Raw genomic sequence first — 114410 nt, 5'->3', positions numbered from 1 at the left:
CCGTCGCGCAGCGCGACCGCCGCGCCCTCGACGTCGTTGCGGGCGTCGATCGACACCTGCTTCGGGACGCTGTCGGCGCCACCGGCGTACCGGCCCGCGACGGCGCCGCACCAGCCGAGCACCGCGATCGCGCACAACGCGATGACGGTGAGCGCGGAAAAACCACCCGGACGGCGCCGGCGGGCCCGCTCGTCGAGCGTGCGGGGCGTCCGGCGGGGGCCGTTCGCGATCTCCGCGAGGGCCGCCGAGATGCGGGCCGCCTCGCGCAGCACCGGGAGGGCGACCTTCTCCGGCGTCTCGCCGCAGGCCATCGCCTTCGCCTGGACGAGCACGCGGGTGATGGGCCGGATCAGGACCAGGTAGAGGACGGCCAGGATCAGCAGCGCCACGATGGCCAGCGTCACCGCCGGCTCGAGCCCTCGCCAGCGCTCGCCACCGGTGACTCGCGCCGCATGCGTGACGGACACGATCGCGAGACCGGAGTCGCCGATCGGGGCGGCCGCGGCCACCGGGGCCAACCGACGAGCCTGCCCGGTCTGCGGGTCGGTGAGCGTCAGCACGGAGCCGGTGACGCCCACGGCGCGGTCGTCCGCCTTCTCCAGCGCCCTCTGGACCAGCTTGTTGAGGGGCACGTTCTCCGGCGGGATCGGGGCACCCTGCACCGAGTACATGGTGTTGCCCGGCCCGAAGATGAAGACGCTCTGCTGCACCTCGGAGTTCAGCCGCAGCACCCGCAGGTCGATGCCCGTTGTCGCGACCAGGACGCGGTTGCCGGGTAGTTCGGCGGCGACCACGACCTGCAGCGCGCCGCCGACGGCCAGCGGGACGGCCTGGCCGGGCACCGCCTTCGACGCTGCCTCCGGTGGGAGGGTTTCGCCGCGGAACGCCGTGGCCTGCCGCTTGTCGTCGAGAATCGCGGCGCCCTTCCAGCGGCCACCGGGGACCACGACCGCGGCGAGCAGCTTGTCCGGGTCCTTCTCCGCGGCGGCGCCCAGGCGTTCGGCGTTGGCGGCCAGACTCTGCACGCCGTTGTTCATGACGGTGCGCTGGGTACCGGCGAGCCTGCCTACCAGTTGCTTCTGCGAGTCGACGACAGCCTCGGGCACCGCCCGGTCGCCCGAGCCCCCGAGCACCGCGAGGCACAGTCCGGCGACGAGGAGCAGGCACCAGAACGAGAGCAGCGCGGGAACCTTGACGCCGGCGGGAAACCGGGCGCGCGGAAGTTGCCGGTCCAGGCAGATGCGGCGCCATTCGGCGGCAGCGTCGGCCTCTCGACCGGGTTGACGCCCACGCGGAAGCCTGGGACCGACTGCGGCGGATGTGGTCGGTGCCCCCATATCCGGTCGGTACGTGCCGAAAGCGCCTCGCGCTTTGACCTGTGACGCGGGTCACACTCAGCGCCTCCTCGTGAGTGGGAGGAGAGATACCTTGCGGGTCCCAAGTTGGGTATCAAACCTCCCGTTCGTCGGAGCCGACGCCATCGCGGCCGGTCTGCTCACCAAGCGGCAGCTGACCGGGGAGACCTGGCTGCGGCTGTTCCCCACCGTGTACGCGTGGCGGGAGTCGCCGCTCGATCACCGGACGTGGTGTGTCGGCGCCGGCCTCTTTCTGTGCGGGAGGAGTCGCCGCAGGAGTCGCGCCTGCGGCTGGTGCTGATCGGGGGCGGGCTGCCCTGGCCCGTCACGCAGTACGAGGTCTACGACGGGAAGAGGTTTGTGGCCCGCCTCGACCTCGCCTACCCGGAGAGGAGGGTCGGCATCGAGTACGACGGTGATCATCACCGGTCGGCGGGTGTTATTTTAGGCTGTCCTAACTCGACGCGAGGGGAGGTGCGCGTGACGACGACACAGGTAGTGGCGCCGTGGCGACAGTTCACCGTGGACGTGGCGGGCGTGACCATTCTCAGCCCCTCGTTCATCCGGATCACCTTCACCGGACCGGAGCTACACCGCTTCGCTGACAACGGCTACGACCAGCGGTTCAAGCTCATTTTCCCGGTACCCGAGCACGGCTACGCATACCTGAAAGACGGCCCGGACTGGTACGAGCAGTGGCGCGCCCTGCCGACGGAACAGCGCAACCCCTTCCGTACCTACACGGCGCGCGCGGTCCGGCCGCACCTCGGCGAGGTGGACGTCGACCTCGTGCTGCACGGCGACGCCGGACCGGCATCGCGGTGGGCGGTCGGCGCGACGAAGGGCGACCGGATCGTGCTGCTCGGCCCCGACGCGGGCTTCGACGGCGACCACGGCGGCATCGAGTTCCGCCCACCGGCGAGCGGCGTTTCCAGAAGCGTGCTGCTGGCAGGGGACGAGACGGCCGTCCCCGCGATCTGCTCGATCCTGGAACGGCTCCCCGCGCATACCCGAGGCGAGGCCATCCTGGAGGTGCCGCACGCCGGCGACCGGCTCGCGGTCACGGCGCCGCCGGGCGTGGTCGTCACGTGGGGCGCGCGGGACGGCGACGGTCACGGCAGTCGGTTGATCCCCGCGGTGGTCGAGGCCGCCGGCCGCTTGCTGCCCACGCGGCACAGGCAAATGCGGGATGACGCCGAGCTGTCGGACATCGATATCGACGATTCGATTCTGTGGGAGGTACCCGAGGCGGCACCGGCCGACTCGCTGTACGCATGGTTGGCCGGCGAGGCGGGCGTCATCAAGACCCTGCGCCGGCACCTGGTCGCCGAGCGGGGCATGGACCGCACCGCGGTGGCCTTCATGGGTTACTGGCGGCTCGGGCGCGCCGAAGGCTAGCTTTCCCCACATGACCTTGAGCCTCGCCGTCGCGCAACCACCGTGCGTCGCGTTCGACGTCGCCGCGAACGCCGTTGCGCACGCCGACGCGGTACGCGCGGCCGACGCGCGGGTGGTGGTCTTCCCGGAGCTCTCGCTCACCGGGTACGAACTGACCGCCCCGGTGCTCGACCCGTTCGACGACTGGTTACGACCCCTCGTCGAGGCGTGCGCCGAAACCAACACCGTGGCACTCGTCGGGGCGCCGGTCGAGGGACCCCACATCGCAATGATTTCCGTGGCCGGCGACGCGGTGCGCGTCATCTACAAAAAGCTGTACCCCGGTGGCGCCGAACCGGCGCGATTTCGTGCGGGCGGCGGTCCCGCCGTTCATGAGGTTGACGGATGGCGCCTCGGGTTGGCGATCTGCCGGGACGCCGGCGTGCCCGAGCATGCGGCCGCGACGCTCGCGTTGGGTGCCGATGTGTATGTCGTCGGGTCGGCGAAGCAGCCGGACGAGGCGGCGGTGCAGGACGAGCGGGCCCACCGGGTGGCGACGACGTACGGCGTGTGGGTGGCGGTGGCCAGCTTCGCCGGGCCCACCGGGAGCGGGGAGTACGACCCGGCGGCGGGCCGGTCGGGGATCTGGCGGCCCGACGGCACCGTCGCGGCACAGGCCGGCTCATCGGTCGGGGAGACCGCGAGGGCCGTTCTCGACCGGGCTTGAACCGATCGATCGAGGTCTCCGTGCTTCACATCGATACCGGTGTGAGGAAGGTGGGCCGTCGTGGCAGATCTCAACGTTTCACCGCCGCTGCTCGTGGATCAGGCGCGGAGGTTTTCCGAGCAGGCCAAGGCGATCGCGTTCGACATGAAGGCGGGCGTGCCGCTGCTCGAGGAGTTGCGCACGAAGGGGCTCGGTTGGGACGAGGGCGGGCGGCAGTTCGCGCAGCTGTACTCGGTTCAGCAGGACAAGGTCGTCGAGGTGCTCGCCAACATGGCCCGCGTGCTCGCCGAGGTCGACGAGGGGCTGACCATCCTGGCCCGGCGGCTCCCGCAGGCCGACGAGGACACCGCGGCCCGGTTCAATCGGATGCGCACGCGGCTCGACGGCATCCCGAACCTCACGCCGGGCAACCTGCCGTGATCGGTTCGGAGACCGCGGCGTACATCATGAGCGGCCTCATCGGGCTGCCCTATCCGGAAGGCGATCCCGCCGTCCTCCGCGCCGCCGCCCGGCACTGGCGGTCAGTCAGCGCCGCCACGGCCGAGAGCGAAAAGGTCGCCGAGCGGGCGGCCAAGGCGATGGCGGAGAACGCCCAGTCCGGCAACGCGGTGACGGCGTTCTACGAACTCACCGAAGAGGTGCTGCCGCGCCTGGGCCAGCTCAAGGTGGCGACGGAACGCCTGGCGGTGGGCCTGGAGAAGTTCGCCGAGGAGCTGGAGAAGAAGCGGCACACGTTCAACCACATGGCCTGGCAGGTGGCCGTCGACATCGGGGTGACGGTCGCGTTCGGCTTCCTCACGGTCGGTCTCTACTCGGCGGTCAAGGCGGTGTACCTCGCCCGGGCCGTCGTGGCGTTCTTCCAGGTGTTCGGCGCGTACCGGCGGGCGGCGCTGATGTGCGCGATGTTGGCGACGTACTTCACGCTCGACACGATCGCCTACACCGCGCTCGACGTCGGTGCGATCAAAGCGGTCGACTGGGCCTACGGCGAGAAGGGGAAGGACTGGAAGGACATGACGCTGCAGACCGCCGTGGGGAACCTGGCGTTCGACGGTGCCTTCCAGGGCCAGGAGTATCTCGCCGCCAGGTTCGTCGGTAAGGCGTTCGCGAACAACGTCTGGGTGCGGGCGGCCATGCGGATGACCTCCTCCGGGCTGGTCTACACACCGGTGGCCAACCTGGTCGCCGGCAAGCCGGCCAACGAGTTGTTGCCGACGCAGAACGAGTGGGAGCAGAAGACCGCGATCCACATGTTGGGGCGGGTGTGGCTCCCCGAGCATCACCGGGCGTGGTCGGCGGAGGTGGGGAAGGCTGCGGCGAAGCGGATGCTCGGGCGGTGACGTCAGCGGCGCCCGCCGCTGCCTTCGTCGTCGTCTTCGTCGTGGATGATGCGGTGCAGGTCGGTGTCGGTCTGGGTCAACAGGTCGGTGAGGTCGAACCCACCGGGGACCTGAGTGTCGCGCAGGCCCCGCATGTCCTTCGGCACATCCTCGTCGAGGATCTCGCGGGCGCTCGCCATGGCCTGCTCGGCGGCGGCCCGCGCGGTCGCCAGGATGGTGCGGGCGAGCGCGTCGGTGTTCATCCGGTTGCCCGCGCGCGGATCGATCTCCAGGCCGACGAGCTGGCCCCGGGGCCCGACGACCACCTTGATCAGCCGGTCGTCGGACCAGGCCGTGCCCTCGATCTCGAGGAGCTTGCGCTGGGCGGCGACAGCGCCTTCCATCACGGAGTGGAGCTCGGCGTTGATCCGCTGCATCGCTGCCTCGTCAGGTGGTTCCATGAGCGTCAATGTTAGCCAAAGGAGTTGTCTCGATGCGCCTTCTGCTGGTGGTGCTCGCGCTGTCCGGATCGCTCGCCGTGCCGGGTGTCGCCGCGGCCGCACCGAACACCTGCGGACCCGTGGTGGCCGACCCGCTGGCCGAGGAGCCGTGGGCGCTGAACCGGCTGCGTCCCGACCTGGCCTGGCCGTTGAGCACCGGCGCGGGCGTGACGGTCGCGGTGATCGACTCCGGCGTCTCGGGTGAGCACGCCATGTTGGCGGGCAAGGTCCGCCGCGGCACCGATCTCGTGACCCCGGGCGGCGACGGCAGCTGCGACGAGAACGGCCACGGCACGCTCATCGCCGGCATCATCGCCGGGCGCGAGGCGACCAGCGGCGGGTTCCGGTACTACGGGGTGGCTCCGGGCGCCACGATCGTGCCGATCCGGGTGCTGCGCGACCAGCAGCGCGCGGTCGGCGGTGAACTGTCCACAGTGGTCGCCACGGCGATCCGGTACGCCGTCGACCAGGCCCGTGCCACCGTGGTCAACCTGTCTCTCACAGCTGAGGCGACACCGGACCTCGAAGCGGCCGTGCGGTACGCGGTGGGTCGCGGGGTGGTTCTGGTGGCGGCGGCCGGCAACGGGGGCGGGCAGTCCGGCGCGCAGTATCCCGCGGCGTACCCGGAGGTGATCGCGGTCGGCGGCGTCGACACCGGCGACAAGCACGTCACCAGTTCGTCGACCGGCGAGCACGTCGACGTCGCCGCGCCGGGTGACCGGATCTCCGGGCCGTCGCCGCGCGGCGGCGGCTACCTCTACACCACCGACGGCGGCACCAGTTTCGCCGCCGCGTACGTCACCGGCGTGGCGGCGCTGGTGCGCTCGTACGACCCGAACCTGACCCCCGCCCAGGTGGCCGACCGGATCGAGCGGACCGCGGACCACCCGGCCGGGCAACGCAACGCCGAGGTGGGGTACGGCGTGGTCAACCCGGCCCGGGCGGTGGGTGCGCTGGCGGGCGGCGCTCTCGCCGGCGGTGCCGCTGCCGACGCCCGGCTGCCGAGGGCACCCCGGGCCGCCGCCGATCCGATGCGGGGGGTCACCGGCGCGGCCGTCTGGATCACCGTCGGTGGGGCGCTCGCGGTGGTGCTCCTGCTGATCGCGATCCCGATCGTGCGCAACGGGCGGGCGCGCCGGTGGCGGGCCTGACGGCTACTCCTCGCCGTCTGCCGCCAGTTCGGCCATGATCTCGTCGGCCTCGTCGACCGCGGTCGTCGGCACCCCGGCCAGCCCGGTCCGGAACGCCGCGGCCGCCCGCTCCTGAGCCGCCCGGACCGTGCGGGTGACCACCTCGCCGAGGGCGCCGACCGTGTAGCGGCTGAACACGTCGTCGCTGAGCCGCAGCCCGACGACGTGGCCGCCGCCGGCCGCCCGCACCCGCACCCGGCCGTCGCCGCTGCGGGCCTCGACCGGTTCCCGCGCCAGTCGCTCGGCCGCCTCGCTGTATGCGTCGAGTTGCGCCTGACCGGCCGCGGTCACCGCGGCGTACCGCTCGGCGTCCATCCCGTGGCTCATGCGTTGCCGCCTTCCGAGGGGCCGCCGACGATTCCGTCGCCCACGGGTTTCTCGTCGGGTTCGGACGAGTCCCTGGCGGCCGCAAGTTCCATCAGCGCCTCGACGCCCTGGCGCTGGCCGTCGGCGATCGCGGCCAGCACCGCCGTGGCGACGGCCGGCGGCCGGCGGGTGGCGACGGTTGCCGCGAACGTGATCCGGTCGACCATGCCGTCGCCGGTGACCTCGGCCGTCACCAGGTTGTCCGGGTCGCGGCCGGTGAACGTCTGCGACCGGATCCGGTCGAGCGCGCCGGGCACGCCGACGGCGGGCAGATCGACATCGTCGAACATCGACATTCGCGCACCTCCGTCGCCTCTCTCGGCGACAAATCAGCCGCTTAACAGATTGAACCGCCCGCGGCTCCGGATCCGTGATGTCGAACAGCATAGATGCCTTCGCCGGGAGGATTCCGTGACCGTACCGACGCCAGCAGAGCTGAAGATGACCCCCGCGCAACTGAACAAGGCCGCCACCGAGTGCCGGTCCGTCGCGGACGGCCTGCGCAAACAGGCCGACCTGGTGGCGGTGGCCAACGTGCGCGCGGCCATCGCCAACCCGGCCACGAATCTCGCCCGCGCGGCCACGGTGGTGTGCGGTGGCCACCTTCCCACCGCGATCCGCAAGACGGCCGACCAACTGGACCGGCACGCGAACTCCCTCGACGAGGCGGCCGGGTCGCACGTCGCCGACGACGAGTCGACGGCCGTCGACTTCCGGCAAGCGAGCAGGTGACAGCGATGTTCAACACGTACGCCAGCATCATGGCCTCGAAGCCGACGCTGTTCCAGAACGACACGATGAGCACGCTTTCCGCCGTCATGGGACCCGTCGGCGCCGGCTACCAGCTCTTCAACAGCGCGTCGAACCTCGTGGGCACCTGGACCGGCTCGGGCCAGCAGGCGCAGGGGTCGCAGGCGGGCGGGCTGCTGGGCAAGGGACAGCAGGTGCTCACCGCGTTCACCCAGTCGCAGCAGATCATCAACGCCGGCGCCCAGCAGTTGCAGAACGCCAAGGCGCGGCTGGTCCTGCTGACCAAAACGGCGACGACACAGGGTTTCCAGGTATGGCCGATGGGCAAGGTGGTCCTCGGCAAGCCGCAGATCGAGGCGATCGCGGCGCTGCACGCGAGCCAGCACCACGGCGAGGCGCGGACGCTGCACGCGGACCTGACGGTGAAGGCGGGCGAATACACCGCCCAGATCGACCTGGTCGTTCTGCAGACCAACGCGGCCGACGCCCAGGTGGCACTGACGTTGGCGAACTCGGCGGTGAGCGTCCTCGGTTCGTTGACCCAGAAGGACCCCGCCGCCGCGTCCACGCCGCCGGTGGGTGCGGTTCCGCCGCCGACGAGCGTCGCGCCGGGTCCCCTGACGCCGAACACACCGATCACGCCGGGCGGTGGCCCGACTCTGCCGACCGGGATCGGTACCGGCGCCGGCCCCGGTGTCGGGCTGGCCGGCGTCGGTTCGCTCGACGGCGCCGGGCTGGCGCGCGGGCTCACCGGTGCGGGCGGCGTGCCGCTCGGCACGGCGGGCCTGAACCCGTCGACGCTCGGCGGCACCGCCGGTCTCGGGCCCGGCGCGATCGCCGCCCGGGGCGGGGCGGTCGGCGAGATGGTCGCCGGCGGCGGCGCGGCCGGCGGGCCCGGGATGATGTACGGCGGCGCCGGCATGGCCGGTGGCCACCTGGGCGACAAGGAACATCACGAGGGCAGCGAGTGGCTGGAAGAGGAAGGCGCGTCGTGGGAGACCGCTGACGCGGCCACCGAGGCGGGCGGGGTGTTGTCGTGACGGATGGCGACAGCCCGGTTCCGGCGCCGGCCCGGCGACCCTGGCTCGCCACGCTCGAACCGCTGGGGGCCTCGGAGCAGCTCGAGAGCGCCGGCCGGTTGCAGGTCGACGGGCAGGATCTCAAGGTGATCGGCCAGTATCTCAACGAACTCGCCGCCTCAACCAGGGCGATCCGGAGAGAGGCCGCGGCGGGCGACGTGGCCGCGACCGCGAGCCGGGAGCGCTACCGCAGCCTGGGCAGCGACGACATCGGGCCCGTCATGGACATGCGCGCGGCGTTCGCCGGCGCCGCCCAGCAACTCGACACCGACCTCGACAACCTGACCAAGGCCATCGCCCATACCGCGGCCGCGATGGAGAAGCTCGCCAAGCAGTACCGGGACGCCGACGAACGCAACAAGCTCGACGCGGCGACCGTCCGCCGGTACCTCGGGTAGTGAGGAGCGCACACCATGGCCGACGGCCCGACCTGGGACCAGATCGTCGATCGGGTCTGCGTCGCGAGCAATTACCTGTGTCTGCAACGGGCCGCCGGCCACTGGCAGAACGTGTTCGGGCTGCCGCAGGTCGAGGGCGGGCCGGAGCAGCGGCCCGGCCAGCTGAACCAGCTCCGGCGGGCACTTCAGAAGCTGCAGATCCAGTCGGGAACGAACTGGCACGGCACCGGTGCGGCCGCCTTCCAGCAGCACGTCAAGGAGCTGATCGGTGCGGTCGGTGCGATCCAGAACCAGTACCAGGGCCTGCAGCGGGCGGCGTCGGAAAGCGCCACCCACCTCAAGACCGCGGTCGAGAACATCCACGTCCCCCTGAACAGGTACGAGGAGGTCGTGGCCGCGCAGGAGGCGTTCCACGCCGGCGTGCCGTGGTTCGTGCGTCCGTTCGCGCTGGACCTGGCGTTGTATCGGCGTTGGCCCGAGACGTACAACGCGTTCCAGCGCTGGTTCAGCCTCGGCGAGCAGCACGCGCAGGAGGTGTACCGGCAACTGGTCAGCGACTACGGGGCCGACCGGAAGTTGATTCCGCCCGGTGAGCCGGTGCCGGTTCCGGGCGTCCGGTCCGGACCCGACGGTGCGAACGGGCCCGGCGCAACCGCGGGTCCCGGCGCGGGCCGGACCGCCGGCCCCGACGCGAGGGGCCTGGACGGCCTGGGCGGCCCCGGGTTGTCGCCGGGCGGCCTGCAGACCCCGGTGTCCACCGCCGGCCTGAACGCCCCGACGGCGCCGAGCAGCACGCCGTTGCCGGACCTGTCGACGACGACCCCGCCCGAGCTGCCCGGGACGTCCGGAGAGCTGCCCGGATTCGGAGACCCCGACACGTCGGGTCTCGCCGGAATCGGCGGCCTGGGTGCCGGTGGTGGCCTGGGTGGCGGCGTGGGTGGCGTCGGCGGCGGCGCGGGTCTCGGGCCGGTCGGGGCGGTTCCCGGCTCGGCGACGTCGGGGTTCGGCGCACCCGGGTCGGCCGCGCGCGGGCTCGGGGCGCCCGGTGCGGGTGGCGGCTCCGCCGCGCTCGGCGGGATGGGAATGTACCCACCGATGATGCCGATGGGCGGGCACGGCGCCGGCGGCGCGCAGGGAAACAACACCGACGGCTTCCTCCAGGAGGACGAGGTCAAGGCGATGTTCGGCTTCGACAGCGCGGACGTCGTCGGCGGTGGCGTTCTCGACGCATAGAAATCCGGGGCCGTCCGACACATCGCGTCGGACGACCCCGGTTGCCGTTTGTTCAGAACAGTTTCGTCGCCCGCTTGTCCGCGACCTGCAGCCTCTGGCTGGCGGAGAGGAGGGCCGCGCCCAGGCGGTTGAGCTCGTTGTGCAGCTCCGCCATGTGGACGTTGTACTTCGCCAGGATCTGCCGGAAGTTGGCGTTGGACTCGCTGACCCACACCGCCTTCTTCAGCTGGGTGTGCAGATCGGCCGTGAGCTGGTTGAGAACCTTGTGCTCCTTCTGGAGCGTCTGGCTCACCTGTTGGTTCAGCGCGTAGTTGACCCGAATCTGGTGCACGTCAGCCTCCGGAGTGGGCGTTGAAGTCGGCGATGGTTTCGTGGTCACCCGCGAGGTGTGTCTTGCCGGCCACGCGCACCTGGCCGGCCAGTTCGAAGATGGCCCGGCGGATGTTGAGCGCCGTGGCGTCCCAGCCCGACATCGACTTCTGGAACGCGGCCGCGCCCAGACCCTCGTACTTTCCGCTGAGCCCCTGCACCTCGGCTTTGATCGCCTTGAGGCGGGCGGTCATCTGGTTCGCGAACGCATCCAGATTGTCGCCAGCAATCTTGACATCGTGGAGGTTGATTTCTTGCCCGTGTGCCATCCGGCCACCTCTCGTAATGCAACGCCGTCTGATCTCACATCACGGCGGTCGCATCCGAACGGTTCAACCGGTTTCGATGAATGCGGTCTGGATGAGACCCACCCCGTCGCTGCGCCGCACCAGCACCCCCCGGCCGGGCGGCTGCGGGCCCGGCGTCACCGAGCCGAGGAGCGCGCCCTCGTCGGGGTTGCCGGCCATCTGGAGACCGGGTGCGTCGAGTTCCTTGAGCCGCTGCAGCACCGGTTCGTACAGGGCCCGGCTCGCGCCGCCCGTGCGGCGGGCGAGGATCAGGTGCAGGCCGATGTCGCGGGCCTGCGGCAACAGGTCGGCCAGTTCACCCAGTGGATTGCCGCTGGAGCTGGACACCAGGTCGTAGTCGTCGACGAGCAGGTACAGGTCGGGACCGGCCCACCAGCTCCGGGTGCGCAGCTGGTCGATGGTGACGTCGGGGCCGGGCAGCCGCTTGTTCAGGGCCGCCACGATGCCGGCGGCCATGCTCTCGGCCTGCTGCGCGCCGGGGACGTAGTCGAGCAGGTGCTCGCCCTCGACCGCACCGAGCAGGCTGCGCCGGTAGTCGACGATGATGAGTTTCGCCTCGGCCGGTGTGCGGTTGTCGACGATCCACCGCGCGATCAGCCGCAGCAGGTTGGTCTTTCCGCACTGCGCGTCGCCGAAGATGACCAGGTGCTGGTCCTCGACCGGGTCGAGATACACCGGTGCGAGCCGGGCCTCGTTGTACCCCAGCGGGATCCGCTTTCCGGCGTTGGCGGCCGCGGCCTGCCAGAGCTCCGCCGCCGGCAGTTGACGCGGCAGCAGCCGCACGCGCGGCGCCGGCGGATGCGGCCAGGCCGCCCGGACCCGGGCCACCAGGGCGGCCGTCGCCTCCGGCAGGCCCTCGTCGCCCGTACCGCCGTCGATCCGTGGCACAGCGGACATGAAGTGCAACTGGTTCCGGCTCAGGCCGCGACCGGGAGCGGCGTCCGGCACGTTCGCCGCCGCCCGGCGGTTGATCTCGGAGTCGGACGGGTCGCCCAGGCGCAGTTCCAGGCGGGTGGTGAAGTAGTCCCGGATGTTGTACCGGATCTCGCCCCACCGGCTGGCGGTCAGCACCAGGTGCACCCCGAACCCGAGGCACCGGCTCGCCATCACCGACAGCGCGGAGTCGAGCTCCTCCTGTTCCTCGCGGAGCAGGCCGTACCCGTCGACCACCAGGAACAGGTCGCCGAACGGGTCGTCGGCGAACTCGCCGCGGGCCCGGCGCTCCCGGTAGGAGTCGATCGACTCGACGCCGGCCTCGGCGAACCGCACCTCGCGGTCCTCGATCAGCGCCCACACCTCGGCCACGCTGCGCCGCACCGACTCCAGGTCGCGGCGGACCGCCACGCCGGAGACGTGCGGCAGGCCGGCCAGCGCCCGCAGCGCGCCGCCGCCGAAGTCGATGCACATGAACTGGACCTCGCGCGGGCTGTGCGTGAGCGCCAGTGACGCGATGATGGTGCGCAGCAGCGTGCTCTTGCCCGAGCGCGGCCCGCCCACCACGACCACGTTGCCGTTCGCGCCCGCCAGCTCCACCGGCAGCGGTTCGCGGCTCTGCTCGTACGGCCGGTCCTCGATGCCGACCGGGACGACCAGCGGGCCGGGCTTGCGCCAGGCGGTCGCCACCAGCCCGTGCCGCTCGTCGGTGTCGAGGTCGCCCAGCAGCGCGTCGAGCCCGGGCGCCTCGGCCAGCGGCGGCAACCAGACCTGGTGGGCCGGCACGCCCCGGTCGCGCAGCCGGGCGACGATCACGTCGAGCATCGTGGTCTGCCGCGCGCTCTCGGTCTCCGGTGCCTGTTCCGGCTCGACCGTCGGCTGCTCCGGGATCGGCACGGCGTCGACGCCGAACGGCACGATGCGGGTGCTCACCAGCGCCGTCGACCGTTGCGTGCGGCCACCGGCACCGCGGTACGGCCCCGAGACGTAGGCCGCCCGGAACCGCTGCATCGGTGACGTGCCGACCTTGAGGTACCCGTGCCCGGGCGCGTTGGGCAGCTCGTAGGCGTCGGGCACGCCGAGCACCACCCGGCTCTCCATCGCGGAGAACGTGCGCAGCCCGACCCGGTACGACAGGTGCGTGTCCAGGCCGCGCAGCCGGCCCTCCTCCAGCCGCTGACTGGCCAGCAGCAGGTGGACGCCGAGCGAGCGGCCCAGCCGGCCGATCATCACGAACATGTCGATGAAGTCGGGCTTGACCGCGAGCATCTCGGAGAACTCGTCGCAGATCACCAGCAGGCTGGGCAGCGGCGCCAACGGTTCACCGGCCAGCCGGTCGCGCTCGTACTCGTGCCGCGAGACGTAGTTCCCGGCCGCCCGCAACAGTTCCTGGCGGCGGATCATCTCGCCGCTCAGCGCGTCTTCCATGCGGTCGACCATCGCCAGCTCCTCGGCCAGGTTGGTGATGACCGCGCTGGTGTGCGGCAGGACGTCGAGCGAGGCGAACGTGGCGCCGCCCTTGAAGTCGATGAGGACGAAGTTGAGGTCCTCGCTGGAGTGGGTGATGGCGAGCGACAGCACCATCGTGCGCAGCAGCTCGCTCTTGCCCGAACCGGTGGCGCCGATCAGCAGCCCGTGCGGGCCCATGCCGTCGAGCGCCGCCTCCTTGAAGTCCAGGTCCACCGCCGATCCGTCCGGGCTGACGCCCAGCGGGATGCGCAGCCGGTCGCGGTCGGCCCGCCGCCGCCAGGTCCGGGCCGGGTCGACCGCGGTGGCGTCGGCCAGGCCGAGCAGTTCGGGCAGCTCGGTGATCCGGGCGGTGGCCTCCTGCACCTCGGTGTGGCGGGAGAGCCGGTACGGCGCCAGCGCCCGCGCCAGCCCGAGCGCCTGCTGGGCGGTGAGCCGATCCGGTCGCCCGAGGCGGGTGCGCCGGGCACCGCGGTCGGCGGTGACCGAGTCGGCGTCGACGTCGAGGCACAGCAGCCAGCGGCCGGCGTCGCGGGGAACCATCCCGGACAGGTCGAGCACGGTGACGCCGAGCAGGCCGGGACCGGCCAGTTGACCCGCCGGCGCGTCCTCGCCGCCGTCGAGCACCACCATGAGGTGCGCCGCGCCGGCCTGCGGCTTGGCCTCCGGCGAGTGCCGCGTCCGGGCCTCCAGGTCCTCCCGGGCCGCCTCCTCGAACGCGGCCATCGAGTCGTAGACGCGGCGCCGGGCACCGGCACCGTCGGCGCGGCGGTCGTCCTGCGCGTGCGGCAGCCACTTCACCCAGTCCCAGTCCGCCCGTCGTCCCGCCGACGCCACCACAACCAGTTGGGCGTCGTCGGGGGAGTGGAACGTGCACAGCTGCGCCACCGTCGCCCGGGCCAGCGCCAGCACGTCGGCCCGCTCACCGCGCAGCACCACCCGGCTGAACGCCCGCAACTGCACCGCCAGGGGCAGGTCGGGCACGGCCGAGTGGGCCCGGACGAAGCGGCGCAGCGCCACCGCGCTCAACGGTTCGAGATCCTCCACGGGACGCGTCTGCGGCGGCACGATCGCGATACCGAGCTTCTGTGCCCCGGCCGCGACCCGGATCTCGCCGAAGTCCTCGTCGCCGGTGCGCCGCTCCCACATCCGTTTCGAGGCGACCAGCGACCACAGGGTGGCCGGCTCGGGATGCCGCCACAGCAGCGCCCGGCGTTGCTGCGCGGCGGCGCGGCGCACCTGCCGGCGGCTCTGTCCGAGGTACCGCATGTACTCGCGGCGACGGGCGTCGGTCTCGGCCCGGCTGTGACCGGTGTTGTGACCGATCGACGTCGCGCCCATGCCCAGCATGGACACCGCGAACAGGCCGCCGACGAGGTAGGTCAGCACGCCGCCGCGGCCGCCGCCCGCGTACATCAGCGCCATCGCGCCGCCGCCGGCCATCATCGGCAGCAGCATCAGGAGCTGGGCCAGGCTGCGGGGCAGCGGTTCGGCCAGGTCGGGCGGCGACTCCAGGACCAGTTCGCCGCGCGGCATCCGGGGCGGGGTCTGCCGGGGCGGCCGGCGGAACAGGACCGTACTCACGACGTACCGCCTTGGAGGTCGAAGATCCCGCTAATATATCGAGCGCAGTCACCGGCCGATGAACGCGCGCAGAGGAGGTCTCGCGTGGTTGGCGGGATCAGCCGAGTCACCATCGTCGCGCCGCGCAGCCGGGTCGACCTCGCGTTGCCCGCCGACGTGCCGGTGGCCGAGATGCTGCCCGTCCTGCTGCGCTACGCCGGCACCGACCTGGGCGACGACCCGGCCGCCCAGCACGGCTGGACCCTGGCCCGCCTCGACGGTCTGGTGCTCGACGGCTCGCACACGCCGGCCCAGCTGGAGGTCCGCGACGGCGACGTGCTGTACCTGCGCCCGCGCGGCGACGAGGCACCGGTGCTGGTGTACGACGACGTCATCGACGCGGTCGCCACCGCCACCCGCGACCAGCCGAGCCGCTGGACCGCGTCGCGGACCCGGCGGTACGGGCTCGTGGTGGCGGTGCTGGCGCTGCTCGGCGGCGCGGCCGTCACCCTGCTGGCCGGTCCGCCGCAACTGGCCGGCGGCGTGGTCGGCCTGGCCGGCGCCGCGATCCTGATCGGGATCGCCACGATCCTGTCCCGGGCGCTGGGAGACCAGGACGCGGCCCGCGCGGTGGGTCTGGTCGCGATCGTGTACGCCGCGGTCGGTGGCCTGCTCGTGCTGGCCGGTGACCGCACCGTCGGCGAGCTGGCCGGTCCGCACCTGCTCGTCGCCGTCACCGCGGCCCTGCTCGCCGCGGCCCTGGCGTCGATCGGCATCGGCCACGCGGCCACGCCGATGTTCCTGTCGGCCGGTGCCGTCGCCGGGGCGGCCGTGCTGGGCACGGCCACCGCGGTCGCGCTCGAGGTGGGTCCGGTGCCCGCCGCGGCGGTCACGCTGCTGGTCGTGCTGGCCACGCTGCCGGCGCAGCCGATGATCGCGTACCGGCTGGCCGGCCTGCCCGTTCCGTCGCTGCCGGCCGAGCGGGAGGAGCTGCGCCAGGACACCGAGACCGTCGACGGCGAGCGGGTGCTGGCGCGGAGCCGGCGCGCCGACGAGCTGCTCGCCGGGATGGTCACGGCGTTGGCCGTCATCGTCGCGGCCGGCGCCGCCGTGGTCGCCACCGCCGACTGGCGCGGGCTGGTGCTGGGCGCGGCGCTGGGGATCCTGCTGACGTCGCGGGCGCGCTGGTACCTGGGCGCCCGGCTGCGGTTGCCGCTGCTGGCCGGCGGCGCCGTCGCGCTGGCCGCCGTGCTGGTGACGCTCTACCTCTCGGTCGGTCCGGTCGCGCGGTTGACCGGTGTCCTGCTCGCCGTGATCGCGGTGGCCGGCATCCACTTCGGCTTCGCGATGGCGGGCGGGAAGCGGCCCAACTCGCCGTGGTGGGGCCGCGCGCTCGACGTCCTGGAGATCGTGCTCATTCTCGGGATCGTGCCGATGGCGATCTGGGTCAGCGGGCTGTACGCCTGGATCCGCGGGATCCGGGGGTAGCCGCATGCAGAGCCGGCGCGAACAGCTTCAGGCATACCGGTTCCTGACGCGCCGGATCGTCGGCGGGCTGGTGCTGGGCGAGCCGGAGACCAACGAGCGGCCGATGCGGCGGTTCGCGCTGGCCGTGTTCGGTGGCCTGCTCATCGCCGCGCTGGTCTTCGCCGCCGTCGGCATCTACGGCCTGGTGCGTCCCGGCGGGCGCACGCCGGCCGAGAACTCGCTGATCCTGGTGCGCGAGAACGGGGCGAAGTTCCTGTACCTGCAGGGGCGGTTGCATCCGGTGCTGAACTGGACCTCCGCCCGGCTCATCGCGGGCACCGACGACCTGACCGTGCGGACCATGTCGCAGAACTCGTTGCGCGAGATCCCGCGCGGCCGGGCGGTGGGCATCGAGGGCCTGCCCGACGAACTGCCCGCGGCCGCCGCGCTGGTGAAACTTCCGTGGACGGTGTGCAGCGCGCCCCGTTCGCCGTCCTCCGAGGTGCCGGCGACGTTCCTGTTCGTCGGCTCGGAGCCGGCCGGTGGAACCGCGGTGGACCCGAAGGCCGGGCTGCTCGTCGCGACCGACGGCGGTGACCGGTACCTGATCTACCGGGACCGCCGGCTGCGGATCCGCGACAACGCCACCGTCGCCGCGCTCGGGTGGGCCGGGGTACCGGTGGCGCCGGTCGCCGACGGCCTGCTCAACGCGGTGCCGGCCGGTCCGGACCTGGCCGCGCCGGCGGTACCCGGCACCGGCGACCGCACCTCGATCACCGTCGGCGGCGCGCAGACCACGGTCGGGCAGCTGTTCCGGGCCGGCGAGCAGTACTACGTGATGACGCCCAACGGGTTGAGCCCGGTGGGCGCGGTGACGGCCCGGTTGATGACGGCCGCGGGGGCGGCGGCCACCGAGACGACGGCGGCCGAGGCCGGTCGCGTCTTGTCCAGTGATCAGGCAGAGCCACCCGGGTTCCCCGCCGAGGTGCCGACCGTGCCGCGCGACGGCCCGCGGTACCCGATGCTGTGCGCGCTGTACCGGGGCGCGCCGGCCGCCGACCAACCGGTGGTCGTCCAGACGTACACCGCCGTCAGCGGCGAGGCCCGGCTGGCGCCCGAGGCCGCGCCGCCGGCGCAGGTCGGCGCCGACGGCGTACGCACCGCCGACCGGGTGGTCCTGCCCGGCGGGCGGGCCACGCTGGTGCGGCTGCTGCCGCCGCCGGGCGCGGCCACCGGCACCACGTACCTGATCACCGATCAGGGCCTCAAGTACCCGATGCCGATCGACGCCGCCGACAAGGTCCGGCAGTCGCTCGGGTACGGGAAGGTGACCCCGGTGTCGATCCCGGCCGCCCTGCTCGCGCTGGTGCCCACCGGTCCCTCGTTGGACCCGCAGGCGGCGACGCTGTTCATCGCGCCGCCGGCGGCACCGACCGGTCCATCGACATCGGCCGGTTCATGAGGTCGCCTCCCTCGGCGACAAACTAGCTGCTGCCAGTGAACCGGAACGCCGTGGCGTCCGTGGCTTGTCATGTCGGACCGCTACTCGTCACCGGGGATGGCCGCATGGCTGGGAACTCGCTCTTCGTCGATCCGTACTCGATCGACGACTTCCGTACCTACCTGCAAGCCCGGCTCGACGAGTCGTACTCGGCGCGCCTGGCGTTGACGACCGCGCCGGCCGCGGACCTGCCCGCGCTGGGCCGTTTCGACGACGCCGCCCGCACGGCGACCCGGCTCGACGGCCTCCGCCGCGAGTACGTCACCCGGCTCGACCGGCTGATCAGCGCGCTGACCGCCGCGGAGAACGCGGCCATGACGATCGCGCAGCGGTACCGCTCGGCCGACGACCTGGCCGGCGCCGATCCGGCGGAGATCCGCGACGCGGTGCGGCCGGTGAACGACGCTCTCGACCCGGGGACGGCGCGCCATGCCTGACGAGTACTACCAGCGCTACAACCGCTACAGCCACGACGAGTTGTACCGGCAGCTGCTCCACGGCTCGCCGGCCGTGCTCTCCCGCCAGGCCGACGCGTGGCGCCGGGCCGGCGCCACCGCCGCCACCCTGTCCACCAGGCTGCGCCGGGACCTGACCGGGCTCGCCGCCCGCTGGACCGGGGAGGGCAGCGACGAGTTCGCGAGCCGGATCGGGCTGATCGCGACGTACGCACAGGAACTCGCCGACGAGGCGGCCAGCATCGGCGTCGGCGCGGAGGCGATGTCCCGGGCGCTGGCCGAGGCGCAGCGGCAGGCCCAGCCGAATCCGGTCGGGCCCAACCCGGCCGTGCCCGTGGCGGCCGGCGCCGATTCCGTGGCGGTCCGGGCCGCGTTGCTCAGCGCGGCGACCGGGTGGTCGACGCCGGAGGCGGTGCTCGGCTCCTCGCTCGGACACGTGCCCACGGCGGAGGAGCGGTCCGCCGCGCACGAGCGGATGGTGACCCTGGTGGCCGAACTGGCCGCCCTCTACGGCGTGGTCGACCAGGCCAACTGGCCCGCCGCGATCCCGGACGCGCCGGCCGGCATGCCGGGTGCCGTCGTGAACGTTCCCGAGGAGCCCGGCCGGGTCGCGGACGGAGCGGCGACCGGCGGGCTGGCCGGCGTCTCCGATCTGGGGATGCGCGGCCCGGCCGGTCAGGTTCCCGGCGTCGCCGGCCTCGCCTTCGCGGCCGGTGCGGTTCCGGGCGGGCCGATCGGTGGTCCGGTTCCGGCGGCGATGCTGTCCGGTGCGGCACCGGGTCTGGCCGGGGCGGCGAAGGGTTCGGTGGGCACCGTGCCGCCCGGCGGCGCCGCGGCCGGTGCCGCGTCGGCCGCGGCGGCCGGCGGCGCCATGCCGATGATGATGGCCGGCGCCGGGGTGATCGGCCACCAGCCGGGCGGCGGCGCCGGGACCGGCGCCGGCGTCGAGGAGGGCGCCGACTGGTGGACCGGCAACGGCGCGGCCTGGGTGACCGCCGGCGAGGGCGGCGCCGAACCGCCGGAAGCCGTCGTGAACGGCTCGGACCCGCCTTCGGGATCGCCCTCGGGATCGTCGTCCGGGTGACACCTCGAAATTGCTTCGAAAGTTTTCCGAAAGTAATTGACGGCTCCGGATCCCGCCTGCGATCCTCCATCTACTGAGGTCGATGCTCCGCCCTCCTCCCACGGTGCCCGCCGCCGCTGGCGAGCCGCCTCGTCCCGCCCGCGTCACCGGGCCGGGCCGGAGCGCACGTCATTCCGGGCCGGCCGCCACCCCGGAATGGAGCCAGGAATGCAGGGGATCCCCCTCAGTTTCCGCCGCAGAACCGTCCTCGCCATCGCCGCCGCCGGCGCACTCGCCGTCACCGGCACCGTGTTCCTGCCCGGATCGGCCAGCGCCGCCACCACCCTGGGCGCGTCGGCCGCAGAGCGCGGCGGCCGCTACTTCGGCACGGCCGTCGCCGCGTACAAGCTCAGCGATTCGGTGTACACGACGATCCTGAACCGCGAGTTCAACAGCGTCACGCCGGAGAACGAGATGAAGTGGGACGCCACCGAGCCGTCCCAGAACTCCTTCAACTACAGCAGTTCCGACCAGATCGTCAACCAGGCGCGGTCGCGCGGCGCGAAGGTCCGGGGACACGCGCTGGCCTGGCACTCGCAGCAGCCCGGTTGGGCGGCGGGCATGGAGGGCACGGCGCTGCGCAACGCGATGATCAACCACGTCACGCAGGTGGCCACCCACTTCCGCGGCCAGATCGACTCGTGGGACGTCGTCAACGAGGCGTTCGCCGACGGCAGCGGCGGCGGCCGGCGCGACTCCAACCTGCAGCGCACCGGCAACGACTGGATCGAGGTGGCGTTCCGCACGGCGCGGGCCGCCGACCCGGGCGCGAAGCTCTGCTACAACGACTACAACACCGACGACTGGACCCACGCCAAGACCAAGGCCGTGTACCGCATGGTGCAGGACTTCAAGCAGCGCGGCGTCCCGATCGACTGCGTCGGTTTCCAGTCGCACATGAACCAGCAGTCGCCGTACCCGTCGAACTACCGCACCACGCTGTCGAGCTTCGCGGCGCTCGGCGTCGACGTGCAGATCACCGAGCTCGACATCCAGAACGCGACACCGGCCTGGTACTCGGGCGTCGTCACCGACTGCCTCGCCGTCGCGCGCTGCAACGGCATCACGGTGTGGGGCATCCGCGACAGCGACTCGTGGCGCGCCTCGCAGACCCCGCTGCTGTTCGACGGCAGCGGCAACAAGAAGGCGGCGTACAACTCGGTGCTCACCGCGCTGAACAACGGCCAGCCGCAGAACCCCAGCAGCAGCACCCCGGGGAACCCGGGCCCGTCGAGTTCCAGCCCGTCGAACCCGGGCACGCCCGGCGGATGCTCGGCGTCGATCTCGTTGAACCAGTGGAACGGCGGGTACGTCGCCACGGTGACGGTCACCGCCGGGTCGTCGACCATCAACGGCTGGACGGTGTCGATCCCGTCGGCGGCCAATGTCACCAATGCCTGGAGCACCACCCGCAACGGCACCTCGTTCTCGAACGTCAGCTACAACGGCCGGGTGAACGCCGGGCAGTCGACGCAGTTCGGCTTCCAGGGCACCGGCACCGGCCCGAGCAGCGCGTCGGGCTGTTCCGCGACCTGATCGCCACCCCCACCGTGGCCCGGGCGGTCGTTCACCGCCCGGGCCACGGGCTGCTCTCACCCGAACAGTTGACGCTCCACCGGCGTCGGCGTGAGCCACGTGTACCGCACGACCCCGCCGCCGAACGCCGCGACCATCTCGTTCTCCATCGCGCCGAGCAGCGGCGTGTACTCCGGCCCGAGTTCCAGCGCCAGCCGCACCAGGTCGGCGTCGGCGTGCGCGAGCCGTTGCACCAGCACGACGTCGGCGGTGGCGATCGCGCGACCCGTGGCGGGCCCGACGGTCGACAGCACGGTGAGCTCGGTGTGCCACGGCCGGCGCGGGTCGGATGCCGGGCCACCCGGTCCGACGTCACGCAGCCGCAGCACCGGTTGCGCCGCGGTGGCCGGCCACTCGTCGATGTTCGGCGGGATCGGCCGGATCCGTCCGTTGGCTCCGGTGGCGAACCGGCCCAGCGCCAGCCACTGGGCACCGATGGCGACGGCGTCGGTCGAATCGGCGACGCTGTGGGCGTCGACCGCGACCATCGCACCGACGGCGAGACACCGCGACACCAGGATCTGCGCCGCCCACCAGCCGCCGATGAAGACCACCCGCCGCGGCACGGCGTCGAACAACCGCAGCGTCACCGGGCGCCCGGTGCTGTCGCGGCCCAGAATGACGCCGTCGGCGTCGACCGGGAACACGGTGGGAGCGAGCGCGTCGGCGCGCAGTTCGGGAACGGTGGTGCGGGCGCCGCCGGTCAGCAAGGGAACCCTCCATGGCTCACCATGGCGCGAGGCCGATGGTCGTTCCGGTCGGTGCGGTGGCGTAGACGGCGGCACCCTGCTCGCCGTTGAGCCGCACCAGTTTCACGTCGAGCCTCGTGGCCGTCGCCTGCAACGCGTCGACGCACGACGTCACCCGGTCCGGGGCGGCGGCCACCCGCACCAGCACCCGCACCGGAACGGGTGCCGGGGGTGGTGCCGGCGCGTCGGGCGAGGGCGGCACCGTGCGGGGACCGAAGACCACCGCGGTGCTGACCGCCGACGCGTCAGGTAGCCGGAGCAGTTCGGAGAGGGCGTCGGCGGGCTGCGCCGTCGACCAGGAGCGGACCGCGAAACACACGTGGACCGCGCCGCCGGCCTCGACCCGCGACCAGCGCTCCCGCGGCGGGCTGACGGTCGCCGCCGGCAGTCCACACGCGACGGTGACCGCCGCCCACAGCGCGGCCTCGTCGAGGATCCGGTAGGTCAGGCCGGCCTCGGCGAGACCGGTGGCGAGCCGCTTGAGCGTGGTCGCCAACGCCTTGTGGACGCCGGCCTCGCCGCCGCCCCGGCCCGCCGCGGCGAGCGCGCCGTCGCGTGGCGCCAGCCGGGCGACCAGCCAGATCTGGCGGCTCGGCGGCAGGCCCAGGGCCTTGCGCAGCAATCGGTACGACGCCGCCGACGGCGAACCCGGATCGACGCCGGGCGCCGGCCCGTCGACCTGCCGCACGACCGCCTGCAGCGTGCTCGCCGGCACCGACGGTTCGGCGGCCAACCGGGCGAGCCAGTCGAGCCGCAGCGCGGCCGCCGGATCGCGGGACAGCCCGTCGGGCGGCACCACCGCGATCGCGGCGAACCACCCGAACTCGTCCATGCCCACACCGATCTCGGTGCCCCGGTCGGTGGCCGTCCGGGTGGAAAGATCGGGCGCGAAGGCGGCCAGCACCGCGCGCTGCGCCGGTGCCGCGTCGGCGGCCCGCAAACCCGCCCGGCGCCGCCGGCTCAGCCGCCGCTGCGCGCCCACGACCTCGTACATCCACCGCCCGCCCGACCGGCCGAGCGTCATGGTGAGCACCAGCGCCGTGACGCCCCCGCTGACGGCCGCGGCCACCGGCGGCAGCCCGTAGACGGATGCCGCCACGGCGACCACGGCAAGCTCGACCGACACGAGCTGCGCCACACCGAACCGGCCGGCAGCCCGGCTCGCCCCCATGATGTCGGGCATGCGCACACCTTACGTCGAGAATCTTCCGCAACGGTGAGCCGATCGCGCCGGATCTGCGTGAGACAGGTCAATAGGTACCCGCGTCGATGTCTTCCCACCTCGGAGCCTCGGAAAGGTTGCCATGGCCGTGGACGAGATGAGAGCCGCCGTCGTGCACTGGCCGTCCGACCCCGTGCCGACCGGACCGAACGCCCCCGCGGGCAGCCTGCCGACGGTGGCGCCCCCCGCTCCCGCACCGAGGCGGCCGCCGGCGCTGCCCGCGCCGGTGGCCCGGCCGCCCGTACCGCGGGCACCGTTGATGTATCCGCCGGTGGACCGGTCGGCGTCCACTCCACCGGAACCCATTCGGACGGAGCAGTTCCGGCCGCGCCAGCACGACGAATGGCCGGTGGCACCGCAGGCGGTTGTTCCGCAGGCGGTCGTTCCGCCCGCGCCGGTCTCGCCCGCGAGGTTGCCGGAGCCGGTCACGGCCATTCCGGTGACGGCCGTCCCGGTCATGGCTCCGGTCGCGGCTCCCGCGCCGGCGCCGGTCACCGCTCCGGTCATGGCTCCCGTGACGGCGCCGGTCATGGCTCCGGTCACCGCACCGGTGACGGCCCCGGCCGCTCCCGTGACGGCGATCCCGGTCACCGCGATCACGTCACCGGCGCCGGCACCGGCGCCGCTGGTGACCCCGACCTCGATCATGCCCGCGTCGCCCGCGTACGCCGCGAATCCGGCGGCGGCCTGGCGATCGCCGGTCTGGCCGGCGCAGCCGCAGCCGCCGGCCCATGGGCACACCGGTGGGTATCCGATCGTTCCGGCGGGCCACGACCGCGCATCCGAGGCGACGCCGCGTTCGCGGCCAGCCGTCGGGGTGCTGCTGCTCGGGTTGCTCATCGGGCTGCTGGTGTTCGGGTCCACCGGGTATCTCATCGGGTCGACGGCGAACGGGTCCACTGTGGACGGTGCACCCGCCGGGGACACGGGCCAGGAGGCGGCGAACCGGAGCCGACTCAATCCGGTGTTCGTGCCGCTCGCCGACGCGTGGATGTCGTGGCTGGGCGGGTGCGTGTCGAGTTCGGAGGCGGGCGGGCCGGCTCCCCAACCGGGGGAGCAGTTGCGGGTGAGATGCTCGGTGAACGCCGTCATCAACGTCTACTTCATCCAGTTCCGTTCGGCGGCCGACCGGGACAAGGTCCGGGCCGCCCGGGCCACCCAGAACACCACCTCGGCGCCGATCGCCGCCGGTGCGGCGCCGGTGGCCGCGCAGCGGGCCGGCACGTCCGGACGCACCACCGGACACTACGTCGAGTTCGCCTACCAGACCGGCGGACGCACGTACGGCGGCATCTACTGGGACGACGACAACACCACCACCGGCGCCTACATCGAAAAGCTGTGGACCGACGGCGACGGCGGATGGCTCCCCCTCCGCGACACCTGGCAGCGCTACACGTGAGTTCAGACCCGGACCGAGGACGTGCTGAACGCCAGCACCGTCGCCGCCAGTAACGCCGGCAGCGTCAGGCCGCCGATCACGGTGGCCCAGTCGGCCCGGTCGGCGAAGAAGCCGACCAGGATCGAGCCCAGCGCGCTCGCCGCGTAGATGGCGGTGTTCTCGAAGCCGAGGAACGAGCCGGCCCGGCCGGGCGGGGCCAGTTCGGCGGCGACGACGAACGCCAACCCGTTCCAGCTCAGCGCCAGCGCACCCACCAGAACGACGAAGACGTGCAGCATCGGCCCATCGAGCGCGATATATGCCGCAAGCGCGTCGAACGCGGCGACCATGCACACCGCGACGAACAGGAACGGCCGTAACCGCACGCCGGTCCAGTCGGCCCACCAGCCGACGAGCAGGCGGAGGCCGGCGCCGGACAGGTTCACCGCCACCAGGGCGACGGCCGCCTGCGTCACCGTCAGCGCGGTGGTGGCCAACAGGAGTTCGATGCCGAACGCGGTGATGGCCACCTGCGGGAGCATCAGGAGCACCGCCGCCGCGCAGAGGTTCAGCAGCGGGCCGTGCCGTAGGACGTCCCAGAACCGCCCGTCCGAAGCAGGGCCGGAGCCGCGCGATCGAATCACCATGGCCACCGCGAACGCGTTCGCCGTCATGAACCAGGCCAGTCCCCAGAAGGCCAACCGGGTGCCGGCGATGTCGACGAGCACCGGGAGAACGGCGGCGGCCAGTGCGGCGCCGAACGGCAGTCCGCATTGGCGGATGGCCATCGCGAACGCGCGTCCCCGGGCCGGAAACCACGCCATCACCGCGCGGCCGCTCGCGGCGTTGAGCCCCGATGCGGCCGCGCCCGCGAGGAAGAGCACCAGCAGCACCGGCCAGAAACCCGGCAGGAACGGGACGAGAAAAAGCATCGTGGACGCGAGGAGCAGCCCCGTCGTCATCACCCGGCGCTCGCCGAACCGGTCGGCCGCGTGTCCCCAGGCGAGCAGCGTCACCACCATTCCCAGCGTCGGTGCGCCAAGCATCAGGCCGAGGCCGGTGAGGTCGAGGTCGTACTCGGCGCGCAGCGCGGGGGCGATCGCGGCAATGCCGACGAGGAACGCCGCGGCCGAGGACTGCGCGGCCGTTCCGACGGCGAGCACCAGCCATCGATAGGACGACACGTGCCTATTCTTATGCGACCCGGTTGCGTCCCGCGTTCTTGGCTTCGTACAAGGCCTGATCGGCCCGCGACAGCAGGGTGATGAGGTCGGTGTCGCCGGGTTGCCGTGACGCCGTGCCGATGCTCACCGTCACGTCGAGCGGGCCGGTCCGCGTGGCCACCGGCTCGTCGGCGATCGCCGACCGCAGCCGCTCGGCGAGGTCCTGGCAGGTGAGCAGGCCGGTTTCGGGGAGCACCAACGAGAACTCCTCGCCGCCGTAGCGGCCGACCAGGTCGGTGCGCCGGGCGTGCGCGGCGAGCCGGGCCGCCACCTCGCGGATCACGTCGTCGCCCGTCGGGTGCCCGTACGTGTCGTTGATGCGCTTGAAGTGGTCGATGTCGATCATCATCGCCGACAGGGGACGGCTGTGCCGGCCGGCCGCCACCAGGTCGCGCTCGGCCATCTCCATGAACCGGCGGCGGTTGGCGATGCCGGTCAGCTCGTCGACCACCGCGAGGTTCTGCACCCGGGCGAACAGGCTCGCGTTGTCGAACGCGGTGAGGCCCTGCGCCACCAGCGCGGAGGCCACGCCCACCTGGTGCACCAGGCCGATCGGATCGGTCGAGCCGAGCACCAGCACGCCGACGTCGCTGGTGCGCGACCGCAGCGGCAGCGCCAGCCACGAGCGCGCGTCGGGCAGCCGTTCCGTGATCGCGGCCGGCACACCGGGGTCGGCACCGACCACCGGCTCCTCGTGGGCCAGCAGGGAGAGCGTGGTGCGGTCGGCGGCGACCTCGCGCGTCGTCTCGCCGTAGAAGCCCGACTCGGTGACCGAACACCGCCCGTCGTCCTCGCGGCTGAGCAGCCAGGCCCGGTCGACCTGCAGCAGCGAGCGGGCCGACCGCATCAGCCGGGCCAGGATCTTCTCCGGCTCCAGCGTGTCGCTCATGGCCTCGAACGCGGTGCGCAACTGCTCGGCGAGATCGCGCTGGCGGTGCGCGGTCTGCACCGAGATCTCCAGCTGGGCGGCCCGCGCGGTCTCCAGCGACGTCGCGACGTGGTTGGTCAGCGCGATGAGGATGCCCGCGTCGTCGGCGGTGAAGATGCCCTTGGCGATCTGGCTGTCCAGGTAGACCACACCGAGGAGCCGGTCCTCCAGCCGCAACGGCGCCACCATGATCGACCGCAGGCCGTGCTGGATCGCGCTCTGCGCGCCCAGCGCCGCGCTCTCGTCGGTGCCGGTCACCACCAGGGGTTCGCGCCGCTCGCGGACCCGTTCGACGAGGCTGGCGCTGTACGCCGTCAGCTCGCCGAGGTCGTTGCCGGCGGCGTCGCGGCCGAGGTGCGGCACCAGCCGCTCGTCGTCACCGGTCGTGAGGAACAGGAACGCGCGGTCGGCGCGCAGGATGCGGATGGTCTCGTCGAGCGCGATCCGGGCCAGTTCCTGCGGATCCAGGACCCGCGACGCGGCCCGGCCGACCTCCTCCAGCGCCCGCAACCGCTGCCGGTCGATGTCGTCGTCGCCGTCTCCGTCGGTGAGGGCGTCACCGGCCGCCGACCGGCGCCGCCGCCGGGTGCCGGGGAACTCGGCGGTGACCCAGCCGACGCGGTGCGGCCAGCCCTCCTGCTCGGCGATCGCGATGGCGAGCAGGGCCTGCCGCACCGACTCGCCGTTGGCGCCGAGCTCGCGCAGGGCCCGGGCCCGGATCCGGGCCGCCTCGTAGGCCAGGTTGGGCGCGTCCGGGCCGACGATCGGCTTGACCGCGTTCAACACGTGCAGGGCCCGGTCGGGTTCACCGTCGAGGACCAATAGGGCGGCGCGGGCCACCTGCTCGCGGATGACCTGCAACGGGTGCCGCCGCGCCACCCGCAACGCCCGCACGGCGACCCGCGCCTGCTCCAGCCGCGCCGCCCGGTGCTCCGGCGCGGCCGTCCGCGCCTGGGCCAGCCGGCCCATCGCGATGGTGTAGGCGATCGCCCGCTGCGACCGGATCAGCTCGCGCTGCCGGTGCCCGAGCGCCTCGAACGTGGCGACCGCCCGGTCGAACGGCGGCCCGGTCTCGTCCTGCTCGGTGAGCACGAACAGGTCGATCAGCGACCGGCGCAGCGCCGTGCCGGGGTTGTCGTTCTGCCGCTGGTCGGCCGCGATCCGCTGCTGTTCCTGCGCGGCGTCGGCCGGCCGGCCGGTGGCCGCGGCGACCATCGCCGGCACCACGAACAGCGACGTCGCCTCGCCCGAGCTCAGGGTGAGCCGGCGGCGGCCCACCTCCCACCAGCGGATCGCCTCCCGCGTGCGTCCGCAGACGAGCGCGTCGACCGCGAACACCGCCACCGCGTCGGTGTAGGCGGTCAGGTCGAGCCAGCGGCCGTGCTGGTCGATCGCGTGCGTCCAGCTCTCGCCGTCGTCGTGGTAGGTGAGGTAGCAGGCGGCGCCGCGGTAGTGCGCGTTGACCGCGCACACCGCCGGGTCGGCCGCGCCGGGGTCGGTCGCGGCCCGCTGGAACAGCATGTCGGCCCGCTTCTGCAGGCCGAGGTTCGCGCACACGAACGCGACCGTGCTCAGGCTGCGGGAGTACTGGGCGCCGTGGCCGAGCCGGTTGAGCCAGTAGTAGACGCGCAGGTTGTGCAGCACGATGTCGGAGCGGCGCATGGCGAGGACCGCGATGTACGTCCCCTCCTCGTGCAGCGCGGCGATCGTCTCGCACCGGCGTCGCCGGTCGCCCCGCGCGGTGCCGCGGCCGATCCGCAGCACGCCCGCGAGGAACAGCAGCAGACTCGTCAGCACCAGCGCGAACCGGTTGCGGGGCGGGGCGGCCTTCATCTCGGCGAGGCCGGCCCGTACGGCCGCCCGGGCCGCGTCGATGTTCCACACCGACCGGTGGACGCAGGCCAGCACCGTGAGGATGTCGGCCCGTGCGAACTTGTCCCGTTCGACGGCGAGCGCCCGCTCCAGCGTCGCCGTGGCCCGGGTGAACTGCCCGGTCTGGCGCAGCGCCGTTCCGAACGCCACCAGCACCGCGGCGTCGGGCCCGGTGTCGAGCTCAGCGGTGAGGTCGAGGACGTGCTCGAACAGCGCGACAGCCTTCGCCGGCGCGAACGTGCGCAGCGCGAGGTGCCCGGCCGCGACGCAGGCCGCGATCGCCGCACCGGTGGGCGCCGCCGGACCGGCCGCGATGTAGTGGTGGGCCACCTCGAACACGTGCTCGGCGTCGTTCCCGCCGGTGTTGTGCAGCACGGTGGCGATCCGCGCGTGCAGGTGGGCGGTGTCCTGTTCGAGCAGGGCCTCCCGGATCCGGTCGTGCAGGAACGCGAACTCGCCGTCCGGCCGTGCCTCCACCAGCCCGCGCCCGGCCACCTCCTGCAGCCCGGCCAGCACCTCCGACACGTCGACGCCGTGCACCGTCGCCACCAGGTCGGGCCGGAACCGGCAGCCCACGACGGCCGCGGTGGTGAGCAGCGTCCGAACCCCCGGTCCGAGGCCGTCCACCCGGGCGAGCACCAGCCCGATCGCGTCGTCGGGCAGTTCCAGGGCGTCCAGGCCGTCCTCGTCGAGCAGCCAGGTGCCCCAGCTCGGCCGCAGCAGGCCCGCGTCGACGATCGCGCTCAGGTACTCCTGGACGACGAAGGGGCTGCCCTTGCCGCGCGCGTTGAGCAGGCGCACCAGGCGGGCGTCCACCTCGACGCCGGGCAGCAGGGTGCCGACGAGCTCGGCCACACCGGCCTCGGTCAGCGGCCCGAGCGTGATGTCGGCGGCCACCCGGCGCCCCAGCCGGGCCACGACGGCGTCCGTCCGTGCGATGCTCTCGGCGTCGTCGCGGCCGGTCGCGAGCACAAGCAAGGGGACGGTCGGCAGGTCCTCGGCGAGCCGGGTGAGCACCCGGACGGTGCCCTGGTCGAGCCACTGCACCTCGTCGAGCGCCAGGAGCAGGCCGCCGAACTCGCGGGCGAGCGCCGTGATGAACCCGACGACGGCGAGCGTGAACTGGTCCTGCCCGTCCGCTTCCGACGCCGAGGTCGGAGCCGGCTCGGCTCGGCGCCGCCGGCCGATGGCCGGCGCGGCCGGTGGCCCGGTTGGGGGCCAGGCCGGCGGCTTTGCCGGCGCGAGGCCGGCCAGCAGCGGGAAGGCGTCGCCGGCCAGCAGCGGGAACGCGTCGCCGGCGCAGCGCTGGATGCGGGCGTGCACGTCGCTGCGCTCGGCTGCCGGCAGCCGGTCGGCCTCGCGCAGGCACGCGGCGAGCGCCTGCCGCAGCGGCGCCAGCGGCACGGCGTCGTCGGCCGATCCGCGTCCGCGCAGGACCAGCGCGCCGCTCGCGGCGGCCAGCGCCACCACCTCGGTCGCCAACCGGTTCTTGCCGGCGCCGGGACCGCCGCGTAGCACGCACACGGTCCCCTCGCCGGCCCGGGCCGACACCCACGCCCGCGACAGGCGCGACAACTCGGCGGCCCTGCCCACCAGGGGTTTCAGCTGCTCGGCCGGCGCGGCGCCGCCGCCGGTCCGGATTCCGATGGGACGGTGTGGCGCGTCCGCCAGTTGGTGCAGGTCGGTCAGGAGTTCCTCGCCGCTCTGGTAGCGGTCGTCGGGGTCCTTGGCGAGCAGGGTGGCCACCACGTCGGCGAGACCCGGCGGGGTGCCCGGCACCATCCGGCGCAGGTCCGGAACCGGCGCGACGGCGTGCAGCCGGAGCAGTTCGCCGACGTCGTCGGCGGGGAACGGCGGCCGGCCGGCGATGCACTCGAACAACATGGCGCCCAGCGAGTACAGGTCCGACCGGCGGCTGACCGGGCGGCGCAGCGTGCCCGCCTGCTCCGGGGCGCAGTAGGCCAGCGTGCCCACGGCGGCGTCGGTGTGCCCGGTGGTGGTGCGGGCGGCCAGGCCGAAGTCGATCAGCTGGGCGGTGCCGTCGCGGTGGACCATGATGTTGTCGGGTTTGATGTCGCGGTGGACGACGCCGGTGCGGTGCACCGCGGTCAACGGGTCGACGATGTCGAGGGCGAGCGCGATCGTCCGCTCGGGGCTGAGCCGGCCGCGGGCCAGCACGTCGGTGAGCCGTTCCCCCTCGACCAGGTCCATGATCAGGTAGGTCAGGTCATCGACCGCGCCGACCTCGTGGATGCGCGGCAGCCCGGGGTGGTTGATGGTGGCCATGAGGGCGGCCTCGCGCCGGAACGCCGTCACCACCGACGGGTCGCCCATCGAGTCCAGGATCTTCAGGGCGTACACGGCACCGGTCCGGGGCCGCCGCACCCGGTACACGACGGCGGCCGCGCCCCGCCCGATCTCGGCCAGGATGTCGTACCCGGCGAACGTCGGGCCGGTGAGCGCGGCGTCCGGTGCCGGCGAGGTGACCCTGGCTTCGCGGCCCACGTGTGCCTGTCGGCGGGGAAGCGGCGGAGTTGAGCAGTTCACCAGGTGGTGAGCAGGAGGTGGTTGATCACCAGCGCGGTCGTCGCCTGCGCGGCCAGCCACCACCGGTGCGTCGGCGCGGGCAGGAGCGCGGCGCCGGCCGGCAGCCACACCGCGAACGGGAGCCAGATCCGCTCCACCTCCGCCTTGCTCAGCCCGGACAGGTCGGCCGCGGCGATCGCGGCGAAGGCCGCCAGCGGCAGCAGCACGACCGGTGTCTGCCGGGCCCGGTCGCGCAGCGCGGCGGGGACCGCGCGGCGGAGGACTGCTGCGGCGACGGGACCCGCGGAGAGGACGAGCAGCGCCAGGTTCGCCCACACCCAGTAGGCGTACGGACGGGCGCTGGCGAGCCCCTGGTAGTACCGCCGGACGGTCAGGTGGTACCCGTCCAGCCACCAGAACCCGGCCAACGTGAACGCGGCCACCACCGCGGCCCCACCGGCCACCGCCCACCCCAGCGGCCGCACCCGTCTCGTGACGACCACCAGCGCCAGCACCACGGGCAGCATGAGCACCAGCCCGTAGGAGAGGTAGCAGCAGAACGCGAGCACGGCACCGCCGGCGACCGTCGCCGCGATGCGCCGGCCGGCCGGCCCGGTCGCTGCGCCGATCGCCGGCCCGGTCGCTGCGCCGATCGCCGGCCCGGTCGCTGCGCCCGCGATGCGCCGGGCCGTCGGCCCGGTTGCTGCGCCGATCGCCGGGCCGGTCACTGGGCCGGTGGCCAGGCCCGTTGCCAGCAGCGCGACCCCGGCGGCGGCCGCACCGGCGAACAGCGCGTCGGCGGAGACGCCCAGCCACACCGCGCCGGGCAGCAACACCGCGAACGGAACCGCCGCCCGCGCGCCCGCGTCGTCGCCCAGGATCCGCACCGTCCATGGCACGCTCGCCGCGACCGACGCGCCGGCCAGGACGCACGCCGTCGCCGCCCAGCCGCCGCCGCCCAGGCCGATCCGGTCCAGGCCGGCGAACACCAGCAGCGCACCGGGCGGATGCCCGGCGACGTGGGTGGCCCACGAGTCGGGCTGGAAGTCCAGGATCCGGTCGGTGAACCCGCGCAGGAACCCGGGGCGCACGGCGTCGACCTCGCTCAGGTACTCGTGCCGCGTGGTGAGCCGCCCCGCGACCCCGCGCCGCCACCCGTCGACGAGCGCCAGCGAGAGAATCCACGCACCGGCCGCCGCGACGGCGGCGGGGAGCAGCCGCGACCACGGCAGGCGCGCGGCGAGCCCCGGCCCGTACCGGACCACCCCCACCGCGACCACCACGGCCAGCGGCGTACCCGGGCCGACGTGCGGCAGCCAGTGCGCGTACACGGGTGCCGCGCTGGCGCCCGGTGGGCGTCCACTCAGATGCAGTGCCGCGCCGACCCCGGCCGCCGCCGCGACCAGCCCGACCGCGACGCCCGCCGCCGCGACATCGGTGAGTGGGAGGTTAGGCACCTTGAAACGCCCGACCAAGGTATCCAACCTCCCACCCGTCGTTCACCGTCGGATCAGATACCGGCGAATTCGGCGACTCCGGCCGGGAGCGGCACGGCGGCGAGGAAGCCGAGTTCCGCCGCGGCGCGGTCGGCGGACGCCACGACGTGCCGCACGTCGCCGAGGCGGTAATCGCCCGTCACCACCGGCGCCGGGCCGCGCACCGCCCGCGCCAGCTCCGTGGCCAGGTCGCCGACGGTCGCCGGCCGGCCGGACGCGATGTTGTAGGCCCGCCACCGGCCGGGCGGCCCGTCGACGGTCGCAGCGGTGGCCCGGACCACGGCGGCGGCCACGTCGCGGACGTGGACGAAGTCGCGCCGCTGGGCGCCGTCCTCGAACACAGTGGGCGCGCGCCCGCCGGCCAGCGCAGAGCGGAACAGCGCCGCCACCCCGCTGTACGGGCTGTCCGACGGCATCCCCGGCCCGTAGACGTTGTGGAACCGCAGCGCCGACACGGTGCCGCCGGCCTGCCGGGCCCAGGCCGACGTCAGGTGCTCCTGGGCGGCCTTGGTCGCGGCGTAGACGCTGCGCGGGTCGACCGGCGCCGACTCGTCGACCTGGCCCGGCGCGAGGTCGCGCCCGCAGTGCGGGCAGGGTGGCTCGAACCGGCCCGCGACCAGGTCGGCCTCGGCCCGGGGCGCCGGCCGCACCGGTCCGTGCGCCGGGCACGAGTACGCGCCCTCGCCGTAGACCACCATCGAGCTCGCCAGCACCAGCGGCCGCACCCCGGCCCGCGCCATGCCGGCCAGCAGCACGGCCGTCGCCAGGTCGTTGCAGCCCACGTACTCGGGCAGGTCGTCGAGGTCGACGCCGAGCCCGACGAGCGCCGCCAGGTGGACGACCGCGTCGACCCCGCGCAGCGCGTCGGTGACGGCCGCCGGGTCGCGCAGGTCGGCCCGCTGAACCGGGACGCCGCCGAGCTCCGCCGGCGGCGGTGACCTGTGGGTCGCCGGGTGTCCGGCGTCCACAATGGACACTTCATGCCCGCCGGCCACGAGGGCGGCGGCGACGTGCGTCCCGATGAAGCCGGCCCCGCCGGTCAGGAGAACTCTGCTCACGACGCCGACGGTAGGCGCGCGCCGGCCGTCACGGCGATCGGCGTAAGGGGACGGTAATACCTTGTCCTTGTTCTGTAAGGCTTTGCCGGCGCGGCCGTCACTAGCGTCAAATGACATGACCGCTGTGGTGTTGCCCTGCCGGAACGAGGCGCCGGCGCTGCCGGACCTGCTGCCCCGGATACCCGCCGGCTACCGGGTGATCGTGGCCGACAACGGATCGACCGACGGATCCGCCGACGTGGCCCGCGCCCTCGGCGCCGAGGTGGTGACCGTGCCGCAGCCCGGGTACGGCGCGGCCGTGCACGCCGGTCTGCTCGCCACCGAACCCGCCGACGGCGTGGTGTGCGTGATGGACGCCGACGGCTCGTTCGACCCGGCCGACCTGCGCCGCGTCGCCGCACCGGTGCTCGCCGGCGACGCCCGGCTGGTGGTGGGCCGGCGGCGGCCGACGGTCCGGTCGGCGTGGCCCCTGCACGCGCGGCTGGGCAACGCGGTGCTGGCCAGGCGGGTGCGTGCCAGCACCGGCCTCGCGGTCCACGACATCGGCCCGATCCGGGCGGCGACCCGGGCTGACCTGCTCGCGCTCGACGTCCTCGACCGGCGCTTCGGCTACCCCCTCGAACTGCTGCTGCGCGCCGGCCGGGCCGGCTGGTCCGTGGTGGAGATCGACGTCGCGTACCACCCGCGCGCGGCCGGTACCCGGTCGAAGGTGACCGGTTCGGTGCTGGGCACCGCCCGCGCGATCCGCGACATGAGCCGGGTGGCGACGTCGTGAACGTCCTGCTGATGGCCAAGACGCCGGTGCCGGGCCGCGTGAAGACCCGGCTCTGCCCGCCGTGCACACCCGGACAGGCCGCCGCGGTGGCCGCGGCCGCGCTGGCCGACACGGTCGACGCGGTGACGGCCGCCGCGGCCGCTTTGGCCGACACGGTGACGGCCGCTTTGGCCGACACCGTCGATGCGGTGACGGCCGCCGACCTGGCCGACACGGTCGATGCGGTGACGGCCGCGCCGGTGTGCCGCCGCGTGCTGGTCGTCGACGGTGACCTCGCTGCGCCGGCCGGCTGGGACCGGGTCGCGCAGCGGGGCGCCGGCCTCGGCGCGCGGCTCGCGAACGCGTTCTCCGACACCGGTGGCGGCCTGCTGGTCGGCATGGACACCCCGCAACTGCGGGCCCCGCTGCTGCGCCGGGCCGTGGCGCTGCTCGACCGCGCCGACGCGGTGCTGGGCCCCGCCGAGGACGGCGGCTGGTGGGCGCTCGGCCTGCGGGATCCGGCGCACGCCGAGGTGCTGCGCGACATCGCGACCTCGACGCCGACCACCGGGCGGGAGACGCTCGACGCCCTGCGCCGGCGCGGCCTCCGGGTGGCGACGCTGCCCCGGCTCCGCGACGTGGACACCGCCGCCGACGCGCACGCGGTGGCGGCACTCTGCGACCCGGCGAGCCGCTTCGCGGTCGCCGTCGCAGCACACGTGCCGGCGCCGGCGACCGCGCGGCCGCCGGCCGTGCCGCTATCCGCACACGTGCCAGCGGCGATCGCGCGGCCGCCGGCCGTGCCGGCATCCGCACACGTGCCGGCATCCGCACACGTGCCGGCCGCGTCCGCGCAAACGCCAGAAGGGCCGGCGTCCGCGCACGGCTCGGCGCAGGCGGCCGAGCCCGCGCACGGCCCGGCGGGGGTGGCGGCGTGAACGCGCTCACCGTCTACGACGCGGCACTGCGCCGGGCCGGTGCCGGTCACCGGATCCGCCTGACGCTCGCCGACGCCCGTGGCGCCGAACACCCGCTCGACGCGGCCGCCTGGTGCCGCGACGACGTGCCGGGCGACGCCGCCCTCGTCGGCCGCTGCACCGGCCCGACGATCGACGTCGGCTGCGGACCGGGTCGGCTCACCGGCGCCCTTCTCGCCGCCGGCCGCCGCCCCGCGCTGGGCATCGACATCAGCGCCGCGGCCGTCCGGTTGGCCCGGCGGCGCGGCGTGCCGGCGCTGCGTTGCGACGTGTTCGGGCCGGTGCCCGGCGCCGGTCGCTGGCGGCACCTGCTGCTCGCCGACGGCAACGTCGGCATCGGTGGCGCGCCGCGCCGGCTGCTGCGCCGGTGCCGCGACCTGCTCGCACCGGGCGGCTCGGCGCACGTGGAGGTGACCGCGCCCGGCACCCGGTCGTGGACCGGCCCGGTGCGGCTCCGGTACCGGGACGGCGCGTCGAGCGACCCGTTCAACTGGGCGTCGGTGGCCGTCGACGACATCGGGCGGATCGCGGCGGCGGCGGGGCTCCGCGTCGACGACACGTGGACGGAGGCGGGCCGATGGTTCGCAACGGTAAGAGACTGACCTTCCCGTCGACACTGCGTTCGACGCGGCTCACCGGTCACCTGGGGATCGCGCTCGCGGTGAGTTTCGGGATCTGCTTCCTGACCGGGCTGCTGAGCCACCTCATCCAGCATCCGCCCGGCTGGTTCTGGTGGCCGTCGCGGCCGGCCGGGCTGTACCGCGTCACCCAGGGTTTGCACGTGGCCACCGGCCTGGCCACCGTTCCGCTCCTCGGCGTGAAGTTGTGGTCGGTGTACCCGACGCTGTTCGAGTGGCCGCCGGCGCGCACGATCGCCCGGGCCGCCGAGCGGACCGGCGTCGCGGTGCTCGTCGCCGCCGGGCTGTTCCAGGTGGTCAGCGGCGTCCTCAACGTCGCGCGGTGGTACACGCCGATGCCGTTCTTCTTCACCACGGGCCACTACTGGGTGGCGTGGCTCGCGATCGGCGCGCTGCTGGTGCACGTCGGCGTGAAGTTGCCCCTGCTCCGGAAACCGCCGCCCGAGCCGTCGCGCGACGGCGGGCGCGACAAGGGCCTGACCCGGCGCGGCCTGCTCGCCGGCACCGCGGCCGCCGCCGGCGTGGTCACCCTGGCCACCGTCGGGCAGACGCTCGCGCCGCTGTCGCGCCTGTCGGTGCTCGCACCCCGCGACCCGAAGGCCGGCCCGCAGGGGCTGGCGGTGAACCGGACGGCGGCCGCCGCCGGCGTGACCGAACTCGTGCGGGACCCCGCCTACCGGCTCGTCGTCGGATCGAGGAGCCTGAGCCTCGCCGACCTGGAGGCGATGCCCCAGTACACCGTCGACCTGCCGATCGCCTGCGTCGAGGGATGGAGCGCCACCGCGTCCTGGACCGGTGTCCGCGTCCGCGATCTCGTTCCGATCGGAGCGGTGACCGTCGAGTCGCTGCAGCCGCGGGGTCGCTACCGCGTCTCGACGCTGCCGCCGGAGTTCGTCGCCGATCCGCGCACGCTGCTCGCCCTGCGCCTCAACGGCGAGGTCCTGCACCCCGACCACGGCTATCCGGTGCGGTTGATCGCCCCCAACCGGCCCGGTGTCCTGCAGACCAAGTGGGTCGGCCGGCTCACCGTGCGGGAGATCCGATGAGACGCGTGCTCGTCGCCGTCGGCGTCGCCGTGATGGGCTTCGCCGTGGTCGGCGCGCTCACCGACGTCGACTTCGACCCGATCGGCGTGGTCGTGTTCCTCGGCGCCGTCGTGATCGCCCACGATCTGGTGCTGATGCCGCTGGTGCTCGCGGCCGGCGCGCTGATCGCGCGGTTCGTCCCCGGCGCGGCCCGGCCGGCGGTCGCGGTGGTCGCGCTGTGCGGCCTGGCGCTGTCGGTGGTCGCGGTTTCGCTGTGGGCCGCCGGGCCATGAGCAGATCTATCGGGGACGCACGTGAGCGCGGCCGGTAGCGTCGGATCCGTGGGACACCGGGTGCTGGTCGTCGACGACGATCCGATCGTCGCCGACGTGGTGTGCCGTTACCTGGAGCAGGACGGCTGCCAGGTGCGGCTGGCCGGCACGGGGGAGCAGGCGCTGGCGGCGGCCGCCGCGGAGCCGCCCGACCTCGTCGTCCTCGACCTCATGCTGCCCGGCATCGACGGGCTGGAGGTGCTGCGACGGCTCCGCGGGCGCGATCCGGCGCTGCCGGTGGTGCTGCTGACCGCGCTCGGCGACGAGCCCGACCGGGTGCTCGGGCTGGAGCGCGGCGCCGACGACTACGTCGCCAAGCCGTTCTCGCCGCGCGAACTGGTGCTGCGGATCCGGTCGGTGCTCCGGCGGTCGGGTGCCGTGCCGGCCGCAGCCACGGCCGACGTGCTTTCCGACGGCGGGCTGGTGGTGGACCCGCGGCGGCGGATCGCCCGGCTCGACGACCAGCCGCTGGCGCTGACCGTGCGGGAGTTCGACCTGCTGGTGTTCCTGCTGACCAACCCGGGCCGGGCGTGGTCGCGGGCCGACCTGCTCGACAAGGTGTGGGGCTGGCAGTTCGGCGACCAGTCCACGGTGACCGTCCACGTGCGCCGGTTGCGCGAGAAGGTCGAGGCGGATCCGGCCGCGCCGGAGCGGATCCGCACCGTGTGGGGCGTCGGCTACCGCTACGAGTACGCCGGCGGCCCGGGATGATCGGCGACACCGTCCTGATCGCGGTGTACGCGCTGGCGGCCGGCTCGGTGGTCGCGCTGCTCGGCGCGCTGGCGCTGCGACCGCTGCGGGGCAGGTCGGTGACCGTGCACGTCGGCCTGCTGCTGGTGGTGACGGTGACGGCGGTGGTGGCCGGCGTCGTCACAGTCGCCCGGGCGATGTTCCTCAACGGGCACGACCTGCGGGTGGTCCTGATCACCGTGGTCGCCTCGGCCGCCGTGAGCCTGCTGGTCGGGTTGCTGTTCGGGCGGCGGCTGGCCACCGCGGCGGTGTGGGCGGCGCAGGCCCGCGAACGCGAGCGGCAGGCGGAGGCCGGCCGCCGCGAGCTGGTCGCGTGGGTGTCGCACGACCTGCGGACCCCGCTCAGCGGGATGCGCGCGATGGCCGAGGCACTGGAGGACGGCGTGGTCCGCGACCCCGCGACGGTCGCCCGGTACCACGGCCAGATCCGCGTCGAGGCCGACCGGATGAGCCGGCTGGTCGACGACCTGTTCGAGCTGTCGCGGATCAACGCCGGCGCGCTGCGGCTGGCCATGACGCGGGTGCCGCTCGGCGACGTGGTGTCCGACGCGATCGCCGCGACGGCACCGGTCGCCGCCGGCCGCCGGATCCGGATCGTCGCCGCCGAGACCGGCTGGCCGACCGTGACGGCCAGCGAGCCGGAGCTCGCGCGCGTGGTGGCGAACCTGCTGATGAACTCGGTGCGCTACACCCCGCCCGACGGCACCGTGCGGGTCGACGCCGGTCACGATCCGGACGGGGCGTGGCTCGCGGTGTCCGACTCGTGCGGCGGCATCCCGGAGGGCGACCTGGCCCGGGTCTTCGACGTGGCGTTCCGCGGCGAGCGGGCCCGCACGCCCGACGCCCAACCCGGTGGTGGCGGGGGCGGGCTGGGCCTGGCCATCGTGCGGGGCCTGGTCGAGGCGCACGGCGGCCGGGTGCTGGCCAGCAACGTCGGCCCGGGGTGCCGCTTCGTCGTCCACCTTCCGGTGGCTTGATCCCAAGGTTCAGTCGCGGGCCACCCACAGATCGTCGAGCGTCCCCTGGAACTGGTCGTTGTCGGCGTAGGCGCCCTTTCCGCCGACGCTCAGCGGAGCCGCGTTCGACACCGACAGGTTCGCCGGGATCGCCGCCGTGCCGCGGACCGTGCCGTCGACCGTCACGGTCAGCACGGCGCCGGACCGGTGGCACTCGATGCTGTGCCAGGACCCGTCAGCGACGCTCGTCGCGCTGCGCGCCTGGTGGATGACGTGCCGGCCGGTTCCCACGAGCACGCAGCTCGGGCGCCCGGCCTTGCCGTCGACCTGCAGTTTGTACTGGCCGCCGGCGTGCGAGTAACCCTTCTGGAGGATGTTCTGGCCCTTGGTCGTCTGCTTCTTCGGCAGCAGCACGGTCGCGCCGTAGCGGAACGGACCGGTGCCCGGGTTCAGCTCGTCGGTGCTGGCGGTCTGCAGCACGACCCGCGGGCACTTCTGCCCCGAGCAGTGCTTGGGGAAGCGCAGCGCCTGCCCGGTGCCGTGCGCGACGGCAAGGGTGGAGCCGCCGCGCACGGCGCGCGTGGTCAACGCGTGGCCGTGCCCCGACTCGTCGGACGGCGTCGCCTGGTCGAAGGAGTACCGCAGTACGGGCGTCCCCGGAGCGGCCTGCGCGGCCGGAGCCGATGCCACGGCCGCGACCGCGACGGCGGCCACGGCCGTGGCGACAGAGAAGATTAAGGTGGTTAGTCCCCGCATGTCCTAATAATTACCCATTGGGGGTGCCGTGAACCATTCACGACTCACGACACCACCCGTTGGGTCGACCGCTACGGGTCGAACTGGACCCAGTTGAGGTTGATCAGCCCGGTGGTGGCCCCGCCGGACACGGGCGTGAACACCAGGTAGAGCCGGTGCGTGCCGGCCGCCTGGCTGACCGGGACCGCCTGGCTCGCCCAGACGTTGTTGGCGCCGGTGCCGTTGACCGTCGCCGTCGCGACGACCGGCCCGGTCGGCGAGTCGAGCCGCAGCTCGACGGTCGCCCGCGGGGTGCCGGCCGTGCCACCCGCGTACCGCAGCGTCACCGTGCTCACACCGCCCAGGTTCACCGGGTCGAACGCGATGGCGTCACCGGCGTCGATGCCGCTGACGTGCGAACCGCCGCCGGTGTCGGTGGTGGCCGCGATCGTCACGCCGGTCTGCACCTGCGCGAACTCGGCCTGCTGCTGCCGGGTCTGCAGGACCGACTGGTCCACCGTGGTCAGCGGCGCCTGGCCGCCGCCACCGAGGTCGGTGTACGACGCGCTGATCCCGCCGTACAGGTAGCCGCCGGCGTGGTCGGCACCGTCGGCCGGCGCGGTGAGCGTGCCGGTGCATCCGGTGGTCGAGCCCTGCGGGTGGCCGTGCGTGTCGTGGCCGAGCACGAACGTTACCGTGACGCGCGAGCAGTCGATCGTGCCGTCCTCCGGATCGGTCACCGTGACCGAGTACGGGATCGCGTCGCCCCAGTTGAAGAACGTGCCGTCGATCGGCGTCGTCACCGTCACCGTCGGCGCGGTGTTGCCGACGACGATGACCCGGGTGAGCACCGCCGTCTTCCCGCTGGAGTCGGTGACCGTCAGCTTCGCCGTGTAGGTGCCGTTCGTGGTGTACGTGAACGACGGGTTCGGGTCGGCCGAGTCGACCGTGCCGTCACTGGTGAAGTCCCACGCGAACGAGATGGACTCACCGGGGTCGGGATCGTACGAACCGGCCGAGGAGAACTGCACCGTCAGCGGCGCCTGTCCGCTCGTCGGTGTCGCGGTCAGCACCGCGACGGGCGACCGGGTGCCCTTCACGTACCGGATCACGGCCAGTTGGGCGTCCGGGTTGGCCCGGAAGAACCCGTCGCCGTACTCCAGGAAGTAGAGGCTCCCGTCGGGACCGAACTCCATCTCCATCGGGTTGTCGAACACGAACCCGGGCAGGAACTGCTCGACGCCGAGGAAGTTGCCCTTGCCGTCGGTCCGCATCATGAACATCTTGTCGCGGGTGAACTCACCGAAGGCGACGAAGTTGTTGTAGTACTCCGGCAACTTCGTCGGTGACGCGTTGGCCGCGTCGTACTTGTAGACCGGGCCGCCGTGCGGACCCACGCCACCGGTACCGAGCACCGGCCACTTGAAGTCGCAGGCGGTCGGCGGGTTCTGCAGGTACGCGCCGGGACACGGGGTGCGCGCCTCGTACGTGTACCAGAAGTCCGGGTCCTGCACCGCAGGCAGCACCGTGCGACCGGTGTTGCGCGGCGAGTCGTTCACCGGTGCGCCGCAGTTGAACGGCTGCTTCGACGTGCGCGTGGCGAAGTCGAAGTCGATGTACGGCAGCGCCGGCGAGTAGCAGTACGGCCAACCGTAGTTGCCGGCCTTGTTCGCCGTGAACCAGCGACCGGTGCCCTCCGGTCCGCGGGCCGGGTTCGACACCCGCGAGTCGGGCGAGTAGTCGCCGATGTAGACCATGCCCGACGGGTCGACGTCGAACCGGAACGGGTTGCGCAGCCCCATCAGGAAGATCTCCGGACGGGTCCTGTTGTCGTAGTCCTCGTACTCGGGGAACAGGTTCCCGGCCGGGACCGTGTACGTCCCGTTCGGCTTCACCTTGATCCGGAGCAGCTTGCCGCGCAGGTCGTTGGTGTTGCCGGCGGAGCGCTGCGCGTCGTAGGCCGGTCCCTGCGTCGGCGACTCGTTGATCGGGGTGAAGTTGTCGCTCCCGCTGGCGTTGGTGTCGTCGCCGGTCGTCATGTACAGCAGGCCCTTGGCGTCGAACTGCACCTTGCCGGCGACGTGGCAGCACGCGCCGCGGTCGGTGTCGACGCGCAGGATCTGCTGCTCGGTCGACAGGTCGAGGTGCGGCGTCGGCGTCTCCACGAACTTCACCCGCGACAGTTGGTTGTAGCCCTTGAAGGCGTCCCACACCGTGGGGTCGGCGCTCGTGGCGGGCGCGTCACCCTCGTTGACGCCCGGCGTGGCCGGGTTGTCGACCGGGGTGTTCAGCCTCGGCGCGTAGTAGATGTAGACCCACTTGTTCGTCGCGAAGTCGGGGTCGATCGAGACCGTCTGCAGCCCGTCCTCGTCGTGGGTGTACACGGGAACGGTGGTGATGACGGGGCTGGCGCCGGTGTTCGGGTCGTACAGCCGCACCTCGCCGCCGCGGGTGTTGTGCAGCACCCGGCCGTCGGGCAGTACGGCCAGCGACATCGGCTCGCCGGGCTCGTCGTTGAGCGTCACCTTCTCGTAGTTGCCGAGAACCGTGGCGCCGCAGTCGCCCTCGACCACGCCGGCGGCCCACTGGATGCCGCCGAGCAGGTGCTTCTTGAAGTTGTTGTTGCGGTACGACTCGATCGAGTGGCCGAGCCCGGTGTACCAGGACCGGCCGCCCTGGTAGTCCTTGCACCAGGCGGCCGGCTGGTCGGTGTTGGCCTGGTTCTTCAGCGTGGCCAGCACGTGCGAGAAGCCGCGCACGTTGGCGGAGTAGGTGTACCACTCCTCGGTCAGCGTGAGCGTGCGCGGCACCGTCTCCGTCGACGGGTGCGCGCGGTCGGCGACGTCGAGCGTCCCGCTTTGTACCGGGCTGGCGCCGGTCGCTCGCGCGCCGACCAGCTGCTGGTAGAACGGCCAGTCGGTCTCGGTCTCGGCCGCGGCGTGCACGCCGGTGTAGCCGCCGCCGGCCTTCACGTACCCTTCGAACGCCGCCTCCTGGGCCGCGTTGAGCACGTTGCCGGTGGTGTTGAGGAAGACGACCGCGCGGAACTTCGCGAGGTTGTCGGCGGTGAACGCGCCGGCGTCCTGGGTGACGGTGACGGTGAAACCGTTGGCCTGTCCCAGCGCCCTGATCGTGTTGACACCGTCCTGAATGGACGGTCGGCGGGTGCCCGCGGTCTTGGTGAAGACGAGCACCTTGTAGCTCTTCGGCGCGCGCACGTCGGAGCGCAGCGCGCGGGGTCCGTTCTCGTGGGGGGTCAGGTCGTCGCCCGGTGCGGCGGTGGCGGCGCCACCGTCGGGTGTCGGAGCGGCGGTCGCGGGGGAGGCGATGGCGGGGACGGGGAGGAGGAGAAGGGCGGCGGCGAAGATCAGCCGCTTTCTGGCAGGTTTCATCGAGCCCTCCGGGCAGGAAAACTCAGGGCTTGCGGGTCGTGCGGGTACTACGTGTAGATCGTGAGCTCGGACATGTTGTCGTAGCTCAGGTCGGCGAACGCCAGCGACTGGCCGGGGTTCGCGGCGCCGCCGGGCGCGGTGTCCTGCTCCCAGTTGGCGTGGTGGAAGTCGCGCTCGCCGATGGTCTGGAAGAACTGCTGCATCTGGATGTCGCCCTCGCCGAACGGAACCATGTCGTATCCGTTGGGAACGGCGGTGTTCTTGTTGCCGTCCTTGGCGTGGAACAGCGGGAACCGCTTGGGCGCCGCCGCCACCGTGAGGATCGGGTCGAAGAGGTCGGTGCGCGGGTTACCGTTGCGGTCGGTGAAGGTGTGGTGCTTGTACCGGGCCACGTACGACCAGAACACGTCCATCTCGAAGAACACGTACCTCGGGTCGGCCTTGCCGAAGAAGTACTCCAGCCGCCGGACGCCCGACGAGCGGGTCGGCTTGCCGTTCGCGTCGAGCGGACCCGCGTCGAGCAGGAACGAGTACGCCGCGTCGTGGTTGTGCGTGTACAGCCGCAGCCCCCGCTTGCGCGCCTTGCGGCCGAGTTCGTTCCACACGTCGGCGGCGGCGTCCCAGTCCGACTTGTAGTTGCTGTTCGACGGGTCGTTGCCGGTGCCGATGTTGGCCATGCCCAGCGTCTGGGCGATGTCCATCTGCGCCTCGAACGTGTCGGGGTTGATCTGGGTGTGCGTCCCGTTGGCCTTCAGGCCGTTGTCGTCGAGAATCTTGCGGATCTCGGCCGGCGTGATCTGGCGGCCGAGAATCGAGGTGTGCTGGTTGTAACCGGCGAACTCGATCTCCTTGTAGCCGATCTCGGCGAGCCGGGCGAGCACCCGCTCGAATCCGTACGGCACCCCGCTGTCGTCGGGCGCGGCCGCGATGCGGTCGCGCACGCTGTACAGGATGATCCCGCGGTTCCGCTCGGGGATCAGGGGCTCGACGCGCAGCCGGTCGCCGTGCGCGATCGCGGGCGCGCCGGTCTGCAGGAACGACGCACCGGCCGCGCCGAGCGCCGCCGTGGCGGTCGCGGTGGCGGCGAGGACGGTGCGGCGGCTTAACCGCGGACGGGGCTGAGGTTCTGCGGGCATGACGGATCCACCTCTCCTACGGTCGCCCGTTTCCGGGCATGGTGAACACACCGGCGGGAGTGCAGGGATTGAGGGCTGACGTGTACCGGTGCGCTGCGGGGGTTTGTGTCGTCGGTGTTACGCCTAGCGCTAGACAGTATCGGCAGCCATCGACAAAAGAAAGTTCCTTGCCCAGGAAACTTCCGTCGAGATCGTCAAAAGTGCGCGCGGGGCCCCGGCGGACGCCGGTTACGTGGGGCGGAGGAGGAAGACTTTCGGGGCGACGCGCTCCATGGCGCCGCCCCGGCCGACGATCAGGCCGGCGGCGAAGTCGACGAAGGCCTGGGCGTCGGGGTTGGGCAGGGCGGTCAGGTCCATGACGACGGGCAGGCCCTCGCGGAAGTAGTGGCCGATGTAGATCACGTCGTCGTACGTGTGCGGACGGACCGTCTTGACCATGGCGAGAGTCTGACACGCCGGAACTACGGCAGCGGCGACCTCGGCCACGTGTTGACGTCGGGGTCGGTGATCGGCTGGAACGCCGTGACCAGCAACGCGAGGAACGGGTCGTCGACGGAGCTGTAGAAGGGGAAGAAGAAGCCGACCCCGCCGTCGTACGGGTACTCGACGTGGGCCGTCGCACCGACGACGCCGGTCTGCGCCGGGAACACGGCCACCGCCCGCCCGCCCATCGACTCCGTCGGCGGCTTCGTCGGCTCGGCCCGCCCGATCCCGACGTAGTACTCGGTGTAGTCGACGCTCGTGGAGCCGTTGTTCAACCAGACCCCGCCCAGCGCCTCGCCACCGGAGAACCAGGTCTCGCACTTGACCACCCGCACCTGGGCGTCCAGCCCGGTCAGGTGGAACGGCACCGCGCACCGGTACGTCCGGTCGAGCCGCACCCGCTCGGCGATCCGCATCGCCACGTCCGGGCCGCCCGACACCACGACCTGCACCCAGAGGTCCGGCACCGCCTCCCAGCGCACGGCGTCGGTGCCCTGCGGCGCGGCCTGGTTGAAGGCCCCGTCCGGTCTCGTGATCCGGACCGCCTCGGCCGGCAGGCCGTTCACCTCCGTCGGCGAGATCTCGCCGCCCTGGCCCGAGAGCTTGTCGCGGACCTGGCTCGCCTCGACGAAGAACTCACCGCCGGCGTCGGCGGAGAAGCCGCGCAGGTCCTCGTACCCGGTCCGGGCCGACCACCGCAGCGTGCCCCAGCCGTCGAGGCCGGTGAGGTCGAGGTGGAACAGCGTCGGGTCGGACCCGAGCGACGACGGGGTGAACGCCGCCACCGGTGCCCCGTCGACCCGTGGCGGACGGGCGATATCGCCCACGGAAGCCGGCCGGACAGGTGCTCCGCGCGTCCCCGAAAAAACCAGGCCGCCGCCCGCCGCCAGCGCTCCCACCGCAACCACCGCGCAGGCCGTGCCGAGCAGCCGGCGCCGCCGGCGGCGCCGCACGCCCGTGTGGACGGCCGACAGCAGCCGCTCGACGTGGATGTCGCCCTCGGCCCGGTCCCGCAATGCCGCGGAGATGATCTCGGTCATGCCGGCTCCCCACTCCGTGGTGAGCCGCCCTGACCGGGTGGGCTCTGCTTAATGATTCCCTCGCACAAGTGCTCGGTCATTGGAGGGTCTCCTTGGCGGGGTCGGGGTGCAGCACCCGGAGCGTGGTGAGCGCGCGCATCGTGTGGGTGCGCACGGTCGCGGGGGAGCAGTCGAGGATCTCCGCGATCGAGGCGTCGTCGAGATCCTCGTAGAAGCGCAGGACGATCGTGATCCGCTGCTTCGGGGGCAACCGGTTGATCAGCCGCCACATCGCGTCGCGCTCGGCGGCCCGCGCCTGGAGATCGGTGTCGCCGGCGCTCTCGACGCGATCGCCGCCGTCGGCCACCTCGGTGGACGAGCGTTTGCGCCGCCAGGAGACGTGCGAGTTGACCAGCATGCGGCGCAGGTACATGTCCGGGCTGCCGCCCGCGACGATCCGCTTCCAGCGCGGGTACGCCCGGGCGAGCACCTCCTGCACGAGATCCTCGCCGAGGTGGCGGTCGCCGGCGATCAGCCACGCGAGGCGCACCAGGGCGGGCCCGCGGGTGCGGACGTACTCGTCGAACGTCACGGCGGCGACCTTCATGGGTAGTGCACGCGCTCAGCGCCGGATTCTGTTGACACCATTCTCGCGCCGGCGCCGCCATCCCGACGGGCTCACGCCGTGCGCGCGCTTGAACGCGACGCTGAACGCGAACGCGTCCTGGTACCCGACCGCGCGGGCGATCACGCCGACGGTGTCGTCGGTGTCGTCGAGCCGGTCCGCCGCGAGCGTCATCCGCCACGCGGTGAGGTAGGTGAGCGGCGGCTCGCCGACCAGCGCGGTGAAGCGCGCGGCGAACGCGGCGCGCGACATGCCGGCCGTGGCGGCGAGGTCGGCGACCGTCCACTTCTGCTCGGGCGACGTGTGCAGGCGGCCCAGCAGGGCGCTGATGGTCGGATCCAGCAGCGCCCGGTACCAGGCGGGTGCCGCCGGCGACGCCATGACGAACGCCCGCAACGCCATGACGAGCACGAGGTCGAGCAGCCGACCGATCACGGCGTCCTGCCCGGGTTCGTCGCGGGTGGTCTCGGCGGTGAGCAGGTCGAGCGCCGCACCGGTGCGCGGACCGGCCGGAACGACGGCGAGCGGGGGCAGCATCTCCAGCAGCCGGTCGCCGACGGCCCCGCGCAGGTGGTAGGTGCCCCGGATCATCGTGATGGCGTCGGGCCCGCCGCCGCCGTAGGTGCGCGGCCCGTGGCTCGGCCGGTCCGGCACCTCCTCGCCGGTGTCGGCGCGGTACTTCCGGCCCCGCCGCACCACCGACTGCGGCGGCGTCGCCGGCGAATCGCCGATGGTGTGGCCACCCAGGTCGCGGACGAGGGCGATGTCGCCGGCGGACAGCATTGTCGGTGACGCGTCGTCGAGGCGGATGCACGCGTGCCCGCCCAGCGTGGCCACCACCGTGAGCGGCGGCGGGTCGGCGAACGCGATCGCCCACGGCGGCGGCGCGATCATCTGGCGGACCAGCGGCTCGCCGGCGCGCGCCCGGTACAGGAGATCGCTGAGGACGTCCACGCAGCCACCGTAGACGATCGCAAAGGATCCTCGGACGTTCTCCCATGGATCATCCAGGTCGGCCGTAGTTGCCTTGGACCTTGTGGAGATGAACCTGATTCTGGGCGGCACCGGCAAGACCGGGCGCCGCATCGTCGAAAGGCTCCGGGACGCCGGCCGGCCGGTCCGCGCGGTGGCGCGCCCGCTGTTCGACCTGGGTGACCCGGGCACCTGGGCGCCCGCGCTCGCCGGTGCCACCGCCGCGTACCTGGTCGAACCCGACGTGCAGGCGGCGGGCGCACACGGCCCGGACCGCCTGCCGCGCCTGGTGACCGAGGCGGTGGATGCCGGCGTGCGGCGGCTGGTGCTGCTGACCGCCGGCGGCGCGGGTCACGACGGTCACCCGCTCAAGCCCGTCGAGGAGGCGGTGCGGCGGAGCGGCGTCGGCTGGACGATCCTGCGGCCGACCTGGTTCGCGCAGAACTTCAGCGAGTCGATGTGGCGGCCCGGTGTGCTCAGCGGAACGCTGGCCCTGCCGACCGGCGACGGCCGCACCCCGTTCGTCGATGCCGACGACATCGCGTCCGTCGCCGTCGCGGCCCTCACCGACGACCGGCACCACGAACAGGTCTACGTCCTCACCGGGCCGCGGGCGCTCACGTTCGGCGAGGCCGCCGCGCTCATCTCCGGTGCCACCGGCCGGGTTGTCCGCCACGTCGACGTCGAACCTGCGGCGTACACGGCTTCGCAGGTCGCGAGCGGTGTGCCGCCGGTGGTGGCGGAGATCCTCACGGGCGTCTACCGCGACATCCGGGCCGGGCACGGCGCCGACCTCGCCGACGGCGTGGAGCGGGCGCTCGGCCGGCCGGCCGGGTCGTTCGAGGACTACGTCACCCGCGCCGCTTCTGCAAAGGCGTGGGGACCGACTCCCAGAGGAAGTCGGTGAGCGTGCGGGCCGGGCGGTAGCCCTCTTCGGTCGCCCGGGTCAGGTCCAGCACCAGGCCGTTGGCGAGCTGGTCGACGGCGTAGCGGGTGAGGGTCGGCGTCTTCCGCACCTGTGCCGCGAGCGCGGCGGCCGCGTGCACCAGCGGCACGGGCAGGTGCAGCGGTCGGGCCCTGAGCACGGCCCGGATCGCGGCGTCGCGGGGGTACGGGTGGGCGTCGGCGATGTTGTACGGCCCGCCCTTCCAGTCCAGGGCGGCGACGCAGGCGTCGGCGAGGTTCTCGACGGCGGTGAGGCTCATCCGGGTGTCGGGGCCGGGGAGCAGCGCGCGGCCGGCCCGCACCGCCCGGCGCAGCCGGGGCAGCAGGTGCGGGTCGCCGGGGCCGTAGACCGCGCGCGGGCGCAGCACCACGGCGCCGTAGCCGACGGCGAGGCGGTCGCCGATCGCCTTGGTGCGCCCGTACGCGGTGTGCTGATCCCCGATCGGGCCGTCCTCGCTCACCGGTCCACTGTGGACACCCGGCGCGTAGACGCTGGCGCTGCTCACGTGCACCACCGGCCGGCCGGCCGCGGCGTCGAGGAGGCGGGCGGTGGCGTCGACGTTGACGCGGTGGAACCGGCGCTCGACCGCCGGCTCCCGGCCGGGATCGCCGACGGCGGCGGCGAGGTGGATCACCGCGTCGGCGCCGGCGAGGTGCGGGTGGTCGCCGCTCTCGGCGTCCCAGTGCAGGTGGACGCCGACCGGGCCGGGCCGGCGGCCGACGCTGACCACCTCGTGCCCGGCAGCGGCAGCGGCGCGCGCGACGGCGGCGCCGCAGAACCCGCTGGCGCCGGTGACGACGATCCTCATCCGGCCCGAACCTCCATTGTGGACCATCCGGGCAGCGCCGCCGTCCGGTCGACCTTCGCCCTCACGACAACGGGGCGGTACGCGGCGAAGGCGGTGAGTGCGTCGGCGAGTTGGGCTTTCGCGAGGCGGGCGCCGGGGCAGGCGTGCGGGCCGGCGCCGAACACCAGTTGGGCGACGCTCTTCGGCGCCGGGTCCACGATGGACGGTCGCCTGTGATGCGCCTGCGCGGCGTGCCGCGCGACGAGGATCAGCCGGTCGCCGCCGCGAACGCCTCTGCCCGCCACCTGTCCGTCGCCGGCGGCCACGCGGGGGAGCAGCGGGCTGGGCGCGAGCACGCGCAGGAGTTCGTCGACGAGCGCCGGGCGGGTCTCGTCGTCCTCGGCGGCGGCCCAGAGGTGGTCATCGGCGCACCACGCGACGGCCCGGGGCAGCGCGGCGACCATCGTGTTGACGGCCGCCACGGCGAGCATCGCCCCGCGGTCCGAACCGGCCAACGCGACGAGTTCGCGCGCTGCTTGTGAGTCCCGTTTCCGGCGCGAGAAATGGTCGCGGGCGGCCTCGGCTGCCGCCCGCCGCGCCGACTCGGCCAGGTGGACGGGGTCGGCGTCGACCCCGAGCAACGCCCGCGCGGTGACGCCGGTCAGCTCCACCGCCACCGCGACCACGTCGACGGTTCCGCCCGTCGCCAGCGGCCGGAGCCGTTGCCGCAGCACGTCTCGCCACACCGGGGGCACGGCCAGCGTCCGGCCGACCGCACGTCTGGTGGCGCGGTGCTCCGGTCCGCTCTCGTCGAACATCACGTCGGTGCCGCCGGCGGCCCGGGCGATGCCGCCGGTGCTACCGGGCGCGGTGCGGTCGAGCCGGACCCGGGTGAGGCCGTCGACGTAGCCGTCGGTGCCGTGCACCAGCACGGTGCGCCCGATCCTCATTGCCGGTGCGAAGCGGGTGGCGGACAGCAGCGCGAACAGGAACGGATGGGACCCCAGGTACACCAGGCGATCGCGGCGCCTCGCCCGGCTCATGCCGTTACCCGCACGTGTGTTGCCGCGTCGTTTTCCGGGCGGTAGCGGCGGTCCCAGTACCACAGCAGGGTCCGGCGCGGCCCCCAGGACCGCAACCGGCGCAGGCTGTTGTACACCACCAGATTCTCGGCCCGGACCACGCGGTCGCTGTGCCTCCGCGCGCGGTTCAGGAGTTCCACGTCCTCGGAACCATCGAGCAACGTGGTGTCGGTGGCGCCGCCGCACCGCTGGTACAGGTCGGCGGTGATCGCGATGTTGTGCCCGTGGCACAGGACGTAGGGCGTCCGGTACTGGCGACCGCGCTGGGCGAACCGGCCGTAGACCGCGGCCAGCCGCACCGCCGCCGGGAACAGCCGGCGCTCCGCCCACGACGGCGACTCGTCGGGCCGGGGAACGCTGCGGCCGCAGGCCATCTCGGCGCCGCCGGCGAGCACACTCCGCGCGGTGGCCACCCAGTCGGGGGCCGGGACGCAGTCGGCGTCGGTGCGGACGAGGTAGGTGGCGCCGTTCGCGATCGCGTGCCGGAACCCGGTGTCGGCGGCCGTGCCCGGCCCGGGACGCGGCTCGGTCAACAGCTGTACTCCCGCGGCTTTGACGATCTCCGGTGTGCCGTCGGTGGAACCGTTGTCGACGACGACCAGCGTGAAGTTCCTGTCGGTCTGCGCGTCGAGGGCCGTGAGCGTGGCGCCGATCGACGCGGCCTCGTTCAACGCCGGCACCACCACCCAGAGGTCGCCGGGCCGGTCCGCAACCGCTGCCGTCGGTGCGGTCGTCGGTGCGGCCGCCTGTTCGGCCGGCTGTGCCGCCGGCGGTTCGGCCGGTTGTTCGGCCGGCGGTTCGGCCGTGGAGGCCCACGCCGCCGCGCGGAAGACGATGCGGGCGGCCAGGTTGCACCACACCAGCACACCGATGATCGCGCCGGCCGACCGGTACACCACGGCGTGCAGGTCGGCGGTCGCCGCGAAGTACGGCCCGGCGGCGACCGTGAGCACGTGCAGGAGGACGGCCGCGGCGGTGGCGGCGCGCAGCGCGGCCGGCCACGTCGGGCGTCCGGTGCCCCGCCACGCGCACCGCACGGTGGCCCACGCGATGAGCAGCGCCACCACCGGCAGGCTGACCAGGGGACCCCACCAGCTACCGGACGCGGCGAACGCCGTGACGGCGGCGGCGACCGCCATCGCGGCGAGCAGGGCGACGCCGAGGACCGCGTCGCGGGCCGCGTCGCGGAAGACGTTGCCGCTGCCGGCCGGCTGGCCGCAGGTGGCCCGGATCCCGGTGCGCAGCGCGCGGATCAGCCGCATCGAGCCCCAGAACATGGCCCCGATCAACGCGATCCGCAGCCCCGGACCGGGCTGCACGCTGTCGACGGCGGCGGCCACGTTCTCCGGCAGCACCACGCCGGCCGCCCGGTGCGCCACCGACCCGATCTGCCCGCTGCTGACCCCGAGCCCACCCAACGCCAAGGTCGCCAACGCCACGAACGGTGCCGCACTGATCAGCAACGCATAGGTCAGCGCGCCGGCAAGCGCATCCCCGTTCGCCTCGGTGTACCGCGCATGCGCCCGCTTCACCCGCGCCCACACCCGCGCCCACACCCCCGCGTCCCCCTTGCGTTGATCTTGCAGTTGTGGTGCCAGGGTTCGCCCCACCTTGGCCGGTTTTATGCGCCACCACAACTGCAAGATCGACGCGGGACGGGGGGCGGTCATGGCGCGACCTGCGCTAGGTAACGCGTGGCGAATGCGGCCGCGGCGGCGCGGTCGGGTTTGCGGGAGCGGCCGGTCAGGGGGACGTCGGCGAGGAGCACGGCGTCGGGGCGGGCCGAACCCATCCGGCGCAGCGGGGTGTCGAGTGCGGCCCGCACGGCCCGGGCGGACGCGCCGGCGCGCGGCTGCACCACGGCCACCAACCGCTCGTCGCCGTCGCCGGCCGGCACGCCGACGAGCAGCGCCAGGTCGACGCCGGGCACGTGCAGCGCCGGTTCGTACAGCCCCGGGTAGATGTTCTCGGCCCCGCGCAGGATCATGTCCTTCGCCCGGCCGCCGAGCACGACCCGGCCGTCGATGACGTGCCCGACGTCGCCGGTGTCCACAGTGGAGAGAGACGGCTCGCCCAGGTACCGGTCGGCGGCCTGCGGGGCCGAGAGCCGGAGCACACCGGCCCGGTCGACGCTCGCCCGCACACCCGGCAGCGGCGCGCCGACGAGGTCACCCGTCCCGGTGTACGCGGTCTTCTCCGCCGCCGACACGACCGCGGCGGGGAAGATCTCGGTGAGCGCGTAGACGCCGTACGCGTCGTCGGCGCCCGCCGCCACCACCCGGCCCAGCAGCGTCGCGCTCACCGGCGCCGATCCACTGTAGACACTGCCGGTGAACCGGGCGCCGGCCGACAGCGCCGCGCGCAACTGGGGCGGCGTCAGGTACGTGGCCTGCGGCCTGATCGCCGCCAGTTGCCGGGCCAGCCGGCGCGGCGACCGGGCCGGCTGCGCCACCGGCGCCCCGCACGCCAGGGCGGGCACGAGCACGAACAGCGTGCCGCCGACCACCGGCACGCCCGGGGCCGGACGCACGAGGTCGGCCACCGCCCGCGTACCGGCGGCGACGCTCGCCCGCGTGTGCACCACGGCCCGGGGGCGGCTGGTCGTCCCCGAGGTGAAGATGACGAGCGCGTCGCCGTCGCCGTCGAAGGCCGGCGGCGGCGCTCCGTCGCGTCCCGCCAGAGCCGGCGCACAACCCGGCAGCCGCCGGCCAACGGTGACCACCGGGGCGATCGCGCGCAGGCTGGGCAGGGCCAGGCCGGCGCGGCGGGCGACCGGTGCGGCCCACCCGGCGGCGGCCTGCGCGGCGGCGTCGGCCACCACGAGTCTCGGCGCCGCCAGCCGGAGCCGGCCGACGAGGACGTCGGGTCCGGCGGTCGGGTCGAGCACGGCCACCCGCAGCCCCAGCCGGTGCGCGGCCAGCATCACCGCGAGCGCCCGCGGGCCGGGCCGCACCGCGATGCCGAGAGTGTCCCCTGTGGACAGTCCACTGTGGTGCAACGCCACGGCGTACCGGTCGGCGAGGTCGGCCAGCTCGCCGCGGGTGAGCTTGCCGATCACGGCCGGCCGGTCGGAATCTTGGCGGCGCAGGGCCGCTGCCAGTTCGTCGAGCATCAGCGTGGGTCCGGGGTGAGGCCGTTGCTGCCGCCGTCGAGGTACCAGCGGGCCGCGCCGCGCAGGCCGTACGCGCGCAGCCGGCGGGTCGAGTTCTCCACCACCATCGCCGGGCACCGCGTCACTGCGGCCGTGGTGCGGCGGACCCGGTTGAGGAAGGCGCGGTCGGTCGGTGACGGGCGACGCGGCATCCCGCCGCACGCCTCGTACAGCGCGGCGGTGATGGCCATGTTGTTGCCGGCGTGCATCCGGTACGGGACAAGGTAACGGGTGCCGCGGTTCGCCGGACGCACCCGCCCGAACCCGGCCGCGACCGCCACCACGACGCGGAACACTGCGCGTCCGACGAGACCGTGCTCGTCGCGCCGGGCCACGATCCGCCCGGCGACGAGCCCGGGGTTCGCGTGCAGGGCTTTGCGAGCGGCCGCGACCCAGCCGGGCCGGGGCAGGCAGTCGGCGTCGGTGCGGGCGAGCAGCGTGGCGCCGTGCGCGATCGCGTGCCGGAACCCGGTGTCGACCGCGCAGCCCACGCCCTTGTGCGGCTCGACGATCAGCTCCGCCCTCACCTTGGTGAACGCGCGGACCACGTCGGTGGTGCGGTCGAGCGAGTTGTTGTCGACCACCAGCAGCGTGAAGTCCCGGTCGGTCTGCGCCGCGAGCGCGTCGAGCGTCGCGGTGATCCGGGCCGCCTCGTTGTAGGCGGGCACCACCACCCAGAGACTCATTTCTCCCACGCCATCGTCATCGCGCTGACGCCGCCGCCGAGGCCGATGAACAGCACCCGGTCACCGCTGTCCAGCGACTCCCACACGCGAGCGAGCTGCACGCCCAGCGTGGCGCTGGCGAGATTGCCGTGATCGCCGACGGTGACGTCGAGCTTGTCCGCCGGCACGCCGGTGACCTCGACGAACCGGTCCAGGTACGGCTTGGTCACCTGGTGCACGAGCACCCTCGCGTAGCCGGACCAGTCGAGCCCGGTGCGGTACCGCACCCGGTCCAGGATCGCGGTGCCGACCTTCTCGAAAACGCCGCGCAGCGCGTGCCCGTCACCGGTGAAGTAGGTGTACTCGTCGCCGCGCGGGTGCCGCGAACCGCCACCGGGGATGCCGCCGACCGTCCAGTGCTGCGACAGCGTCTCCTGGTCGACGTCGAAGATCCCCCGGCCCGCGACGGCCTCGACCACGACGGCGGCCCCGGCGTCGCCGAACGTGTACCCCGCGAACGCCTCCCGCGCCTGGGCGAGGCTGTCGACGCGCGGCCGCATCACCCGCGTCGGCGTCTCGCCGGTGACCACCAGCACCCGCCCGGCCCGGCCGGCGAGCACCATCGAGCGGGCCACGTCGATGCCGTTGAGGAAGCTGTTGCAGGCGTTGGAGACGTCGAGCGCGTGCGCCCTCGACCCCAGCTCCGCCTGCACGATGTGCGCGGTGGCCGGCTCGACCAGGTCGCGGCTCGCCGAGGCGAAGAGCAGCACGTCGATGTCGAGCGGGTCGAGGTCCGCGCTGCGGAGCGCCCGGTCGGCCGCGGCGACCGCGAGCGTGGACGCGTACTCGCCCGGCCCGGCGACGCGCCGCTCCGCGATCCCGCTCATCCGCTCGAACAGCCCACGGGGCAGCCGGATGCCACTGGCCCGCTGCACGCGCTGCTGCAGCGCGTCGGTCGGCAGTACCCGCTCCGGCAGATACGCGCCGACCGCGGTGATGCCCACCCCGGTGGATCTGTTGCTCATGCGGTTCAGCATCTCCGGGTGGGCATCGGTCGGTCGTGAGTACAGAAGCTCAATGGTGCGGGCCGCGGTACCCGGTGGCTGCCCCCCGAAAGGCCAAGATCCCGTCGATCTTGCAGTTGTGCTCGCCCTTTTGTGGCGGTTACGCCCGGTTCGGAGCGTGCACAACTGCAAGATCAACGCGGGGGTGGGGGTGACGCGTAACAGGCGTGTAACCGGAGACATGACTGGTGGAGTGCTCCGCTGGGTACGGTCATCCGGGTGAGCGACGGGGTGACGGTCGGGGTCGAGGAAGAGTTTCACGTCGTCGACCTGGCTACGAGGGAGCTGGTGCCGCGCGGCGGGGAGATCCTGCGGCGGCTGCCGGCCGAGACGTATGCCGCGGAACTGCAGACGTCGGTCGTGGAGAGCAACAGCCGGGTACACACCTCGCTGGACGACCTGCGCGCCGATCTCATCGGGCTGCGGAGAAGGGCCACCACGGTGGCCGAGGCCGCCGGGCTCGGGCTGGTTTCGGCCGGTTCGGTGCCGCTTGTCGACCTGGACGCGCTGCAGATCACGCCCACCTCCCGCTACCGCCGGATGCTCGACGACTACCAGATCCTCGCCCGTGAGCAGCTGATCTGCGGCATGCACACGCACGTCGGGGTCGCCGACCGGGACGCCGCCGTGGCGGTGGCGCACCGGGTGGTGCCGTGGATGCACCTGCTGCTCGCGCTGTCGACCAGCTCGCCGTACTGGATGGGGGAGGACAGCGGCTACGCCAGCGTGCGGGCGCTGGTCTGGCAACGCTGGCCCACGGCGGGCGCCACCAGCGGCGCCGCCACGGCCGCCGAGCACGACGCGCTGGTGGCCGACCTCATCGCGTCCGGGATCATTTCCGACCAGGCGATGATCTACTTCGACATCCGGCCGAGCGCGGACAAACCGACCGTGGAGCTGCGGGTCGCCGACGCGTGCACCGAGGTCGACGACGCCGTGCTGATCGCCGGCCTGTTCCGGGCGATGGTCCGGCACGCGCTCGCTAACCTCGACAAACCCGAGAAAGAGGTCAAACCGCCCATCCTTCGTGCGGCCATGTGGCGCGCCGCCCGCTCCGGCCTCGACGGCGACCTCCTCGACCTGCCCCACTCGCCCAAGCCGCTGCCGGCCCACCAGGCCCTGAACAACCTGGTCGCCGAGCTCCGCCCGCACCTGGAGGAGACCGGCGACCGGTCGACGATCAGCGACCTGCTCGCCGCCGCCCTGGCCCGGACGAGCTCGGCGCACCGCCAGCGCCGCGAGTTCGACCGCCGGGGCCGGCTCACCGACGTCGTCGACCTGCTCCTGGAGCGCACGCGGGGGAGCGACACGCTGCCGAGCGGACCGGCCCGCTACGCCACCATGTCGGGCTACCGGCTCGACGGCGACGAGGTGTTCGGCGCGCCGCGCGAGGACTACCGTCCGCTGATCGAGGTCTTCGAGCGGATCGGCGCCGCCGGGCTGCGCAAGCGCGAGCAGGACCGCGACGAGGAGCAGCGGGCCCACGGCGTGACGTTCACCGTCGGCGCCGACCCGGCCAGCCGCCTGTTCCCGTTCGACCTCGTACCGCGCCTGATCGACGCCGGCGACTGGGCCGAGCTGACGCGCGGCCTCACCCAGCGGGCCCGCGCGCTCGACGCGCTGCTCCGCGACGTCTACGGCGACCGGCAGGCGGTCGCCGACGGCATCCTGCCGGCGTGGGTGGTCGACAGCGCGCCCGGGCTCAGCCCGACCGGCGCGCTGGTGCCGCGCGGCGCTGTCCGCGCCCATCTGTCCGGCATGGACCTCGTCCGGGACGAGGCCGGCTGGTACGTGCTGGAGGACAACCTGCGGGTGCCGTCCGGGATGGGCTACGCCGTGCAGAACCGCCGGCTCACGAACGCCGTGCTGCCGGAACTCCCGAAGCCCGACGGCCTCCTCGACGTCGAGGCGGCGCCGGCGATGCTCCGCGAGACGCTCACCGCCGCCGCCCCGCCGGCCGCCGGCAACACCCCCGGCATCGCGCTGCTCAGCGGCGGGCCCAGCGACTCGGCCTGGTTCGAGCACCGCCTGCTGGCCGAGGAGATGGGCGTGCCGCTGGTGCGCACCGGCGACCTGCTCGTCGACGACCGCAGCGTGTTCGTCGTGCGGGACGGCACCCGTCGCAAGGTCGACGTCCTGTACCTGCGCGTCGACGAGGACCACCTGCTGCACTCGGCCGGCGCCGACGGGCGTCCCCTCGGACCGTCGCTCCTGGCGGCCGTCTACGCCGGAACCGTGACGCTCGCGAACGCCCTCGGCAACGGAATCGGTGACGACAAGGCGATCTACGCGTACGTGCCCGAGCTGATCGGCTACTACCTCGGCGAAAGGCCTTTGCTGGCACAGGTTCCCACGTACCTGTGCGGCGTGGCGGAGCAGCGGGAGGAGGTCCTCAAGCGGCTGGAGACACTGGTCTGCAAGCCCGTCGACGGCTACGGCGGCGACCGCGTGCTGATCGGCCCGCGCGCCAGCGAGGAGGAACTGGCCGCCGTCCGGCGCCAGATCGAGTCGGCGCCGCACCGGTGGATCGCGCAGGAACCCGTTGCGCTGTCGACCCATCCGGTGTTCGACGGCACCGCGTTCGCGCCCCGCCACGTCGACCTGCGCGCGTTCGTCTACCTCACGGCGTCGTTCGCGCGGACCGCGCCGGCGGCACTGACCCGCGTGGCGCCCGCCGGCAGCCTGATCGTGAACTCGTCCCGGGGCGGCGGCTCGAAGGACACCTGGCTCATGGAGGCCTGACGTATGTGCGGTTTCGGCGGCGAGATCCGGTTCGACGGGCGCGGGCCCGACGAAGAGGCGGTGCGGAGGATGAGCCCGTGCCTGGACCCGCGCGGGCCCGACGGGCACGGGTTCTGGTCGAACGAACGCGCGGCGTTCGTCCATCACCGGCTGAAGATCATCGATCTATCGGACGCGGGGACGCAGCCGATGACCGACACCGGGCTCGGCCTGACGCTGGTGTTCAACGGCTGCATCTACAACTACAAGCAGCTGCGCGCATCGTTGATCGACGAAGGCTACCGCTTCGTGTCCACATCGGACACCGAGGTCATCATCAAGGCGTTCCACCGGTGGGGGCCGCGCTGCGTCGAGCGGTTCTACGGCATGTGGGCGTTCGCGATGATCGACCACCGGACCGGAACCGTGGTCCTGAGCCGCGACCGGCTCGGCATCAAGCCGATGTACATCGCGGAATCCCCGCAACGGCTGCGGTTCGCGTCCAATCTGCAGTCGCTGCTCGCGGCCGGCGGCGTCGACACGGGCATCGACCCGATCGCCCTGCACCACTACATGTCGTTCCACTCGGTGGTGCCGGCGCCGCGCACGATCCTGAAAGGGATCCGCAAGCTGCCGCCGGCGACGATCCGCACGATCACCCGCGACGGCGCGGTGAAAGACGAAATCTACTGGCGTTCCACCCACACGCGCGACGCACTGTCCATTGAGGACTGGCCGGCGGCCGTCCTCGAACGGCTGAAGATCGCGGTGGACCGGCGAACCGTCGCCGACGTTCCCGTGGGCGTCCTGCTGTCGGGCGGCCTCGACTCCAGCCTGATCGTCGCACTGCTCGCCGAGGCCGGGCAGAGCGGGCTCACCACGTTCTCGATCGGGTTCGAGGCCAAGGCCGGCGAGGAGGGCGACGAGTTCCGCTACTCCGACCTGATCGCCGACCGGTTCGGCACCGACCACCACCAGATCCGCATCAGCGCCGACCGGTTCATCCCCGCCGTCCACCGCGCGATCGACGCGATGAGCGAGCCGATGGTCAGCCACGACTGCGTCGCGTTCTACCTCCTGTCCGAGGAGGTGTCCAAGCACGTGAAGGTCGTTCAGTCGGGGCAGGGCGCCGACGAGGTGTTCGCCGGGTACTCCTGGTACCCGCCGCTCGCGAACGTGGACCGCGACGGGGCGCTGAACACCTACCGGCGGGAGTTCTTCGACCGTCCCCATGAAGACCTGGTCGCCCAGCTCGCGCCCGCGTGGTTGCCCGACCACGACGCCAGCCGGGAGTTCGTCGCCGCGCACTTCGCGGCGCCCGGAGCGGAGGAGGCGCTCGACGCGGCGCTGCGGCTCGACAGCAACGTCATGCTCGTCGACGATCCGGTGAAGCGGGTCGACAACATGACGATGGCGTTCGGCCTGGAGGCCCGGGTGCCGTTCCTGGACCACGAGGTGGTGGAGCTGGCGGCCGCCTGCCCGCCGGGGTTGAAGCTGGCCGAGGGCGGCAAGGGCGTGCTGAAGGCCGCCTCCCGCGGCGTCGTGCCCGACGAGGTGATCGACCGGCCCAAGGGCTACTTCCCGGTGCCCGCGATCCGTCACCTCAGCGGCCAGCTGCTCGACGACGTCCGCGATGCCTTGTACACCAGCGATCGCGGCCTCTTCCGGCGCGAGTACGTCGACGAACTGCTGAGCGACCCCAACAAGCACCGCACCACGCTCGACGCGAACGCATTGTGGCAACTGGGGTTGCTGGAGCTGTGGCTGCAGCGCCGTGGTATCTGATTGACCGTGCAGTTCGACGAGTTGAGCGACGGGTCCTGGGGCCCGTCCCCGTCCCCCGACGGGTCCCGCATCGCCTACATCTCCGACCTGAGCGGTTCGCCGCAGGCGTACGTCAGCGGCACGATGCTTCCCACCGGGAAGGATCCGGTGACCGCGGTGCACTACTCGCCGGACGGCGAGTGGGTGGCCGTCGAGATCGCGCCCGGCGGCGCGCCGCGCACCGAGCTGTGGATGATCCGCCCCGACGGAACCGGGCTGCGCCAGGCCGCGGGCTTCGGCGCCACCACGATCCTGTCGGCCGGCTGGGTCGAGGTCCGCGACGCGGTGGTGTTCGCGGTCACCGAGATCGGTGAACTGTGGCGCGGCCTGCTGATCAACCCCCGGTCGATGGCCCGCCAGCGGCTCACCCGCGGCGAACTGGTCGCCGTGCTCGACGTCAGCAGGGACGGTCGCTTCGTCGCGGTCCGCGAAGGGCCACGCGGGCGCCGGCGGGTGCGCGTCGTCGATCTGGACAGCGGCGTCGCGGGTCCGCTTTTCGAGGGGACGTTCGACAGCAGCACCGAGCAGGGCGTGTTCTCGCCCGACGGGTCCCTCATCTACGCCCGCACCGACTACGACAGCGAAATGGCCCGGCTGATCGCGGTGCCGGTCACCGGTGACCACCCGGTGCCGGGCGGCGAGCCGGTGGTGGTCGCCGCCCGGCCCGACGCCGAGCTGGAGGACGTCGCCGTGTCCCGGGAGACGGGGCTGCTGGCGTTGCTGTGGAACGCGTCCGGCCGAAGCGATCTCACGTTGTTCGACCCGGTGACGCGCATCGAGCGCTGGGTCACCCCGCCGGCCGGCGACGTGCTGTCGCATCCCCGGTTCTCCCGCGACGGCAGCACGCTCGTGGTGTGCGCGGAGGGGCCGGGCGCGCGGCGCTCGCTGTTCCGCGTGAAGGTGGCGTCGGCGCACTCCGCGCCGGTGTTCCCGCGCCCGACCTGGTCGATGGTCGGCGCGCCGGAGCTGCACCACGTCGTGTCGGAGGACGGCCTGGCGCTCACCGGCTGGTTCTACCGCCCGGCCGGCGAGCCGCCCTACCCGACGATGATCTTCCTGCACGGTGGCCCCGAGTCGCAGGAACGCCCCGGGCACAACCCGATCTACCAGCAACTCGCGGCGCGCGGGATCGCCGTGTTCGCGCCGAACGTGCGCGGGTCCTCGGGTTACGGGCGCACGTTCGTCAACCTCGACAACCTGGCCGGCCGCCACGGCGCGATCGCGGACGTCGCCGCGTGCGCTTCCTATCTTGTGGACGGCGGCCTGGCCGCCAACGGCGGCCTCGGCGTGATGGGCCGCTCCTACGGCGGCTACCTGACGCTCGCGGCCCTGGTGACGTACCCGTCGCTCTTCTCGGTGGGGGTCGAGGTGTGCGGGATGGCCGACCTGCTCACGTTCTACGAGCACACCGAGCCGTGGATCGCCGCCGGTGCGGTGAGCAAATACGGCGACCCGGTGCGCGACCGCGGCCTGCTGATGGACCTGTCACCGCTGCGCCGCATCGAGAACCTGGAAGCGCCGCTGTTGATCGTGCACGGCGCCAGCGACACCAACGTGCCCGTGCAGGAGGCCCACCAACTGGTGGCGGCGCTGGTGCGGCACGGCAAACCCCACCGCTACACCATCCTCGACGGCGAAGGCCACGACTTCGTGCGGCTGGAGAGCCGCCGCCGTTACCTGGACGAGGCGGTCGCCTGGATCACCGAACACCTCACCTGACGCGCCGGGCGAGGCGGCGGAGGACGCGGGTGGCGACCGGCCCGAGTTCGTCGGCGACCTCGATGAGGACGGCGGCCGCGGTACAGCGGCACGGAGTTGAGCGATCGCTCAAGAGCCGTGGTGGCACACTGACACCCGTGACCGAATCCGCTGTCTCCGGAGAGTTGGCGAGCGCCAGCCTGGTGGAGCTCGCCGTCGAGCGGTTGAGCCGGGAGATTCTCAGCGGCGGCAGCGACCCGGGGGAGCGGCTGATCGAGGAACAGCTCACCCGCCGGTTCGGGATCAGCCGGGCGCCGTTGCGGGAGGCGCTGCGGCTCCTGGCCCAGCAGGGGCTGGTCGAGCACGTGCCGCGGCGCGGGGTCCGGGTGGCGACGTTGTCCGACCGCGACGTGCACGAGCTGTACGAGGTGCGCGACGTCCTCGAACAACACGCGATCCGCACGGCCTTCAAGGACGACGCGCGGCCCGACCTCAGCGGCGTGGTCGCCGCCCTCGATGCCATGCGGGCCGCCGCGGAGCGGGGTGACCGGCTCGACATCGCCGACGCGCACCGGCGGTTCCACGGGGCGATCGTGGTGCTGGCCGGGAACGGGCAACTGACGGCCACGCACGAGTCCGTCCTCTTGAAGATCCAGCTGTACATGGCGCTGAACCTGCGCCGCGAGGCCGACTCGCACGGTGGTGGATCAGGGGTGCACCGGCACGAGCACGTGATGGCGGCCCTCACGGCCGGCGACCCCGGGGAGATCATCGCGGCGCTGGCGAGCCACGGAGCGCAGACCTACATCTCGTGAGGGGTACGTCATCCCGGCGTTACATTCGGCGGCTTGACTCGAAACCATTCTGTCGACAATCGACAGAATGAACGCTCGCATCGGCCCGGTGAAGGCCAACCCCTACGACTGGCCGTTCGACGGCAGCGTGCCGGTCGAGCGCGCCGCCCTCATCTGTATCGACTGGCAGATCGACTTCTGCGGTCCCGGCGGCTACGTCGACGCGATGGGCTACGACATCGGCCTCACCCGCGCCGGGCTGCCGGCGACCCAGCGGATCCTCGCCCATGCGAGACAGACCGGGATGCCCGTGATCCACACCCGCGAGGGGCACCGGCCCGACCTCGCCGACCTGCCGGCCAACAAGCGGTGGCGCTCGGCGAAGATCGGCGCCGAGATCGGCGGACCCGGCCCGTGCGGTCGCATCCTCGTCAAGGGCGAACCGGGCTGGGAGATCGTGCCGGAGGTCGCACCGGTCGACGGCGAGGTCGTCATCGACAAGCCGGGCAAGGGCGCCTTCTACGCGACCGACCTCGATCTCGTGCTCCGCACGAAGAGCATCACCCACCTGATCCTCACCGGCATCACCACCGACGTCTGCGTGCACACCACGATGCGCGAGGCGAACGACCGGGGCTACGAATGCCTCATCCTGTCGGACTGCACGGGGGCGACCGACAAGTCCAACCACGACGCGGCCCTGCACATGGTCACCATGCAGGGCGGCGTGTTCGGCTGCGTCGCCACCTCGGGCGACGTCATCGCGGCAACAACCTAGGCGGTGAAGCATGCCAACAGTCGCAAGCGCACGACCGTCACCTTTCGCCTTTGAACCGACCACCACCGCGCTGCTCGTGATCGACATGCAGCGCGACTTCCTCGAACCCGGCGGGTTCGGGGAGAGCCTCGGCAACGACGTCTCGCAACTGCGCCGCACGATCGAGCCGACGGCCGCGCTGCTGCGCGCGTGCCGGGCCGCCGGGCTCGCGGTCATCCACACCCGGGAAGGGCACCGGGCCGATCTCAGCGACTGTCCGCCGGCCAAGCTCGCGCGCGGCCGGCCGAGCCAGAAGATCGGGGACCCGGGACCGATGGGCCGCATCCTCATCCGCGGCGAGTACGGCCACGACATCATCGACGAGTTGGCGCCCGCTCCCGGTGAACCGGTCGTCGACAAACCCGGCAAGGGCGCCTTCTACGCCACCGAACTCGGCACGATGCTCACCGGGATGGGCATCCGCAGCCTCGTCGTCGCCGGCGTGACCACCGAGGTGTGCGTGCACACGACCGTGCGGGAGGCCAACGACCGCGGGTACGAGTGCCTGGTGCTGGCCGACTGCGTCGGCTCGTACTTCCCGGAGTTCCACCGGGTCGCGCTGGAGATGGTCGCCGCACAGGGCGGCATCTTCGGCTGGGTCGCCACGTCGACCGACTTCACGGAGATGCTCGTTCTGGAGGGAGCGGCATGAAACTCAAGACCGACCTGCCCTACTGGGTACGCGGCGACACCAACGCGTTCTTCGGGTTCGGCGTCAACGTGCTCGTCAACGTCCTGACGCTCACCTCGCTCTGCCTGTTCGTGGTGCACCTGCCGGAGCGCAGCGTGTTCGGGACGATCCTGCCGGCGCTGGGGATCGCGCTCGTGTTCGGCAACATCTACTACACGTTCCTGGCCCGGCGGCTGGCCCGCCGGGAGAACCGCTCCGACGTGACGGCACTGCCGTACGGGCCGAGCGTGCCGCACATGTTCATCGTGATCTTCGTGATCATGCTGCCGATCTACCTGAAGACCCAGGACGCCGTCGCCGCCTGGAAGGCCGGGCTCGCGTGGGCGTTCATCATCGGCGTCATCGTGCTCATCGGCGCGTTCGTGGGACCGTACATCCGGAAGTACGCGCCGCGGGCGGCGTTGCTGGGCACCCTCGCCGGCATCTCCATCACGTTCATCTCGATGCTCCCGGCCGCGCGCATGTGGACGATGGCGTGGGTGGCGCTGCCGGTGTTCGCACTGCTGCTCGTCGGGCTGCTCACCGACATCAAGTTGCCGGGCAACTTCCCGATCGGCCTCGCGGCCCTCCTGGTGGGCACCGCGATCGGCTGGATCGGCGGCGCGATGTCGGTTCCCGACGTGACGGCCGCGGCGAAGGACATCGCGATCGCCGTGCCGAACTTCGAACTCGACCTGCTGATCTCCGGCCTGCGCGACGTCGCGCCGCTGCTCGCCACCGCGATCCCGCTCGGCGTCTACAACTTCACCGAGGGAATGACCAATGTGGAGAGTGCCGCGGCGGCCGGCGACAACTACAACCTCCGCAGCGTGCTGCTGGCCGACGGCGCCGGCGCGGTGATCGGTGCGGCGCTCGGGTCGCCGTTCCCGCCGGCCGTCTACGTCGGGCATCCGGGCTGGAAGGCGGCCGGCGGCCGCACCGGCTACTCGATGGCCACCGGCGTGGTGATCGCGCTGCTGTGCTTCCTGGGCATGTTCGGGTTGCTGGGCGCCATCTTCCCGTTGCCGGCGATCGTGCCGATCCTGCTCTACATCGGGCTGCTGATCGGCGCGCAGGCGTTCCAGCACACGCCGCGCGCGCACGCGGCGGCCGTGGTGGCGGCGTTCATCCCGAACCTCGCGGCGTGGGGTACCGGGCTGATCGACAACGCGTTGGCGGCGGCCGGCAGTTCCGCCGCGACGGTCGGGAACGCGGCCCTGGAGAACGCGGGCGTCGTGTACCAGGGGCTTGTGTCGCTCGGCCACGGAGCGATCCTCGCCGGCCTGATACTGGGCGGGCTCGTCGCGTTCATCATCGACAAGCGGTTCGTGAACGCGGCGGCGTTCGCGGTGGTCGGGTCGGCGTTGTCGTTCATCGGGCTGATCCACGGCGAGAAGGTGCAGTGGAACGCGAACTGGGAGGTCAGTCTCGGCTACCTGTTCGTGGCCGTGGTGTGCGGGTTGTTCGCGCTGACGAGGCCGGAACCGCGCGTCCCCGAGCCGGGCGAGCCGGCGGCGATGGAGGGCGCCGAGGTGCACGAGGCAATCGCGGAACCGGAACCGGAGCCGGCCGACGGGACACCGGAGCCGGCGGTCCACAGTGGACGTTGACCGTCCCGACGTGGTGGCGGAGGTCGCGCTGGCCTTCGCCACCTACGAGAAGGCCCTCGTCGACGGCGATGTCGAGGCGATGACCGAGGCGTTCTGGGCCGACGAGCGGGTCGTGCGGTTCGGGCTCGACGACCGCCAGTACGGCGCCGTCGCACTGCGGGAGTGGCGCGCCGTCCAGCCGCCGCTCCCGCCCGGCCGGCACCTCCACGACACCAGGATCACCACCTTCGGCCCGGACTTCGCGGTCGTCACCACGCTGTTCACGTACCCGGACAACCGGGTCGAAGGTCGCCAGTCGCAGACCTGGGCCCGCATCGACGGGTCGTGGTACATCGTCGGCGCGCACGTGTCGGGACCGGCCCGATGAGCATCGCGGCGCTCCGGGCCGCCTACGCCACCGGCGTCACCCCGCGCAGCGTCCTCGACGGGATCGACACCTCCGACGACACGGTCTGGATCACCCGCGCCGACGCCCTCGCCGCCGCCGACGACCTCCCGCGCCGCTGGCCCGACCCGGCGAACCGGCCGCCGCTCTACGGGATCCCGTTCTCCGTCAAGGACAACATCGACGTCGCCGGCCTTCCGACCACGGCCGCGTGCCCCGACTTCGCCTACACGCCGACGCGTTCCGCCCCGCTGGTCGACCGGCTGCTGCACGCCGGTGCGATCCTCGTCGGCAAGAACAACCTCGACCAGTTCGCCACCGGCCTCACCGGCGCCCGGTCGCCGTACGGCACGCCGCGGAACCCGTTCGACACCCGCTACATCACCGGCGGTTCGAGCTCCGGCTCGGCGGTCGCGGTCGCCACCGGCGCGGTGTCGTTCAGCATCGGCACCGACACCGCGGGCTCCGGCCGGGTACCGGCGGCGCTGTGCGACGTGGTCGGGCTCAAACCGTCGCGGGGACTCGTGAGCACGCTGGGCATCGTGCCGGCGTGCCCGTCGCTGGACTGCCCGAGCGTGTTCGCTCCCTCGGTCGCCGACGCCACCACCGTGCTCGACGTGATCGCGGGGTACGAACCGGCCGACCCGTGGTCGCGCCGCCTCACGGCGACGACGACAACGCCGGCTGCGGTGGGCGTCCCCGAAAATGCCGAGTTCGGCGGCGACCGCGCCGCCGAACGCCTCTTCGCCGACGCGATCGCGCGCCTCGAACGCACCGGTGTGACGCTGGTGCCGGTCGACCTGGAGCCGTTCCTCGCCGCCGGGCGCCTGCTGTACCAGGCCTGGGTGGCCGAACGCTGGACGCACCTCGGCGCGTTCGTCACCGCGCACCCGGACAGCGTGCACCCGGTGACCCGCCGGGTCCTCACGACGGCCACCACGTACTCGGCCGCCGACGCGTTCGCCGCGATGCACCGGCTGCGGGCGTTGCGGGCGGAGACCGCGCCGGTGTGGGCGACCGTCGACGCGCTCATGATCCCGACCGTGCCGACGACGTACACGATCGACGAGATCGAGGCGGATCCGTTCGGCCGCAACGCGTTCCTCGGCCACTACACTCAGTTCGCCAATCTGCTCGACCTCGCCGGCATCGCCGTGCCCGCCGGGTTCACACCGGCGGGGCTGCCGTTCGGCGTGCAGTTCCTCGCGCCGGCGGGGCACGACACCGCCCTCGCCGCGTTGGCGTCACGCTTCGAGGCTCACGCCGAGGTCCTGCTCGCCGTGGTCGGCGCCCACCGCACCGGGCAGCCGCTGCATCACGAGCTCGCGGTGTGCGGCGCGGTGCCCGTCGGTCCGATGTGGACGGCCAAGCACTACCGCCTGTTCGCCCTGGACCGGGAGCGCCCGGGCCTCGTCCGGGTCGAGTCGGGCGGCGCACCGGTCGAGGTCGAGGTGCACCGCATCTCCACCGCCGGCCTGGGCCGGCTGCTCGCCGGGGTACCCGCCCCGCTCGGTCTCGGACGCGTCGAACTGGCCGACGGGTCCACCGTGGTCGGTTTCCTCGCCGAGTCGTACGCGGTGGCCGGTGCGCCCGACATCACCGAGTACGGAAGTTGGCCGGCCTACATCGACGCGCGGATATCCCGACCGTCGACATAGTCTGATGGACGATATATAGTCGCCGGCATGATGCGGCGGCTCATCTGGCTTCTTCCGCTCGCCCTGCTGGTGGTTGCTCTGTTCACCGTCGAGGAGAAGCAGGGGAAGGTCGCGGGCTGCCATCCGCCACCCAACGAGGGGAAGCTGCTCGACCGGTACGAGGACGACCGGGCGATCCAGGTCCGGCCGGCCGGTGCGCGGGGTCGCGACCCGATCCGCACGGAGGCCTGCGTGGAGCTGAACCGCGAAGACACCTCCGCCGCGTCGGTGCTGCGGCGCTGGTTCGGCAAGCGGCCCTACAGCGAGGCCGAACTCCGCGGCCTGTACGACGGGCACGGCTGGGAACCGGTGCCCGTCGCATACCCGACCGGCGACAAGCTCGTGCACCTGTGGTACTGCCGGGTCATCGAGACCGTCGTCAGCTACCTCAGCGTGCTCCAGCTCTACAACACCGGCGACGACACCCCGTACGAGGTGAACGTCAGTATCACCGCGTGGGCGGGGGAACGGTCGTGTCCGCCACCGGCACGCACGTGAACTTCGGCTCGGCCCGGTAGTTCCAGCTGAACCGCTCCCGCTTCAGCTCCACGCCGTTCTGCTTGAAGACCCGCCACGCGTCCTGGCGGAAGCCGGGGATGCCGTCGGTCTTGTTGCAGTCGGTTTCGGCGAGCGTGATCGACCGCGGCGCGGTGATGCCGGACTTCGGCCCGTACTCGGTGGTGATGTCGAACCGCTTGGTGCCGAACAGGCTGACCGTCACCGACGTCTCCGTCCACTGTGTATCCATCAGGATCGCGTGCGGGGAATCGTTGCGCCAGGCCATGTCCAGCTCGGGGTAGATGGTGGTCGCCTCGATGACGGCCGGGTAGCGGTCGAAGTGGTACGAGTGCGGCCGGTGCTCGACGTCGACCATTCCGGCGTAGTAGCCGGCGTTGAACGCGGTGGTGGCGAACTGCGAGATCCCGCCGCCGGGCGCGTTCTTGATTTTCCCGCCGTCGATCACCGGCGCCATCACGTAGCCCTTGGCGAGCGTGCGGTCGCCGGTCAACCGGTTGAGGCTGAACGTCCCGCCGGCCGGTACCACCGTGCCGCGGGCGAGGTCGGCGACCAGCTTGATGTTCTTGTTGCGGTTCTGCCCGGGCAGGAACTTCGTGGTGAACGTCGACACCAGTTCGACGACGCCCAGGTCCCTCAACGCCTGCGCGGTCCGCGCCGCCGGCACCGGCACCGTGCCCGCGGTGATGCGTCGCGGTGCGGGCCGCGGGAGGACGTCGAGCAGCGCCCTGGCGGCCGCGTCGACGTCGACCGCGCGGCCCGGCGCGTCCGGCACCGGCGTCGGCTGTCCATTGTGGAGGGTGAAGCTCGCGTCGGTGGCCGGGGTCTGCACGGCGGCGAACGCCTTTGCCAGCACGGTCTTCAGCTTCGTCGGGTCGACCCGCGGCACCACCCGGCCGTCCGCGTCGGACTCGATCGTGAGGCTCGCCGCGATCGCCTCGGGCGTGATCTCGACGTCGCGGCCGTCGACGGTCAGCGTCACCGGATGCGCGACCGCCGGCTCGGCCAGGCCGGTCTTCAGCTTGTCGAGGTCGGCGGCGGTGGTCGCCGGGGTCACGTCGGCGATCGGCAGGTCGATGCGCGCCCGGCGCAGCCAGCCGGCGCGAACCGTCGCGGCCGCCGCGTGGCGGTCCAGGCCACGGCCCGCCTGCGGCGCCACGGTGACCGGGGTGCGCCCGTCGAACCGGATCGCCGGCCACACCGGCGGGGTGCCCTGTGCGCCGACGTGCGGTTGGAGGACGCGGGTCAGCTTCTCCAGGTCGAGCGACACCACGGGTTCCACGGTTCGTGAGCCGAAGACCGCCGTCCAGGGCGCCGGACGGGTGCGGGCCGCCCGCCTGGCCGTCGCCTCGGCGTCCAACGTGAGCCCGGCATCGGCCGCCGCGAACGTCACCACCGAATCGCCCACCCGGGCCTGGACCGGCGCCGCGAGCCTCGCGGCGAGCCGGTTCCGCAACAGGGCGGCCGCCTCGGCCGTCGACCGGCCGCCGACGTCGACGCCGAGCACCCGCACGCCGTGCGCGATGTCGGCGGCGTAGGCGATCCCGGTCGGAATGCCGGCCGCGACGACGCCGACGGTCACCGCGAGCGCGATCACCCGGCCGCGCCGCCAGCGGATCGGGCGCGGCTGGTCCGGGGCCTCCGACGGTGCGGCGACGTGGTCGATCTGGGACACCATTGCTCCACTTTGCGCCATTCGTCCGCATTTCGCTCCTGAAACGGCAGTCATCCGATCAGCGGGTTCGGGCCGGATCCCGGGTGGGTACACGGACAGACACCCTCGGGGAGGAGCCGCCATGGCCGGGCAGGACGTTCACGAACGCACCGACCTGCGGCGGGTGATCACCCGCCCGATGCTGACGTTCTTCATCCTCGGCGACATCCTGGGCGCCGGGATCTACTCGCTCACCGGCGAGGTCGGCGCCGACACCGGCGGGGCGATCTGGGCCGGCTTCCTCGTGGCGTTCGTGCTCGCGTTCCTCACCGCGTTCGCGTACCTGGAACTCGTCACCAAGTACCCGCAGGCGGCCGGCGCCGCGCTGTACGTCGACCGCGCGTTCGGCGTCCAGTTCCTCAGCTTCCTGGTGACGTTCGCGGTGATGGCCTCCGGCGTCACGTCGGCCTCGTTCGCGGCCAGCCGCGTCGGCGGGCGGTACTTCGAGGGGCTGTTCGGGGTCTCCGATCCGCCGATGGCGCTGATCGGCGGCGTGGCCATCCTGCTGGTGGCGGCCGTGAACCTGTGGGGCGTCGCCGAGTCGATCAAGGTGAACATCGCGATCACCTGTGTCGAGGTCGCCGGGCTCCTGTTCGTGATCGGCGTGGGCGCGTGGGTGCTGGCCTCCGGCGACGGCAACCCGGGGCAGGCGTTCGAGTTCGCCGGTTCCGGCTTCGGCGTGGTCACCGGCCTGCTCGCCGGCGCCGCGACCGCGTTCTACGCGTTCCTCGGTTTCGAGGACGCCGTGAACATGGCCGAGGAGACGCGGGACCCCCACCGCACGTTCCCGCCGGCCCTGGTGACCGGCGTGGTCGGCGCCGCGATCATCTACCTCCTGGTCGCCTTCACCGCGGCGATGACCGTGCCGCTCGACGTGCTCACCGAGTCGAGCGGCCCGCTGCTGGAGGTGGTGAAGGCGGGCGCGCCGAACCTGGACACCGAGGAGATCTTCTCCGCCGTCTCGATCATCGCCGTCAGCAACACGATGCTCATCAACATGCTGATGGCGTCGCGGCTGTTGTACGGCATGTCGAAGCGCGACGTGCTCCCCTCGGCCCTGAGCCGCCTGACGTCACGCCAGACGCCGTGGGTCGCGATCGCCGTCACCACCGGCCTGTCGCTGCTGCTCCTGTTCACGGTCGACGACCTCACCGACCTGTCCGACACCACGGTGCTGCTACTGGTGGCGGTGTTCCTGCTGGTGAACGTGTCGGCCCTGGTCCTGCGCCGGGACCGGGTCGACCACCCGCACTTCCGCGCCCCGGCGCCGGCGCTCGTGGCGGGTGCGGTGATCTCCCTGATCTTCCTGCTCCCGATCGGCCGCGAGGCCGGCATCTACCTGCTGGCCCTGTTGCTCCTCCTGGGCGGCGCGGCCGTGTGGCTCGTGACCAGGGCCGTATCCCACACCCGCCGAACCTGACCGCCCGCGCGGATCGCCGGGCTACTCGACCGGTTCGACGGGGAGGCCGGCGGCGGACCAGGCGCGGTAGCCGCCGACCAGGTCGGTCGCGCGCCAGAGGCCCAGGTCCTGGAGTGCGGCGGCGGCCAGCGACGACGTGTAGCCCTCCGAGCACACGACCACCACCGGCAGGTCGTAGCGGTCGGCGATCGGTAGCCGGGCGTCGCTGCGGGGGTCGAAGCGCCACTCCAGGTGGTTGCGTTCGATCACCAGCGTGCCCGGGATGCCGCCCTCGGCCTTGCGCTGCCAGTGCGGCCGGATGTCGACCAGCACGCCGCCGTTGCGCTGCAACGCGTGCGCGTCCGCCGGGCCGATGCGGTGCAGGCGGACGCGGGCGGCCGCCAGGATCTCGTCGATGCCGCGGGAGCCGGGCGGCGCGATGCTGACAGTCACCAGTCCGCCCCCGCCCGCTCGACGGCCAGGCGTACCAGCGATCCGCCCACCATTTCGTAGCGGGTCATCGACGTGAGCGCCGGCGAGTACACGTGCAAGCTGATCGCCGGCAGCGCGCCGTCGTTCACGACGCGGTGGATGTGCTGGGCACCGAAGCGCCGGCCGGTGCCGGTGGTGAGGCTCCGGGTGCCGCCGATGGTGTCCTCGCGCAGCTGGCCGGCCACCACCAGGAACGCACCGGCGGAACCGCCGTGGTCGTGCCAGCCGGTTCCCTGGCCGGGAAGCCAGGTGAGCAGCCAGGCCTCGTGGCCGCCGGCGTCGGTGAGTCGGGTGTACCAGCGGTCGGCGGTGTCGAAATGCAGCGTCGACGGCCAGTGCGCCGGGTCGGCGGCGAGGCGCCGCGCGGTGGCGAGAAGGTCCGTCGGGGTTCCGGCCCGCGGGCCGGTCACGGTCGCGGTCATGTCACTTCCAAAGATTGTGGACGGACGGGGAGCAGGCGCATCAGCCGGCGCAACACAGGGCGCTGGCGCACCGGACCAGGTCGACGGCGCGCCGCACGGTCAGCAGCGTGCTCTGCGGCACCCGCACGGTATCCACGGGACCAGTGTGGGAACCTGCGGCGCTCCCGACAATGATCTGTCCAGATAATGGGACAGAAAACCGGGAACGCGAAGGTCGGTACACCGTTGTCGAGCCGGGTCGGAACGCGATAAACCTTGTTGTCATTGGGTTTGCGGTTCCTCTACGAGTCGAGCGTCGGTTGCGTCACAATGCCTATCAACAAGATAGGTTATATGGGAGCGAAATCGTGGGAAATACGACCTTCGTCATCGGTGGCGGGTGCAGCGGCACGCTCGCGGCGATCCACCTGCTCCGCTCCACGGGCGATCGGGTGGTGCTCGCCGAGGCGGGCCCGCTGCTCGGCGGCGGGGTGGCCTACGGCACCACGGATCAGCGGCACCTGCTCAACTCGCGGGCCGGCACGATGAGCGTCGCGCACGACGAACCGGCCGACTTCGTCGACTGGTGCCGCCGGCGCGACCCGGCCGTCGACGGCGACTCGTTCGCACCGCGCGCCTGGTACGGCGACTACCTGCGCGACCGGCTGGCGGCGGCGGCGAACCGGAACCCGGGCCGGTTGGAGGTCCACTGTGGACGGATCACGGGGCTGCGGCTCGCGCGCGGTGGGCGTCCAATGGTTCTTGCCGCGGATGGCCGGGAGTTTGCCGCGGACGCCGCGGTGCTCGCGGTCGGCCACGCCGCGCCGACCGACCCGGCGTGGGCGCGCGGCCTGCGCGGCAGCCCGCGGTACGTGAGCGACCCGTGGGGCCGCGCGGAGGTGCCCACCGACGGGCCGGTGCTGCTGATCGGCACCGGGCTCACCGCGATCGACGTGGCGTTGAGCCTGGCGGGGCGGGCCGAGGTGGTGGCCGTGTCGCGGCGCGGGCTATTGCCACAGTCCCATGTGGACGGTGTGTGCGCGCCGGCCCCGCCGCCCGCCCTCGCGGGGGAGCGGATCGCGCCGCTCATGCGCCGGATGCGGGTGGCGGCCGCGGCGGGAGGCGACTGGCGCGCGGCGGTCGACGCGGTCCGTCCGGAGGCCGATGCCATCTGGCGGTCACTGCCGCCCGCGAGCCGCGAGCGGTTCCTCCGTCACGCGGCGCGGTGGTGGGACGTGCACCGGCACCGGATGGCGCCGCCGATCGCGGCGAAGGTCGACCGGCTCACGGAATCGGGCCGGCTGCGGGTGTCGGCGGCCCGGGTCGATCGCGCCACTGCCGGGCCGCACGGGGTTTCGGTGACGGTGGACGGGCGCAGCTGCCGCTTCGCGGCGGTCGTCAACTGCACCGGCCCGGGCAACCCGTTGCGGCATCCGCTGGTGGCGGGCCTGATCGCCGACGGTGTCGCCCGCAGCGGTCCGCACGGGCTGGGCCTCGACACCGACGAGGCCGGCCGGCTCACCGACCGCGCCGGCCGGCCCTGGCCGGGGATCCACGTGCTGGGACCCGCCCGCCGCGGTCGCCTCTGGGAGACGACCGCCGTACCGGAGATCCGGGCCCAGGCCGAGCAGATCGCTCGCATCCCTGTCTCAGCCTTCGCTGTGTCAGCGTGACCGCAGGGTGTTGGCCACCTTCATGGCGTCCTGGATCGGGATCGCGAAGCCCACGCCGATGTTGCCGCCCTGCTCGCTGGTGGTGGCGATCGCCGTGTCGATGCCGACCACCTGACCGGCGGAGTTCACCAGCGGACCACCCGAGTTGCCCGGGTTGATCGCGGCGTCGGTCTGGATCATGCCGTCGAGGTTCGACGAGCGGCCCTCGACCTGGCGGTCGAGCGCGGAGACGATGCCGGCGCTGACGCTGCCCTCGAGGCCGAGCGGGCTGCCGAACGCGAGCACCGTGTCGCCGACGCGGATGCTGCCCTCGTCGGCGATGGTCGCCGCGGTGAGCGTGCCCGCGTCAACCTGGATCACGGCGATGTCGGCGTTGGTGTCGGCACCGACCAACGTCGCCTCGACGGTCTTGCCGGTCGACAGCAGCACCTGGATGCGGCTGGCACCGGAGACCACGTGCGCGTTGGTGAGGATGGTGCCGCTGGAGTCGATGATCACGCCCGACCCGGTGCCGGATCCGGCGCGGGCGGTCACGTTGATCTGGACCACGCTGGGCGAGACCGCGGCCACGATGTCGGCGAGCGAACCGGTCTGCGCCGTGGCGACCGCCGGTGCGCGGTTGGCGGCCGCGCCGGTGGTGTTGTCATTGTCGAACTGCGTGGCGACGGCGCCGCCGACCGCGCCACTGCCGAGCATGAGCGCGAGCAGACCGGCGGCGATCGCCGCCCGCTTGCCGCCCCGCTGGTGCGGCGCGGTCCCGGCCGGGGCCTGGGTCGGCAGCCCCAGCGGGCTGGTGCTCTGCTGGTACGCCTGGTACCCGTAGCCGGTGGCGGAGGCCGGGTAGCCACCGGCGCCGTAGCCGGGCCGGGCGAACTGGCTGGTCTGGCCGTACTGACCGGTGTGGCCGTACTGGCCCTGCTGGCCGCCCGGGCCGGTCTGTCCGTACTGGCCGTGCTGGCCGTGCTGGCCCGGCTGAGCGTGGCCGGCGGGCTGGCCCGGCTGGGCGTGGCCGGCGGGCTGGCCCTGCTGGGCGTGGCCGGCGGTCTGGGCGTAGCCGTAGGCCGGGGTCGCGGGAGCGGCCGGCTGGCCCGGCGCCTGCCCGGCGTGCTGAGCCGGCATGGCCTGCGGCGCCTGCGGGGGCCGTGGGGCCTGCACCGGCGGGGCGGGCGGGAACGGCGGCGCGGCGAAGTCGGGGCCTGTCGGTGCGGCGCCCGCTTGTGCGGCGCTCGCCGGTGCGGCACCCGCTTGTGCGGCCGGTGCGGCGTGGGGCTGGTCGGTGACCGGGCGGTCGTCCCGCTCCGGGCGCCGCTGGGTCTCGTCGGCCAGGGGCCAGGAGGGCTGCTGGCGATCCGGCGGCTGAGGGTGCTCGCGGTCTGTCATGCCGTAAAAGGTGAACCCTCAGCTTGGGAGGGCGCTTTGCGTTACCTGAGAGTCCGCTGTGGAGAGATCGTCCGATTTCCTTCACAGCCAATTCCCAGGTTGCTGCCAGGGAGAAGGCAATATGTGTTGGGATGGTGGTAGCCGATGACTAACGAAACCGCCGCTGCCCAGCGGCTCGACGGCACCGGGAGCGGCCGGCGCCTGCTCGTCGTCGACGACGAGCCTGACATCGTCGAGCTGCTTTCGGCGAGCCTGCGCTACGCCGGCTTCGACGTGGCCGGCGCGACCAGTGGCCGTCAGGCGTTGGCCGAGGTGCGCAGGTTCAGTCCCGAGCTGATTCTGCTCGACGTCATGATGCCCGACCTCGACGGGTTCGAGGTCGTCAAGAAGCTGCGCGGCGAGAACACCCGCACGCCGGTGCTGTTCCTCACCGCCCGCGACACCACCGAAGACAAGATCCACGGTCTCACGCTGGGCGGCGACGACTACGTCACCAAGCCGTTCAGCCTCGCCGAGGTGATCGCGCGCATCCAGGCGGTGCTCCGCCGGGTCGACGAGCGGGCCAGCGGCGAGGCGCGCGGGGCCCGGATCACGTTCGCCGACATCGAGCTCGACGCCGACACGCACGAGGTGTGGAAGGCCGGCCGGGCGGTCTCGCTGTCGCCCACCGAGTTCAAGTTGCTGCGCTACCTCATGGAGAACGCGAACCGGGTGCTGTCGAAGGCCCAGATTCTCGACCACGTGTGGCGCTACGACTTCGGCGGCGACGGCGGCGTGGTCGAGTCCTACGTTTCCTATCTCCGCAAGAAGGTCGACACCACCGAGCCCCGGCTCATTCACACGCTCCGCGGAGTCGGCTACACCATGCGGCAGCCCCGGCGATGATCACCTCGCTGCGCGCCCTGCCCGACCGGGTGCCGCTGCGGGTCACTCTCGTCACATCGGTGCTGGTGCTGGTGACCATGGCGCTGGGTGCGAGCGGCGCGGCCGGCACCTACGCGCTGCGCGGGTTCCTCGTGCAGCGGGTCGATGTCCAGCTGGGCCAGGCCACGCAGATGATGCTGGAACTGCACCAGAGCCAGGACATGCTGCGGAACTACCTGAGCCTGCCGGTGGGCTGGTCGGCTCTCGCCGTGGCCGAGGTCAACCGGCAGGGCGGCGGCAGCGGCTTCCTCTTCACCGACGACACCCAGCAGAGCGAACCGCGCCTGCCCCAGGTCACCATCGAGTACGCGCACAAGGTGGCCGGGAAACCGTTCAGCACCTCGTCGGTGAGCCGGCGCGGCCCGCAGTGGCGGGTGCTGGTCACCCCGTTGCCCGACGATTCCGGCTCGGTGATCGTCGCCATCCTGCTCGACGAGGTCTCCAGCACGGTCGGCAAGCTCGCCACGGTGCACGTCGTCGTCGGTGCGATGGTCCTGGCGGTGCTGGCCATCGTGGGGTACGCGATGGTGCGGGCGAGCCTGCGGCGGCTGCTCCAGGTGGAGCGCACCGCGCGCGAGATCGCCGCCGGCGACCTGAGCCGCCGCGTGCCGACCAGTCATCCCGACACGGAGGTCGGGCGGCTGGCGGCCGCCTTCAACGCGATGCTCGGCGAGATCGAGTACGCCTTCCGGGCCCGGGAACGGTCCGAGGCCGAGGCCCGCGCGTCGGAGGCCCGGATGCGCCGGTTCGCCGCCGACGCCAGCCACGAGCTGCGCACCCCGCTCACCGCGATCCGCGGCTTCGCCGAGCTGTACCGCCAGGGCGGCGGCGAGCCCGCGCACGTCATCAGCCGCATCGAGCACCACGCCACCCGGATGAGCGCGCTGGTGGAGGACCTGCTCCTGCTGGCCCGTCTCGACCAGCACCGCCCCATCCAGGCGGTTCCGGTCGACCTGCTGTCGCTGGCCGCCGACGCCGTCCACGACACCACCGCCACGCAGGACGACCACCCGATCCGGCTGGTGCCGGCCGCCGACCGGCCACCGGTTGTCGTCGGCGACGAGCTGCAGCTGCGGCAGGTGATCGGGAACCTGCTCAACAACGCCGTCCAGCACACGCCGGCGGGCACGCCGGTCACCGTCACCGTGGAGACCGTCACCGGACGGGGCGTGCAGGGTGAGGTCATCCTGTCGGTGGCCGACTCCGGCCCCGGCCTCGCACCCGACGACGCCGTCCGCGTGTTCGAGCGGTTCTTCCGGCCCGACCAGTCGCGCACCCGCGCCGCCATCCCGCAGGGCGGGGCGCACAAGGGCAGCGGCCTCGGCCTGTCGATCGTCCACGCGCTGGTGGCCGCGCACGGCGGCACGATCCGGTTGGAGACGGCGCTGGGCGCCGGCGCGCGGTTCGTCGTACGGTTGCCGCTGTTCGTTCCGGTGGGCGAGGTCGAGCCCGAGAAGGTCGCGCACGCGATCTCCACACAACCGGAAGCGAGCTGACAGAGCGCTCCCAGCCCTGTCACAGGTTCAACTGCGAAAAATAGTCCATGAGCGAGCGCAGCGAGCGAATCATTAACAGAGCCCCGCGGGAATGCATCGCGGAGCGAAGCGGAGCGATCGCATGACCAGGATCGTTACGGTGGACGGTAATCCAGAAGTGGCCGCGGAGCTGGCGGGCGTGCTGCCCCGGCAGTGGCGGATGCGTACCGACGACCGCTGGGTCGACGCGATCGTTCTCGTCCGGCCCGACCGGGGGCGCGTGCGCCGCACCCGCGCCGAGTACCCCGACACGCCGATCCTGGCGCTCGTCGACCACGACGCGCCGGTGGCCGAGATCGTCGGCCTCCTCGAAGCCGGCGCCGACGCGTTCGTGCGGGAGAACTGTCCCGACCTGGTGGGCGACCAGCTGCGTGCCTACAGCGGAAACGCGCCCCGCCGATTCAGCGCCGCCTGAGCGACGCCGCACCGGCGCGGCGGGCGGTTCTAGCGCAGGCTCACCACGGAGGTGACCGGCGCGAAGTCGTCATCGTCATCGTCGTCATCGTCGCCGCCACCGATGCTGCACGCGAGTACGAGTGCGAGCAGCGCGGTGACCCCGGCCAGGCCAGCCAACTTCTTCAACATGGCCTGATGCTACGGGCTGTAGCACGTCGGCGCGGTCTTCACGGCAGCCAACATGGTTGTCGCCGGGCCCTCGTTCGGATACTGGTCGTCCTCGGCCGCGTAGACGATCAGCAGGTGGGCGTCGGCGGGGATGACCGACGTCCGGATGCGCAACGCGTACTTCCCGGTGCCGAACCCCGCGATCAGGGGCTCCGGGGTGACGATCGGCTCCGGCTTGGGCTCCGTGCAGTCGGCGGAGCTGATCAGCACCACCGCGCGGATGCCCAGCTCGTTGAGCCTGCGCTCCAGCGCCTTTGCGCCCGCGGGGTCCACCAGGGTGATCTCGACGATGCCGTCGGGCTTGAGCTCGATGCTGTAGCCGACCTCGTTGATCACCATGGGGGTCGGCACGGTCCGCTCCGGCCGCGGCGGCCCGACGGCGAGCGCCGCGACCACCGCGGCCGCCGTCACGCCGGCCGGCACAGCCAGCCATCGCGCCCGGTGCCGGCGCGGCGTCCGCTCGGGCCGGCGCTCCTCGACGAACTCGACGAGCTCGGTGCGCAGCCGTTCCTTGAAATCGATCATGGCCGGGACTCCAATGCGAGAACGGGGGAGGGGTTGTCGCGGACCTGCTTCCGGGCCCGGTGCAAGCGGACGCGCGCGGTCGCCGCCCGGATGCCGAGCGCCTGCGCCGCCGCCTCGACGGTCAGCCCGTCGACCGCGACCAGTTCGAGCACCGCGCGCAGCCGGTCCGGCAGCTCGGCCATCCGGGCGAGGACCTCGCGGGCCGCGCGTTCGGCGTCGATCCGGGCCTCGAACGCGGCGATGTCGGCGTCGTCGAGCAGACGCCGGCCGCCGACCCGGCGCGACATCAGCGACTCCCGGGCCGTACGGCGCCGGTGCCCGGCGACGACGTTCGCCGCGATCCCGTACAGCCACGCGATCGGCGCGCCCCGCTCGGGACGGTAGGTGTGCGCGGCCTCGATCGCCGCCACGAACACGTCGGCGGTCAGGTCGGCCGCCGTGTAGGGATCGGTGCACCGGCGCGTGACGTACCGCAGCACGGTGTCGAAATGCGCCTCGTAGAAGCGCTCGAACAGGGCCGGATCGCGGCCCATGCGGGGAACCGTCGAAGGATCGATGTCCGCCTCCCAAGTAGATTTACCGTACTTGGAAGGCGGACGGGCCCGCGTTACACGGCCAGCGCCGCGGGCTCCAGTTCGTAGACGCTGTACGCCTGCTTGATCACCGGGTGCGCCACGTTGCGCACCTTCACGCCGCCGGGCGTGGTGCCGCGTTCGCTGCCCGCGTGGGCGTGCCCGTGCAGGGCGAGCGCCGTCGGCGCCGAGTCGATCGCCTGCGCCAGCAGGTACGAGCCGAGGAACGGGTAGATCTCCAGCGGCTCGCCGACGAGCGTCTCCGGAACGGGCGAGTAGTGGGTCAGGGCCACCCGCAGGTCGCAGTCGAGCTCCTGTAGCACCCGCGCCAGCGCGTCGGCGGCGTCGCGGCCGTGCCGGGCGTACGCCTTGTTCTCGGGCTCGCCGAACTCGCTGGTGCACCGGCCGGCGAAGCCGCCGCCGAAGCCCTTCACCCCGGCGACGCCGAGCCGCACCCCGCGCACGTCGAGCACGGTCGACGACTTCTCCAGCACTGTGATGCCGGCATCCTCGAGCACCTTCGTGACGGCGTCCTGCTCGTCGGAGTTGTAGTCGTGGTTGCCGAGCACGGCGATGACGGGCACCGCCAGTCCACCGAACTCCGCCGCCACGCAGCGCGCCTCGTCGGCCGTCCCGTGGCGGGTGAGGTCGCCGGCGAGCAGCAGCACGTCGGCCTTCTCGCCGAGTTGCTCCAGCGCCGGCCGGTACCGGCCGAGCACGTCCTCGTCCAGGTGCACGTCTCCCACGGCGGCGATGCGGACGCCCGTCATATTGCTTCGACCTCCTGCGGTGCGTTGACCCGGGTGACGGCCAGGTCGCACCGCACCGTCAGGTCGGGGAACGTCTCGTGCAGCACGGCCTCGATCTGGGCGCACCGGTCGGGGCTCTCCACGTCGCCGACCAGCACCACCCCGTCGTCGACGCGGACGGCGCGGATGCCCTGCTCGGCGATGCGCGGGTCTTCGGCCAGCACGTGCTGGATGTCGCCCTCGGTGTACTCGTTCATGACGCCACCCTTTCCAACGGCGCGGCCAGGTCGGCCAGGGAGATGACGTCGAGCCCGTCCAGCAGCACGAGGAACGCGCGCGCGAACGGGGAGTGCGCCGTCTCGCGCCGCACGCGGGCCCAGTCGATCTGCTCGCGCAGCGACCGGGCCACCGGCAGCCCCCGGGCGAAGTCACAGTAGTGCGTCGACCAGGTCAGCATCTTGTGAATCATCAACTCGGTCGCGGAGAGCACCGGCATGTGTACGGCGTTCACCGAGAGGACGTCGACGTCGGCGAGCGTCTCCTCGGTCACCGGGCGCTGCACGGGCGTGTAGATCAGGTCGACCAGCCGGTCGTCCTCGTACACCTTGACCAGCCAGCCCTCCGGCGGCACCTCGGCGCGGAACCCGGCCTCGACCAGCCCGGTGAGGATCTTCTCGGCGTCCTCGGCCCGGATGATGAAGTCGACGTCGTGGTCGCACGGCTGGCCGCCGCGGGCGTACACGGCGAAACTCCCGGCCAGGGCGAAGGGCACCCCCAGCTGCTTGAGCTGGTACGCCACCCGTTTCAGGGTGGCGATCAACGGTTGCTTGTCCTCCGGCAGCGGCATCGCGGTCAGGCCCTCTCGTCGGTGAGGCGGCGGATCTGAGGGTGATACCCCGTCGCCGCCCCGAAAACACGGCCCGAATACCGTTCAGAGCCGGAACCGGCCGACCTGCCCGCACAGGTCCGCGGCCAGCGTCGACAGCGTGCCGACGGTGTCCTGTGAGGTCGCGGCGTCGCCGGAGCTGGCCCGGGCGGAACCGGCGATGGCCGAGATCGTCTCGGAGATCTCGCCGCTGCGGGTGACGGCCTCGTGGATGTTGCGGTTCATCTCCGAGGTGGTGGCGCTCTGCTGCTCGACGGCGGCGGCGATCAGCGTCTGGAACTCGTTGATCCGTTCGATCACCGTGGTCATCTCGCCGATCGCGGTCACCGCGCCGCTGGTGCCGTCCTGGATGGCGGTGACCCGGCGGGCGATCTCGTCGGTGGCCCGGGCGGTCTCCTGGGCCAGGTCCTTGACCTCGGACGCGACCACGGCGAACCCCTTGCCGGCGTCGCCGGCCCGGGCGGCCTCGATGGTCGCGTTGAGCGCGAGCAGGTTGGTCTGCTCGGCGATCGTCGTGATGAGCTTGACCACCGTGCTGATCTCGCCCGACGACGCGCCCAGCTCCGTCATGATCCCGTTGGCCCGGGTGGCCATCGTGACCGCCTCGTTGACCACCCGCACGGCCTCGGCGGCGTTGCGGGCGATCTCCTCGATCGAGGTGCCCATCTCGGTGCCGCCGGCGGCGGTGGTGCTGATGTTGCGGGCGATCGCGTCGGCCGCGTCGGCCGCGGCGGCGGCGCGTTCGCTGACGTCGTGGGCCGAGGCGGCGATGTTCCCGGTGGAGCGGGCCATGTCGCCCGCCGAGGTGGCCACCGTGTCGGCCGATCCGGTGACCGCGTTGAGCGTCCCGCGGACGCTGGCGATCGCCGCGTTCAGGGCCTGGGCCATCACGCCCATCTCGTCGCGGCCGGTGGCGTCGGCGGTGCGGGTCAGGTCGCCGGCGGCGAGGCCGTCGAGCACGCCGGAGACCTGGCGCAGCGTCCGCACCACGCTGCGCGCGATCAGCCAGCCGGTGACGGCGAACAGCCCACCGGCGAGCACGGCGGTGAGCAGCAGCAGCCGTTCCGTGCTGCGGCGCTGCTCGCCCACGGCGCCGGCCAGGTCGGCGGCGTGCGCCTCCAGCGCGTCACCCACGGCCGGCAGGTTGTCCTCGACCTCGGTGAACGACGTCGAGAAGTCGGCGTACCCGGCCGTGCCGGCGCCGCTGATCGCGGACTTCACCACGGCGGTGGCCCGCTCGATGTACCGGTCGACGAGCGGGCGCACGGTCGCGGTCGCCGCCCGTACCGACGCGGGCGCCGGCGGGTTGGCCAGGTCGGTCAGCTTGTCGCGCATGGTGGCGGAGTGGTCGGCGAGGTCCTGGTTGATCTCCGTGATCTCGGCCGGGTCCGGGGTGGCCGACCGGACCGCGAGCAGGGCCCGCAGCACGTCGCCGCGGATCGCGTCGTGCCCCATGTCGGCTTCGAGCGCCTCGCGGGTGAGGGTGGCCGCGACGGCGAGCTGGTCGGCACCCTCCTCGCTGCGCGACTGCGCCACCACGCCGACCACCGCGCTGATCCCGATCCCGGCGAGGGCGATCGCGCTCAATAGCAGGATCTTCGTGCCGAACCCGCGGTTACGGAGCCAGGACTCGACCATGACCGCAACCTACGCGGGGGAACGTTCGGTCGACGCCGGTCGGCACGCCGCGCAACGAATCGTCGCCATCGCCCGCCGGCACGCAACGAATCACTTCGTCGGCGTGCGGGCCGGCAATGGATGATGGGTCGATCGAGACCGGTACGGAGAGGAGACCCGTTGTGACGGCGGTGCACCACGATCTGACCACGCCCCTGGTTCAGGAGGCCGAGCGGTACACCGCGCACAATTACCACCCGCTGCCGGTGGTCGCCGCCGCCGCCGAGGGCGCCTGGGTCACCGACGTCGACGGCCGGCGCTACCTCGACTGTCTCGCCGGTTACTCGGCCCTGAACTTCGGGCACCGCCACCCGGCGGTGGTCGCGGCCGCCCGCGACCAGCTCGACCGGGTGACGCTCACCAGCCGGGCGTTCCTGCACGACCAGTTCGGCCCGTTCTGCCGCGAGCTGGCCGAGCTCTGCCGCACCGACCTCACCCTGCCGATGAACAGCGGCGCCGAGGCGGTCGAGACCGCGATCAAGGTGGCCCGCAAGTGGGGCTACAAGGTCAAGGGCGTACCCGACGGGCGCGCGACGATCGTGGTCGCCGAGAACAACTTCCACGGCCGCACCACCACCATCATCAGCTTCTCCACCGACCCCGAGGCGCGCGCCGACTACGGCCCCTACACGCCCGGGTTCCGCACCGTTCCGTACGGCGACCTGTCGGCGCTGCGCGACGCGATCGACGAGACCACGGTCGCCGTGCTGCTCGAGCCGATCCAGGGCGAGGCCGGGGTGCTCGTCCCCCCGCCGGGCTACCTCCCGGGGGTGCGCGCCCTCTGCACCGAGCGCGACGTGCTGTTCGTGGCCGACGAGATCCAGTCCGGCCTGGGCCGCACCGGCGACACGTTCGCCTGCGACCACGAGGGCGTCGTGCCCGACCTGTACGTGCTGGGCAAGGCGCTCGGCGGCGGCGTGGTGCCGGTCTCGGCCGTGGTCGGCCGGCGCGAGGTGCTGGGCGTGCTCCGGCCGGGCGAGCACGGGTCGACGTTCGGCGGCAACCCGATGGCGTGCGCGGTCGGCCGCGCGGTCGTCGACCTGCTGGCCACCGGCGAGTTCCAGCGCCGGGCGACGGAGCTCGGCGTCGTGCTGCACGAGCGGCTCGGCGCGCTGGTGGGTCACGGACTCACCGCGGTGCGTGGCCGCGGCCTGTGGGCCGGCATCGACATCGACCCGACCCTGATGACCGGCCGGGAGGCCTGCGACCGGCTCGCCGCCCGCGGCGTCCTGGCCAAGGACACCCACGGCTCGACGCTCCGGCTGGCGCCGCCGCTCGTGGTCACCGAAGAGGAGATCCACATGGTGGTCGACCGGCTCGCCGAGGTGCTGCGCGGCTAATAGGGTGTGCGGCGTGCCCGCACCTCACCGCACCGCCGTCACGCTCGCCGACGGTCGGGAACTGATCTACTTCGACGATCTGCCTGGTTCCGATCGCACCGCGGCGGACACGCGCGACCTGCCCCCGCCGCCGCCCGCCTCGGAACTGCGGTACGACCCGCTGCTCGACGAGTGGGTGGCGGTCGCCGCGCACCGGCAGACGCGCACGTACAAGCCGCCGACCACCGAGTGTCCACTGTGTCCGTCCACACCGGACTTCGCCTCGGAGATCCCGGCGGCCGACTACGACGTGGCGGTGTTCGAGAACCGGTTCCCGTCGTTCAGCGCGCGGGTGGCCGGCGTCGGCGGCACGTCGATCACCCCGGTGACGCCGACCCGGGCGGGCGCGGGCCGGTGCGAGGTGGTCTGCTTCACCAGCGACCACAACGGTTCGTTCGCCGGGCTCACGCCGGCGCGGGTGCGCACGGTCGTCGACGCCTGGGCCGACCGCACCGAGGCCCTGACCGCGCTGCCCGAGGTGGAGCAGGTGTTCTGCTTCGAGAACCGGGGCGAGGAGATCGGCGTCACGCTGCACCACCCGCACGGCCAGATCTACGCCTACCCGTACATCCCGCAGCGCACCCGCCAGCATCTGGCCTCTGTCGCGCGTCACCCCGATCTTTTCGCCGATGTGGTGGCCGCCGAAAGCGGCGGGCCACGCGTGGTTGCGGCAAATGATCATTGGACGGCGTTCGTGCCGGCCTTCGCGCGCTGGCCCTACGAGATCCACGTGTATCCGCTGGCGCCCGTGCCCGACATCCCGTCGTTGAGCGACGATTTCCGCGACGCGTTCGGGCCGGTGTACCTGGAGGTGCTGCGCCGCCTCGACGGGCTCTTCGGCGTGTCGATGCCGTACATCGCGGCCTGGTACCAGGCGCCCGCCCGCACCGGCCGCGACGCCTACCGGCTGCACCTCCAGGTGACGAGCAACCGCCGGGCGCCCGGAAAGCTGAAGTTCATGGCCGGTTCGGAGGCGGCGATGGGCGCGTGGGTCAACGACGTTCCGCCGGAGCAGGCCGCGGCGCAGTTGCGGGAGGTGGCGCTGTGACGGCAGCTTCGGGAGTGTGGAGCGCGCCCGGCCGGGTCAACCTGATCGGCGAGCACACCGACTACAACGACGGGTTCGTGCTGCCGTTCGCGATCCCGATGCGCACCACGGTGGCCGCCCGGCCGGCCGACGGTCCACAATGGACGGTCCGGTCGCGGGAGACCGGCGAGACCATCGTGATCGGCGAGAGCGACCTCGCACCGGGCGCGGTGACCGGCTGGGCGGCCTACGTGGCCGGCATTCCGTGGGCGCTGCGCGACGCCGGCCACCGGCCGCCCTTCCTCGACCTGTCGATCGCGTCCGACGTGCCGCTCGGCGCCGGCCTGTCGTCGTCGGCGGCGCTCACGTGCGCGGTGCTGGCCGCGCTGGTCGACCTCGGCGGGCTCGACCTCCCGCGCGACGAGTGGCCCGCGCTGGCGCAACGGGCCGAGAACACATACGTCGGCGCGCCGACCGGCATCATGGACCAGTCCGCGTCGACGCTGTGCCGGCCGGGCCATGCGATGTTCCTCGACTGCCGCAGCGGCGACCGGGAACACGTCCCGTTCGCGCTGGCCGAGCACGACCTAGCGATGCTCGTCGTCGACAGCCGGGCCCCGCACTCCCACGCCGACGGCGAGTACGCCGCGCGGCGGGCGTCCTGCGAGTCGGCGGCGGCCACGCTGGGCGTCGCGGCGCTGCGCGACCTGGCCGAGGCCGACCTGCCGGCGGCGTGCGCCAAACTCGACGAGGTCACCGCCCGTCGGGTGCGGCACGTGGTCACCGAGAACGGGCGGGTGCTGGCGACGGTCGAGAAACTGCGCGGTGGCTCGGTGACGGGCATCGGGCCGCTGCTCACGGCGTCACACGCGTCGATGCGCGATGACTACGAGATCACCGTGCCCGAGGTCGACACGGCGGTGGAGACGGCGCTCGCCGCCGGCGCCTACGGCGCCCGCATGACCGGCGGCGGCTTCGGCGGGTGCGTCCTCGCCCTGGTCGACGCCGACGCGGTCGAGCGGGTCGCCGACACGGTGACGGCCGCGTTCGCGGAACGCGCCTTCAACCAGCCGACCTGGTTCAAGGCCGTGGCGGCCGGCGGCGCAGCGCGCGACGAATGACCCGCTAGGCGGCGGGGAGCCAGTTGCCGTTCGTCGCCACCGTGGTGAGGCGTTGGGTGGCCCGCGAGAGGGCGACGTACAGCGTCCGGACGCCGTTGGCGCCCTCCGCCGCCAGCGCACCCGGCTCCACCACCACGACGCCGTCGTACTCCATGCCCTTGGCGTCGAGCCCGGTCACCACCTGGAGGCGGGGCTCGGCGAGCCCGGTGAGCCAGCCGGCCACCTCGTCGCGGGTGACCGACGTGGCGATCACGCCGACCGTGCCCTCCACCTCGGCGAGCACCTCGCGCACCGCGGCTTCCACCGCGGGGCGCAGCTCGGGCACCGTCTCGTGCTTCGGCGGCACACCGGCCCGGCGCACCGCCGTCGGCAGCGAGATCCCGGGCTCGGCCCGCCGGATCACGCGGGCGGCCACCTCGAAGATCTCGGCGGCGTTGCGGTAGTTGGTGGTCAGCTCGAAGTCGCGGCGGCGCTTGCCCACCGCCTCGGTCATCGCCCGGTTGGCCTCGGCCGGGTCGGGCCAGGCGGCCTGGGCCGGGTCGCCGACGACCGTCCAGGACGCGTACTCGCCCCGCCGGGCGACCATGCGCCACTGCATCGGCGACACGTCCTGCGCCTCGTCGACGACGATGTGGGCGTACTCGCGGTAGTCGGCCGGCCGTTCGGTCGCCAGGCGACGGGCCGCCGCCTCGCGCTCGAAGCGGGTCGACAGCTCGTGGACGCCGTCGGCCACCTGGTACGGGTCGCGCTTCGGCCGGTTGCGGGCCGGCGGCTCGCCGAGCAGCTCGTTCAGCTCGTCGAGCAGGGCGATGTCCTCCACCCGCGGGTCGGCCGGGTCGAACCGGGCGAAGCCGCGGGTGAGCACGCCGATCTGCTGGTTCGAGTAGATGCCCTCGCAGTACCGGCGCAGCCGGTTGCCGTCGCGGAACCAGCCGAGCACGTCGACCGGGCGCAGCCGGGGCCACCATTTGCTCATGAACTCGCGGAACTCGGGCCGCTCGGCGATCTCCTGCGCGAACTCCTCGCGCTTGGGCCGGGCCGCCTTGCTGAAGAGCTCCTCGGTCTGGCGCCACAGCGTGTCGAGCACCAGGCCGGCGGCCTTCGGTCGGACGGCGTTGCGCTTGGCCCCGTTGTTCAGGATGTCGCGCCGCGCGTCGCTGAGCGCACGCCCGTCCAATTGCAGCAGTTGACCCTTGAACAGGATCCGGATCCGGCCCGGTGTTTCGGGCGCGTTGTCGCGGGCGGCCCGGGCCAGCACGCGGGCCATGCGCACGGACCCCTTCGCGACGGCGAGTTCCGGCGGGTCGTGCCGGTCGGCGGTGTAGCCGGGCAGCAACTGGCCGAGCGACCGCAGCGTCACCGCGTCCTCGCCCAGCGACGGCAGGACCCGGGCGACGTACCCGACGAACACGTCCGACGGCCCGACCACGAGCACACCGCCGGACTCGAACCGGTTGCGGTCGTTGTAGAGGAGGTAGGCGGCGCGGTGCAGGGCGACGGCCGTCTTGCCGGTGCCCGGTCCGCCCCGCACGACCGTCACACCGGACGCGGGGGAGCGGATCGCGTCGTCCTGCTCGCGCTGGATCGTGGCGACGATGTCGCGCATGCCGACGCCGGTGGCCCGGGTGAGCGCGGCCAGCAGCGCCCCGTCGCCGATGACCGCCATCTCGGCGGGCGCCGCCTCGGGGTCGAGCAGGTCGTCCTCGACGCCCACGACCTTCTCGCCGCTGCTGCGGATGGTGCGCCGGCGCACCACGTCCATGCGGTCGGTGGGGGTGGCCCGGTAGAACGGCGCCGCGGCGGGCGCGCGCCAGTCGACAACGAGCGGCTCGTACCGCTCGTCGCGCAGGCCGAGCCGCCCGATGTAGCGGACCTCGCCGCCGGGCACGGCCGGCTCGACCGGCGCGGAGGCCGGACCGTCGTCGGGCGGGCGGGCGTTGGGACCCATGTCGAGGCGGCCGAAGACCAGCCCCTCGTACTCGGCGTCGAGGGCCAGCCGCCGCCGCGCGGCGTGGTAGACCATCGCGTCGCGCTCGACGAGCGCGCCGAAGGTGCCGACCTTGGCGATGTTGAAGCCGGCCTTCTCCGACTCGGCCGCCGATACCCGCAGGACGGCCAGCCGGCGGTAGACCCGGTCGATGTACTGCTGCTCGGCGGCGAGTTCGGCGGCGGCCGTCTCGTCGCGGCCGGCAGCCGTGATGCGCTCGGTTGACAAAGGAACTCCGGGTTACGCGGACTGTTCGTCGTCACGGTGGTGGGTGAGGCGCTCGGCGGCGACCGTCGTCGCCGCGCTGGCCACCGCGGCGGCCACGGTGCCCGCCTCCACGGTTCCCTCGCCCACGGTGTCGATCTCCGCCTCGTCGGCCGCCAGTTCGGCCTCGGTCTGCTGGGCGTGCTGGGTGGCCCGCCGCTTGAAGTACCAGGTGCTGCCGAGGCCCGCGACGACCGCGATGATCAGCGCGATGTAGGAGAAGCCCTTCAGGTACTTTTCGACGGTCTCACCGATCGCCTTGATCGCGAACACGGTGCCGAACGCCCACACGAGGCCGCCGGCGGCGTTGGCGATGAGGAACTTCCAGTACGGCACCTTCAACGCACCGGCGAGCGGACCGGCCAGGATGCGCAGCAGCGCGATGAACCGGCCGAAGAACACCGCCCACACGCCCCACTTGGCGAACGTGCGCTCGGCCCGGGCCAGGTGCGGCGGACCGAGGTGCTTGGGGAACCGGCGACCGAGGCGCTCCAGCAGCGTCCGGCCGCCCCGGCGGCCGATCGCGTAGCCGATGGAGTCGCCGACGATGGCACCGGCGGCGGCCGCGCTGGCCACCCACCAGGGGCTGATCGCGCCGGTCGCGGCCATCAACGAGGCGGTGATCAGCGTGAGCTCACCGGGCAGTGGGATGCCCATGCTCTCGAGGCCGATGATGAGGAACACCACACCACCCACGGCCAGCGGGGGCAGCGAGTGGAGCCAGGTCTCGATCCATCCCATGGTGTGGACATCACCTCCAAGGCACAGACCGTACCCGCACGGGGCCACCCCGCCGGCCCGTCGATCTAGACGCGACTAACCAGACTAGTCCACCCGACGGGCAGCGGCTCTAGGAGCGGGTCCGTCCGCTCTTTCTGCCCTTGGGGGCAGCCTCGGAGATCAGCTCGGCGAGCGCGTCGGTGACGGCATCCGGACACTCCAGCGGCAGCATGTGACCACAGCTGTCGAACACCTGCAGGCGGGCGTGGGGGAGGGCGGCGACGATCGCCTCGGTGCACTTGACCGGCGTAAGGCGGTCGCGGTTGCCGACCAGCACGCGCACCGGGACCGTGGCGAGCAGGCTCAGCGCGTCCAATCGGTTCATCCTGCCCACCGATGGCCGGAACCCTCCGATCGACCGCAACGACGCCGACCCGATCATGGCGATCGTCAGGCGCAGCGCCTCCACCTCGACGCGGTCGCCGAACACGAGCCAGCGCACCGCGGGCAGCAGCGCCGGCATCACGGCCTTGTGCACCCGCAGCGGGCCGCCGAGGGCGAGCAGCGCGGCACCGCGGGTCTCGACCTCGCGCACGAACCTCCCGAGCCAGGGCGCGAGGCCGTAGCTGGTGTGGGTGTGGCCCTCGGCGGTGGTCGAGACCAGCGCGACGCCCGTGACCTGCCGCTGGAACTCGGCCGGGTAGCGGTGGGCGAACTCCAGCATGGCCATGCCGCCGAGCGAATGGCCGACGAGCACGACCGGACCGTCGGGGGCGCACTGCGTGAGCACCGCGTGCACGTCGTCGGCGAGCCGGAACAGGTTGGTGTCGCTGAGCTCGGACGAGCCCGACCGGCCGTGCCCGCGCAGGTCGACGGCGAGGATGCGGGCCCGCCGGCCGAACCGCGCGGCGAGGTCGGCGGTCTGCTTGCGCCAGAGGCGGTGATCGAGCGTCCAGCCGTGCAGGAGGACGACGGTGAGCGGGCCGCTGCCGTACTCGGCGACATAAAGTTCGACCCCGTCGGACGTGCGGACCCGGAGACCCGGGTGCACTGGTGCCGACATGACGTAACGATACCCGCGGGTAGCTTGTCGGAAACAGCCCTGAAACCGGACAGACTGAAGCCCTCCCCGGGTCTGACCAGGAAGGGCTTCGGTGTTGTCGGGTTCTTAGCCGAAAACTCCCGCGTCGGCGAGACGCTTCTCGGTGGCGTCCCACCCGTCGCCCGGGTGGGCGGTGTCGAGCGACTGCAGCTCGGCGCGGATCTTGGCGGCGTGGCCGGCACCCGCGAGCACCCGGATCTCCTCGACGAACGCCTCGGAGTCGGTCTTGTGGTGCACGGTGCGCCCGTTGGTGAGGTTACGCACGTAGGCGTGCTTGCCCTTGTTGAGCGGGATCAGGTACTTGAATTCGCCGAGCACGCTCAGCGCGCCACCCGCGGCGCCGGCTTGGCCGGCGCGAACGGACGCGCGCGCGGTCTTGGAGGTGTTGGTGGCCACCGCGGGACTCCTTGGATCGGGTGAAAATACCGTCGGAAATAGTAGCCGATGGACCCTGGCGACCACCAAACGGTGGGGCGGTAACCGACCGGGCGTACCGCGCGTTGTGCCGGGTGGAGGCTGGGAAACTACCAGTTCATGAACAACTGTGCAGGATATCGGCGCAACCGCTAGCGTACCGACCAACGCGACGGCATCATGGTCCACGTCAGACAAATGAATACTCGTGTCGGCTGTTCACTCATGTCGAGGTCGTAGGGGAAGACGCACCTCGGTCATCGGGAGGTCCAGTCGTGCGCACCCGTGGCGTTGTCTACGTCCACTCGACCCCGCTCGCCGTGTGTCCACACGTCGAGTGGGCGCTGGCGCGCGTGCTCGGCACGCCCGTCCGGCTCGACTGGGCTTCCCAACCCATCGAACCCGGCGCCCGCCGGGCCGATTACGTCTGGACCGGGCGCCCCGGCACCGGCGGTGATCTGGCCGGCGCCCTGCGGCAGTGGCCGATGCTCCGGTTCGAGGTCACCGAGGAGCCGAGCCCCGGCGTCGACGGGGAACGCATCATGCACGTGCCCGGCCGCGGGTTGTTCCGCGCCACCGCGAGCGCCAACGGCGACATCATGATCGCCGAGGACCGGCTCCGGTTCCTGGTCGCGAGCGCCCAGGGCTACGAGGCCCTCGCGCACACCCTCGAACGCGAACTCGGCAGCGCCTGGGACGCCGAGCTCGAGCCCTACCGCCTGGCCGCCGACGGCGAGCCGGTGAGCCTGCTGACCCGGGTGGGGTAACGGGCGCCGGTCTGGTTGAGTGGGCGGATGCGTCCTGCCGCCGTCGTGCTCGTCCTGGCTCTCGCCGTGTCCACCGGCGGCACGCTGTCCGCCTGCGGTACCGACGACAAGGGCGGTGCGGCGGCGGCGCCCGCGTCGTCGGGTCCGGTGGCCCCACCGAGCGGTGACCCCGCCGAACGCGCCGCCGCCACGGTCGCGAGGTTCTCCGACGAGGAACTGGTCGGCCAGGTCCTCATGCCGTACGCCTACGGCAACGACGCCACCACCGTCACCGGCGCCTCGTCGCGGGAGAACAATGCCTACGCGGGCGTGCCGACGCCGGCGGAGATGATCACCAGGTACAAGCTCGGCGGGCTGATCCTGGTCGGCTGGTCGGCCGACGACCCGACCGCCGGCACCAACAAGACGTCGAACGTCGACTCGCCGGAGCAGATCCGCAAGCTCACCGGCGGTCTCAACAAGGTCGCCGGCGCGGGCGCGCCGTTGCTCATCGGCACCGACCAGGAGTACGGCGCGGTCAACCGGATCCGTACCGGGGTCGTGCAACTGCCCAGCGCCATGGCGTTCGGCGCGGCCCGGAACCCGGCCGCCACCGAGGCGGCGTGGCAGGCGGCCGGCGGCGACCTGGCCGCGATCGGCATCAACGTCGACTTCGCACCGGTCGCCGACGTGCTGGGTCCGCGCGGCAGCGGCGTCATCGGGTCGCGGTCGTTCGGTGGGACGCCGGCCGACGTCGCCGCGCAGGTGGTCGCCGCCACCAAGGGCCTCACCGCGGCCGGGGTGGCGCCGGCCCTGAAACACTTCCCGGGGCACGGGCACACCACCGCCGACAGCCACGAGGAACTGCCCGCGCTCACCCAGGACCGGGCCGCGCTCGACCGCGACGACCTGCCGCCGTTCATCGCGGGCATCCAGGCCGGCGCCGGCATGGTGATGAGCGGCCACCTCGACGTCAAGGCGATCGACCCGGGCACGCCGGCCACGTTCTCGTCGAAGGTCCTCGTCGACCTGCTGCGCGGCACGATGGGCTTCAAGGGCGTGGTGGTCTCCGACGCGATGAACATGGCACCGGCCAAGAAATGGCCGCCGGGCGAGGCCGCGAAGCGGGCGCTGCTCGCCGGCAACGACCTGCTGCTGATGCCGCCGAACCTCAAGCAGGCCCAGAAGGGTCTCCTCGACGGACTGAAGGACGGCTCGCTGCCGAAGCAACGCCTGGTCGAGTCGGCCACCCGCGTGCTGACGCTGCGGTACCGGCTCGCGGCCACCGCCCAGCCCGACGCGTCCACCCTCGACACCGAGACCGACCGCGCCGCCGCGCAGGCCGCGTCCGCCGCCGCGGTGACAATCTTCCGGGGACGCTGCAGCGGCGCGCTGGTGACCGGCGGCGTCACGATCACGGCCGACGGAAAGTGGGGCCAGCAGCGCGAGTGGCTCACCGCCGCCCTGGCCGAGCACGGCGTCCAGGTGAAATCGGGCGGCACCACGGTGCGCCTGATCGGCTACAACGACGGCGCCGTCACGGCTTCCTCGAAGGACGTGACGGTCGCGATGGACACCCCGTACGCCCTGAAGACGATCCAGGGCACCCTGATCGCCACGTACTCGTCGAGCCAGGCGTCGATGAAAGCCCTGGCCGCGGTGCTGGCCGGCAAAGCCAAAGCCCCCGGCAAAAGCCCGGTCAAGGTGGACGGCCTCCCGGCATCCGCCTGCTGAGAATCCCGCGATCTTGGACTCCCTGCGGTGCTCCAGGCCCGTGCGGAGTCCAAGATCCAGGAGGTTATCCACAGGGCGCGACCACGGGGTGGCGGAGTTCCCGCGCGGGGCGAGATTGTGGCGGGCATGGGTTCGGAGGCGTTCGGGTTACTGCTTGCCGACCAGGAGGGGGTTGTCACGCGTGGGCAGGTTCTGCGGCACCTGAGTCTCGATCGGCTTCGGCACCTCGTGGAGTCGGGACGGTGGCAGGCGCCGCACGTCGGCGTCTTCGTCGACCACAGTGGGCCGATCACCGAACGCCAACGGCGGTGGATCGCCGTCCTCTCCTGTCGTGGCCACCTCGCCGGCACCACCGCCCTGACGATGTTCGGCCTCCGTGGCTTCGACCAGGGCCCGCTGCACATGCTCATCCCGGCCCGACGGCGCGATCACGATCCACCGGCGAACGTGGTGGTGCACCGCACGACGAGCCTCCCGGTCATGCAACGCACCGAGGTCGACGATCTGCCGTGCACAAGCGCCGCGCGGGCGGCTGTCGACGCCGCTCAATGGGCGGGAACCGACGCACGGGCGGCGGCAGTGGTGGCCGCGAGCGTTCAGCAACGGCTGGTCGGGCCGGAGGAGGTCGCCGCGGTGCTGGGCGGAATGCCCCGCGCCCGCCGCCGGGGATTCGTGTTGGCGCTGGTCACCGATCTTGCCGGCGGTGCAACCTCCCTTCCGGAAGCGGAGTTCCTGCGCATCTGCCGGAAGGCCCGGTTCCCGGAGCCCAAGGTGCAGGTCAGCCGGCGCGACGCGCGAGGCAGGCGGCGCTACCTCGACGCGTACTTCGACGCCCCGCGGTGCCCCAGGCGCACGCAGTCCAAGATCGCGGGAGGTTACAGGGGGATGTTGCCGTGGGCGCCTCTTGCCGTGGGGGCACTGGCCAACGCTTCGGCGAGGTGTTTGCGGGTTTCTTTCGGCTCGACGACGGCGTCGATCACGCCGATCTCCAGGGCCTTGGGGACGCCGCCGGCGTTGTGGAGCTGGTCCTCGACCAGGTCGGCGCGGAGCGCCTCGCGGTCCTCGGGAGCGGCGGCGGCCAGCCGCTTGCGGTGCAGGATGTTCACGGCGGCGCTGGCGCCCATCACCGCGATCTCCGCGTTCGGCCACGCGAACACCGCCGTGGCGCCCAGGGCGCGGGAGTTCATCGCGATGTACGCGCCGCCGTAGCCCTTGCGGGTCACCAGCGTGACGCGGGGGACCACCGCCTCGGCGAACGCGTGCAGCAGCTTGGCGCCGCGCCGGACCACGCCGTCCCACTCCTGGCCGAGGCCGGGCAGGTAGCCGGGCACGTCGACGAGCACGATCAGCGGGACGCCGAGCGCGTCGCACATCCGCACGAAGCGGGCCGCCTTCTCGGCCGAGGCGGCGTCGAGGCAGCCGCCCAGGCGCAGCGGGTTGTTGGCGATCACGCCCACGGTGCGGCCCGCGAACCGGCCCAGGGTCGTGAGGATGTTCGGCGCCCACTTCTCGTGCAGGTCGACGCCCGGCCCGTCCAACAATGCCCGTACCAGGGGCCGCACGTCGTAGGCCCGGTTGGCCCGCGACGGCAGGAACGCGCCGAGGTCGACGTCGTGCGCCGCGTCGTCGGGCGACACCCGGCCCGGCCGGCCGAGCAGCGCGGCCACCTGGCGGGCCGTCGCGAGCGCCGACGCCTCGTCGGGCGTGGTGACGTGTGCGACGCCCGACCGTCGGCCGTGCGGTTCGGGACCGCCGAGCCGGGCCATGTCGACCTGCTCGCCGGTGACCGAGCGCACCACCTCCGGCCCGGTGACGAAGATCCGGCCGGCGTCACTCATGATCACGATGTCGGTGAGCGCCGGCCCGTACGCCGCCCCGCCGGCGGCCGGCCCGAGCACCACCGAGATCTGCGGTACGCGTCCCGAAGCCCTGACCGTCGCGGCGAACACCTGCCCGACGGCGTCGAGCGCGACGACGCCCTCGGCCAGGCGGGCGCCGCCGCAGTGCCAGAGCCCGAGCACCGGCACCCGTTCGCGCACCGCCGTGTCGATCGCGTCGACGATGTGCCGGCATCCGTCGGCACCCATCGCCCCACCCATGCGGGTGGCGTCGGTGGCGAACGCGATCACCGGCGTGCCGTCGATCCGACCCCGGGCCGGCACCACGCCGGAGCTGTCGAGGGGCGCGAGCAGCTTCAGCGTGTCCGGGTCCAGCAGGGCCCGGAGCCGGACCTCGGGGTCGCGGGAATCCACCAGGTCAGACCCGGGTGAAGATCAACGCGGCGTTGTGGCCGCCGAACCCGAACGAGTTGTTCAGGGCGGCACCGATCTCGATGTGGCGGGCCTTGTGCGCGGCGACGTCCAGGTCGAGGGCGTCGTCGGGGTCGTCGAGGTTGATCGTCGGGGGGACGATCCCGTGGTGCACGGCCAGCACCGTCGCGATCGCCTCCACGGCGCCGGCCGCGCCGAGCAGGTGACCGGTCATCGACTTGGTCGAGGTCAGCACCGGGTGCTCCCCGACCGCCTTGTGCAGCGCCACGATCTCGGCGATGTCGCCGACCGGCGTCGACGTGGCGTGCGCGTTGACGTGCCCGATGTCGGTCCGCGCGATCCCGGCGTTGCGGATCGCGAACTCGATCGCCCGGATCGCACCCGCGCCCTCGGGGTGCGGCTGCACGATGTCGTAGCCGTCGCTGGTCATCCCGGCGCCGGCCAGCAGCGCGAAGATCTTCGCGCCGCGCGCCCGGGCGTGGTCGGCACGTTCCAGGACGACGATGCCCGCGCCCTCGCCCAGCACGAACCCGTCGCGGCCCTTGTCCCACGGCCGGGACGCCTTCTCCGGGTCGTCGTTGCGGGTCGACATCGCCCGCATCGCCGCGAACCCGGCGATGGGCAGCGGGTGGATGATCGCCTCGGTGCCGCCGGCCACCACGACGTCGGCGCGACCGGCCCGGATGAAGTCCAGGCCCCACGCGATCGCCTCGGCGCCGGTGGCGCAGGCGCTGGTGGGCGCGTGGACCCCGGCCTGCGCGCCGAGTTCCAGGCCGACCCAGGCCGCCGGGCCGTTGGGCATGAGCATCGGGACGGTGTGCGGCGACACCCGGCGCGGCCCGCTGGCCTCGAGGATGTCGTCCTGCGCCAGCAGGGTCTGCGCGCCGCCGATGCCGCTGCCGACCACCACGGCCAGCCGGTCCTTGGGCACGTCGGGCTCGCCGGCCTGCCGCCATGCCTCCCAGGCGGCGACCAGCGCGGTCTGCTCGGAGCGGTCCAACCGGCGGGCCTTGACCCGGTCGATCTTCTCGAGGGGTGAGACGGCCAGCTGCGCGGCGATCCGTACCGGCAGCTGTTCCGCCCAGTCGTCCGTGAGCGGTCCGACGCCGGACCGGCCGGCGATCAGACCTTCCCAGGTCGACGCGACATCCCCGCCGAGCGGGGTCGTCGCGCCGAGCCCGGTGACGGCGACCTCTACGGTCATGCGTTCTCCTTGAGGATGTAGGTGACGGCGTCACCCACGGTCTTCAGGTTCTGGACCTCGTCGTCCGGGATCTTGACGTCGAACTTCTCCTCGGCCGCCACGACGACCTCGACCATCGACAGCGAGTCCACGTCGAGGTCCTCGGTGAACGACTTCTCCTCGGCGACGTCGTCGGGGTTGACGCCGGCGACCTCTTCGAGGATCTCGGCGAGGCCCTCGACGACCTGGGTGCGCTCCATGTGTTTCTCCTTCTCAGGTGGTGAACAAAACTAGGGACAACGGACGACCTGGCCGGCGTAGGTGAGCCCGCCACCGAAGCCGAACAGCAGAACAGGCGAGCCGGACGGCACCGCCCGGGTCTCGACGAGTTTCGACAGCGCCAGCGGGATGCTGGCCGCCGAGGTGTTGCCGGACCCGGTGATGTCCTTGGCGACCACGGTGTCGGGGCCGAGATCCAGCCGCTTGGCGATGCCGTCGATGATGCGGGCGTTGGCCTGGTGGGCGACGAACGCGGCCAGGTCGGTGGTGGCGACGCCGGCCTTCTCGCAGGCGAGCTTCGCGTGGTGGGCGAGCGCCGTGGTCGCCCAGCGGAAGACCGCCTGGCCCTCCTGCTGGATGACCGGCAGCCAGCCCTCGATGAGGATCGAGTCGCCCTTCTCCGGCGCCGAGCCCCACACCACCGGGCCGACGCCGCCGGGCTCGTCGGACGCGCTGACCACCGCGGCACCCGCGCCGTCGGCGAAGATGATCGCCGTGCGCCGGTCGGTCCAGTCGGTGATGTCGCTGAGCTTCTCGGACCCGATCACCAGCGCGTTGCGCGCGGCACCGGCCCGGATCGCGTGGTCGGCCATGGCCAGGCCGTAGCAGAAGCCGGAGCAGGCGGTGTTGAGGTCGACGGCGCCGGGCGCCTGGATCCCGAGCCGGGCCGAGACGCGCGAGGCGACGTTCGGGCAACGGTCGGCCGAACTGCAGGTGGCCACGAACACCGAGTCGATGTCGGCGGCGGTCAGGCCGGCGTTGGCCAGCGCCTTCTCGGCCGCGAACGTGGCCATGTCGGCGACGCTCTCGGTCTCCGCGATCCGCCGTTCGGCGATGCCGACCCGGTCGCGGATCCACTCGTCGTTGGTCTCGATGATCCCGGCCAGGTCGTTGTTGGTGACGACCCGGCTGGGCTGGTAGTGCCCCAACGAAACGATGCGCGAGCCAGCGGTCATGAGTGTTCTCCGATCCGGGCCAGCGGCTGGCCGGGCGTAACAGGGTCGTCGTCGTGGGCCAGCCATTCGGCCAGGACGCCCGCACCGTGCGCGGACACCTCGACAGCGCCCTGCCGGGTGTTGATCGTGCCGATGATCTGCCCGTCGGCGACCTCGTCGCCCTCGGCGAGGTCGGCGGCCGGTACGAACGTACCCCCGGTGCCGGCCACGACCACCCGGAACCCCGGGTGCGGCTCGTGGGTGGGGTGCGCGCCGTGGCGCACCGCCAGGTCGCGGGCCTTGGCCAGGTCGTCGGGGGTGTTGACGGTGACGATCTCGACGCCCTTCAACGTCCGCTTGATCAGCCCGGCGAGCGTGCCGGCCGGGGGCAGTTCGATCACGGCGGTGACGCCGAGGTCGGCCAGCGTCTGCATGCACAGGTCCCACCGCACCGGCGCGGTGACCTGCCGGACCAGCCGGGTGAGCAGCGTCGGCCCGTGGTCGACGGCGGTGCCGTCGAGGTTCGACAGCAGGATCTTCGCCGGGTTGGCCGGCGAGATGCCGGCCGCGGCGGCGGCGAGCGCGGCCTCGGCCGGCGCCATGTACGGGGTGTGGAACGCGCCGGCCACCTTCAGGGCGATCACCCGGGCCTTCGCCGGCGGGGCCGCCGCGAACTTGTCCAGGGCGTCCTGCGCGCCGGCGGCGACGATCTGACCGGCACCGTTGCGGTTGGCCGGGTAGAGGCCGTGCGCCTCGATCGCGGCGAGCACGTCGGGTTCGGCGCCGCCGAGAACGGCGGCCATCCCGGTCGGCTCGACCGCACAGGCGGCGGCCATCTCGCGGCCGCGCACGCCGGCCAGGGTCACCGCGGCGTCCGGGGTGAGCGCGCCGGCGAGCGCGGCCGCCCCCAGTTCACCGACGCTGTGACCGGCGACGACGGCAACGTCGTCCATCGGAAGTTGCTCGGCGGCGAGCAGGGTGGCGGCGACCAGGAGTGGCTGGGTCTTGGCCGTGTCCTTGATCTCGTCGGCGTCGGCGGCGGTGCCGAGATGGGTCAGGTCGACCCCGGACAGGGACGACCACCAGCGAAGACGCGCGTCAGCACCCGGAAGGCCGAGCCATGGTTCGAGGAATCCGGGTTTCTGCGCGCCCTGGCCGGGAGCGAGTACAGCGAGCACGTCTCTAGCCTGAGCGATCCTCAGAAGCACCGCGCGTACCGGCAGGCACGAAAGCCCACGGGGATCTTTGTAGGGTATCTACAACGGGGTGGCGGGCGTCACTGTCGGATCGAGTCGTCCGATGGTCAACGCGATCCGGAGGGCGAACGCGTCGCGCGGGGTCAGCGGGGCGAGACCGGTGATCTCACCCACGCGGCGCAGCCGGTAACGCACCGTGTTCGGGTGGACGAACAGCGCCCGGGCCGCCCCTTCGAGGACCCCGCCGGCGGCGAAGAACGCGTCGAGCGTGTCGAGCAGTTCACCACCGGCCTTGACCAGCGCGCCGTACACATCCTGACGCAGCATGCGGCGGGCCTCCGCGTCGCCGGCCAGGGCCCGCTCGGGCAGCAGGTCGGCGGCCGAGACGGGCCGGGGTGCCGCGGGCCAGGCCGCCGCCGCGCGGAAGCCGGCCAGCGCGGCCCGGGCCGACTCGGTGGCCTCGTCGAGGCTGGCCACGCTGGGGCCTACCACCACCGGCCCGTCGCCGAACCCGGAGAGCAGCTTCTCCGTCGCGTTCAGCGGGTCGGACGCGGCGCCGAGCACCACGACCAGGCGGTCGCCGTGCACCCCGCCGAGGATCTCGACGCCGATCCGCCGGGCCGCCCGGTACACGACGTGCACGACCATCGACGCCTCGCCGCCGGTCGACCGGCCCACCGCGACCGCGACCGGCGACGGGTCGGCCCAGCCCAGGGCGGCGGCCCGGCTGGCCAGCACGTCGGAGGAGTCGCCGCGCAGCAGGGCGTCGACCAGCATCGTCTGCAGGCGGGCGTCCCACGCGCCGCGCGTCTCGGCGGCCCGCGCGTACACCCGGGCGGCCGCGAACGCGACCTCCCGGCTGAAGATCAGCACCGCCTCGCGGACCTGGGCCTCCTCGCCCTTCGCCGCGAGCCGGCCGATCTGCTCCTCGGCCACCTCGATCGTCGTCTTGATCAGCTGGACGGTCTGCTGCAGGTTGATCGACCGGGCCAGGGCCCGGGGCGCCGCGTCGAAGACCTCGTCGGAGACCTCCTGGGTGGCGACGCCGGCCTTGCGCCCGCGCAGCCACTCGACCAGCGACCGCACGCCGGCCTGTGCCACCAGCATCACCCAGGCGCGCTGGTCGGCGGGCAGGTCCCGGAACCAGACGAGCTCGTCGTCCATCCGCGCCACGCTCGCGGTCGCGAGCGCGCCGGCGGCCCGCTCGATCGAGCGGATGCTGGCTTCCAGTTCGGGTTCATCTCCGGTTCGGGTCATCGCGTCGCAAGCTTTTCACGGCGGACGCCGGACGCGGTAGCGAGCGGCCCCTGTCGTGCGGTAGTTTTCGAACATGCGTTCGAGTGGTCCACTGCCGATGCTGGCGGCGGCGGCCGAACTGCTCGACGGGGAAGATCTCGACTCGGCCACCGACGCCGCGCTCGCCACCCAGTTGCGCGGCCTGTGGGTGGCGATCTGCCGGCTGCAGGCTCAGTTGAGCCGCCGGGTCGCGGTGTTCGATGAACGGGGGGCCGCGGCGCGCGACGGCGCCCGCGGCATCCGCGGCTGGCTCCGGCACCGCCTGCGGCTCGACGCGGTCGAGGCCGGCCGGCAGGCGACCGTCGCCGCGGCGCTCGTCACCCGGCCGGCCGCCGCGGCGGCGTACCTGCGCGGCGAGATCTCGGCCGAGCACCTGGCCGCGATCGACGAGGCGGGTTGGCTGCTCGGCGACGACGCGATGGACCGCGGGGTCGAGCGCATCCTGCTCCAGCACGCGCGGCGCGAGCCGCCCGGCCGGCTGCGCCGGCTGTCCCGCCGGTTCCGGGAGCGGGGCGGCCCGCAGGAGGCCGTCGACGCGTTCCGCCGGGTCCGCGCGCACCGGTTCCTCGACGTGGTGCGGGCCGGCACCGGCGCGGTGAACATCCGTGGCCAGCTCGACGTGAGCGACGGGGAACTGTTATTGGCGGCGCTGCGCGCGGTCCGGTCGATCCCGCCGGCGCGCGGCCCCGATGCGGCCCCCGGCTCGTTGCCGCCACCCGAGACCGGTACGCCCGAGCTGAGCGTGCCCGACGGCGCGGAGGCGCCCGAGCGGGCCCGGGCCGACGCGCTGGTGGCGTTGTGCCGCGCCGTCCTGCGCACCAATCCGGCCGAGGCGGGTCGCGGGCTGGGGGACCGGGCGCGGGTCGTGGTCACCGTCCCGCTGGAAACGCTGCGGGCGTCGCCCACGGGCGACGCCTTGCTGGGATCGGGTGAACCGGTGCCGGCGGCGGTGGCGCGGCGGCTGGCCTGTGACGCGCGGGTGCTGCCGGCCGTGCTCGGCGGTGCCGGTGAGGTGCTCGACATCGGCGCCGAGACGGAGACCGTCACGCAGGGCCTGCGCCGGGCGGTGGAACTGCGCGACCGCGGCTGCCGCTTTCCCGGCTGCGACCTGGTGGCGGCCGAGTGCGAGGCGCACCATCTCGTCCACTGGGCGCAGGGTGGACAGTCCATTGTGGACAACGTGGCGTTGCTGTGCCCGTACCACCACGGGCTCGTGCACGAGGGCGGCTGGCAGATCACCCGCGACCCGTACACCGGCACGGTGCGCGCCCGCCGTCCCGACGGAACCCGCCTCGACACGGTCTCCCCACCGCCCGAATAGGAAGCGGCCGTGGCTCCCGAAGGGAGGCCACGGCCGCAACGGATCTGTCTACTTGGCGCAGATGCCGTACGTGTGCACCGACCACATCCGGTCGGTGCCGTCGGCGTCCTCGGCCGCGCGGGCCACCGCCGTGCTGTCCGGGGTGGCGTCGAGCTGGCGCAGCCGCACCTCGCCGTTGCCGCCGGTCACCTCGCCGGCCACGCCGTGCAGCCGGCTGCCCTCGGGGCAGGTGAGCGTCGCCGACGCGATCGACACGTCGCTGCTCTGGATGCTGCCGGCCTGCACGACCTCCAGGCCGGGCGTCGGCTTGACGCAGGTGGCCAGCGCCGTGACGCTCCAGTTGTCGGTGGTGCCCGCCTCGTCCTCGTAGGCGGTGGCGGTGATCGTGCGCCCGTCCTCCGAGGGCGTCACGCCGGTCAGGATCGCCCGGCCGTTCGCGCCGCTGACCCGGCCGCCGGCACCGAGGATCTTCTTGCCCTTCGGGCACGTGACCGACGACCAGCGGCTCTTCGTCGAGCCGGCGGCGAACGTGTGCTGGGCGTACTGCAGGCCGTCCGGCGGCGCGCTGCAGAACGCGATCGCGGTGATCGTCCAGTTCGCGGTGGTGCCGTTGGCGTCCTCGGCCGCGCTCACCGTGAACCCGGCGCCGCCGTTGACCGGGCTGGCGAACGTGAGCCCGACCTCGCCGTTCGGTGCGCCGTCGATGCGGCCAGCGCCGCCGAGCACCTTCTTGCCCTTCGGGCAGTTGACGGTCTGCGACATCTCCGTCCGGCTGCCGGGCGCGCCGGTGGCGGTCTGGCGCACCAGACCCGGCAGGGCCGACGCGGCCGACTGCGTCACGATCTGCACCCCGCCGAGCAGCAGCGCGCCGGCGCCCAGGCCGGCCAGGCCGCGCCGCACGGCTGTACGCATGTTTGAGTTGTCCCCCATGTAGACCTCCTTTGCGAGGGAGTCTTCACGAAGCATGCCTGATTTGTGGTTGTTTAGGGTCTTTCAACCCGATCGGCCGACCCCGATGCAACCGGGCGGGCGCGTCGGGAGTCCACCGCTGTGGGAGGTCTCGTGATGCTGCCGTGGACGCGCGCGCCCTTGCTCCTGCTCCGCCAGCCCGGGTTGCTGATCGCTGTTGCCGCCGGCGCGTTCGTGGCCGTGCTCCCCGCGGCCGCCGCCCCGCTCTTCCTCTCCTCGGCCCGCACCGCGACCTTGCACCACCAGCTCGACAACACGTGCGCGGCCCGGGTCGGCTTCCACCTGCAGTCCCGGCTGACGTTCCGCGACCGCCTCGCGGACAACCAGATCAAGCCGATGGACCCCGCCACGGCGACGGCGGACTACGAGCGGCGGCGGGCCACCGTCACCGCCGAGGCCACCGCGACACCGGGCATGGCCGCGCCGACGACCACCGTCTTCGCCGCCACCGCGGTGATCGGCGCCCGGCACGGCGACCGCGACGTCGGCGGCCTCGACGGCGCCCAGGTGTGGATCGCCGGCCGCGACGGCGTCACCGCGAAACTGACCCCGCTGCGCGGCCCGGACGGCGCGGGCGTGTGGATCCCGCGGTCGCTGGCCGAGGCGTATGGGCTGGGCGTCGGCGACGAACTGGACTTCGCGACGTTCCGGCTGGCCCCGAGCGACAACGGCCCGCCGGTCGACCCGACCGCCCCGCCGGCGCCGGTGCGGATCGCCGCCGTCTACGCCGACCTGGCCAACCCCGGCGCCGACGAGTACTGGTGCACCCTGCAGCGGATCTACGGCTACCTGTCCGGCAAGGAACTGTTCGCGCAGACGATCCTGCCGGTGATCTACACCGACGTCGCGACGGTGCTGCGGGTCGGCGTCACCAGCACGATGAACATCGCCAACGAGTACGTCGACGTGCCGTTGGCCGACCAGCGCCCGACCGTGCCCGCCGCGCACGTGGCCGCCGGCCGGGTCGACGACCTGCGCCGGCGGGTGCTGCGCGAGTACCCGACCGACGGCGTCTTCCGCCCGACCGCGATCACGTCGGTGGGCGGCAGCGCCGACCGGGCCGAACTCGTCTACGACACGCTGCGCGACACCACCGCACCGGCCACGGCCGCCGGCGTCCTGATCGGGTTGATCGTGGTGGCCGCGGCCGCCGTCTACTGGGTCCAGCGGCGGGAGCGGGAGGTGCGGGCGCTGGCCGCGCACGGCGTCGGCCCGCCGGCGCTCGCCGGAAAGGCCGTGCTGGAGGCGGCTCCCGCGCTGGTGACCGGAGCTGCGCTCGCGGTCGTCGCGGCCGGCGGGCTGGTGCGGGCGTTCGGGCCGAGCCCGGTGCTGTCGGCCGAGGCGTGGCCGTTCGCGCTGGTGTTCGCGGCCCTCGGCCTGGTCGCGGTGCTCGCGGTCACCGCGGTCGGCACCGGCCTGCGGATCCGCCGGATGGCCGACGTGGTGCCGGCCCGGCGCCGGCTGCGGCTGCGCTGGCTGCCGTGGGAACTGCTGCCCGCCGCCGTCGCCGCGCTGACCTGGGTGCTGCTCGGCGGCGACACCGCCCGTTCCGGTGTGGTCGGCTCGGTCGCGCACGTGCCGCTGCGCCTGGTGGTGGTCCCGGTGCTCGGCTTCCTCGCGCTGGTCGGGCTGGCGGCCCGGCTGGGCGCCTGGTGGATCTCCCGCGCCGGCGTGAAGGACCCGGTCCGCCGGCCGGGGCTCTTCCTGGCGCTGCGGCGGATCGCCCGCCCGGTCGCGGCGTCCGTGCTGCTCGGCGCGGTGACCGCGGTGCCGGTCGCGATGACCGGGTTCGGCGCGACGGTCACCGACTCGATCCGCCTCACCATGGACGCGAAGGCCGCGGTGATCCTGGGCAGCGACACGGTCGCGACGCTGGACCGCGAGGTCCCCGTCCCGCCGTCGCTCGTCGGGCGGGCGACTCCGGTGCTGCGTCTGTCGCGGGTGCTCGTCGGCGGCGTCGAGACCGACGTTCTCGGGATCGACCCGGCCACGTTCGCGCAGGGCGCGTTCTGGTCCGACCAGCTACCCGGCCGATCGCTCGACGACCTGGTCGCGGGCCTGTCCACCGACCGCTCCACCGGCATCTCCGCCGGCAACCTGCGCGCCGGCACCCACGACGTACGCGTGTACGGCGAGCGGCAGTTCTCCGTCACGGTCAGCACCACCCGGCTGCTCCCCGGTGCCCAGGGCGGCTACCCGGTGCTGCTCGTCCACCGGGACGCGATGGGGGACACCGCGCGGTACGCCGTCCCCCAGTTGTGGATCCGCGGCGATCCGGCGGCCGCGGCGGCCGACCTGGCGCGTACCGACGCGCCGGTGCGCGCGATCACCGCGACCCCCGACACCTTCGGTGACTCGCTGTACGAGCCGGTGACCTACACGTTCCGGTACCTGATCGCGCTGAACGTGTTCGCCGGCCTCGTGGTCGCCGCCGGCCTGCTGCTGTACGTGGAGGCGCGCACCCCGGTCTACCGGCGCGGCTACGTGGTGCTGCGCCGGCTGGGCATGCGGCGGCGGGCCCACACGGTGGCCCTGGTGCTGGAGACGGCCCTGCCGATGGGCGCCGGCCTGCTGCTCGGGCTGCTGATGGCCGGTGCCGCGACCGCCGCCACCCGGGCCGAACTCGACCTGGCGCCGGGGTCCCCGCCGGGTCCGCTGATCGCCGTGCCCACCGGTGTGCTCCTGACGATCCTGGCCGTGGTGGCCGGCGTCGCCACGGCGAGCAGCACCTTCGCCCACGTCCGCGCCGTCCACGCGAAGCCGGGCGAGGTGCTGCGCACCGTCTAGCGCCTTGCGTTGTCAGCCGAGGCCCACCGCTTTCCAGGACCTGCCGTCGGCCGAGGTCCAGACGTGGTTCCCGTTGTACGCGACGTGGCCGCCGCCGGGCAGCGCGGTCGAGCCGAGGATCACTTCCCGGCCGACCCCCTTCGGACGGCTGATCGGCTCGAACACGGCGTCGCCGGGCCGGTTGACGGTGTACGCGCCGCCGGCCGCCTGCGCGACCAGTGAGTTGTCGTCGGCGAGAACGAAGTGGTCGGCCGCCCGTGACGCCGGGCGGAGCTCCCGCCACATGCCGGCCTCGCGCCGGTACAGCCCCGTCCACTGATCCTGCTGGAACCGGACGACGGCCGCGCCGCCCGTCGAGCCGAGCAGGTCCGTGACGACCAGCGGCTTGCCGGGGTCGAGCGGCTCAGCCGGTTCGAAGACCTTGGCCTGCCAGGTGTATCCGTCGTCGGTGCTCCGGGCCGCGGCCGGCTTGCCGGTGCCCGGGTCCCGGCCGGCCGCCAGGATCGATCCGTCGGGGCTCCGCACCGCCGCCAGGCAGGCGAACGGCGGCTGCGTCGGTGCGGGTCCGAGGCTCTGGGCGAGGATGTCGATGATCCGCACCGTGCCGGGATCCTCCACCCTCATCCTGTTGGCGTTCTCGTACGGCTCGGTGTTGCAGTACACGGGAGAATTCGCCGACGGGGCGGCGACCGGTTCGGCCCGGAACTGGGCCAACCGGAACACCCCCCAGCCGTCGGCGCTGACCCGCACCTCGTTGGGGTTGACCACCACCGCGATCCCGCCGGATCCGGTGGTCAGGACTGGCAGCTTCAGATCCGCCTCCCGCACCACGTACTTCGTCCAGGTGCGGCCGCCGTTGTCGGACGTGCGCAGCTCGAACCCGCAGCCCGCGCACGGTTCGATGTACGCCCACAGCCGCTTCTGGTCGAAGCCGCCCACCTGGTGCACGACCCACGTCGACGGCGGTATGTCGGCCGTCTCCTCGTCACCGCCCGGATCCATTGCCACGATCAACGTCGCGATCAGGGCCAGGATCGGCAGGACGACCAGCGCGGCCCGGGCGGCGATGCCGATCCGTCGCCGGCGCACGCCGGCCCGGTAGACGGTCTCGACGTCGATCCGGCTGGGCGGCAGCGTGCCGGTGGTGGTCTCCTCAAACACGTCGGACAGGTTCATCGCGCACCTCATCCCCGATTGCGCCCTCGATCGTCATCCCGAGCGGGGACAGGTATTCGCGCATCGTGTTGATGGCCCGGGCGGCCTGGCTCTTCACCGTTCCGGTCGAGCACGACAACGCCTCCGCGGTCGCCGCGACGCTGAGGTCACCGAAGTACCGCGCCACCAGCACGGCCCGCTGCCCGGGCGGCAGCCGGCGCAGCGCCGCCAGCACCGCCAGCTTGCGTCCGACGCTGTCGGCCATGCCGTCGCGGTCGACGGTGATGAGGACGGGGTCGGCCACGGTGTCGGTGGTGCGCTCGCGTCGGCGGAACCACCTGCGGTTCTCGGCGATGTAGACCCGGATCAGGGTGGTCTGGACGTACGCGTCCAACGCGTCCCGGTCACGGACCCGCCGCCACGACTGCGCCAGCCGCACGAATGCCATCTGGGCGAGGTCGTCGGCGAAGTGCCAGTCACCGCAGAGCAGGTACGCCGCCCGGCGCACCTTGTCCCGGCGGGCCGCGAAGTACGCCGCGAACTGCTCGTGCTCGCTGCTCATACATTTCAGGTGCGGTTGCGCACCCTATTCGGTTGTCAGCCGTTGACCTTTGCCGCGGCGGCGTCGATGCGGGCGAGCGTGCGCTCGCGTCCCAGGACTTCGAGCGACTCGAACAGGGGCAGGCCGACCGACCGCCCCGTCACCGCCACCCGCACCGGCGCCTGCGCCTTGCCCAGCTTGAGACCGCGCTCGGCGCCGACGGCCTCCAGCGCGGCCTTCAACGCCTCGGCGTTCCACGGGGTCTCCCGGTACGCGGCGGCGGTGGCGCGCAGCAGGTCTTCCGCGCCGTCCTTCATCGCCTTCGCCCAGGCGGCCTCGTCAATTGCCGGCTCGGGCAGGAACAGGAAGTCGACGTTGGGCACGATCTCGTTGAGGGTCGCCACCCTCGTCTGCGCCAGCGGCGCCACCGCGGCGAACGCGCCGGGGTCGAAGTCGTTTCTCTCCCAGGGCGGCGCCGCGATCGTCTCCGTGCCGGTGAGCCACGGCTGGCAGACGGCGATGAACTCGGACTCGCTGAGCGCCCGGATGTACTCGCCGTTGAACGCCCGCAGTTTCTTCTCGTCGAAGAAAGCCGGAGACGGATTCACGTCTTCGATGCGAAATTCGTCTTCGATGACGCTCCACGGCACGATCTCGCGGTCGCCCGACGGCGCCCAGCCGAGCAGCATCAGGTAGTTCTTCATCGTGGCGGCGAGGTAGCCCTCGTCGCGGAACTGCTCCAGGGCGACCTTGTCGCGCCGCTTCGACAGCTTCTGCCGCTTCTCGTTGACGACCACCGGCACGTGCGCCCACACCGGCGGCTCGTGACCCAGCGCCACCCACAGCAGCTGCTGCTTGGGCGTGTTCGGCAGGTGCTCCTCGGCCCGGATCACGTGCGTGATCCCCTGGATCGTGTCGTCGACGACGTTGGCCAGGAGGAACACCGGCGACCCGTCGGCCCGCGCGATCACGAAGTCTTCCAGCTTGGCGTTCTCGAACGTCGGCTCGCCGCGCACGAGGTCCTTCACCACGGTGACGCCGTCGTCGGGCGTGCGGAACCTGAGCGCGCGGCCGGGGCCGGCGCCCAGCCCGCGGTCGCGGCAGAAGCCGTCGTACCCGCTGTACTGCGACCCCGAGCGGGCCTGCACGGCCTCGCGGGTGCAGTCGCAGAAGTACGCCCGGCCGCCGGCGTGCAGTTTCTCCGCCGCGGCCCGGTGCGCCTCGGCGTTGTGTGACTGGAACAGGGGACCCTCGTAGCCCTCGCGCTCGATGCCGATCCAGTCGAGCGCCGCCAGGATCCCCTCCGTCCACTCCGGACGGTTGCGGGCGGCGTCGGTATCCTCGATGCGCAGCACGAAGACACCACCGTGCTGCTTGGCGAAGAGCCAGTTGTGCAGGGCCGAGCGGGCACCGCCGACATGGAACATACCGGTGGGCGACGGGGCGAACCGTACGCGAACAGTCACCCCGCCAGCCTATCGGAGCGCCGGAACCGCTTTTCCGGCCGCTGGTCGGCAGCGGCCGTCTACGAGGAGAACAGCACGCGGCCGAAGCTGCGGTGACCGTGGCCGTGACCATGGCCGTAGCCCCCGTGTGCCGGTGCCCCCCAGGCGGGCTGGCCGTGCACCGGCGGCGGGGGCGGCGCACCCCCACCCCACTGGGACTCCAGGCGGGTGAGCGCTTCGAGCTCGCCGTAGTCGAGGAAGATGCCGCGGCAGTGGTCGCACTGCTCGATCTGCACGCCGCTACGGTTGTAGGTACGCATGGTGCCCCGGCACTTCGGACACTGCATGAACTGGTTCACGTGAGGCAGCTTAACCACTGCACGCACGACGCGCGGCCCGCCGAGCCAGGCGAACACTTCTTCCGGACCGCAGTTCATGACAACGGCGCGCCCCTTGAGATCTCAGCGTTCACCATCGGCAGTCTTCCCGCCGGGTCGTCGGAGTTGATCTTCTGACTGGGCGCTGAGGCCCTTCATCAATGCGGGGAAACGTGCCTGAGCGCCCAGTCCAAAGATCAACTGGGGACCTGGGTCAGCTCGGGTGGCGGCTATCGACATCCGTCGGGCGGCGCCGTTGCTACACGAACGAGAGTCAGCGAACGCCGTGGACGTCACCTTGGAGCCTTGGCCGGCGGGGACACATGCGGCTGATGTCAGGTGTCGCGATCCATGTCGCGGAGCGCCCTGTCCAGCCGTCGTCGGGCGTGAACATCGCTCTCTCCCAGACTGGCAAGCTCGTCGAGGCGCCCAGCTCTGGCGAGAAGATCCAGGTGCCACAGATGTGCGTTGTGCAGGTAAGGATCTCTGCTGTAGCACTCGGCAACAGAGCCGACCAACTCGATCGCCTTATGCAGATCGCCACGCTGTTCCGCCGCCTGCGCAGCGGTGTCCCAGTCGTCCACGACGCTCATTGTGCGTTCAGCACGTCAGCGGCTTGGTAGGGGCGGCGGCGTGGTGGAACCTCCGCCGTCACGAACCTCTGCCCGTTGCTACAGCGAAGTGCCGCGACGCCAGCAATCTCCGCTGGTCAGGGTGTGGGCGCGGCAAGGTTCGAACTTGCGACCCCCGCTTGTAAGGTCCAGCACGGTCCGGCTCTCGTGCTGCCGAGTTGGCTGGAGACGGGTCTGTCGATCTCCGTTCGTGTCGGCTGGTCTCCCGCCGTTGCTACAAGCGCAGCTACAGGGTGATCATGGGCGACCGGTGATCGCTGCTGGTATCGCCCGGCGATCTTGCCGCGCACAACGCGCTTGGTGGGTCACGGCGTTGCGCCGTTTGTGCGGACCAGGTCGAGCAGTTGCGCGACCGTCAACCATGGACGCTTGCAGTGCACCATTCGGTGACAGTTAGAGCACAGCAATATCAAGTCGCCGGGCATCGTCTCCGTGACTCCAGACTGTGACAATGGGGTTCTGTGGTGACACTCTATGAACCCTTCGCCGCGGAGGCCGTAGAATTTTGAGAAGTCAAACCGGCACGCTTCACAGGCCACGAAGCCGTACTTCTTCTTGAAGGCTTTGATCGTCCGATTGCGCAACGCAGGTTTGCGCTCGTATCGGAGAGAACGCTGCTCGAGAAGCCGACCTTCTTGAGCGCCGGACTCGACATCGACTTCGTCCTTTCTTGCGGCCGTGATATCGAGGGTTTCTCCGTCGACGATTGCCGCACGCAGGGCCATAGCCTCCTCGTGCAATGCCTGCGGGTTTGCCATAAACTCCGCCAGCACTAAACGATCCAACTTGCCACCGCGAGTCGGCCGTCCTTTGTGGTCCGGGTGCTGCGTGGCGATGTCGGAGGTCTTGCGGCCCACGCTATTCGGGCTTCGGAAGTTGGTTTCTCGACGCTCAAGCGTGCTGGCCCAATAGCGTCTCAAAAGGGCCGACAGTTCTATGACTTGCGGATACTCGGCCCGCAATTCGTGCCAGTCATTTGCCCAGACAAGGTCGCACGCAAGTACGAGTTCGTCGCGCGTCCAATCCACGGTTTGGACGATGAACTCGAATCCAAGACGATCGCGCAGGTGTCGCGCTACCGACGCTTCTCCGCCAGTGAAGTCATCCGTCGTCCAGCGTGACTCGCCCGCTATCTCGCCGTGCGCATAGCCGGCGATCGCCTTCGAGTCGTAGAATTTTCCGTTGTGGTAAACGAAGTACGATAAGGCTTTACCAAACCGGTATTTCGCGAGGAACTCTTCGCGACCGAGGCGATCGAACTCCTCGATGGCTGCAAGGACGCCATGGCGCGTGATGCCCGATAGTGCCACGCGGTCAGGGTACGCGCCCGCAGCGAGTTCGTCAGACCTGACCCGTGTGCTGCCTGCACTTACTGCGGAATTCGCCTTTCTGAATCAAGGCGCTGCGCAAACGCGGCGCAGGCCGACCGGCTCGGTATGCCGCGCTCTGGACCTCCGGCCCGCCGCGGCGCAGGCCGACCGGCCGCACTTGGCTGGTGCCGTGACGATCGCGAGTTTCGGCGATGTCCTGCCGGCGAGGGGCGATCGCTGCCGCACCGCTTCGCGGCTTTGCCCCGAGTTGTCGGAAGACCGCCGTCGAGATCCACGAGGACTGGGCCGTGACGGCATCCCCGACGCCGGGATCGTCTAACGACGCCCGCCCGACCTCACTCATGCAGATGACCACCGTTGCGAGCGGCCACCTCGATGGCCGGTCGGATAGCGTGCGGCCGAACGCGGGCCACTGGTCTACCCAGGCACCCATCGCGAGCCCCAGAACGCCCAACGGTGTGTCGACCTCACCGAGCAACGCTCCCACGACGCGATCATCCTGGCCTTTCTCGACGGGAGGAGCCGTACGAGTACATCGACGCGCGGAGCACCCGCCTGCGACCACACGCCCGTTGCTACAGTCCGGTCGTTGCTGTGGAAGCATTTCCGCAGGTGAGATTGTGGGCGCGGCAAGGTTCGAACTTGCGACCCCCCGCTTGTAAGGTCCAGCACGGTCCGGCACCTCGTGCAGCCGATCTGCTGGCGGCGGGTCTGGCGATCCGGGCTTGTGCCAAGCGGTCTCTCGCCGTTGCTACAAGCGCCGCTACACGTGACCGCCCGTGGATTCGAACCCGTGAACCTTGACGACGGATTTACAGAGCGAGCGTGCAACCGGCTCTAATTTGCGGCCTTGCGCGGCGAGGGCTGACTCTCCTTCGCGCCGACTACCTGGTTGCGATCGTCCGGGTGTCGAGCGTGAAGGCGAACGGCTCGTCGGAGGTCAGCACCTCGCCGCTCTTCGCGACGGCGTGCTCCACGTAGTGCTCGCCGTCGAGGCGGAACAACCGCAGCCCCACCTGGCCGCGCTCCTGCTCTATGAGCAGGTACCAGCCGATCCGCGCGGCCGCGTACAGCTGCATCTTCACGAGACGGTCAGATGCCGCGTTGCCGGGCGATACGACCTCGCCGACCAGGGCGACCTCGGCCGCCTCGACGACCACACCCTCGTCGTCGGTGTCGGCGACGACGAGATCAGGGATGGCGATCCGACCAGAAGCCAGCCGCAGGTTGACGGCCTCGAAGACCCACAACCCAGCCGCGGACGTCGCCTCATCCAGTGCGTTGGCCAGACGGCGGGACAGGTGCTGGTGGCGCTTGCTCGGTGCCGGGCTCACGAGCAGGCTCCCATCGAGCAGTTCGATCCGGTCTGTGGTCTCGCCGAGAGCAAAGTAGTCGTCTTCGCTCCACGGACCGACGTGGTCGACGACCTGAACGCTCATCGGCCTACACCTCCCATGGCTCGGACCACTTCACGCTTCTGCTGAGCCTAGCGAGCCGGACGCCATCGTGTCGCCCGACATCGCCCCGATGAATGCCCGCCTGCGACGAAACGCCCGTTGCTACAGTCCTTTTGCTGCCGTGGCAACATTTCCGCAGGTGAAATGGTGGGCGCGGCAAGGTTCGAACTTGCGACCCCCCGCTTGTAAGGCGGGTGCTCTTCCGCTGAGCTACGCGCCCGCGCCGCTAGGCACGATCGCCACATGCTACCCGTGAACGTCGATCTTGGACTCCGGCACCTCGCAAACCACCGGAGCCCAAGATCAAGAAAAGGCGAGGGCGGCGTCCCACACACCGGGGTCGCGGGGTTCGCCGGGGCCGTTCATCGCCGCGAATTGGATCAGCCCGGACCGGTCGACGAGGAACGTGCCGCGGTTGGCGGCGCCGATCTTCTCGTTGAAGACCCCGTATGCCCGGGCCACCTCGCCGTGCGGCCAGAAATCCGACAGCAGCGGGAAATCGTAGCCCTCCCGCTCGGCCCACACCTTGTGCGCGTACACCGAATCCACGCTGATCGTGAGGATCTTGGCCGACAGCGGCCGGTGGTCACGCAGCCACGCCAGTTCGCCCTGGCAGATGCCGGTGAAGGCGAACGGGTAGAAGACCAGAAGCGCGGGAAGCGAGCGGGAAAGGCTGACTTCCTGGTTGTTCTGGTCGCGCAGCGCAAAGTCGGGAGCGAGAGAACCGATCACCGCCGTGAACTGGCCGCCCGACGTGCCACCAGCCGGGCACCGGTCCAGTCCTTGCCGGCGTTGATGGTGGACGTCTGTTGCAGCCCGGCCGTCGGCGCCGACTCGTTGACCTCGCTCGGTTCGACGTGGCCGGGGCGGCCCGACTTGGGCGTCAGCAGCCACACGACACCGCTGTCGGCCAGCGGCCCCAGGGCGTCGACCAGCGTGTCGACCAGGTCGCCATCGCCGTCGCGCCACCACAGCAGCACCGTGTCGACAACTTCGTCGGTGTCCTCGTCGACCAGCTCCCCGCAGCGGTCGATCAGGGCGTCGCGGAGATCCTCGTCTACGTCGTCGTCGTAGCCCATCTCCATAACGACCATGCCCGGCTCAATCCCGAACCGGTCCGCCAGGCTTCGTCCCTCGGCCTGGCCCGCGGTCGCGTTCACCGTGTCTTGCCTCCTGTCTCAAGAAAAATGCCAAAAGCAGTATCCACGCTGTTGGCGGCCAGTCCACACAGTACGGCCGCATAGCGCAATCCACAGGGCGGACATTACCGCGCCAGGAGCGACCGGACGCCCTGCACGATCTGCTCCTCGGACACCAGTACGTGCCGTGCGGCCGGGCCGAGGGGGATGAACGAATCGACGGCGGCCACCCGCCGGGCCACCCCGACGTACCCGGCGTCTACCAGGGCCGCGATCACGCCCTCGCCGACCCCGCCGGACCGCCGGGTCTCGTCGACGACCAGCACCCGTCCGGTGGCGGCCGACTCGCGGATGATGTCGGCGACCGGCAGCGGGCCGATCCACCGCAGGTCGAGCACCCGGCAGCCGATGCCCTCCTCGGCCAGCCGGGCGGCGGCCCGCAGCGACAGCCGCACCCCGTTCCCGAACGTGATGATCGTGACGTCGTCGGAGGACCCGGCAGCCGGATAGACCCGGGCCCGCCCGATCGGCACGTGCCGGGTGGTCCACTCGCCGGGCGGGTCGTACTCGCCGCGCCAGAGCCCGTCGCCGTCCTCGTAGAGGTCCTTCAGGTCGTAGAGCGCGATCGGTTCCAGGAACACGCACACGCTGCCGTCGACCTGGGCCGCGGCGATGCAGGTGCGCAGCATCGGCCCGGCGTCCTCGGCCCGGGCCGGCACCGCGATCACCAGCCCGGGGATGTCGCGGAGCGCGGCCACCGCGTTGTCGTTCCCCGACGGCCCGCCGTAACCGAGGCCCGCGATGCGCAGCACCAGCGGGTTGCGGAACGCGCCGACCGAGAGGAACTGCATGGTCGCGGCCTCGCCACGCACCTGGTCGAGAGCGCTGTGCACGTAGGACAGATACCGGATCTCCGGCACCGGCAGCAGCCCGCCCAGGCCGGCGCCGATGCCCAGCCCGATGATCGACGTCTCGTCGAGCAGCGTGTCGAACACGCGGCGCGCTCCGAACCGGTCCCGAAGATCTTTCGTGACCCCGTGGACGCCGCCCTTCAGCGCGACGTCCGCGCCGAACACGACCGTGCCGGGCGACGAGATGAGCGCGTCGGCGAGCGTCGCGTTGATGGTCTGCGCGAGCGTCAGCCCGCCGGCCTGCTCGGGCAGCTTGCCGGCGGTGCCGCGGGCCCGGTCCTCGCCGGCGCCCTCCAGCACCTGCGCGGCCGCGCCGATGGCCCGGGCCACCCGCACCGGCCGGCGTGGGGCCAGCGGCGCGGTGATCTCGGCGGCGCTGGCCAGCTTCGGCTCGGCGAGCACCTCCTCGG

106 protein-coding genes, 1 tRNA gene and 1 pseudogene (2 of these 108 cut by a window edge) are annotated in these 114410 nt (G+C 72.5%); 46 read left to right on the top strand and 62 right to left on the bottom strand.

Annotation, left to right across the window (positions count from 1 at the left end):
- On the bottom strand, positions 1 to 1337 hold the 5' portion of the coding sequence (locus tag Vau01_RS17005; protein WP_203993352.1) for a HAMP domain-containing protein. 1084 nt of this gene lie to the left of the window's left edge; the window shows 1337 of its 2421 coding nt (coding positions 1-1337); it begins with the start codon at positions 1335 to 1337; its stop codon lies off the left edge, out of view.
- A gap of 498 nt (positions 1338 to 1835) precedes the next feature.
- Between Vau01_RS17005 and Vau01_RS17000 the strand changes: the two genes are divergently transcribed.
- The 4 genes from Vau01_RS17000 to Vau01_RS16985 are packed head-to-tail and all read left to right on the top strand — an operon-like array spanning position 1836 to position 4799.
- Positions 1836 to 2753 carry a siderophore-interacting protein gene (locus Vau01_RS17000; protein WP_203993486.1) on the top strand — a complete coding sequence of 306 codons (918 nt, stop codon included), beginning with the start codon at positions 1836 to 1838 and terminating at the stop codon, positions 2751 to 2753.
- Between the two features lie 10 nt (positions 2754 to 2763).
- Positions 2764 to 3459 (top strand): carbon-nitrogen hydrolase family protein, encoded by a 696-nt coding sequence (locus Vau01_RS16995; RefSeq protein WP_203993349.1) that lies wholly within the window; start codon positions 2764 to 2766, stop codon positions 3457 to 3459.
- Between the two features lie 60 nt (positions 3460 to 3519).
- Positions 3520 to 3879: a hypothetical protein gene (locus Vau01_RS16990; RefSeq protein ID WP_203993346.1), complete on the top strand. Its 360-nt coding sequence runs from the start codon at positions 3520 to 3522 to the stop codon at positions 3877 to 3879.
- Positions 3876 to 4799: a WXG100-like domain-containing protein gene (locus tag Vau01_RS16985; protein WP_203993343.1), complete on the top strand. Its 924-nt coding sequence runs from the start codon at positions 3876 to 3878 to the stop codon at positions 4797 to 4799. The genes Vau01_RS16990 and Vau01_RS16985 overlap by 4 nt, the downstream gene beginning before the upstream one ends.
- Before the next feature lie 2 nt (positions 4800 to 4801).
- On the opposite strand, the gene Vau01_RS16980 is transcribed toward Vau01_RS16985, so the two are convergent.
- Positions 4802 to 5239, bottom strand: a complete 438-nt coding sequence (locus tag Vau01_RS16980) for a YbaB/EbfC family nucleoid-associated protein (RefSeq protein ID WP_203993340.1) — start codon at positions 5237 to 5239, stop codon at positions 4802 to 4804.
- Between the two features lie 32 nt (positions 5240 to 5271).
- Here Vau01_RS16980 and mycP point away from each other — a divergent pair, with 32 nt between their 5' ends.
- Positions 5272 to 6429 carry a type VII secretion-associated serine protease mycosin gene (mycP, locus tag Vau01_RS16975; RefSeq protein WP_239151641.1) on the top strand — a complete coding sequence of 386 codons (1158 nt, stop codon included), beginning with the start codon at positions 5272 to 5274 and terminating at the stop codon, positions 6427 to 6429.
- A gap of 3 nt (positions 6430 to 6432) precedes the next feature.
- Here mycP and Vau01_RS16970 read toward each other — a convergent pair whose 3' ends face one another.
- The gene (locus Vau01_RS16970) at positions 6433 to 6795 is read right to left on the bottom strand and encodes a YbaB/EbfC family nucleoid-associated protein (RefSeq protein WP_203993338.1); all 363 of its coding nucleotides are present in this window, start codon (positions 6793 to 6795) and stop codon (positions 6433 to 6435) included.
- Positions 6792 to 7130: a YbaB/EbfC family nucleoid-associated protein gene (locus Vau01_RS16965; RefSeq protein WP_203993336.1), complete on the bottom strand. Its 339-nt coding sequence runs from the start codon at positions 7128 to 7130 to the stop codon at positions 6792 to 6794. The genes Vau01_RS16970 and Vau01_RS16965 overlap by 4 nt, the downstream gene beginning before the upstream one ends.
- Positions 7131 to 7245: 115 nt before the next feature.
- On the opposite strand from Vau01_RS16965, the gene Vau01_RS16960 reads away from it, so the two are divergent.
- Genes Vau01_RS16960 through Vau01_RS16945 form a run of 4 tightly spaced genes read left to right on the top strand, consistent with a single transcriptional unit; the run spans position 7246 to position 10294 of the window.
- A complete protein-coding gene (locus tag Vau01_RS16960) occupies positions 7246 to 7566 on the top strand; it encodes a hypothetical protein (protein ID WP_203993334.1) in 321 nt (106 codons plus the stop codon).
- 5 nt (positions 7567 to 7571) lie between these two features.
- Complete coding sequence (locus tag Vau01_RS16955; RefSeq protein WP_203993332.1) at positions 7572 to 8624, top strand: hypothetical protein; 1053 nt, start codon at positions 7572 to 7574, stop codon at positions 8622 to 8624.
- Entirely contained in the window at positions 8621 to 9061 is a 441-nt protein-coding gene (locus tag Vau01_RS16950; protein ID WP_203993330.1) for a hypothetical protein, read from the top strand. Before Vau01_RS16955 ends, Vau01_RS16950 begins: the two co-directional genes overlap by 4 nt.
- Before the next feature lie 15 nt (positions 9062 to 9076).
- Positions 9077 to 10294: a WXG100 family type VII secretion target gene (locus Vau01_RS16945; RefSeq protein ID WP_203993328.1), complete on the top strand. Its 1218-nt coding sequence runs from the start codon at positions 9077 to 9079 to the stop codon at positions 10292 to 10294.
- Between the two features lie 52 nt (positions 10295 to 10346).
- Here the strand turns inward: Vau01_RS16945 and Vau01_RS16940 are convergent, their stop codons facing one another.
- From Vau01_RS16940 to eccCa, 3 genes are all read right to left on the bottom strand, one after another.
- Positions 10347 to 10625, bottom strand: a complete 279-nt coding sequence (locus Vau01_RS16940; protein WP_203993325.1) for a WXG100 family type VII secretion target — start codon at positions 10623 to 10625, stop codon at positions 10347 to 10349.
- 1 nt (position 10626) lies between these two features.
- Entirely contained in the window at positions 10627 to 10932 is a 306-nt protein-coding gene (locus tag Vau01_RS16935; protein WP_203993322.1) for a WXG100 family type VII secretion target, read from the bottom strand.
- 63 nt (positions 10933 to 10995) lie between these two features.
- Positions 10996 to 14955: a type VII secretion protein EccCa gene (gene eccCa, locus Vau01_RS16930; RefSeq protein ID WP_203993319.1), complete on the bottom strand. Its 3960-nt coding sequence runs from the start codon at positions 14953 to 14955 to the stop codon at positions 10996 to 10998.
- Positions 14956 to 15039: 84 nt separating this feature from the next.
- On the opposite strand from eccCa, the gene eccD reads away from it, so the two are divergent.
- From eccD to Vau01_RS16905, 5 genes are all read left to right on the top strand, one after another.
- Positions 15040 to 16422 (top strand): type VII secretion integral membrane protein EccD, encoded by a 1383-nt coding sequence (gene eccD / locus Vau01_RS16925; protein WP_203993316.1) that lies wholly within the window; start codon positions 15040 to 15042, stop codon positions 16420 to 16422.
- 4 nt (positions 16423 to 16426) lie between these two features.
- Positions 16427 to 17863 carry a type VII secretion protein EccB gene (eccB, locus tag Vau01_RS16920; protein WP_203993314.1) on the top strand — a complete coding sequence of 479 codons (1437 nt, stop codon included), beginning with the start codon at positions 16427 to 16429 and terminating at the stop codon, positions 17861 to 17863.
- 104 nt (positions 17864 to 17967) lie between these two features.
- Positions 17968 to 18339 carry a hypothetical protein gene (locus Vau01_RS16915; RefSeq protein WP_203993311.1) on the top strand — a complete coding sequence of 124 codons (372 nt, stop codon included), beginning with the start codon at positions 17968 to 17970 and terminating at the stop codon, positions 18337 to 18339.
- Positions 18332 to 19441, top strand: a complete 1110-nt coding sequence (locus tag Vau01_RS16910; protein ID WP_203993308.1) for a WXG100 family type VII secretion target — start codon at positions 18332 to 18334, stop codon at positions 19439 to 19441. Before Vau01_RS16915 ends, Vau01_RS16910 begins: the two co-directional genes overlap by 8 nt.
- Before the next feature lie 207 nt (positions 19442 to 19648).
- The gene (locus Vau01_RS16905) at positions 19649 to 21016 is read left to right on the top strand and encodes a glycoside hydrolase family 10 protein (RefSeq protein WP_239151640.1); all 1368 of its coding nucleotides are present in this window, start codon (positions 19649 to 19651) and stop codon (positions 21014 to 21016) included.
- Positions 21017 to 21072: 56 nt separating this feature from the next.
- Here Vau01_RS16905 and Vau01_RS16900 read toward each other — a convergent pair whose 3' ends face one another.
- Positions 21073 to 21765 carry a hypothetical protein gene (locus tag Vau01_RS16900; protein ID WP_203993302.1) on the bottom strand — a complete coding sequence of 231 codons (693 nt, stop codon included), beginning with the start codon at positions 21763 to 21765 and terminating at the stop codon, positions 21073 to 21075.
- A gap of 16 nt (positions 21766 to 21781) precedes the next feature.
- On the bottom strand, positions 21782 to 22987 hold the full coding sequence (locus tag Vau01_RS16895) for a type VII secretion protein EccE (protein ID WP_203993300.1): 1206 nt from the start codon (positions 22985 to 22987) through the stop codon (positions 21782 to 21784).
- A gap of 127 nt (positions 22988 to 23114) precedes the next feature.
- Here Vau01_RS16895 and Vau01_RS16890 point away from each other — a divergent pair, with 127 nt between their 5' ends.
- On the top strand, positions 23115 to 24428 hold the full coding sequence (locus Vau01_RS16890; protein ID WP_203993298.1) for a hypothetical protein: 1314 nt from the start codon (positions 23115 to 23117) through the stop codon (positions 24426 to 24428).
- 2 nt (positions 24429 to 24430) lie between these two features.
- Here the strand turns inward: Vau01_RS16890 and Vau01_RS16885 are convergent, their stop codons facing one another.
- Genes Vau01_RS16885 through Vau01_RS16870 form a run of 4 tightly spaced genes read right to left on the bottom strand, consistent with a single transcriptional unit; the run spans position 24431 to position 33510 of the window.
- A complete protein-coding gene (locus tag Vau01_RS16885) occupies positions 24431 to 25591 on the bottom strand; it encodes an MFS transporter (protein WP_203993296.1) in 1161 nt (386 codons plus the stop codon).
- A gap of 10 nt (positions 25592 to 25601) precedes the next feature.
- Entirely contained in the window at positions 25602 to 30935 is a 5334-nt protein-coding gene (locus Vau01_RS16880) for a diguanylate cyclase (protein WP_203993294.1), read from the bottom strand.
- 38 nt (positions 30936 to 30973) lie between these two features.
- On the bottom strand, positions 30974 to 32413 hold the full coding sequence (locus Vau01_RS16875; protein WP_239151639.1) for a hypothetical protein: 1440 nt from the start codon (positions 32411 to 32413) through the stop codon (positions 30974 to 30976).
- Between the two features lie 53 nt (positions 32414 to 32466).
- Positions 32467 to 33510: an NAD-dependent epimerase/dehydratase family protein gene (locus tag Vau01_RS16870; RefSeq protein WP_239151638.1), complete on the bottom strand. Its 1044-nt coding sequence runs from the start codon at positions 33508 to 33510 to the stop codon at positions 32467 to 32469.
- A 115-nt stretch (positions 33511 to 33625) separates the two neighbouring features.
- Here Vau01_RS16870 and Vau01_RS16865 point away from each other — a divergent pair, with 115 nt between their 5' ends.
- From Vau01_RS16865 to Vau01_RS16835, 7 genes and pseudogenes are all read left to right on the top strand, one after another.
- Complete coding sequence (locus Vau01_RS16865; protein WP_203993292.1) at positions 33626 to 34285, top strand: glycosyltransferase family 2 protein; 660 nt, start codon at positions 33626 to 33628, stop codon at positions 34283 to 34285.
- Between the two features lie 11 nt (positions 34286 to 34296).
- A pseudogene (locus Vau01_RS16860) lies at positions 34297 to 35016 on the top strand (TIGR04282 family arsenosugar biosynthesis glycosyltransferase); the annotation flags it as partial.
- Positions 35017 to 35198: 182 nt separating this feature from the next.
- Positions 35199 to 35843, top strand: coding sequence for a class I SAM-dependent methyltransferase (locus Vau01_RS16855; RefSeq protein ID WP_203993290.1), 645 nt, complete (start codon positions 35199 to 35201; stop codon positions 35841 to 35843).
- The gene (locus tag Vau01_RS16850; protein ID WP_203993287.1) at positions 35819 to 36925 is read left to right on the top strand and encodes a molybdopterin-dependent oxidoreductase; all 1107 of its coding nucleotides are present in this window, start codon (positions 35819 to 35821) and stop codon (positions 36923 to 36925) included. The genes Vau01_RS16855 and Vau01_RS16850 overlap by 25 nt, the downstream gene beginning before the upstream one ends.
- Positions 36922 to 37197, top strand: coding sequence for a hypothetical protein (locus Vau01_RS16845; protein ID WP_203993284.1), 276 nt, complete (start codon positions 36922 to 36924; stop codon positions 37195 to 37197). Before Vau01_RS16850 ends, Vau01_RS16845 begins: the two co-directional genes overlap by 4 nt.
- 21 nt (positions 37198 to 37218) lie before the next feature.
- A complete protein-coding gene (locus Vau01_RS16840) occupies positions 37219 to 37947 on the top strand; it encodes a response regulator transcription factor (protein WP_373320253.1) in 729 nt (242 codons plus the stop codon).
- A complete protein-coding gene (locus Vau01_RS16835) occupies positions 37947 to 38963 on the top strand; it encodes a sensor histidine kinase (RefSeq protein WP_239151655.1) in 1017 nt (338 codons plus the stop codon). The genes Vau01_RS16840 and Vau01_RS16835 overlap by 1 nt, the downstream gene beginning before the upstream one ends.
- A gap of 9 nt (positions 38964 to 38972) precedes the next feature.
- Here the strand turns inward: Vau01_RS16835 and Vau01_RS16830 are convergent, their stop codons facing one another.
- The 7 genes from Vau01_RS16830 to Vau01_RS16800 all read right to left on the bottom strand — a co-directional run bounded on the left by Vau01_RS16830 (position 38973) and on the right by Vau01_RS16800 (position 47286).
- Positions 38973 to 39632 carry a LamG-like jellyroll fold domain-containing protein gene (locus Vau01_RS16830; protein ID WP_239151636.1) on the bottom strand — a complete coding sequence of 220 codons (660 nt, stop codon included), beginning with the start codon at positions 39630 to 39632 and terminating at the stop codon, positions 38973 to 38975.
- Between the two features lie 137 nt (positions 39633 to 39769).
- Positions 39770 to 43069, bottom strand: coding sequence for a ThuA domain-containing protein (locus tag Vau01_RS16825; RefSeq protein ID WP_203993275.1), 3300 nt, complete (start codon positions 43067 to 43069; stop codon positions 39770 to 39772).
- 47 nt (positions 43070 to 43116) lie between these two features.
- Complete coding sequence (locus Vau01_RS16820; RefSeq protein ID WP_203993273.1) at positions 43117 to 44205, bottom strand: sugar phosphate isomerase/epimerase family protein; 1089 nt, start codon at positions 44203 to 44205, stop codon at positions 43117 to 43119.
- 228 nt (positions 44206 to 44433) lie between these two features.
- Entirely contained in the window at positions 44434 to 44643 is a 210-nt protein-coding gene (locus Vau01_RS16815; protein WP_203993271.1) for a cell division protein SepF, read from the bottom strand.
- 23 nt (positions 44644 to 44666) lie between these two features.
- Positions 44667 to 45728, bottom strand: a complete 1062-nt coding sequence (locus tag Vau01_RS16810) for a hypothetical protein (protein WP_203993269.1) — start codon at positions 45726 to 45728, stop codon at positions 44667 to 44669.
- A 76-nt stretch (positions 45729 to 45804) separates the two neighbouring features.
- Entirely contained in the window at positions 45805 to 46299 is a 495-nt protein-coding gene (locus Vau01_RS16805) for a SigE family RNA polymerase sigma factor (RefSeq protein WP_203993475.1), read from the bottom strand.
- Positions 46300 to 46329: 30 nt separating this feature from the next.
- Entirely contained in the window at positions 46330 to 47286 is a 957-nt protein-coding gene (locus Vau01_RS16800; protein WP_203993267.1) for an AraC family transcriptional regulator, read from the bottom strand.
- An 88-nt stretch (positions 47287 to 47374) separates the two neighbouring features.
- Between Vau01_RS16800 and Vau01_RS16795 the strand changes: the two genes are divergently transcribed.
- Complete coding sequence (locus Vau01_RS16795; RefSeq protein ID WP_203993264.1) at positions 47375 to 48211, top strand: NmrA family NAD(P)-binding protein; 837 nt, start codon at positions 47375 to 47377, stop codon at positions 48209 to 48211.
- Here Vau01_RS16795 and Vau01_RS16790 read toward each other — a convergent pair.
- From Vau01_RS16790 to Vau01_RS16765, 6 genes are read right to left on the bottom strand one after another with little or no spacing between them, the layout of a single operon-like run.
- Complete coding sequence (locus Vau01_RS16790) at positions 48156 to 49058, bottom strand: NAD-dependent epimerase/dehydratase family protein (RefSeq protein WP_203993261.1); 903 nt, start codon at positions 49056 to 49058, stop codon at positions 48156 to 48158. The genes Vau01_RS16795 and Vau01_RS16790 overlap by 56 nt on opposite strands.
- Positions 49055 to 50080 carry a cytochrome P450 gene (locus Vau01_RS16785; RefSeq protein ID WP_203993258.1) on the bottom strand — a complete coding sequence of 342 codons (1026 nt, stop codon included), beginning with the start codon at positions 50078 to 50080 and terminating at the stop codon, positions 49055 to 49057. The genes Vau01_RS16790 and Vau01_RS16785 overlap by 4 nt, the downstream gene beginning before the upstream one ends.
- On the bottom strand, positions 50077 to 51789 hold the full coding sequence (locus Vau01_RS16780) for a YhjD/YihY/BrkB family envelope integrity protein (protein WP_203993255.1): 1713 nt from the start codon (positions 51787 to 51789) through the stop codon (positions 50077 to 50079). The genes Vau01_RS16785 and Vau01_RS16780 overlap by 4 nt, the downstream gene beginning before the upstream one ends.
- Complete coding sequence (locus Vau01_RS16775) at positions 51786 to 53231, bottom strand: class I adenylate-forming enzyme family protein (RefSeq protein WP_203993252.1); 1446 nt, start codon at positions 53229 to 53231, stop codon at positions 51786 to 51788. The genes Vau01_RS16780 and Vau01_RS16775 overlap by 4 nt, the downstream gene beginning before the upstream one ends.
- A complete protein-coding gene (locus Vau01_RS16770; RefSeq protein WP_203993250.1) occupies positions 53231 to 53956 on the bottom strand; it encodes a glycosyltransferase family A protein in 726 nt (241 codons plus the stop codon). The genes Vau01_RS16775 and Vau01_RS16770 overlap by 1 nt, the downstream gene beginning before the upstream one ends.
- Entirely contained in the window at positions 53953 to 54960 is a 1008-nt protein-coding gene (locus Vau01_RS16765; RefSeq protein WP_203993248.1) for a 3-oxoacyl-ACP synthase III family protein, read from the bottom strand. Before Vau01_RS16765 ends, Vau01_RS16770 begins: the two co-directional genes overlap by 4 nt.
- A gap of 258 nt (positions 54961 to 55218) precedes the next feature.
- On the opposite strand from Vau01_RS16765, the gene Vau01_RS16760 reads away from it, so the two are divergent.
- From Vau01_RS16760 to Vau01_RS16715, 10 genes are all read left to right on the top strand, one after another.
- The gene (locus tag Vau01_RS16760; RefSeq protein ID WP_203993246.1) at positions 55219 to 57741 is read left to right on the top strand and encodes a carboxylate--amine ligase/circularly permuted type 2 ATP-grasp protein; all 2523 of its coding nucleotides are present in this window, start codon (positions 55219 to 55221) and stop codon (positions 57739 to 57741) included.
- Positions 57742 to 57744: 3 nt separating this feature from the next.
- Positions 57745 to 59505: an N-acetylglutaminylglutamine amidotransferase gene (locus Vau01_RS16755; protein WP_203993244.1), complete on the top strand. Its 1761-nt coding sequence runs from the start codon at positions 57745 to 57747 to the stop codon at positions 59503 to 59505.
- A gap of 6 nt (positions 59506 to 59511) precedes the next feature.
- Entirely contained in the window at positions 59512 to 61263 is a 1752-nt protein-coding gene (locus Vau01_RS16750) for a S9 family peptidase (protein WP_239151654.1), read from the top strand.
- 137 nt (positions 61264 to 61400) lie between these two features.
- A complete protein-coding gene (locus tag Vau01_RS16745) occupies positions 61401 to 62057 on the top strand; it encodes a GntR family transcriptional regulator (protein ID WP_239151635.1) in 657 nt (218 codons plus the stop codon).
- 67 nt (positions 62058 to 62124) lie between these two features.
- A complete protein-coding gene (gene biuH / locus Vau01_RS16740) occupies positions 62125 to 62814 on the top strand; it encodes a biuret amidohydrolase (RefSeq protein WP_203993240.1) in 690 nt (229 codons plus the stop codon).
- Positions 62815 to 62824: 10 nt separating this feature from the next.
- On the top strand, positions 62825 to 63505 hold the full coding sequence (locus tag Vau01_RS16735; RefSeq protein ID WP_203993237.1) for a cysteine hydrolase family protein: 681 nt from the start codon (positions 62825 to 62827) through the stop codon (positions 63503 to 63505).
- Complete coding sequence (locus tag Vau01_RS16730) at positions 63502 to 65133, top strand: regulator (protein ID WP_239151633.1); 1632 nt, start codon at positions 63502 to 63504, stop codon at positions 65131 to 65133. The genes Vau01_RS16735 and Vau01_RS16730 overlap by 4 nt, the downstream gene beginning before the upstream one ends.
- Positions 65123 to 65500, top strand: coding sequence for an AtzH-like domain-containing protein (locus tag Vau01_RS16725; RefSeq protein ID WP_203993235.1), 378 nt, complete (start codon positions 65123 to 65125; stop codon positions 65498 to 65500). Before Vau01_RS16730 ends, Vau01_RS16725 begins: the two co-directional genes overlap by 11 nt.
- Positions 65497 to 67176: an allophanate hydrolase gene (atzF, locus tag Vau01_RS16720; RefSeq protein WP_203993233.1), complete on the top strand. Its 1680-nt coding sequence runs from the start codon at positions 65497 to 65499 to the stop codon at positions 67174 to 67176. Before Vau01_RS16725 ends, atzF begins: the two co-directional genes overlap by 4 nt.
- 27 nt (positions 67177 to 67203) lie before the next feature.
- Complete coding sequence (locus Vau01_RS16715) at positions 67204 to 67713, top strand: hypothetical protein (RefSeq protein ID WP_203993231.1); 510 nt, start codon at positions 67204 to 67206, stop codon at positions 67711 to 67713.
- Here the strand turns inward: Vau01_RS16715 and Vau01_RS16710 are convergent.
- Positions 67664 to 69406: a VanW family protein gene (locus Vau01_RS16710; RefSeq protein ID WP_203993229.1), complete on the bottom strand. Its 1743-nt coding sequence runs from the start codon at positions 69404 to 69406 to the stop codon at positions 67664 to 67666. The genes Vau01_RS16715 and Vau01_RS16710 overlap by 50 nt on opposite strands.
- 121 nt (positions 69407 to 69527) lie before the next feature.
- Between Vau01_RS16710 and Vau01_RS16705 the strand changes: the two genes are divergently transcribed.
- Positions 69528 to 70865, top strand: a complete 1338-nt coding sequence (locus Vau01_RS16705) for an APC family permease (protein WP_203993227.1) — start codon at positions 69528 to 69530, stop codon at positions 70863 to 70865.
- A 21-nt stretch (positions 70866 to 70886) separates the two neighbouring features.
- On the opposite strand, the gene Vau01_RS16700 is transcribed toward Vau01_RS16705, so the two are convergent.
- From Vau01_RS16700 to Vau01_RS65240, 3 genes are read right to left on the bottom strand one after another with little or no spacing between them, the layout of a single operon-like run.
- Positions 70887 to 71300: a rhodanese-like domain-containing protein gene (locus Vau01_RS16700; RefSeq protein WP_203993470.1), complete on the bottom strand. Its 414-nt coding sequence runs from the start codon at positions 71298 to 71300 to the stop codon at positions 70887 to 70889.
- Positions 71294 to 71758 (bottom strand): cysteine dioxygenase, encoded by a 465-nt coding sequence (locus Vau01_RS16695; protein ID WP_203993225.1) that lies wholly within the window; start codon positions 71756 to 71758, stop codon positions 71294 to 71296. The genes Vau01_RS16700 and Vau01_RS16695 overlap by 7 nt, the downstream gene beginning before the upstream one ends.
- A 40-nt stretch (positions 71759 to 71798) precedes the next feature.
- A complete protein-coding gene (locus tag Vau01_RS65240) occupies positions 71799 to 71894 on the bottom strand; it encodes a putative leader peptide (RefSeq protein ID WP_373320252.1) in 96 nt (31 codons plus the stop codon).
- A 211-nt stretch (positions 71895 to 72105) separates the two neighbouring features.
- On the opposite strand from Vau01_RS65240, the gene Vau01_RS16690 reads away from it, so the two are divergent.
- Positions 72106 to 73410: an FAD/NAD(P)-binding protein gene (locus Vau01_RS16690; protein ID WP_239151632.1), complete on the top strand. Its 1305-nt coding sequence runs from the start codon at positions 72106 to 72108 to the stop codon at positions 73408 to 73410.
- Here the strand turns inward: Vau01_RS16690 and Vau01_RS16685 are convergent.
- Positions 73402 to 74790: a S1C family serine protease gene (locus Vau01_RS16685; RefSeq protein ID WP_203993220.1), complete on the bottom strand. Its 1389-nt coding sequence runs from the start codon at positions 74788 to 74790 to the stop codon at positions 73402 to 73404. The two genes, Vau01_RS16690 and Vau01_RS16685, sit on opposite strands and share 9 nt — an antisense overlap.
- 144 nt (positions 74791 to 74934) lie before the next feature.
- Here Vau01_RS16685 and Vau01_RS16680 point away from each other — a divergent pair, with 144 nt between their 5' ends.
- The 3 genes from Vau01_RS16680 to Vau01_RS16670 all read left to right on the top strand — a co-directional run bounded on the left by Vau01_RS16680 (position 74935) and on the right by Vau01_RS16670 (position 77664).
- Positions 74935 to 75675: a response regulator transcription factor gene (locus Vau01_RS16680; protein WP_203993218.1), complete on the top strand. Its 741-nt coding sequence runs from the start codon at positions 74935 to 74937 to the stop codon at positions 75673 to 75675.
- Complete coding sequence (locus tag Vau01_RS16675) at positions 75672 to 77210, top strand: sensor histidine kinase (RefSeq protein WP_203993216.1); 1539 nt, start codon at positions 75672 to 75674, stop codon at positions 77208 to 77210. The genes Vau01_RS16680 and Vau01_RS16675 overlap by 4 nt, the downstream gene beginning before the upstream one ends.
- 121 nt (positions 77211 to 77331) lie before the next feature.
- Positions 77332 to 77664, top strand: a complete 333-nt coding sequence (locus Vau01_RS16670) for a response regulator transcription factor (RefSeq protein ID WP_203993214.1) — start codon at positions 77332 to 77334, stop codon at positions 77662 to 77664.
- Positions 77665 to 77693: 29 nt separating this feature from the next.
- Here the strand turns inward: Vau01_RS16670 and Vau01_RS16665 are convergent, their stop codons facing one another.
- The 7 genes from Vau01_RS16665 to Vau01_RS16635 all read right to left on the bottom strand — a co-directional run bounded on the left by Vau01_RS16665 (position 77694) and on the right by Vau01_RS16635 (position 82243).
- A complete protein-coding gene (locus tag Vau01_RS16665) occupies positions 77694 to 77834 on the bottom strand; it encodes a hypothetical protein (protein ID WP_203993212.1) in 141 nt (46 codons plus the stop codon).
- Between the two features lie 9 nt (positions 77835 to 77843).
- Positions 77844 to 78398 carry a hypothetical protein gene (locus tag Vau01_RS16660; RefSeq protein ID WP_203993210.1) on the bottom strand — a complete coding sequence of 185 codons (555 nt, stop codon included), beginning with the start codon at positions 78396 to 78398 and terminating at the stop codon, positions 77844 to 77846.
- Entirely contained in the window at positions 78395 to 78931 is a 537-nt protein-coding gene (locus tag Vau01_RS16655) for an RNA polymerase sigma factor (RefSeq protein ID WP_203993208.1), read from the bottom strand. The genes Vau01_RS16660 and Vau01_RS16655 overlap by 4 nt, the downstream gene beginning before the upstream one ends.
- A 74-nt stretch (positions 78932 to 79005) precedes the next feature.
- The gene (locus tag Vau01_RS16650) at positions 79006 to 79740 is read right to left on the bottom strand and encodes a metallophosphoesterase family protein (RefSeq protein WP_203993206.1); all 735 of its coding nucleotides are present in this window, start codon (positions 79738 to 79740) and stop codon (positions 79006 to 79008) included.
- On the bottom strand, positions 79737 to 79976 hold the full coding sequence (locus Vau01_RS16645; protein ID WP_203993204.1) for a hypothetical protein: 240 nt from the start codon (positions 79974 to 79976) through the stop codon (positions 79737 to 79739). The genes Vau01_RS16650 and Vau01_RS16645 overlap by 4 nt, the downstream gene beginning before the upstream one ends.
- The gene (locus tag Vau01_RS16640; protein WP_203993202.1) at positions 79973 to 80566 is read right to left on the bottom strand and encodes a nucleotidyltransferase domain-containing protein; all 594 of its coding nucleotides are present in this window, start codon (positions 80564 to 80566) and stop codon (positions 79973 to 79975) included. Before Vau01_RS16640 ends, Vau01_RS16645 begins: the two co-directional genes overlap by 4 nt.
- Positions 80567 to 80650: 84 nt before the next feature.
- Positions 80651 to 82243, bottom strand: a complete 1593-nt coding sequence (locus tag Vau01_RS16635; protein ID WP_203993200.1) for a methyl-accepting chemotaxis protein — start codon at positions 82241 to 82243, stop codon at positions 80651 to 80653.
- Between Vau01_RS16635 and Vau01_RS64635 the strand changes: the two genes are divergently transcribed.
- Genes Vau01_RS64635 through galK form a run of 4 tightly spaced genes read left to right on the top strand, consistent with a single transcriptional unit; the run spans position 82242 to position 85809 of the window.
- Positions 82242 to 82367, top strand: a complete 126-nt coding sequence (locus Vau01_RS64635) for a hypothetical protein (RefSeq protein ID WP_275423944.1) — start codon at positions 82242 to 82244, stop codon at positions 82365 to 82367. The genes Vau01_RS16635 and Vau01_RS64635 overlap by 2 nt on opposite strands.
- 37 nt (positions 82368 to 82404) lie before the next feature.
- Positions 82405 to 83622: an ornithine--oxo-acid transaminase gene (gene rocD / locus Vau01_RS16630; RefSeq protein ID WP_275423943.1), complete on the top strand. Its 1218-nt coding sequence runs from the start codon at positions 82405 to 82407 to the stop codon at positions 83620 to 83622.
- A 13-nt stretch (positions 83623 to 83635) separates the two neighbouring features.
- Complete coding sequence (gene galT, locus Vau01_RS16625) at positions 83636 to 84709, top strand: galactose-1-phosphate uridylyltransferase (RefSeq protein ID WP_203993196.1); 1074 nt, start codon at positions 83636 to 83638, stop codon at positions 84707 to 84709.
- Complete coding sequence (gene galK / locus Vau01_RS16620; RefSeq protein WP_203993193.1) at positions 84706 to 85809, top strand: galactokinase; 1104 nt, start codon at positions 84706 to 84708, stop codon at positions 85807 to 85809. Before galT ends, galK begins: the two co-directional genes overlap by 4 nt.
- 4 nt (positions 85810 to 85813) lie before the next feature.
- Here galK and Vau01_RS16615 read toward each other — a convergent pair whose 3' ends face one another.
- The 4 genes from Vau01_RS16615 to Vau01_RS16600 form a co-directional block, all read right to left on the bottom strand.
- Positions 85814 to 88024 carry a HelD family protein gene (locus tag Vau01_RS16615; RefSeq protein WP_239151631.1) on the bottom strand — a complete coding sequence of 737 codons (2211 nt, stop codon included), beginning with the start codon at positions 88022 to 88024 and terminating at the stop codon, positions 85814 to 85816.
- Positions 88025 to 88036: 12 nt separating this feature from the next.
- Positions 88037 to 88801, bottom strand: coding sequence for a DedA family protein (locus Vau01_RS16610; RefSeq protein ID WP_203993190.1), 765 nt, complete (start codon positions 88799 to 88801; stop codon positions 88037 to 88039).
- A gap of 109 nt (positions 88802 to 88910) precedes the next feature.
- A complete protein-coding gene (locus tag Vau01_RS16605; RefSeq protein ID WP_203993187.1) occupies positions 88911 to 89843 on the bottom strand; it encodes an alpha/beta fold hydrolase in 933 nt (310 codons plus the stop codon).
- A gap of 105 nt (positions 89844 to 89948) precedes the next feature.
- Positions 89949 to 90278, bottom strand: coding sequence for a hypothetical protein (locus tag Vau01_RS16600; RefSeq protein WP_203993186.1), 330 nt, complete (start codon positions 90276 to 90278; stop codon positions 89949 to 89951).
- A 293-nt stretch (positions 90279 to 90571) separates the two neighbouring features.
- Between Vau01_RS16600 and Vau01_RS16595 the strand changes: the two genes are divergently transcribed.
- Complete coding sequence (locus tag Vau01_RS16595) at positions 90572 to 91063, top strand: DUF3145 domain-containing protein (RefSeq protein WP_203993184.1); 492 nt, start codon at positions 90572 to 90574, stop codon at positions 91061 to 91063.
- Between the two features lie 27 nt (positions 91064 to 91090).
- Positions 91091 to 92776, top strand: coding sequence for a glycoside hydrolase family 3 N-terminal domain-containing protein (locus Vau01_RS16590; protein WP_203993182.1), 1686 nt, complete (start codon positions 91091 to 91093; stop codon positions 92774 to 92776).
- Positions 92777 to 92923: 147 nt separating this feature from the next.
- Here the strand turns inward: Vau01_RS16590 and Vau01_RS16585 are convergent, their stop codons facing one another.
- The 7 genes from Vau01_RS16585 to Vau01_RS16555 form a co-directional block, all read right to left on the bottom strand.
- Complete coding sequence (locus Vau01_RS16585) at positions 92924 to 93325, bottom strand: hypothetical protein (protein ID WP_203993180.1); 402 nt, start codon at positions 93323 to 93325, stop codon at positions 92924 to 92926.
- Between the two features lie 326 nt (positions 93326 to 93651).
- Positions 93652 to 95028, bottom strand: coding sequence for an acyl-CoA carboxylase subunit beta (locus tag Vau01_RS16580; protein WP_203993179.1), 1377 nt, complete (start codon positions 95026 to 95028; stop codon positions 93652 to 93654).
- Positions 95029 to 95032: 4 nt separating this feature from the next.
- Entirely contained in the window at positions 95033 to 96250 is a 1218-nt protein-coding gene (fabF, locus tag Vau01_RS16575) for a beta-ketoacyl-ACP synthase II (RefSeq protein WP_203993177.1), read from the bottom strand.
- Entirely contained in the window at positions 96247 to 96489 is a 243-nt protein-coding gene (locus Vau01_RS16570) for an acyl carrier protein (protein WP_203928216.1), read from the bottom strand. The genes fabF and Vau01_RS16570 overlap by 4 nt, the downstream gene beginning before the upstream one ends.
- Positions 96490 to 96519: 30 nt before the next feature.
- Entirely contained in the window at positions 96520 to 97464 is a 945-nt protein-coding gene (locus Vau01_RS16565; RefSeq protein WP_203993175.1) for a beta-ketoacyl-ACP synthase III, read from the bottom strand.
- Positions 97461 to 98621, bottom strand: a complete 1161-nt coding sequence (locus tag Vau01_RS16560) for an acyltransferase domain-containing protein (RefSeq protein ID WP_203993173.1) — start codon at positions 98619 to 98621, stop codon at positions 97461 to 97463. Before Vau01_RS16560 ends, Vau01_RS16565 begins: the two co-directional genes overlap by 4 nt.
- Positions 98622 to 98699: 78 nt before the next feature.
- Positions 98700 to 99896 (bottom strand): PucR family transcriptional regulator, encoded by a 1197-nt coding sequence (locus tag Vau01_RS16555; RefSeq protein WP_203993171.1) that lies wholly within the window; start codon positions 99894 to 99896, stop codon positions 98700 to 98702.
- Positions 99897 to 99969: 73 nt separating this feature from the next.
- Here Vau01_RS16555 and Vau01_RS16550 point away from each other — a divergent pair, with 73 nt between their 5' ends.
- The gene (locus Vau01_RS16550; RefSeq protein WP_203993169.1) at positions 99970 to 101256 is read left to right on the top strand and encodes an HNH endonuclease signature motif containing protein; all 1287 of its coding nucleotides are present in this window, start codon (positions 99970 to 99972) and stop codon (positions 101254 to 101256) included.
- A gap of 48 nt (positions 101257 to 101304) precedes the next feature.
- On the opposite strand, the gene Vau01_RS16545 is transcribed toward Vau01_RS16550, so the two are convergent.
- Positions 101305 to 102186, bottom strand: coding sequence for a hypothetical protein (locus Vau01_RS16545; protein ID WP_203993168.1), 882 nt, complete (start codon positions 102184 to 102186; stop codon positions 101305 to 101307).
- 135 nt (positions 102187 to 102321) lie between these two features.
- Here Vau01_RS16545 and Vau01_RS16540 point away from each other — a divergent pair, with 135 nt between their 5' ends.
- On the top strand, positions 102322 to 105012 hold the full coding sequence (locus Vau01_RS16540) for an FtsX-like permease family protein (RefSeq protein WP_203993166.1): 2691 nt from the start codon (positions 102322 to 102324) through the stop codon (positions 105010 to 105012).
- Positions 105013 to 105024: 12 nt separating this feature from the next.
- On the opposite strand, the gene Vau01_RS16535 is transcribed toward Vau01_RS16540, so the two are convergent.
- The 12 genes from Vau01_RS16535 to Vau01_RS16480 form a co-directional block, all read right to left on the bottom strand.
- On the bottom strand, positions 105025 to 106188 hold the full coding sequence (locus Vau01_RS16535) for a hypothetical protein (protein ID WP_203993164.1): 1164 nt from the start codon (positions 106186 to 106188) through the stop codon (positions 105025 to 105027).
- Positions 106166 to 106729 carry a SigE family RNA polymerase sigma factor gene (locus Vau01_RS16530; protein ID WP_203993162.1) on the bottom strand — a complete coding sequence of 188 codons (564 nt, stop codon included), beginning with the start codon at positions 106727 to 106729 and terminating at the stop codon, positions 106166 to 106168. The genes Vau01_RS16535 and Vau01_RS16530 overlap by 23 nt, the downstream gene beginning before the upstream one ends.
- A gap of 35 nt (positions 106730 to 106764) precedes the next feature.
- Entirely contained in the window at positions 106765 to 108174 is a 1410-nt protein-coding gene (gltX, locus tag Vau01_RS16525) for a glutamate--tRNA ligase (RefSeq protein ID WP_203993160.1), read from the bottom strand.
- Between the two features lie 59 nt (positions 108175 to 108233).
- On the bottom strand, positions 108234 to 108500 hold the full coding sequence (locus Vau01_RS16520; RefSeq protein ID WP_203993466.1) for a TFIIB-type zinc ribbon-containing protein: 267 nt from the start codon (positions 108498 to 108500) through the stop codon (positions 108234 to 108236).
- A 365-nt stretch (positions 108501 to 108865) separates the two neighbouring features.
- A complete protein-coding gene (locus Vau01_RS16515; protein ID WP_203993158.1) occupies positions 108866 to 109114 on the bottom strand; it encodes a hypothetical protein in 249 nt (82 codons plus the stop codon).
- A 353-nt stretch (positions 109115 to 109467) separates the two neighbouring features.
- Entirely contained in the window at positions 109468 to 110472 is a 1005-nt protein-coding gene (locus Vau01_RS64630; protein ID WP_203993156.1) for an HNH endonuclease, read from the bottom strand.
- A 31-nt stretch (positions 110473 to 110503) separates the two neighbouring features.
- Entirely contained in the window at positions 110504 to 110980 is a 477-nt protein-coding gene (locus Vau01_RS16505) for a hypothetical protein (RefSeq protein ID WP_203993147.1), read from the bottom strand.
- Positions 110981 to 111377: 397 nt separating this feature from the next.
- Entirely contained in the window at positions 111378 to 111932 is a 555-nt protein-coding gene (locus Vau01_RS16500; protein ID WP_203993145.1) for a Uma2 family endonuclease, read from the bottom strand.
- 163 nt (positions 111933 to 112095) lie between these two features.
- Positions 112096 to 112170 (bottom strand) — tRNA-Val (locus Vau01_RS16495).
- Between the two features lie 83 nt (positions 112171 to 112253).
- Positions 112254 to 112682 (bottom strand): peroxiredoxin, encoded by a 429-nt coding sequence (locus Vau01_RS16490; RefSeq protein ID WP_203993143.1) that lies wholly within the window; start codon positions 112680 to 112682, stop codon positions 112254 to 112256.
- On the bottom strand, positions 112679 to 113110 hold the full coding sequence (locus Vau01_RS16485) for a DUF3052 domain-containing protein (protein WP_203928236.1): 432 nt from the start codon (positions 113108 to 113110) through the stop codon (positions 112679 to 112681). The genes Vau01_RS16490 and Vau01_RS16485 overlap by 4 nt, the downstream gene beginning before the upstream one ends.
- 104 nt (positions 113111 to 113214) lie before the next feature.
- On the bottom strand, positions 113215 to 114410 hold the 3' portion of the coding sequence (locus Vau01_RS16480) for a thiamine pyrophosphate-dependent enzyme (protein WP_203993141.1). It continues 1105 nt past the right edge of the window; 1196 of the gene's 2301 nt are visible here — the last part of the coding sequence; its start codon lies off the right edge, out of view — the gene reads right to left on this strand; it ends in the stop codon at positions 113215 to 113217.

The sequence above is a fragment of the Virgisporangium aurantiacum genome, assembly GCF_016863635.1.
Lineage (GTDB): Bacteria > Actinomycetota > Actinomycetes > Mycobacteriales > Micromonosporaceae > Virgisporangium > Virgisporangium aurantiacum.
This window is presented reverse-complemented; position numbering and strand designations above follow the sequence as displayed.

Bases quoted from the DNA above. Each gene is read 5' to 3' on its own strand.
- Vau01_RS16530 (WP_203993162.1), bottom strand. From the start codon at position 106,729: ATGAGCAGCGAGCACGAGCAGTTCGCGGCGTACTTCGCGGCCCGCCGG.
- Vau01_RS16650 (WP_203993206.1), bottom strand. From the start codon at position 79,740: ATGACGGGCGTCCGCATCGCCGCCGTGGGAGACGTGCACCTGGACGAG.
- Vau01_RS16640 (WP_203993202.1), bottom strand. From the start codon at position 80,566: ATGCCGCTGCCGGAGGACAAGCAACCGTTGATCGCCACCCTGAAACGG.
- Vau01_RS16820 (WP_203993273.1), bottom strand. From the start codon at position 44,205: ATGCCCGCAGAACCTCAGCCCCGTCCGCGGTTAAGCCGCCGCACCGTC.
- mycP (WP_239151641.1), top strand. From the start codon at position 5,272: ATGCGCCTTCTGCTGGTGGTGCTCGCGCTGTCCGGATCGCTCGCCGTG.
- Vau01_RS64635 (WP_275423944.1), top strand. From the start codon at position 82,242: ATGACCGCAACCTACGCGGGGGAACGTTCGGTCGACGCCGGTCGGCAC.
- Vau01_RS16905 (WP_239151640.1), top strand. From the start codon at position 19,649: ATGCAGGGGATCCCCCTCAGTTTCCGCCGCAGAACCGTCCTCGCCATC.
- Vau01_RS16780 (WP_203993255.1), bottom strand. From the start codon at position 51,789: ATGACCGCCCCCCGTCCCGCGTCGATCTTGCAGTTGTGGTGGCGCATA.
- Vau01_RS16565 (WP_203993175.1), bottom strand. From the start codon at position 97,464: ATGACCGCTGGCTCGCGCATCGTTTCGTTGGGGCACTACCAGCCCAGC.
- Vau01_RS16815 (WP_203993271.1), bottom strand. From the start codon at position 44,643: ATGGTCAAGACGGTCCGTCCGCACACGTACGACGACGTGATCTACATC.
- Vau01_RS16795 (WP_203993264.1), top strand. From the start codon at position 47,375: ATGAACCTGATTCTGGGCGGCACCGGCAAGACCGGGCGCCGCATCGTC.
- Vau01_RS16935 (WP_203993322.1), bottom strand. From the start codon at position 10,932: ATGGCACACGGGCAAGAAATCAACCTCCACGATGTCAAGATTGCTGGC.
- Vau01_RS16995 (WP_203993349.1), top strand. From the start codon at position 2,764: ATGACCTTGAGCCTCGCCGTCGCGCAACCACCGTGCGTCGCGTTCGAC.
- Vau01_RS16785 (WP_203993258.1), bottom strand. From the start codon at position 50,080: ATGAGCCGGGCGAGGCGCCGCGATCGCCTGGTGTACCTGGGGTCCCAT.
- Vau01_RS16555 (WP_203993171.1), bottom strand. From the start codon at position 99,896: ATGACCCGAACCGGAGATGAACCCGAACTGGAAGCCAGCATCCGCTCG.
- Vau01_RS16850 (WP_203993287.1), top strand. From the start codon at position 35,819: ATGGTTCGCAACGGTAAGAGACTGACCTTCCCGTCGACACTGCGTTCG.
- Vau01_RS16695 (WP_203993225.1), bottom strand. From the start codon at position 71,758: ATGACCGCGACCGTGACCGGCCCGCGGGCCGGAACCCCGACGGACCTT.
- Vau01_RS16845 (WP_203993284.1), top strand. From the start codon at position 36,922: ATGAGACGCGTGCTCGTCGCCGTCGGCGTCGCCGTGATGGGCTTCGCC.
- Vau01_RS16735 (WP_203993237.1), top strand. From the start codon at position 62,825: ATGCCAACAGTCGCAAGCGCACGACCGTCACCTTTCGCCTTTGAACCG.
- Vau01_RS16545 (WP_203993168.1), bottom strand. From the start codon at position 102,186: ATGGGGGACAACTCAAACATGCGTACAGCCGTGCGGCGCGGCCTGGCC.
- Vau01_RS16715 (WP_203993231.1), top strand. From the start codon at position 67,204: ATGATGCGGCGGCTCATCTGGCTTCTTCCGCTCGCCCTGCTGGTGGTT.
- Vau01_RS16895 (WP_203993300.1), bottom strand. From the start codon at position 22,987: ATGCCCGACATCATGGGGGCGAGCCGGGCTGCCGGCCGGTTCGGTGTG.
- Vau01_RS16865 (WP_203993292.1), top strand. From the start codon at position 33,626: ATGACCGCTGTGGTGTTGCCCTGCCGGAACGAGGCGCCGGCGCTGCCG.
- Vau01_RS16790 (WP_203993261.1), bottom strand. From the start codon at position 49,058: ATGAGGATCGTCGTCACCGGCGCCAGCGGGTTCTGCGGCGCCGCCGTC.
- Vau01_RS16765 (WP_203993248.1), bottom strand. From the start codon at position 54,960: ATGAGCAACAGATCCACCGGGGTGGGCATCACCGCGGTCGGCGCGTAT.
- Vau01_RS16730 (WP_239151633.1), top strand. From the start codon at position 63,502: ATGAAACTCAAGACCGACCTGCCCTACTGGGTACGCGGCGACACCAAC.
- biuH (WP_203993240.1), top strand. From the start codon at position 62,125: ATGAACGCTCGCATCGGCCCGGTGAAGGCCAACCCCTACGACTGGCCG.
- Vau01_RS16980 (WP_203993340.1), bottom strand. From the start codon at position 5,239: ATGGAACCACCTGACGAGGCAGCGATGCAGCGGATCAACGCCGAGCTC.
- Vau01_RS16635 (WP_203993200.1), bottom strand. From the start codon at position 82,243: ATGGTCGAGTCCTGGCTCCGTAACCGCGGGTTCGGCACGAAGATCCTG.
- Vau01_RS16955 (WP_203993332.1), top strand. From the start codon at position 7,572: ATGTTCAACACGTACGCCAGCATCATGGCCTCGAAGCCGACGCTGTTC.
- Vau01_RS16915 (WP_203993311.1), top strand. From the start codon at position 17,968: ATGGCTGGGAACTCGCTCTTCGTCGATCCGTACTCGATCGACGACTTC.
- Vau01_RS16680 (WP_203993218.1), top strand. From the start codon at position 74,935: ATGACTAACGAAACCGCCGCTGCCCAGCGGCTCGACGGCACCGGGAGC.
- Vau01_RS16910 (WP_203993308.1), top strand. From the start codon at position 18,332: ATGCCTGACGAGTACTACCAGCGCTACAACCGCTACAGCCACGACGAG.
- Vau01_RS16535 (WP_203993164.1), bottom strand. From the start codon at position 106,188: ATGAACCTGTCCGACGTGTTTGAGGAGACCACCACCGGCACGCTGCCG.
- Vau01_RS16775 (WP_203993252.1), bottom strand. From the start codon at position 53,231: ATGCTCGACGAACTGGCAGCGGCCCTGCGCCGCCAAGATTCCGACCGG.
- fabF (WP_203993177.1), bottom strand. From the start codon at position 96,250: ATGACCGTAGAGGTCGCCGTCACCGGGCTCGGCGCGACGACCCCGCTC.
- Vau01_RS16825 (WP_203993275.1), bottom strand. From the start codon at position 43,069: ATGAAACCTGCCAGAAAGCGGCTGATCTTCGCCGCCGCCCTTCTCCTC.
- Vau01_RS16550 (WP_203993169.1), top strand. From the start codon at position 99,970: ATGCGTTCGAGTGGTCCACTGCCGATGCTGGCGGCGGCGGCCGAACTG.
- atzF (WP_203993233.1), top strand. From the start codon at position 65,497: ATGAGCATCGCGGCGCTCCGGGCCGCCTACGCCACCGGCGTCACCCCG.
- Vau01_RS16770 (WP_203993250.1), bottom strand. From the start codon at position 53,956: ATGAGTCTCTGGGTGGTGGTGCCCGCCTACAACGAGGCGGCCCGGATC.
- Vau01_RS16605 (WP_203993187.1), bottom strand. From the start codon at position 89,843: ATGTCGGCACCAGTGCACCCGGGTCTCCGGGTCCGCACGTCCGACGGG.
- Vau01_RS16945 (WP_203993328.1), top strand. From the start codon at position 9,077: ATGGCCGACGGCCCGACCTGGGACCAGATCGTCGATCGGGTCTGCGTC.
- Vau01_RS16675 (WP_203993216.1), top strand. From the start codon at position 75,672: ATGATCACCTCGCTGCGCGCCCTGCCCGACCGGGTGCCGCTGCGGGTC.
- Vau01_RS16810 (WP_203993269.1), bottom strand. From the start codon at position 45,728: ATGACCGAGATCATCTCCGCGGCATTGCGGGACCGGGCCGAGGGCGAC.
- Vau01_RS16520 (WP_203993466.1), bottom strand. From the start codon at position 108,500: ATGCAGTGTCCGAAGTGCCGGGGCACCATGCGTACCTACAACCGTAGC.
- Vau01_RS16670 (WP_203993214.1), top strand. From the start codon at position 77,332: ATGACCAGGATCGTTACGGTGGACGGTAATCCAGAAGTGGCCGCGGAG.
- Vau01_RS16570 (WP_203928216.1), bottom strand. From the start codon at position 96,489: ATGGAGCGCACCCAGGTCGTCGAGGGCCTCGCCGAGATCCTCGAAGAG.
- Vau01_RS16500 (WP_203993145.1), bottom strand. From the start codon at position 111,932: ATGAGCGTTCAGGTCGTCGACCACGTCGGTCCGTGGAGCGAAGACGAC.
- Vau01_RS16665 (WP_203993212.1), bottom strand. From the start codon at position 77,834: ATGTTGAAGAAGTTGGCTGGCCTGGCCGGGGTCACCGCGCTGCTCGCA.
- Vau01_RS16610 (WP_203993190.1), bottom strand. From the start codon at position 88,801: ATGGGATGGATCGAGACCTGGCTCCACTCGCTGCCCCCGCTGGCCGTG.
- Vau01_RS16660 (WP_203993210.1), bottom strand. From the start codon at position 78,398: ATGATCGATTTCAAGGAACGGCTGCGCACCGAGCTCGTCGAGTTCGTC.
- Vau01_RS16970 (WP_203993338.1), bottom strand. From the start codon at position 6,795: ATGAGCCACGGGATGGACGCCGAGCGGTACGCCGCGGTGACCGCGGCC.
- Vau01_RS16965 (WP_203993336.1), bottom strand. From the start codon at position 7,130: ATGTCGATGTTCGACGATGTCGATCTGCCCGCCGTCGGCGTGCCCGGC.
- Vau01_RS16755 (WP_203993244.1), top strand. From the start codon at position 57,745: ATGTGCGGTTTCGGCGGCGAGATCCGGTTCGACGGGCGCGGGCCCGAC.
- Vau01_RS16590 (WP_203993182.1), top strand. From the start codon at position 91,091: ATGCGTCCTGCCGCCGTCGTGCTCGTCCTGGCTCTCGCCGTGTCCACC.
- eccB (WP_203993314.1), top strand. From the start codon at position 16,427: ATGCAGAGCCGGCGCGAACAGCTTCAGGCATACCGGTTCCTGACGCGC.
- Vau01_RS16655 (WP_203993208.1), bottom strand. From the start codon at position 78,931: ATGGGCCGCGATCCGGCCCTGTTCGAGCGCTTCTACGAGGCGCATTTC.
- Vau01_RS16685 (WP_203993220.1), bottom strand. From the start codon at position 74,790: ATGACAGACCGCGAGCACCCTCAGCCGCCGGATCGCCAGCAGCCCTCC.
- Vau01_RS16540 (WP_203993166.1), top strand. From the start codon at position 102,322: ATGCTGCCGTGGACGCGCGCGCCCTTGCTCCTGCTCCGCCAGCCCGGG.
- Vau01_RS16705 (WP_203993227.1), top strand. From the start codon at position 69,528: ATGGCCGGGCAGGACGTTCACGAACGCACCGACCTGCGGCGGGTGATC.
- Vau01_RS16645 (WP_203993204.1), bottom strand. From the start codon at position 79,976: ATGAACGAGTACACCGAGGGCGACATCCAGCACGTGCTGGCCGAAGAC.